The organism is Sphingomonas sp. Sph1(2015) (assembly GCF_001970915.1).
GTDB classification, from domain to species: domain Bacteria; phylum Pseudomonadota; class Alphaproteobacteria; order Sphingomonadales; family Sphingomonadaceae; genus Sphingomonas; species Sphingomonas parapaucimobilis.
In genome coordinates this window covers 1-93,914 of sequence record NZ_MQUI01000012.1, presented here as the reverse complement: position 1 = coordinate 93,914, position 93,914 = coordinate 1, and the positions used below count along the sequence as shown (strand labels likewise).

Below are 93,914 nucleotides of genomic sequence, written 5' to 3'. Positions count from 1 at the left end.
TATCGCGGCGCACTGGGACGACCTCCCCCCGCCGCCCCCGCCGGGCTGGTGTCGACGATCAACCGCCTTTCCGCCGGTTTTGCGGGCAAGAAGGGGATTGCGGTGCGCGCAGTCGATGACGGCTGGACGGTCGAAGTCGGCGGGCGCCAGCGCCTGCCCCAGCAATCCGTCTCCAAACTATGGGTCGCGATCACCCTGCTCGACCTTCGCGACCGGGGCCGGGCGCGGCTGGACGAGCCGATCGTCGTGCGGCGCGAGGACCTGACCCTCTTCCACCAGCCCATCGCGATGCTGGTCAAGGGTGACGGCTATCACACCACCGTCGGCGAGTTGCTGAACCGTGCGCTGACGATGAGCGACAATACCGCGAACGACCGGCTGCTGACCTATGTCGGCGGGCCGCAGGCGGTGCGTGCGATGATCGCCGCCAAGCGACTGGGCGATATCCGCTTCGGTCCCGGCGAGCGGCTGCTCCAGGCGAAGACCGCCGGTCTGACGTGGCAACCCGCCTTCGCCATGGCGGGCGCGTTCCAGACGGCGCGCAACCGGCTCGACCCAGCGGCGCGGACGGCCGCGCTCAATGCCTATGTCAATGATCCGCCGGACGGCGCCGCGCCCATCGCCATCGCCGATGCGCTGGCCCGGCTGGCCCGCGGCGAACTTTTGTCGGAAACCTCGACCCGCATCCTGATCGACACGATGGAAGCCTCGCGCACCGGCCATGCCCGCCTGCGCGCCGCCGTGCCGTCGGGGTGGACGATCGCGCACAAGACCGGCACCGGCCAGGATCTGGGCCGCCGCAATGCGGGCTTCAACGATGTCGGCCTGCTGACCGCCCCCGACGGCCGCCGCTTCGCCATCGCGGTAATGATCGGCGACACGACCGAGGATATCCGCAAGCGCCAGCTGCTGATCCAGAATGTCGCGGCGGCGGTGGCCGATGCGGCGGGACCGCCGAGGGGGCCGGTGGCGGTAGCGAATTGATCCATTTTCCTCCCCTGTAAGGGGAGGTGGCAGGCCGAAGGCCTGACGGAGGGGTGTCACGGCCTGAAAAGTTAGACCGCAATCACCAACGGCTACACCCCTCCACCATGCTTCGCATGGTCCCCCTCCCCTTGCAGGGGAGGAAAGAAGACTTACCGATTTGAATGCAGATCGTCCTTTGGAAGCAAAAACCTTGGCTGACGTGAAAGTGCGCGTGGATAGCGCGCAATCGATCGTTGCCTTTGACCGAATGCGAGATCAGGCATGGATCATCCCATTCGTCTTGAAACGTGAAACTTTCGCCGCCGAATGTCACGACCGTTGCCATCCCGGCTGCCTTGCTGCTCACCTTTCCATAAAATGCACGAATACACGCCCGCACCGTGTCGAGGTCGGTCGTGGCAAACTCCAGCGAGTCATGATCGCCAGCTTTGAGAAGAGCGACAGTCATGGCCGACAGGTAGCTCTGACGAGGCCAGTCTCCCGCCCATTTCCCCCCGCGAAGCCAGCCCCCGACACTCCGCCGTGGCCCATCCGCCACAAACCCGAAAAACCGCTACCATCAGGGGCTATTTCCCCTCCGCCGCATCCGCTAAACCGCGCGGATCATGCCCCATCTCTATCTCGTCGACGGCTCCGGCTATATCTTTCGCGCCTATCATCGCCTGCCGCCGCTGACCAACAAGCATGGCGAGCCGGTCGGGGCGGTCTATGGCTATACCACCATGCTGTGGAAGCTGGTGGATGAGGTCAACGCCGCCGACGGGCCGACCCATATGGCGGTGGTCCTCGACAAGTCGTCCAAGACCTTCCGCAACGAGATGTACGACCAGTATAAGGCGCACCGGCCCCCGCCCCCGCCCGATCTGGTGCCGCAATTCCCGATGATCCGCGACGCCACCCGCGCCTTCTCGCTGCCCTGTATCGAGGAGATGGGGCTGGAAGCCGACGACCTGATCGCCTGCTATGCCCGCGCCGCGCTGGCGCAAGGGTGGCAGGTCACGATCGTGTCGGGCGACAAGGACTTGATGCAGCTGGTCGAGGATGGCAGCCTCGACATGCTCGACACGATGAACAACCGCCGTCTGGGCGAGGCCTATGTCCAGGAAAAGTTCGGCGTCGGGCCGAAGCAGCTGGGCGATGTGCTCGCGCTGATGGGCGACAGCGTCGACAACGTGCCGGGCGTGCCGGGCGTCGGCCCCAAGACCGCCTCCAAGCTGATCGTCGAGCATGGCGACCTCGAATCGGTCCTCGCCGCCGCGCCCGAGATGAAGAAGGGCAAGCTGCGCGACAACCTCATCGAACATGCCGAGAATGCCCGGCTGTCGAAGCGGCTGGTCACGCTGGAGTGCAACGCGCCGCTGCCGCAGTCGCTCGAGTCGCTGGCGCTGCACCCGACCATCCCGGATGCGCCGCTGCGGGCATTCCTGGAGCATCATGGTTTCCGCTCGCTGATCGCCAAGATGGGCCAGATCACCGACGACGCCGCGCCCGCCCCCGCTGCCGGAGAGGCCGCGCCGTCCGCACCGATGGACGATGACGAGCCGTGCAATCTCGACGGCTATATCACCGTGCAGGATCTGGCGACGCTCGACCAGTGGGTCGCGGACGCCCGTCACCAGGGCTTCGTCGCGATCGATACCGAGACCAGCTCGACCGACGCGACCCAGGCCGAGCTGGTCGGGGTCAGCCTGTGCATCGCGCCCAACAAGGCGTGCTACATCCCGCTCGGGCATGGCGGCACCGACCTGCTTTCGGAAGTGCCGGTGCAGATTCCGGTCGCGGCTGCGCTCGAGCGAATCAAGGCGTTGTGCGAGGACCCGTCGGTCCTGAAGATCGGCCAGAATCTGAAATTCGACATGATCGTGCTGGGCGAGCGCGGCATCGCCATCGCGCCGCATGACGACACGATCGTGATGAGCTTCGACCTCGACGCTGGCCTGCACGGGCACGGCATGGACGAACTGGCCGCGACGCACCTCTCCCACACCTGCCTCGCCTTCAAGGAGGTGGTCGGCACCGGCAAGAAACAGCTCGGCTTCCACGAGGTCGACCTGAAGACCGCTACCCGCTACGCCGCCGAGGATGCCGACGTCACGCTGCGGCTGTGGAAGCGGTTCAAGGCGCGGCTGCCCATGGAGCAGGCGACCCGCGTGTACGAGATGGTCGACCGGCCGCTGGTGCCGGTGATCGCAGGCATGGAGCGGCGCGGGATCAAGGTCGATCGCGACCGCCTGTCGCAGCTGTCGACCGAATTCGCCGGGCAGATCGCCGCGCTGGAGGGCGAGATCCATGCCATGGCGGGCACCCCCTTCACCATCGGCAGCCCCAAGCAGCTGGGCGAAATCCTGTTCGACCGGCTCGGCCTGAAGGGCGGGCGCAAGGGCAAGTCGGGCGTCTATTCCACCGACGTCACCGAACTCGAACGCCTGGCCCGCGACGGCGGCGAGGCGGCGGAGATCGTGCGCAAGATCCTGGAATGGCGCCAGCTCTCCAAGCTGAAGAGCACCTATACCGATGCGCTCCAGGCGCAGATCAACCCCAAGACCGGCCGCGTCCACACCAGCTACAGTCTGACCGGCGCGCAGACCGGACGCCTGTCCTCGACCGAGCCGAACCTGCAAAACATCCCGATCCGCACCGAGGTCGGGCGGCAGTTGCGCGAGGCGTTCATCGCCGAGGACGGCCATGTCCTGATCGCCGCCGACTATTCGCAGATCGAGCTGCGGCTGGCCGCGCATATGGCGGACGTGCCCGCGCTGCGCGATGCCTTCGCGAATGGCGACGACATCCACAGCCTGACCGCGATGGAGCTGTTCGGCGAGGTCAATCGCGATACGCGCGGCCGCGCCAAGACGATCAACTTCGCCATCCTCTACGGCATTTCGCGCTGGGGGCTGGCCGGTCGCCTCGACGTGTCGGCGGACGAGGCGCAAGCGATGATCGACCGCTATTTCGAGCGTTTCCCCGGCATCAACCGCTATATCGCCGAAACGCTGTCGAGCGTGCGCGAGAAGGGCTTCACCGAGACGCTGTTCGGTCGCAAGACGCATTTCCCGCGCATCGCCTCGCGCAACCAGGGCGAGCGCCAGGGGGCCGAGCGCGCCGCGATCAACGCGCCGATCCAGGGGACCAGCGCCGACATCATCAAGCGCGCCATGGTCCGCATGGAACCCGCGCTCGCCGCCGCTGGCCTGGGCCATGTGCGGATGCTGCTCCAAGTCCATGACGAACTGGTGTTCGAGGCCCTCGAAGCCGATGCCGAAGCCGCAGGCAAGGTCATTCGCGAGGTCATGGCGGGCGCGGCCGAACCGGCGGTGTCGCTATCGGTCCCGCTGGGCGTCGAGATCGGCTTCGGCAAGAGCTGGGGCGCGGCGCATTGATCCACGCTTCCCTCGCCCCCATTCCTCCCCAGGCCGTGCTTGGGGAGGGGGACCATGGCGACAGCCATGGTGGAGGGGCATGGCCGTCCGACACGGCAGTGATCCTCGCCAGCGGTGACACCCCTCCGTCAGGCCTTCGGCCTGCCACCGCCCCTTACAGGGGAGGACATTACGATTATCGGCCACCCTTGGGACTCCGCGCCCGCTGATGGCCGAAACCCAGGACATCGAAACGCTCGCCAAGGGCGGGCGGACCAATATCGCGGGCTTCGTCCTGCGACTGGCGGCGCGCATCCCCTTCCTGTTCATCGCGGGGCGCATCTATGGCCCCGATCTGGTCGGGCGCTTCGCCATTGCCGTGGTCGTCGTCGAGCTGGCGGCGCTGGTCGCGACGCTGGGCATGAAGCGCGGGCTGGCGCAGGCGCTGGCCTCGACCGACCGGCCGCATGTCCATGTCGTCTGGGACGCGATGGCGCTCGCCTGCCTCGCCTCGGTGGCGGCGAGTGCGGTGCTGTGGCATTTCCCCGAACTTCTCTATCCCAACAGCGCGATCACCGGGCTGGACCGGTGGCTGCCCTGCATCATCGTGGCCATCGCCTGGTCGGACGTCAGTCTGGCCGCGCTCGCCTATCGCCACAACGTCAAGGCGACCGTCACCGCGCGCGCGGTGATCGAGCCGTGGACGATCTCCATCGCGGCCTGGGTCTTTTCCTTCTTCACCATCCGCGACGGCCTGGTCCTGTCCTATGTCGCATCGATGACGGCGGCGCTGATCGCCAGCCTGGTGCCCTTCCTGCGCAGCTATGGCCTGCCGCAGGGCTGGACCCCGCATCTCGGCCGCGTCTTTGCGCTGGCCCGCGCCAATGCGCCGCTCGCCGGGGCGGACGCGCTGGAATGGGGCACGCGCAATGTCGACCGCTTCATCCTGGGGGTGATGTTCGAGCCACGCATCGTCGGCATCTATTACATGGCACAGCAGGTCGCCTCGCTGCCGCAGAAGCTGAAGACCAGCTTCGACCCGATCCTTGGCCCGGTCATCACCCAGAGCCTGGCGAACGGCGACATGGGCGCGATCGCGCGACAGGTGCGGCAGGTCGCCTTCTGGATCATGGCGGCGCAGGGGTGCCTGGCGCTGATGGGCTCGATCCCGGGCGAAGGCGTGATGGGCGTGGTCGGGCCGCAATTCGTCTCGGGGACCGCCGCCCTCGCCTTCCTGCTGTTCGCCGAGGTGCTGGCCTCGACCGGCGCGGTCTGCGAATCGGCGCTGGTCTATACCGCGCGGCACCGCAACCTGATGATCTCGATCGCGATGCTAGGGGTGCAGATCGGCTTGAGCTTCGCGCTGATCCTGGGAATGCGCGCGCTCGGCTGGCCGCCGACCTGGGCGGCGGCCGGTCCGGCCGTGGCGCTGGCGATGAGCGTGACGATGACTTCGGTCATCAAGGCGCGGGTGCTGTCAGCCATATTGAGGGCGCCGGTATCGCCGTTCCGCTGGCCTCTGGTCTGGGCGGCGACGGCGGCGGTCGTGGTCGGGGGCGCGTTCACCCTGTTGCCCAAGCGGCTGGAATGGGCCGAGCTGCTGTTCGGTGAGCCCGCCATCGCGGCGACCTATCTGCTGGTGCTGTGGCGCTGGGCCTTCGGTCCGGCGGACCGGGCGCTGTTCGGGAAAGCCCCGACGGTGGAAGAGGCGACCCTGCCCAACGCAGGCGGGATCACGCGGTAAAGATCCTCCCCGGCACGGGGAGGTGTCAGGCCGTCAGGCCTGACGGAGGGGGGGGTCCACACAGGCCATCCCTTGTGGCGCTCCCCCCTCCACCATGCTTCGCATGGTCCCCCTCCCCGCGCCGGGGAGGATCAAATCAATGCCGGAAGTGGCGCATGCCGGTGAAGACCATTGCCAGCCCGGCTTCGTCCGCCGCCGCGATCACCTCGTCGTCGCGGATCGAGCCGCCCGGCTGGATCACTGCCGTCGCGCCCGCCTCGACCGCCGCGAGCAGGCCGTCAGCGAAGGGGAAGAAGGCGTCCGATGCGACCGCCGAACCGATGGTGCGGGGTTCGGCCCAGCCCGCCTTCTCGGCGGCATCCTTGGCCTTCCACGCGGCGATGCGCGCCGATTCCAGACGGTTCATCTGCCCAGCGCCGACACCGGCGGTCGCGCCGCCCTTGGCATAGACGATCGCGTTGGACTTCACATGCTTGGCGACCGTCCAGGCGAAGCGGCAATCGGCCAGTTCCTGCGTCGTCGGCGCACGCTTGGTCACGACCTTCAGCATGTCGTCGGTCAGGCGGCCATTGTCGCGGCTCTGGACCAGCAGGCCGCCCGCGATCGACTTCATCATCAGGCCGGGCCGCGCCGGGTTGGGCAGTTCGCCCGACAGCAACAGGCGGAGATTCTTCTTCTTGGCGAAGATCGCGCGGGCCTCGGCCGACGCGTCCGGCGCCACCACGACTTCGGTGAAGATGCCCGAGATCGCCTCGGCCGTCTCGGCGTCGAGCGGACGGTTGCAGGCGATGATGCCGCCGAACGCCGACACCGTGTCGCAGGCAAAGGCCGCCTGATAGGCCTCGAGCAGCGTCTCGCCGCTCGCCACGCCGCACGGGTTGGCGTGCTTGACGATCACCACGGTCGGCGGGCCGTCGATGAACTCGCTGACCAGCTCCAGCGCGGCATCGGCGTCGTTGAGGTTGTTGTAGCTGAGCGCCTTGCCCTGCAGTTGCTCGGCCTGGGCGATGCCCTGACCACCCTTTTGCGGCAGATAGAGTGCGGCGACCTGATGCGGGTTCTCGCCATAGCGCAACGTCTCGGGGTGCTTGGTGAAGGCGAGCGGCAGGGTCGCCGGGAACGCCTCGCCCTGGTCAACGAAGCCGAACCACTGGGCGATCGCCGAGTCATAGGCGGCGGTGGCGGCGAAGGCCTTGGCCGCCAGGCGCTGGCGGGTCTTCAGCGTCGAGGCGCCGTCATTGGCCTCGAGATCGGCGAGGAAATCGGCATAGTCGGCCGGGTCGGTCAGGATCGACACATAGCCATGGTTCTTGGCCGCCGAGCGGACCATGGACGGGCCGCCGATATCGATATTCTCGATGATCTCGGGCCGCTCGGCCCCCTTCGCGACGGTCTGCTGGAAGGGATAGAGGTTGACGACCACCAGATCGATCGCGCCGATGCCATGCTCGGTCATCGCGGCGGCATGGGCGGGGTCGTCGCGCACCGCGAGCAGGCCGCCATGGACCATCGGGTGCAGCGTCTTGACCCGGCCGTCCATCATCTCGGGGAAGTTGGTGACCTCCGAAATGTCGCGCACCGGCAGGCCCGCATCGCGGATCGCCTTGGCCGTGCCGCCGGTCGAGACAAGATCGACGCCCCGCTCGGCCAGTGCGCGGGCCAGGTCGATGACGCCGGTCTTGTCGGACACCGACAGCAGCGCGCGGCGGACCGGCACCAGATCGACGGAAGGAGCGGAGGGGAGCGAAACGGCCATCGGGCAGCGTATCCTACAAGCTGGGGAAGTTTGCGGACCCGATAGACTCCGATTCGCCGAAGCGCAAAATGTTCCTCCCCGGCACGGGGTGGTGGCAGGCCGAAGGCCTGACGGAGGGGGGCCTGCCTCATAGGACATCCCTTGTGGCGATCCCCCCTCCACCACCCTTCGGGTGGTCCCCCTCCCCGTACCGGGGAGTATTTTATGGGTTCGCGCGGAGGCGCGGAGAACGCGGAGGGGTTTGGCTCTGGGGCAAACCGATTGGATCATTGAAGCACGATGACATCAGCTTGATCCACCCCTCCCCTTCAGGGGAGGGGCAGGGGGTGGGGTGTTTCCGCAAGCGCCCTGCCCGTGGCGATGCCCCACCCCAACCCCTCCCCTGAAGGGGAGAGGCTAGGCTTGGTTCTATCGCATGTCATCATGCTCTAACCGGGCGGGGAAGAGGCCCTGTCAGCGCGGCGGGTCCGCCCATCCCCGCGCCTCCACGCGAACAATCCCTTTTAAAGCGCCCGCTTGAACGCCCAGCTGACATGCGCGCCGCCCGCAGGCGTCTCGCCGGTGACGACCAGTTGCTGCGTGGCGACCGGACGGCCGGTGCCGTCGATCCACAGCGACTCTTCGATCGCCAGCGTGCCGCCCCGGCAGCGGAACTGCCACAATGCGCCATCGTCGAGGCGCAGGATCGCCTGCCCGCTCTCGGCGGTCACCATCGCCTCCACCCCGTCGCCGAGATGGAAGCGCAGGGCGAATACCGTGCTGCCCGCCTGCCGCTTGCGCCCTTCGGGCAGCAGCGCATCCTCGCCGCGCAGCTCGCGGCCGTCGCCGGTCAGCAATAGCTGGCGGCGATGGGTGAAGCCGTAACGGCGGACATAGCCGTCATGGCTCGCCTCGATCCGGCTGGCGGCGTCCGATTCCTGGCGGCTCAGCTCGACCTGGGCGACGCCGCGCCCCAGCGTGCCGTCGGCATGGATGGCGGTGGAGTTGCTGTCGCCCAGCGTCAGCGTCGAATGCGCCGCCGTGGTGCGCAGGCCATGGGCGAGGCTGGCGGGCACCTGCGCCACGGTCGCGCGGGCGCCGCCGCAATTGACGACGATGCGTTGCGCGCCGTCCGAAAACTCAAAAGCCAGCGTCGAGGCGCAGCCACCCTCGATCGCCCGCGCGATCGGTGGCGGCGCGGCATCCATGACCAGCACCGCCTGCGCCGCCGCCAATCGCTGATACCCCCAGTCACCCGCCTGGCGCAGCGGCCGGGTGCGCACGCCCGATGCCTCGATGACGGCGGCGATCCGCTCGGGCGTTTCGGGGCCGGAGCCCTGCCAGCTCGACAGCGCGCGGTCGCCATGCATGACGCCCAGCAGCGCGGAGATCATCCGCTGCAATCGCGTCTGGAACTGTTCGGGAAAGGCCAGCCCGCGCGCGTCATAGACTTCGCGCATCATGGTCAGCAGCATGACCGCATCGAGCTGCACCGCCGGACTGCGCGCGATGACGCCGCCATCGGTGAACAGCCCGGTGTCGAGCGCGCGGGCCAGCCCCGCCTCGCCGAACGCCTGGCGCGGATCACCGCCCGCCAGCAGCAGACCGGCCGCGATCACCCCGCACCAGGCCGCGATCCGCGCCACGCCCGCGGGCGCCTTGTCCGCGCCGCGATCCAGATGCCGCGCCCCCCTCGCCATCGTGTTGAGCACGCGCGAGCGATAGACGAGATCGGTCGATGACAGGATCAGCGGCGCATGCGCGGTCCAGAACAAGATGCGCCGCCCCCACAGATCGGGCCGCCAGGCGGTGGCATCGACCGTCTCGGCAAAGGCATCGAGCCAGCGGCCCATCAAATATTCGGCGATCGGCGCGCCCTGCGCCCGCGTCGCGACGGTCGACAGGTCGCGCAGCCAGGCAAAGCTGTGCAGATGATCGGCAAAGCCGGTCGACCAGTCGGGCCGGGCGAAGTCGATCGATTCGACCCCGCGCTCCTCGCCGCGCCAGTCGAGCACGCCGCCGAGCAGCGCATGGCCACGCTCGATATCGCCCAGCACGGGATCCTCGGGCACCGCCATCAGCTTCAGCGGATGCCGCCCCTTCAGCCGCAGCGAATGGAGCGGCGTACGCCAGGTCAGCCGGTGGAGATGCTCGCTGAGCCGATCCGCGAGCGACAGGCCGCCGCTCTGGACGCGGACCAGGCGTTTGCCTTCCTCGATGCTGTCGGCGGCGATACGGGCCTCTTCGGCCCCCATGCGATCGCGCATTGGAGTCAACGACCCGCTCAACCGCGCAAAGCGGCGATGTTCGCGGCGTAATGCTCCGGGCCACCCCGGAAGGCGGCAGTGCCCGCGACCAGCGCATCGGCCCCGGCCTCGATACAGCGCCTGGCCCAGGCCGGGTCGACGCCGCCATCCACCTCCAGGTCGATGGCGCGGCCCGAATGCTCGATCATCTTGCGGATCGCTGAAATCTTCTTGAGCTGGCTTTCGATGAAGCTCTGGCCGCCGAAACCCGGGTTCACGCTCATCACCAGCACCAGGTCGACCATGTCGATCAGGTAATCCAGCATCTTGGCGGGCGTGGCGGGGTTCAGGACGACGCCCGCGCGCTTGCCCAGCCCCTTGATGTGCTGGATCGTGCGGTGGATGTGCGGCCCCGCCTCCGGGTGGACGGTGATGGTGTCCGCGCCCGCCTCGGCAAAGGCGTCGAGATAGGCGTCGATCGGCGAGATCATCAGATGCACGTCGAACGGCTTGGTCGTGTGCGGACGCAGCGCCTTCACCACCGCCGGGCCGATGGTGATGTTGGGCACGAAATGCCCATCCATCACATCGATGTGAATCCAGTCGGCGCCCGCGGCGTCGATGGCCCGGACTTCTTCGCCCAGCTTGGCGAAATCGGCGGACAGAATGGAGGGAGCGATACGGACGGGATGCATGGCCCCCCTTACCCGGATATCGCGCCCAAGTCAGCCTTTGCGTTGCAGCATCGCGATGAAGAACCCGTCGAGCCGCCCTTCTTTCGCGAGCATCGTCGGCAGGGTGCGGATCGTGCCCTTGTCCGTGATCCCCGGCCATTCGCCAGCGATCGGGACCAGCGCGTAATCGGGGCGCTCGGCCAGGAAGGCCGCGATCTGATTCTCGCCCTCCTCCGGCTCCAGCGAGCAGGTGGCATAGACCAAGGTCCCGCCGGGCTTCAGCCAGTCGGCGGCGCGGCCCAGGATGACGCGCTGCAACGCGGCCATCTCGGCGACGATCGCGGGGCGGACGCGGTAGAGGACGTCCGGGTGGCGGCGGAAGATGCCGCTGGCGCTGCACGGCGCGTCGACCAGGATCGCGTCGACCTGATCCTTGGGTGCCCATTCGCGCAGGTCGGCGGTGACCACCTCGGCCGACTGGTTGGTGCGCTCCAGATTTTCAGCGAGCCGGGCGAGGCGCGACTCGGACTGGTCGATGGCGGTGACGGTCCATCCGGCGGCGGCAAGCTGCAGCGTCTTGCCCCCCGGCGCGGCGCACAGGTCGAGCACATGGCCCCTGCCCTGCCCCAGCAGGCGCGCGGGGATCGAGGCGGCAAGGTCCTGCACCCACCAGGCGCCTTCGTCGAAGCCCTGCAACTCCATCACCGCGTTACCCGACGGCAAACGCACATGACCGGGCAGCAGGCTGACCCCGCCCAGCTTTTCCATCCATTCGGCGGTCGCGGAGGGATCGGCCAGCGTCAGGTCGAGCGGCGGCGGGGCGGAGATGGCGTGGGCGGCGGCCTCGACCATCTCCTCGCCCCAATTCTCTTCCCAGCGTGCCTCGGTGGCGTCGGGCAGCGCCGGGATTTCGGGGAGCAGCACGCCGCTCTTGGTGATCGTGCTGAACACACCGTGGACCAGCTTGCGCGGGCCGCCATCGACCAGCGGCAGCACGGTCGAGATCGCCGCATGCGGCGGCGTGCCCAACGCCAGCACCTGGACCAGCGCGATGCGCAAGGCAAAGCGCGCCTTGGCATCGTCGGGCAGCCGCTGCTTGGTGGCCGAGTCGATCAGCGCATCGAGATCGGGCAGGCGGCGCAGCGTCTCCGCCGCGATGGCGTGCGCCAGGCCGCGATCCGGTCCGCCCGGTAGCGCGCGGGTGGCCGAGGCGAGGGCCGCCTCCAGCGGCTCACCCCGGCGCAGCACCGCGTCGAGCAGGCGGATGGCGGCGCGGCGGGCGGCGGTGCCCAGCGGCTCGGTCGGGCGCTGCTGCCGCCCGCGACGGTCCTCGCCCTTGGGCGCACCCCGGCGATCGGGACGGCCACGGGTCGGCGATTGAGGAGGACGTGTCACTTGGCAAAACTCCTGTCAGCCCCGACATGGGCTGCAATATATTCGTCCCCTTAGTCGAAAGGACCGCCCATGGGCCAGCGCCCCGACCATGTGAAGCCGCCCGCGTACCTGTCGCAGAACCCGCCCGTGCCGGAACCGGAGGCCAAGCCGGAGCTGCAAGATGATCCGTTGGGGAAGAACCCGGTGCGGTACGGGGATTGGGAATTGAAGGGGATCGCGGTCGATTTTTGAGGGGAGAGGCCCTCTACTTCTTCCTCCCCTCCCGCAGGCGGGAGGCGCCGGGGGAGGGAAAAGCCGCAAGCGATGGTCTCGGTGAGACTCCCTGCCCTCCCCCATCCCCTCCCGCCTGCGGGCGGGGAGCGGCAAGAGGATGGGTCAGGGAAATCCAACCGCCGTTCAGCCTGAGCGAAGTCGAAGGCCATGCCCCGACCTCACCCCAATCACCGACGGACCAGAGTCCCCGCCCCCTGCCTGGTGAAGATCTCCAGCAGCATCCCGTGCGGCACCCGCCCGTCCAGGATCACCGCCGCGTCCACGCCGGCCTCGACCGCGTTGACGCAGGTTTCCAGCTTGGGGATCATCCCGCCCGAAATCGTCCCGTCCGTCCGCAGCTCTGCGATCTTGGCCGGGTTCAGGTCGGTCATCAGTTCGCCCTGCTTGTCCAGCACGCCCGCGACATCGGTCAGCAGGAAGAAACGCGACGCGCCCAGCCGCGCGGCGATCGCGCCCGCCATGGTGTCGGCGTTGATGTTATAGGTGTGCCCGTCCAGCCCGATCGCGACCGGCGCGATGACCGGGATGATGCCGTCGGCGCACAGGCTCTCGATCAGGCGCGGGTCGACCGCGACCGGCTCGCCGACGAAACCCAGGTCGACATGGCGCTCGATGCCCTGGAGCGGATCGGCCTCGCGCCCCTGGATCTTCTCGGCGATGACGAGGCCCGCATCCTTGCCCGAGATGCCGACGGCGCGGCCCCCGGCGGCGGCGATCCAGCTGACGATTTCCTTGTTGATCGAACCCGCCAGCACCATTTCGGCGATCTGCGCCGTTTCGCGGTCGGTGACGCGCAGGCCGTTGACGAACTGCGACTCGACGCCCAGCCGCTTGAGCATCGCGCCGATCTGCGGCCCGCCGCCATGGACCACGACCGGATTGATGCCGACCGCCTTCAGCAGCACCATGTCCTCGGCGAAGTCGCGCTGCCGCTCGGGATCGCCCATGGCGTGGCCGCCATATTTCACCACGAAGGTCTTGCCCGCATAACGCTGAAGATACGGGAGCGCCTCGGTCAGCGTCTCGGCCTTGGCGAGCAGGGCGGCGTCGGGATCGTGGTTGGTCATGAGCGGCCCTTTATCGCGCGCGCGCGGCGGGGAAAACCGGCAATATGGGTCAGGCGCGGTCCAGCCGCCGCCCCAGCCCGACGAACACATAGATCAGCGGCGGCACCAGCACGGCGGACAGCGTGACCTTGGCGATCATCTGGCCCACGAGCAGCTGGCCGATCGGGAAGGCGCCGTAAAAGGCGATGGTGACGAACAGCAGCGTGTCGACCACCTGGCTGAGCATGCTGGCGATCGCCGCGCGCAGCCAGAGGAGCTTGCTGCCCTCCTTGCCTTTCAGCGCGGCGAAGATGGTGACGTTCAGCGTCTGCGACACGCCGTAAGCGACGATGCCGCCCAGCCAGATCCGCCAGGTCGAACCCAGCACCAGCTGGATCGCGTCGCGATTGGCCGGGATCATCTCCGGCGAGGCGGGCAGCGTGTAGACGATGAAGGACAGCACGAGCGACACCAGCAGCGGCACGAAGCCCACCCGTACCAGCCGCCCGGCGGTGGCGGGGCCATGCAGCTCGGCCACCGCGCTGGAGGTCACCACCAGCAGCAGGAAGGCGAAGATGCCCGCCTCCACCGCCAGCGGGCCGAGCGCCACCTGCTTGTTGCCCAGCACGCCCGCAATGCAGACCATGCCGCCATAGAAGATCGACAGGGCGAACAGGGACGGCGTGATCAGGCGGGGGCGAGCGGAAATGTCGGGCTGGTCCATCGGCGACTGCTAGCGCGAAATCGGTCCGGGGCAAAGGACTTGCGATCCTCCCCGGCACGGGGAGGTGGCGCGCGCAGCGGAGGTGGAGGGGGGATTCCTACACAGGGCGTCGCGCGCGGCACGCCCCCTCCACCAGCTCCGCTGGTCCCCCTCCCCGTGCCGGGGAGGATTGGAAGCTCAATCGCTTGCACCGCGCCCCGCGACACGCTCTATTCTCCGCCAAAGCAACAAAAGGGGGATCATATGCGGTTGGCAAAATGGCTCGGCGGGGTGGCGGCGACGCTGGCGATGCTGCCGGGGATCGCGGCAGCGCAGGATCGCCCGGACCAGAAGGCGTTCTTCGACCTGTACAAGCAGCTGGTCGAAACCAACACCAGCCTGTCGGTCGGCAGCTGCACCCAGGCCTCCGCCCAGATCGCCGAACGGCTGAAGGCGGCGGGATACGGGCAAGCCGACATCACCCTGTTCTCGGTCCCCGAACATCCCAAGGACGGCGGCATCGTCACGGTCCTGCCAGGCACCGACAAGCGGTTGAAACCGATGCTGCTGCTCGGCCATCTCGACGTGGTCGAGGCCAAGCGTGAGGACTGGACCCGCGATCCGTTCAAGCTGATCGAGGAGGACGGCTTCCTCTATGGCCGCGGCACCGTCGACGACAAGGCGATGAGCGCGGTCTGGGCCGACACGCTGATCCGCCTGAAGAAGACGCCGCCCAAGCGCACGATCAAGATGGCGCTGACCTGTGGCGAGGAGACGACCTTCGCCTTTAACGGCGCGGAATGGCTGGCCAAGAACAAGCCCGACCTGATCGCGGCCGAATTCGTCCTGAACGAGGGCGGCGGCGGGCGGCTCGATTCGGACGGCAAGCGCGAGTTGCTGGCGGTGCAGGTCGGCGAGAAGGCGGCGCAGAACTATACCTTCCTCGCCACTAATCCGGGCGGGCACAGCTCGCAGCCGACGCCGGAAAATGCGATCTACGAACTCGCCGACGCGGTGAAGGCGGTGCAAGGTTACGAATTCCCCATCCACCTGACCGACACCACCCGCGCCTTCCTGACCGCAACCGCGCAAAAGGTCGGCGGCCAGCTGGGCGATGCGATCACCCGGCTGCTCGCCAACCCGGAGGACAAGGCCGCCGACGCGATCGTCAGCCAGGACAAGGCGCTGCACTCCACGCTGCGCACCACCTGCGTCGCGACGTTGCTCCAGGCGGGTCACGCCGAAAACGCCCTGCCCCAGCGCGCCACCGCCAATATCAATTGCCGCATCTTTCCCGGCGAAACGGTCGAGGGCACGCTGGCGAAGCTGAAGGAGCTGGCAGGCCCCAAGATCACCGTCACCGCCAACCAGCCGGTTCGCCCGACCGCCATTCCGCCCAAGCTCGACCCGAAGATCATCGGCCCGATGAAGACGCTCGCCGCCAAGCACTTTCCCGGCGTGCCCCTGGTCCCGATGATGTCGACCGGCGCCACCGACGGTATCTTCTTCCAGGCGATCGGCATCCCCGTCTACGGCGCGCCGGGCATGTTCATCGAAAAGGACATGTCGGGCATCCATGGCCTGAACGAGCGGATCCGGGTCAGCTCGCTCTATGACGGGCGGGATTATCTCTACGATCTCGTCCGGGCCTATGCCTATTGAGAGGAATGGCGCGGGGCCTGGACAAGGGGCGCCCCGCGCCGGATCGACAGGCGGGGATAGACGGCGAAATCGCCGATGAAGATCGGTGCGGGCGGATGGGTCGCGCCCAGACAGGGCAACCGCCCCCTTCTCCGCATGAATGTGGCGACGATCGCATGACGAAGACCCGATGGGGAGCGGCGGATATCGGCCACCAAGCTGCCAATCCGCTGAACGCCGCCGCCACGCGCGGTTCAGATTAAATGAAGCAATATCCTCGCCATACGGGAGATTATGGTTCTGAGGCTATTGCCATGAAGATGCTCAAGACCGGATTGCTGGCGGCCCTCGCCGGTGGGGCCATGCTGACCGCCACGGCCGCCAGTGCGCAGGACTGGCGTTATGACGAATATCGTGCGCATCAGGCCGCGCGCGGAGCGGACGTCCATGCCTGGCAGGCGGGGCGCGACCAGCGGGCGGCGGACGAGGCGGCCTATTATGGCGATTACCGCGCGGCCGATGCCTATGCCCATGCCGCCGCCGTGCGACGGCACGAAGCGCGACGCGACGCGCGTTTTGCCCGGCATGAACGCCATGCCGCCCGGTGGGATTATTGGCGCGGCTATTGAGCCGCTATGCCGCAAACGAAAAGGGCCGGTGCGAGGGTTCGCACCGGCCCTTTTCATGAGGGTCCGACAGACGGCCGATCAGCCGTCGTAATCGGCGCCCAGATTCTGGTTGCGCGGCGGAGCGGCGGCGGTCAGGCGCAGCGCCTCGGCCGAGGCCTGCAGGCTGCCGACATCGTCCGCCTCGTCCTCGTCGTCGATCTGGACGCGCTGCAGGCTGTTGACCACGGCTTCTTCCAGATGGGTCGGACGAACCGTTTCCTCTGCGATCTCGCGCAGGGCGACGACCGGATTTTTATCGCGATCGCGATCGACGGTCAGATCCGCCCCGCCCGAAATCTGACGAGCCCGCTGCGCCGCGAACAGCACCAGATCGAAACGGTTGGGAATCTTGTCGACGCAATCTTCGACGGTGACGCGCGCCATGCGTGTGTCCTTCGCAAATAATGCTGGGATGAAAGCGTGCCGCCTAGCAGCAAAGGCCGCCCAAGTCAAAAGCCTTGGGCTTGCAACGCCCCCGCCCCCTGGGTCGTTACGTTTTCGACAGGATCACATGCCCCAAGGAGCCGCGCCATTTCCGCCCCCCATCCGCCCGAACAGCCCGGTTTCCAGGTCGACGGGCAAAGGCTGACCCTGCTCGACACGGGGCCACGGCGACTGGAGGCGGTGCTGGCCCTGATCGACGGGGCGCAGGTGTCGCTGCGCATCCTCTATTATATCTATTCGGATGACGAGACCGGGCGGCGGGTCCGCGATGCGATGATCGCGGCGGCCCGGCGCGGCGTCGCCGTGTCGGTGATCGTCGACGGCTTCGGGGCGGGCGCGGACGCGGCGTTCTTCCGCCCGCTGGTCGACGCGGGCGCGCGGCTGTCCCGGTTCGAGCCGCGCTTCGGCCGCCGCTACCTGCTGCGCAACCATCAGAAGCTGGCGCTGGCGGATGCCGAAGGGCCTTCCCCCTCGATCATCATCGGCGGCTTCAATATCGAGGACGATTATTTCGGCACCCCCGCCGACCAGAGCTGGCGCGATCTGGGCCTGCTGGTCGAGGGTTCGGCGGCGGCGCGCATGGCGGGGTATTTCGATGCGCTGTTCGCCTGGACGCAAAATCCCAGGGGGCGCCTGCGCGACCTGAACAAGGCGCTGGCGCATTGGAGCGAGTCGAAGGGAAATTTGCGCTGGTTGATCGGCGGGCCGACCCGGCGGCTGTCGCCCTGGGCGCGGACGGTGCGCGAGGATATGCGGCGGGGGCGACGGATCGACGTGATCGCCGCCTATTTCACCCCCAGCCCCACCATGCTCCGCCGCCTGGACCGGGCGGGACGGCGCGAGGCCGAGGTGCGGATCGTGACCGCGGGCAAGTCCGACAACGAGGCCACGATCGCGGCGGCGCGCTTCACCTATGCGGGCCTGCTGCGCAAGGGCGTGCGGATCTTCGAATACCAACTGACCAAGCTGCATACGAAACTATACGTCATCGACGATGCGGTGCATGTCGGCTCGGCCAATTTCGACATGCGCAGCCTGTTCGTGAATCTGGAGCTGATGCTGCGGATCGAGGACCGGGCCTTTGCCGATCATGTCCGTGCCTATGTCGATGGCGAGGTCACGCGATCGGACGCGATCACGCCCGCCTGGTACAAGCGGAATACCCGCTGGTTCCAGCGGCTGCGCCAGTTCGCGGCGTATCTGCTGATCGCGGTGATCGACCCGTCGGTATCGCGCGGGCTGAATTTCGGGATCGAGCCGCCCGACGGGGATTGATCCTCCCCGCTCGCGGGGAGGTGGCAGGGCGAAGCCCTATCGAAGGGGGGGCTTCCAAACAGGTCGCCCTTATCGGCCCGCCCCCTCCTCCATGCTGCGCATGGTCCCCCTCCCCGTACCGGGGAGGATCGGCTTCAGTCCTTCCAGGCCCAGTAGAGCTGGGCCGGGGGCACGTTCCACCATTCCATGTCGTGGTCGATGTTCGACCAGTGCGGAACCAGGAAGTCCTTCACCTTGGGGCTGAACTGATAGACCAGGAACGCGCCGCCGGGGCGCAGCACGTCATGCGTGCCTTGCGCGATCGCCGGACCGACGCCGGCCGGCAGGGTCGAGAAGGGCAGGCCCGACAGGACATAGTCGGCATGGTCGAAACCATGGTCGCGCACGATCTTCTGCACGTCCGCCGCCGAGCCGTTCACCGCCGCGAAACGGGAGTCGACGATGGTGTGGCTGAGATAGTCACAGAAATCGGCATTGGTATCGATCGCGATCAGCTTGGCGTCGGGCGCCATGCGCTCGAGGATCGGGCGGCAGAAGGTGCCGACACCGGGGCCATATTCCACGAACAGCTTGGTGTTGGCCCAGTCGACGGGGGCCAGCATCTTGCGGATCAGCTTGCCCGACGACGGAATGATCGAGCCTACCATCACCGGGTGCTTCAGGAACTGCTGAAAGAACATCTGGCCGGGCGACGGATAACCCGTGGCGTCGGTGCGGGACTTGCGCGCGGCGGTGGTCGAGCTGGGCATCGAGTTCCTGTCGTTCGTGATCCCCGCGTAAGGGACGCGCGAGGGAAACCCCCTCGTCGCACAGGTGCCGAACGACTTTCAAGCTATTGGGTTGCGGCGGGATGCTGCATTCCGTCGCAAAGCGGACTCGATCGACGGGGGATTTGACATGGACCGGACAGGGCAGATCGCGGTGATTTTCGTGTCGCAACGGACGGTTGGCGATGCGGAGGGCTATGCCGGGGCGGCGGAGGCGATGGACGCCCTCGCCGCGCGGCAGCCGGGATATTGCGGAGTCGACAGCGTGCGTGGGGCGGATGGACTGGGCATCACCGTCAGCTGGTGGGCGGACGAAGCCAGCGCCTTGGCATGGCGGGCGCATCCCGAACATGCCGCGATCCGGGAGCGCGGGCGGGCGCAATGGTATTCGCGCTATGAGGTGGCGGTGGCCGAGGTGGGCCGGAGTTATAATTGGGCGAACGATCCCGCCCGTTGATCTGGTCGCTCCCCTCCCGCAGGCGGGAGGGGATGGGGGAGGGCAAGGAGTCTCACCGAGACCATCGCCCGTGGCAGGCCCCCACCCCAAACCCCTCCCCCCTGCCGGGAGGAGGGGCTTCAGAAGGAGGAAGGCTTACCTTTCAGGGCGTCTTGTCCCCTCGCGGCGTCAGCATCCCCGGCGCGATGAAGCCGATCGGCTGGATCGCCGCCGCCTCCTGCTTCAGCTTGGCGGCGATCTGTTCGTAGTCGCGCTCCATCTCCGGCGTCACGCTGGCGCGCGCCTCGGTCAGCGCCTCGTCGAAGGCAGCCATGTCGACCTGGGTCGCACCGGGCGCCTTGCGCAACGCGATCAGACCCGCCCGGCGCACCACATCGCCCAGGTCGGCGCCGGTAAAGCGATCGGTCCGCGCCGCCACATCGTCCAGGTCGACATCGCTGGCGAGCGGCATCCTGGCGGTCTGGATGCCCAGGATGCGCCGCCGCCCGGCCTTGTCCGGCACGCCGACATAGATCAGCTCATCGAACCGCCCCGGCCGCAGCAGCGCCGGATCGATCAGGTTGGGCCGGTTGGTCGCGCCGATCACGACGACCGACTGCAACTCCTCCAGCCCGTCCATCTCGGCGAGGATGGTGTTGACCACCCGCTCGGTCACCTGCGGCTCGCCCAGGCCACCGCCGCGCGCGGGGACCAGCGAATCCAGTTCGTCGATGAAGATCACCGTCGGCGCGACCTGCCGCGCGCGGGCGAACAGCTTCGTGATCTGCTGCTCGCTCTCGCCATACCATTTGGACAGCAGATCGCTCGACTTGGTGGCGATGAAATTCGCCTCCGCCTCGCGCGCCACCGCCTTCGCCAGCAGCGTCTTGCCGGTGCCGGGGGGACCGTAGAGCAGGAAGCCCTTGGCGGGCCGAATACCGAGTCGCCGGAACGCATCCGGGTCCTTCAGCGGCAGCTCGACGCCTTCCTTCAGCTTCATCTGCGCGATGTCGAGCCCGCCGACATCCTCCCAGCGGACGGTCGGCGCCTGCACCATCACCTCGCGCATCGCCGAGGGCTGGACGCGCTTCAGCGCCTCCAGGAAATCCTCGCGCGTCACCGACAGCATATCCAGCACCTCGGCCGGGATGGTCCGCTCCTCGAGGTTCAGGCGCGGCATGATCCGCCGCACCGCCTCGATCGCCGCCTCGCGGGTCAGCGCCGCCAGATCCGCACCGACGAAGCCGAAGGTGGTGCGCGCCAGCTCGTTCAGGTCGACCTTGTCGCCCAGCGGCATGCCGCGCGTATGGATGCCCAATATCTCACGCCGCCCACGCTCGTCGGGCACACCGACCACGATCTCGCGGTCGAAGCGGCCCGGCCGCCGCAGCGCCTCGTCGATCGCCTCGGGGCGATTCGTGGCGGCGATGATGACCAGGTTCGCGCGCGCCTCCAGCCCGTCCATCAGGGTGAGAAGCTGGGCGACGAGTCGCTTCTCCGCCTCGCCCTGCACGCGGTCGCGCTTGGGCGCGATCGAGTCGATTTCGTCGATGAAGACGATCGAGGGCGCGGACTTGGTCGCCTCCTCGAAAATCTCGCGCAGCCGCTGCTCCGACTCGCCATAGGCCGAGCCCATGATCTCGGGGCCGTTGATCAGGAAGAATTGCGCGTCCGACTCGTTGGCGACGGCGCGGGCCAGCCGCGTCTTGCCGGTGCCGGGCGGGCCATGGAGCAGCACGCCCTTGGGCGGCTCGACACCAAGCCGCTCGAACAGCTCGGGGTAGCGGAGCGGCAGTTCGACCATCTCGCGCAACTGGTCGATGGTCGACGCCATGCCGCCGATATCGTCATAGGTGACGTCGGCCCGCCGCGCCTCGCGCGGTTCCTCATATTCGGGGCGCAGCTCGACCTCGGTATTCTCGTCGATATGGACCACGCCCTTGGGGCTGGCCGCGACGACCGCAAGGCGGATTTCCTGGAGCGCATAGGCGGGCGCGTTCATGAACTGCGCGACGCCCGGCGGCATGTTGGTGACGCGCTGCTGCCCCGCGGTCGCCACCACATCGCCCTGGCAGAGCGGCCGGTTGAAGAAGGTCCGCTTGAGCGCCTGGGCCGAACCCTGGAGCCGCAGATTCTGTTGCGCAGGCGCAAAGACGACACGGGTCGCGGGCTTCGACTCAACCTTGCGCACCTCGACGAAATCACCCGAGCCGACGCCCGCATTCGCCCGCTGCAACCCGTCGATGCGGACGAGGTCGAGCCCTTCATCCTCGGGATAGGGGGCAACCGCCCGCGCCGGGGTCGCCTGCTTGCCGACGATCTCGACCACGTCGCCCTCGGTGATGCCCAGTGCCGCCATCAGGCTGCGCGGGACATGGGCGAGGCCACGGCCCGAATCCTCGGGGCGGCTATTGGCCACCTGTATCTTGCGGGTCGGCGCGTCGCTGTCGGCCATGATCGTCCCTTGGCTAAGTGTCTGAGACACGAAAGCGCGGGACGTGGGGGCGGGTTCCGGTCCGCAAAAGGGCATGCGGCCCAGCCGGGGCAAAAAAAAGGGCCGATCGAAACGACCAGCCCGTGAAAGTTTTTAGGAGAGGATGCCTGAAAGGCCCGTTCCTTTTGCAGTGCGACACGTTATGTTGCAAGTGCGAAAAGCTTGGCTATGATTGCAGTTTGTGCAATCTTCTGCCCAATAGGTCAACGAGTACAGGTACGCCATGCGCAGGCTCCCCCCGCTGGGTGCGATCGAAGCATTTGTCCAGGTCGTGCGCCTGGGCTCCATCAAGGCGGCGGCCGAGGAACTGGCGCTGTCCGCGCCCGCGCTCAGCCGCCGGGTGCAGACGCTGGAACGCTTTGTCGGCAAGCCGCTGTTCGCCCGGCGGCATCAGGCGATGGTGCCCAATGAGGACGGGCAGCGCCTGATGGAGCAGATCGCGCCGCTGCTCGACCAATTGTCGGACGCGGTGGAGGCGATGACCAGCGGGCAGGAAGTGCTGCGCCTGCGCCTGGGCGTCCTTCCGCTCTATGCGTCGCAGCGGCTGTTCCCGCATATGGGCCTGCTGCGCGCGGCGCATCCCGAACTGCATCTCGACATCGACACCGCCGGACACGGCATCGCGCGGCTGGGCGAAGGGCTGGACGCGGTGATCGCGCTGGGCCGCGACATCGATCCCTCGCTCTATGCCAAGCGACTCGACCGCAACAAGGTCTATGTCATCGGCGCCAAGCGACTGCTCGAAGGTCCCAACCCGCTGCTCCGTCCCGAGCAGATGAACGGCATGACCGCCTTGCTGCACCGCGAAATGCCCGACGCCTTCACCGCGTGGTGCCAGGCCGCCGGGCTGACCGAGATCAAGCCCAAGGCGATCGACTTCTTCGACTCGGGCGGCCTGATGCTGGAAGCGGTGGCGCAGGGGCTGGGCATCGCCTTCATGCATGCCAGCCATTTCGAGCATGCGCATGACCCGCGTCTGGTGCGGCTGTTCGATATCGAGGTCGACAGCCCGTACAGCCACTGGTTCGTCTGCCGCCCCCGCGCGCTTCAGCAGAAGTCGGTGAAGCTGTTCCACGACTGGCTGATCCGGACATTGTATCCCGAAGCGGCGTAACGTCTACTCCCCCTCCCGCAGGCGGGAGGGGGTCGGGGGGAGGGCCGGAAGTCTCACCGAGACCAACGCTTGGGGCTTTCCCTCCCCCATCCCCTCCCGCCTGCGGGAGGGGCGTGCCCAGAGCAAATGGAGGGAGCTAAAATCAACGACAAAAAGCCGCGCGTCCTGTCGGACGGCGGCTTCACGCCTTCAAGCATCACGGGGCGACCCTGGGGTCGCCGCCCGCAAATTACTTGATCTTGGCTTCCTTGAACTCGACATGCTTGCGCACGACCGGGTCGTACTTGTTGAAGCTCAGCTTCTCGGTCTTGGTGCGCGGGTTCTTCTTGGTGACGTAAAAGAAGCCGGTATCAGCCGAGCTGACGAGCTTGATCTTGACGGTGGTCGGCTTGGCCATGACCTGGTTCCTGTATGCGTGAAAAAGCGAAAGCGGCAGCCGGAGCCGCCGCTATATAAGGGCCGCCCATGGCCCATGCCCCCGCATGAGTCAAGCATTTCACCCCATTTAAGCCCCTCTTTACGGGCAACAGCCTATGGAAACGGTGCCACTTCCCGCTATCGGGGCGGGCATGAGAGGGATGACCATCAGGATGGAGCCGCGCGAATCACCCCATGCGGGCATCAGTCCCGCCGAGATTCGCGACCAGCTCTGTGCCCGAATCGCCGCGCTGGACGTGTCCGCCCCCTATGCGCGGGCGCGCGAGCTGATCGACGGGGTGGAGGCTATCCGCCGCATCGCCCATCGCCACGGGTTGGTCCCCGCCGTCACCGTCACCCATTTCATCGACCGCGCGCTGATGCGGCAGGATGTCCCCGCGCCCGTCCATGGCTGGTTCGCGATCCTGAACGATGCCGTCGCCAGCGAGCGGCAGGATTGGCAGGCCGCCAACGCCTTTGCCCAGACCTGTTCGGTCCGTCTGGCCGGCTGATGGATGCGTTGATGATCGTGCTGGTCGCCACGCTGCTGTCCCAGGCGGGCGGGCGGCTGAGCGGTTTTGCCGAAAGGCTGGCGGAACGGACGGACAGTGCCCTGCCGGTCCTGGCGGGTGTCATGCTGGCGCAGGGATTGCTGGCGGCGGTGGCGATTCGCATCGGCATGGTGCTGGGGCCGCAGGTGACACCGGAAACGCGCAGCCTGTTGCTGGCGGTCGCGCTGGTGCTGGTGGGCATCGGCATGACGGGGCGACTGCCGCGCGCGGGTTCGCCCTTCGGCTCGGTTCGCCTGGGGGTGTTCGGCACCGCCCTGCTGGGGGCGGGGACGATTCTGCTGATGGAATCGGGCCTTGTGCTGGTCGCGGTCGCCGCCGCACGCTCGCCCCTGCCCTGGGCGGCCTGGCCGGGCGCGATGCTGGGGATGCTCGGGGCGCTGATACCGGCGATCCTGCTGGGCGCGCGCGAGTGGCGACGGCTGGCCTGGCGACCGATCCGGATGACGGGCGGCACGATCATGATCCTGGTCGGCGTCGTCATCGCGCTTTCGGCCAAGGGATTGATCTAGGCGGTCGATCAGACAGCACAGGCTTTGTCCATGGACAGCGGGGGAGCCATTGGGCCATCGGATCGTTATCGCAACGATCCTCAAGTCAGCGGGAGCATGTCCATGTCCGATACCAACCCGGCACTCGATACGCCGACCGACCTCAACCGCAATGCCACCGCCAGCGTCGCCGACGCCCTGAACGGCGCGCTGGCCGATTGCTATGCGCTCTATCTGAAGACCAAGAACTTCCACTGGCACGTCTCCGGCCCGCATTTCCGCGACTATCACCTGATGCTCGACGATCAGGCCGCGCAGATCCTGGGCGTGACCGACGCCATTGCCGAGCGCGTCCGCAAGACCGGCAACGTCACGCTGCGCTCGATCGGCGACATCGCGCGCCGCCAGACCATCGTCGACAATGACCGCGAATTCGTGTCCGCCGCCGACATGCTGGTCGAACTGCGCGACGACAATCTGAAGCTCGTCGAGCGCTTCCGCGCGGTCAAGGATGCCGCCGAAGAGGCCAAGGACAATGCCACCAGCGGCATCGTCGACGAATGGACCGACCAGGCCGAGGAACGTGCCTGGTTCCTGTTCGAGGCTGGCCGCAAGGGCTGAACCGCCCCCAGGCTTTTCAGCAAAGAAGAGCCCCGGTGAAAGCCGGGGCTTTTTTGTCGAGCGCCGGATCGGCGGGGCGCGGCAAGATTTACCGTCGGTCAAGGAGCGCAACCGTAAGGCCGCGCCATGCGAAGCTCAGCCTACACCGTTCAGTTCCGGCCAGACATCAACCTGCTCGATACCGTCCTGCACGCGGTGCTGACGCTGCCGCAGGCCGAGGCATATATGAACGAGCGTCAGGCCGGCTATGCCGCGCACCGATTTGGTCCAGGGCATCTGATGCGGATGGACATGGGGAATTATCCCGCCCAATCGCGCGAGATCGTCGACTATATGGACCGGCGCGTCCGCGATTTTCCCGTTCCCGGCAGAATCGCCGTGGTCACGACCAGTTCGATCGCACGCCTGCAGGTCCAGAGAATGGTCTTTCCGCTGGATGGCAACCGTCGCATCTTCGACGATCGGGACACGGCGCTTGCCTGGCTTCTCGATCACGCTGCGGCCTGACCACAGGATGCTGCGGCCTGGCGACCGATCGCCCCGCCGTCGGGAAATGACGACAGTTCCCCCCTTTCGCTTCCCCCGCGATCCGTAACCGGAACACCAACCCTCCCCGCCAGTTAACCCCTTATCAGGTCAGGAGGATTACCCCATGCTCAAGCTCGCCATCACCTTCCTCGTCGTCGGACTGATCCTGGGGGCACTCGGTTTCGGCGGCATCGGCGGCGCGTTCGTCGGAATCGCCAAGATCCTGTTCTTCATCGCGATCGCGCTGTTCGTGATCTTCCTTGTGCTCGGGCTGGTCGCGGGCAAGTCGGTGAAGAACGCGATCGACTGATCCCCCTATGCGCGAATTCGCGGGGTTGCTCGATGCGCTGATCTATACACGCTCGCGCAACGCCAAGCTGAAGCTGGTCGCGGATTACCTTGCCGCCACGCCCGATCCCGACCGGGGTTGGGCGATGGCGGCACTGACGGGTGATCTCGACCTGCCCGGCGTCAAGCCCGCGCTGATCCGCGCTTTGATCGAACAGCGGGTCGATCCCGTGCTGTTCCGCATGAGCCGCGACTATGTCGGCGACACGGCCGAGACGGTCGCCCTGCTCTGGCCGGCGCCCGACCGGCCGGTCGATCCCGAACCTCTGTCGGTCAGCGACGTGGTCGAGCGGTTGCGGCACCTGTCGCGCTCCGACGCGCCTGCCGTGCTGGCCGACATGCTTGACCGGTCGACCGCCGAGGAACGGTTCGCGCTGCTCAAGATGGCGACGGGGGGCCTGCGCATCGGCCTGTCCGCACGGCTGGCCAAGACCGCTTTTGCGCAACATTTTGGGCTGGACGTCGAAGCGGTGGAAGAGGTCTGGCACGGCCTTTCCCCGCCCTATGCCGAACTGTTCGCCTGGGGTGAGGGTACGGGCGAACAGCCGACGCCCGCCGATGTGCCGGTCTTCCGCCCCTTCATGCTCGCGCATCCGCTGGAGGATTTGCGGGTCGACCTCAACGATTATGCCGCCGAATGGAAATGGGACGGCATCCGGGTGCAGATCGTCCATGTCGCAGGCCAGACCCGGCTCTACAGCCGGACTGGCGATGACGTGACCCACGCCTTTCCCGATGTCGCGCAGGCCTTTGACGCGGTGGGCACGGTCGATGGCGAGTTGCTGGTCAAGGGCGAGCATCAGGGCGGCGCGCTGGAGGATGGCGGGGGCGCGGCCAGCTTCAACGCGCTGCAACAAAGGCTGGGGCGCAAGACGGTATCGGCGAAGATGCTGGTCGATTACCCCGCCTTTGTCCGCCTCTACGACATATTGGTCGACGGGACCGAGGATCTCCGCCCCCTCCCCTGGACCGAACGGCGCCAGCGGCTGGAGGCCTTCGCCGCCAGGCTCGACCCCGAGCGGTTCGACGTCAGCGCGGTGATCGAGGCCGAGGATTTCACCGCGCTGGAGGCCCTGCGCGCCACCGCCCGCGATGCAGCGATCGAGGGGGTGATGCTCAAGCGCCGCGATTCGCCCTATAGCGGCGGGCGGCGCGTCGGCCTGTGGTACAAATGGAAGCGCGATCCGCTGACCGCCGATTGCGTGATGATGTACGCGCAGCGCGGCAATGGTCGCCGGTCGAGCTACTATAGCGACTATACCTTCGGCTGCTGGACCGAGGAGGGTGAGCTGCTGCCCGTCGGCAAGGCCTATTCAGGGATCACCGACGAGGAACTGCGCCAGCTCGACCGTTTCGTGCGCGCGCATACCGTCCAGCGCTTCGGCCCGGTTCGCGAGGTGGAAAAGACGCTGGTGCTGGAGATCGCATTCGATTCGATCCACGAATCGAAGCGGCATAAATCAGGGGTGGCGATGCGCTTCCCCCGGATCGCGCGCATCCGCACCGACAAGCCTGCCGAGGAGGCGGACCGGGTGGACACGCTGAAGCGCCTGGTGACATAGGCATCCTCCCCGGCACGGGGAGGGGGACCGCCGCGAAGCGGTGGTGGAGGGGGATCGCCGCCCAGGAATGCCCTATGAGCATCCCCCCCTCCGTCAGGCCTTCGGCCTGCCACCTCCCCTTGCAGGGGAGGAATGAACGCTTAGTCCCCTACGCGCTCGATATCGGCACCCACGGCGGACAGCTTTTCCTCCAGACGCTCGTAACCACGGTCGAGGTGGTACACACGGGCGACCGACGTTTCGCCCTCGGCGGCCAGGCCCGCCAGGATCAGGCTCATCGAGGCGCGCAGGTCGGTCGCCATCACCGGCGCGCCGGTCAGCTTCTCGACGCCCTTCACCATCGCGGTGCGGCCATGGACCTGGATATCCGCGCCCATGCGCGCCAGCTCGGGCACGTGCATGTAGCGGTTCTCGAAGATCGTCTCGGTCAGGGTGCTGGTGCCCTGCGCCTTGCACAGCATCGCCATGAACTGCGCCTGCATGTCGGTGGCGAAGCCCGGATAGGGCGCGGTCGACAGGGTCAGCGGCTGGAGCGGGCCATCGGCCTTCACCCGGATCGAATCACGGCCTTCCTCGACGGTCACGCCCGCCTCGACCAGCGCGGACAATGTGGCGCGCATATCGTCGGCACAGGCCCCGACCAGTTCCAGGTCGCCGCCGGTGATCGCGGCGGCGCAGGCATAGCTACCCGCCTCGATCCGGTCGGGCATCACCGAATAGGTCGCGCCGTGCAGCCGGTCGACACCCTCGATGGTCAGCGTCTCGGTGCCGACGCCGTCGATCCGCGCACCCATCGCGATCAGCAACCGGCAAAGGTCGACGATCTCCGGCTCGCGCGCGGCATTGCCCAGCACCGAGGTGCCCTTGGCGGTGACAGCCGCCATCAGCGCGTTCTCGGTCGCACCGACCGACACCACCGGGAAGGTGTAGCGCCCGCCCGACAGGCGGCCGCCCGGCGCGCTGGCCTTGACGTAACCGGCGGTCAGCTCGATTTCCGCGCCCAGCGCTTCCAGCGCCTTCAGGTGCAGGTCGATCGGGCGGTTGCCGATCGCGCAGCCGCCAGGCAGCGACACCCGCGCCTCGCCCATGCGCGCCAGGATGGGGCCGAGCACCAGGATCGACGCGCGCATCTTGCGCACGATGTCATAGGGGGCCTCGGTCGAGAAGAGCTGGCCCGCCCGGATCGTCATGACCCGGCCGAAATCCTCCGGGCGCGTGCCCTCGACCCGCGTCGACGCGCCGATCTGGTTCAGCAGATGGCCGAACCCGTCGACATCGGCCAGACGCGGCAGGTTGCGCAGCGTGACCGGTTCGTCGGTCAGGATCGCGCAAGGCATCAGGGTGAGCGCGGCGTTCTTCGCGCCCGAGATCTTCAGGCGGCCCGACAGCCGGTTGCCGCCGCGAATAAGGATACGGTCCATAGACCGGCCCTCCTAGCGGACGCACGCGCCACCGCCAAGGGTCCCGCCCTTCGCCGCCTGTCGAAAGGGATCGAAAAACCAAGAAAATGTCCGGTTGATCGATATTAATGCATGGTCGCACCCTTGGTGGCTAAGGCGTTCGTCCGCTCGGGGGATGAGGTGTCAGTGTCAAATTGCGGGCTTGCTGATCGCCTGGACAAATGGGTTTCCTTGACCCCGGCCGAGCGTGAGGCCTTGGCACGGCTGGAGGATCGGCCAAAGGCGATCCGGCGCGGTGCGGTATTGATGGAGGAACAGGCGCGCAGCGACGAGCTGTTCGTTGTGCAGCAGGGCATGTTGATGTGCTATGTCCTGCTCGACGATGGCAGCCGCCAGGTGGTGCGTTTCCTGTTTCCCGGCGACCTCTTCGCGCTGTCGGCGCTGGTCTATGGCCGCTCGCCCGATACGGTGGTGGCGGTGTCCAACGCGGTCGTCTGTCCCTTCGACCGGAGCCAGATCGCAGGACTGGCGACCGGGCATCCGCGCCTGTTCAGCCTGATCCTGGTGCTCAACCAGATCGAACGGGTCGTCACCACCGACCGGCTGGCGGGGCTGGGCCGCACCTCGGCGCGGGTGCGCGTCGCGACGCTGCTGCTGTCGCTGCGCGGCCAGATGCGCCAGGCGGGCATGGATGTCGGCACCTCCTTTGCGCTCGGCCTGACCCAGGAGGAGATGGGCGACGCGATCGGGCTGACCGCGGTCCACGTCAACCGGATGCTGCGCCAGCTGGAGGACGATGGGCTGATCAAGCGCGAGGGCGGTCGTGTCCACCTGCTCGACGAAGCGCGGCTCGTGCGCGAGGCGGACTATATCGACCGGTTCGAGGGGCTGGACCTCAGCTGGCTGCCGCCGGGGCGGTAATTCCATTCCTCCCCCTGCAAGGAGAGGAGTGTTCAGGGTCCGACCCATCTCTGCAATCGAGGGCGGACCTTCAGGAACCGGCGATAACCACGCTCCAGCAGCGCCAGCACCCAAGGCGAGCGCGCCGCCAGACCCAGCGGCCGCAGCAGCGGGATCGCCCGCCACATCGCGGCAAAGGCCGCCGCGCCCGACAGCATCCGCCCATCCTCCCGCGCATGAAAGCGCGCGAGCAGCGTGTCGCGGTCGATCGGGCACTGGTCCGGCCCCTCGCCGCCGATCGCGATAAAATCGATCCGCCCGCGCCGGTCCAGCCGCCGCATCACTGCGATCTCGCGGCGACACAGCGGACAGGCGGCATCATACCAGACGGTAACGGTCGTCATGCCCCTCTCTCCGGCAAGGGCGGCCCGATCACGACCGGGCCGCCTCCACCATCAGAAAAGATCCGCGGTCATCACCTTGTTCCAGACCTTCACGAAGTCGCGGACCATGCGGGGATGGCCGTCCTCGGCAGCATAGAATTCCGCGATGTTGCGCAGCTGCGAGTTGGCCCCGAAGACCAGGTCGTTGCGCGTCGCGGTGTAGCGCGTCTCACCGCTGTCCCGGTCGTCCAGCGTGAAGCGCAAGCCTGCTTCGTCCTGCTTGGTCCAGACATAGTCCATGCTGGTCAGTACCTGGAAGAAATCGTTGCTCAGCACGCCCACCCGGTCGGTGAACACGCCCGCCTCGCTCTCGTCCCAATTCGCGCCCAGCGCGCGTAGGCCGCCGGTCAGCACCACCCATTCGGGGGCGCTGAGCTTCAATAGGGCCGCCTTGTCGAGGAACAGTTCCTCCGGCGCGACACGGCCCGCCGTCACCTCGGCGAAGTTCTCATCGACATAGTTGCGGAAACCGTCGACCACCGGCTTCAACCATTCGAAGCTGTCGGCGTCGGTCAGTTCGTCGGTGGTGTCGCGACGCCCGGCGGTGAAGGGCACCTCCAGCGCGACACCCGCATCCGCCGCCGCCTTCTCCACGGCCGCGCAACCGCCCAGCACGATCAGGTCGGCTAGCGACACGCGCTTGCCGCTGCTCGCGCCGTCGTTGAACGCGCCCATGATCTCACGAAGCTTGGCAATGACGGGCACGGTGCGGCGATTGACCGCCCAGTCCTTTTGCGGGGCGAGCGCCAGCCGCGCGCCGTTTGCACCGCCGCGCTTGTCGCTGTCCCGGTACGTGACCGCCGCGGAAAAGGCGGTGAAGGCCAGGTCCGACACCGACAGGCCGCTGTCCAGGATCCGCTGCTTCAATTGCGCGATGTCGGCAGCGTCGATCAGCTCGTAATCGCGTTCGGGAATCGGGTCCTGCCAGAGCAGGTCGGGCTCGATCGTGACCTCGGGTCCGACATAGCGTTCGCGCGGCCCCATGTCGCGGTGCGTCAGCTTGTACCACGCCTTGGAGAATTGCTCGGTGAAATAGTCGAAGTCCTTGAGGAACCGCTCGCAGATCGGGCGATAGACGGGATCGACCTTCAGCGCGATGTCGCTGGTCATCATCATCAGCGCATGGCTCTTGCCCTCGATATGCGCGTCGGGGGTGCGCGGCGCGTCACCGCTGACCGGCGTCCATTGCAGCGCGCCCGCAGGACTCCGGGTCTGTTCCCATTCCAGCCCCAGCAGGTTTTCGAGATAGCTGTTGTCCCACTGGGTCGGGTTCTGGGTCCAGCTGCCCTCGATGCCGTTGGTCATCGTGAACTCGGCATTGCCGGTGCCTTCGGGATTGTGCCAGCCCAGCCCCATCTCCTCGATCGCGGCGATCTCGGGCGGTGCGCCGATCCGGTCGGCCTTCACCATGCCGTGGCTCTTGCCGAAAGCGTGGCCACCCGCGATCAGCGCCACCGTCTCCTCGTCGTTCATCGCCATCCGGGTGAAGGTGATGCGGATGTCGCGTGCCGAGGCCATCGGATCACCGCTGGCATAGGGGCCTTCGGGGTTCACATAGATGAGCGATTGGTGCGAGGCGGCGAGCGGCTGCTCCAGATCGTAATCGGCGTCACCATTCTGGCCGCGCCAGCGCTTGTCGCGGTTGACCATCTCGTCGAAGCTGTCGACCTTGGTCATGTCGAAGACTTCGGGACCCCAATAGGTCGCGTCGTCGGCCTCCCACGCATCCTCGCGCCCGCCGCCGAAACCATAGGTCGGCAGCCCCATGATCTCGAGCGAGCAATTGCCGGTCAGGACGATCAGGTCCGCCCAGGACAGCGCGGCGCCATATTTCTGCTTGATCGGCCAGAGCAGGCGGCGCGACTTGTCGACATTGCCATTGTCCCACCAGCTGTTGATCGGTGCGAAACGCTGCATCGCCTCGCCCGCGCCGCCGCGCCCGTCGGCGATGCGATAGCTGCCCGCCGAGTGCCACGACATGCGGATCATCTGCGGCCCGTAATTGCCATAGTCGGACGGCCACCACGCGACCGAGCTGGTCAGGAAGCGCTTGATCTCGGCCTTCAGCGCATCGAGGTCGATCTTGGCGAATTCGGCGCGATAGTCGAAATCCTCCCCCAGCGGATTGGCGCGGGGGCCATGGCGGTGCAGCTGCTCGACCCGCAGGCGGTTGGGATACCATTCGGCCAGCGTCGGCGGCGTGGTGAAGGCGCCGCCGATCCGGTCGCCGCCAAAGGGGCACTTGCCTTCGAGTACCGTCTTATAGTCTTCCATGCCGCAAGCTCTCCGGGTTCGTCTGGTAAAAAGGCTGGGCGCACAAAGACCTGGCGAGCCACAGGCCCACCGGCACGCCCATCGGGCGGGATCATGTCGCGTCTGTCATGGACATAGGCGGCGTGAGGTCTTCCCCTGAGCGGAAGGAACCGCCGCTCGTCATGCCCCACAACGTCGGGCATCCCCGGTCGATCCTTGACCAGACCACCCCGCACCCAAAAAATTTAGCATGGATCAGCGTCGATACTTGGCGCGATCGGGGGGCGGTTCACCGATGAGACGGATCGATCCCCGGCCCCGGGGCGTATCGTCGGATTGCGCGTGATGCGGTGAATCATGAGGGAACGGGATATGGCCGGATCGGCGGCGATCATCGGCGCAGGGATAGCGGGCCTGGCCTGCGCCTCACGCCTGGCCGAGGCGGGATGGCAGGTCACGCTGTTCGACAAGGGACGCGGACCCGGCGGCCGCATGGCGAGCAAGGTGGTGACGGCGCAGGGTCTGCGCTTCGCCTTCGATTATGGCGCGCAATATCTGACCGCGCGGGACCCGGCCTTTATCGCGCAGGTCATGGATTGGGAACGGCTGGGTGTGGTCGCGCGGTGGCCCGCCATGGATGACGATGCCTGGGTCGGGGTGCCGGGGACGAATGCGCCCGTCGCGCATATGGCGGCGGCGCTCGACGTTCGCTGGTCGATGCATATCCGCGCGTTGCGCCGCGATGCGGACGGATGGCGGCTGCTCCATGACGAGATGACCGAGGGGCCGTTCGATGTGGCGATACTGGCGCTCCCCGCCGAGCAGACGGCCGGCCTTGCCGCACCGATCGATCCGGCGCTGGCCGAACTGGCGCGCGCGCATCCCTCCGACCCGTGCTGGACCGTGCTGCTGGGGTTCGACACCGGCTTCTCGGCACCGGATATCCTGTCCGCCGCCGACCCCATCGACTGGGCCGCACGCAATAGCGCCAAGCCGGGACGCGAGGGCGGCGAGGCCTGGACCATCCATGCCACGGCCGACTGGTCGCGGCGCCATGTCGAAAGCGACCGCACGTCCGTTACCGCCTCGCTGCTGCGCGCGCTGGAGGAACGGGTCGGCACATTGCCCGTGCCGGTCCATGCGACCGCGCACCGCTGGCGTTACGCGCGCTCGGGCAAGGCGGGTGCCGGGGCCTATCATCAGGCCGAGACGCGGCTGGCGGCCTGTGGCGACTGGCTGATCGCCCCACGGGTGGAGAGCGCGTGGCTGTCCGGGCGGCAGGCGGCGGATCTGGTGATGGCCTGATCCTCTCCGTGCCGGAGAGGAGTGAAGAAGACTTACGCCTTCTCCAGCGTACACTGAAGCGGATGCTGGTTGGCGCGGGCGAAGTCGATCACCTGCGCCACCTTGGTTTCGGCGACCTCATAGGAAAACACGCCGCACACCCCCACGCCCCGCTGGTGGACGTGCAGCATCACGCGGGTCGCATCGTCCATGCTCATCCGGAAGAAACGCTGAAGGCACAGCACGACGAATTCCATCGGCGTGTAATCGTCGTTCAGCATCAGCACGCGGTACGGCGTCGGCTGCTTGGTGCGCGTGCGGGTCCGCGTCGCGACGCCCAGGCCGGTGCCCTCGTCATCGCCATGATCGGGGCCTTGCCCGGGACCATTGCCGGCCATTCCCAGAGGATGGGTGAGGGTGTCGCTGTTCTGGGCCATGGGCATAAAATATGGCATGGCGGGGGGTGCGCACAAGCCCTTGGGGACAGGGTCGATCGTATAAATCGGTACGTCCGGGCGGGAATGTCCCACATCCTTCTTTCTCTGCAGGACAGGGCGAGGCCACCCTTCCCTCGCCCCTCTCTGAGGGGAGAGGGTTAGCAAAACAATCCGAATGGCAATTGCCCCTGGAGTCGAAAACGATCAACTCTGCTCACCCCTCCCCTTCAGGGGAGGGGCCGGGGGTGGGGCGCTTGCGCAAGCGAAACGCCCATGGCGATGCCCCACCCCAACTCCTCCCCTTCAGGGGAGGGGCTAAAACCGTGCAATGCTGATCGCTTTCAACTCTAATGGAAATCCCGTGATCGCGGCAGCAGGCGGACATCGCGGGGATGGACGCCACGCGGTGCCGGAGCCCCACGCGGATCGTGCGAGCGGGTGGCGGCGACGGGCACGTCCTCCAGCCGGGTCAGCATCGCGCTGCGATCCTCGACGCCAGCGGTCATCAGATGGACCACACCCTCCTCGCTGCGCTGGACGACGCCATGGATCAGTATCAGTCGCGAGGCCATCACCGCGCGCCGGTTCGCCTCGAAATCGCGCGCCCATAGCAGCGCGTTGACGATGCCCGTCTCGTCCTCGATCGTGACGAAGATCGCATTGCCCTTGCCCGGCCGCTGGCGGACCAGCACCACCCCCGCCACCTTGGCCCGCCGCCCATCGGCCAGATGGTGGAGGTCGGCGGCGCAGAGCACCCCCTCCCCCGCCAGTTCGCGGCGCAGGAACGCCATGGGATGGCCCTTCAGCGACAGTCGCATCGCCCGGTAATCGGCGCTGACCTGTTCGGCCAGCGGCATGGGCGGCAGCGCGACAGCGGGTTCGGCGGCCATTTCGGGGGCCGCCATCGCGGCGAACAGCGGCAGTTGCGCCGACTTCATCCGCCGCGCCTCCCACTGCCCCTCGCGCCGTCCGCTGCCCAGCGAGCGATAGGCATCGGCCTGCGCCAGCAGGTCGAGCGCACGGCGCGGCAGCTGCGCCCGGATCGCGACCGACTCGATGGTCTCATAGGGGGCGTGATCCGCAATGTCCGTGCCCCAGGCCTCACGAAAACTATCGACCTGCCGAAAGCCCAGGCGCAGCGCGAACCGGCCATCCTCTCGCCGCTCCAGCCGATTGTCCCAGCCGCTGGCATTCACATCGACCGGCCGCACCTCGACCTTGCCGTTCTCGCGCGCGTCGCGGACCAGCTGGGCGGGCGCATAGAATCCCATGGGCTGCGCATTCAGCAGCGCGCAGGTGAAGATCGCGGGCTGGTGGCATTTCAGCCAGGCCGAAACATAGACCAGCCGCGCGAAGGACAGCGCATGGCTTTCGGGAAAGCCGTAAGAGCCGAACCCCTCGATCTGCTTGAAACAGCGTTCGGCGAATTCGGGATCATAGCCGCGCGCCACCATGCCGCCGACCATCTTCTGCTGGAAATTATCCATCCCCCCGACCTTGCGGAACGTCGCCATGGCGCGGCGAAGCTGGTTGGCCTCGTCGGGAGTGAACCTGGCGGCGGTGATGGCCAGCTTCATCGCCTGTTCCTGGAACAGCGGTACGCCGTACGTCTTGCCGAGCAGGGTGCGCAGTTCGTCCGCCGGGCCGTGATCGGGATGCGGCGAGGGATAGGTCACTGCCTCCTTTTGCGCCCGCCGCCGCAGATAGGGATGGACCATGTCGCCCTCGATCGGTCCCGGCCGGACGATCGCGACCTGCACGACCAGGTCGTAGAATTCGCGTGGCTTCAGCCGGGGCAGCATGTTGATCTGCGCGCGGCTTTCCACCTGGAACACGCCGATGCTGTCGCCCCGTTGCAGCATCTTGTAGACGGCCGGGTCCTCGTCCTGCGCCAGCGTGTCGAGGTCGGGACGCGGCAGCCCGTTCACCGCCATCAGGTCGAACGCCTTGCGGATGCAGGTCAGCATCCCCAGCGCCAATATGTCGACCTTCATGATCTTCAGTTCGTCGATATCGTCCTTGTCCCATTCGATGAAGGTCCGCCCCTCCATCGCGCCGTTATGGATCGGCACCGTCTCGTCCAGCCTTCCCTGGGTCAGCACGAAGCCGCCGACATGCTGCGACAGATGCCGCGGTGCGCCGAGCAGCCGGTCGACCAGCGTGCGCAGCCGGGCGATCTCGGGATTGTCGGGCGAGAAGCCGGTTTCGTGGAACCGCTTCTCCTCGAACTGCCTGGAAAAGCTGCCCCAGACGGTGCTGGTCAGCCTTTGCGTCACATCCTCGCTCAGCCCCAGTGCGCGGCCGACTTCGCGCACCGTACTGCGCGGGCGGTAATGGATGACGGTGGCGGCGATGGCGGCGCGGTGGCGACCATAGCGGTCATAGATATACTGGATCACCTCCTCGCGCCGCTCATGCTCGAAATCGATGTCGATATCGGGCGGCTCGCGCCGTTCCTCCGATACGAAGCGCGAGAACAACAGGTCATATCGGACCGGATCGACCGAGGTGACGCCCAGGACCCAGCAGACTGCCGAATTGGCCGCCGATCCGCGCCCCTGGCAGAGAATGGGCGGCTTCCGTGTCCGCGCGAAACGGACGATATCGTGTACGGTCAGGAAATAATGCGCATAGCCGCACCGGCGGATGAGCGCGAGTTCCTCGTCCAGCAGCGCGCGCAGCTTGGCGGCCACGCCATTCGGATAGCGCTCCGCGGCTTCGCGCCGGACCAGTTCCTCCAGCCAGTCCTGTGCATCCCACCCTCGCGGGATCGGCTCGTCGGGATATTGATAGGAGATGTGATCCAGCCGGAAGGCGATCCGGTCGAGGATCGCCCTGCTCTGCGCCACCGCGTCCGGCCGGTCGGCGAACAGGCGCGCCATCTCGGCACCGGGTTTCAGATGCCGCTCGGCATTGGCCGCCAGCCGCCGCCCCCCGGTACGGACGGTCAGCCCTTCGCGGATGCAGGTCAGTACATCCTGTACCGGACGGTCGGCGGGTGAGGCGGACAGCGCATCGGTGGTGGCGAGCAGGGGGATGCCCCGCGCCCCGGCCAGCGCGGCATGGGTCATCAGCCGCCGCCGGTCCGCCCCCGATCGTGGCATGGTCACGCCCAGCCAGACCCGCCCCGGCGCCACTGCCACCAGCCGGTCGAGCGTCGCCGCCAGCCCCGGATCGGCGCGCCTCGGGGGCAGCATCGCGTCCGTCATCGGCTCGCAGGGCCGTGCGCTCGACTGGGGGAGCGCGATCAGCAGCAGATCCTCGGCATGACGGGTCAGGTCGCCCAGCCCCAGGATGCAGCCGCCCTTGCGTGCGCGCTTGTTGCCCGTCGTGAGCAACCGGGTCAGCCGCCCCCAGCCCGTCCGGTCGACCGGATAGGCGACGATGTCCGGCGTCCCATCGGCAAAGACCAGGCGCGCGCCGACGACCAGTTCGAACGGCGGCATCCGGTCGCCCAGCTTCTCGCGGATTTCCCGCAGCGCCCGGTGTGCCCGCACCACCCCCGCCACCGTGTTGCGGTCGGCAATGCCGATTCCGTCCAGCCCCAGCAGGATCGCCTGCCGGACCATCGCTTCCGCCGAACTTGCACCGTCGAGGAAGGAATAATGCGTTGCCGCGACCAGTTCGGCGAAGTCCGTCACTTACCCTTATCCTCCCCTGCAAGGGGAGGGGGACCATGCGCAGCATGGTGGAGGGGGCGTGCGGCAAGGGACGTCCCCAGCGGCGCGCCCCCTCCGTCAGCGCTCCGCGCTGCCACCTCCCCGTGCCGGGGAGGATCGTGGCGATATCCCCTCACGCGAACAGCCCGTGGACATACCAGCGCGGCCGCTCGGTCTCGCTGTACAGACCATGGCGGAAGATCCAGAAGCGCCGCCCGCGCACATCCTCGACCCGGTAATAGTCGCGCGTCGGCGGGGCCATGTCGGCGCGGCGCCACCATTCGCCCGCGATCCGCTCCGGCCCCTCGGCGCGCGCCACGTCATGCATTTTCCGCCGCCAGCGAAACCGCGCCGGGGGGCCATCCGGCGTTTCGGCGGCGAGCGACTCGATCGGCTGGGGCGGATCGAACAGGTGAATCGGACGCAGGGGCGGCTCCCCCGGCTCGGGCCGGGTCCATTCGGCCTTGGGCGCGGGATCGGTCGCGGGCAGGAGCAGTTCGGCCTGTTCGGGCATATGGCTGTCGCGTGGATGGATCCGTCGCACCCGCTCGCGCCCCAGGCGTGTGCCCAGCCGGTCGATCAGCGCCGCCACCGCCTCCGACTTGGCCTCGCCGCCCTCCAGCCGAAGCTGCACCGCGTCCAGCTTTTCGGCGAGCCCCACATCCAGCCGGATCAGGTCGTATCCAAAACCGGGGTCGAGCGGATCGGCCAGCGCCTCGATCCGCTCGCGGAACAGCCGGAGCAGCACGGCGGGATCGCGGGTCGGCTGCCCCGTCTCGACCCGCAGATGCTGCACCTCGCCATCCGAACGGAACAGCCGCGCGTCCCAGCGTCGCCCGCCCTCGTGCCGCTCCTCCAGCGCGCGTGCCGCTTCCCCCGTCAGTTCCTCCAGCACGCCCAGCATATGCTCGGTCCGCGCCACCGGCTCGGCAAAGCGCCGCTCCACGCCGATCGGCGCAGCCACGACGCGCGGGGTCAACGGGCTGTCCTCCTCCCCGGTCAGCCGCCGGAGCGCGGTCGCCGCCTCCCGCCCGAAGCGCGCCGCGATCGTCGCCATCGGCCGCGCCAGCACCTCGCCGACCGATTTCAATCCCGCCGCGATCAACGCCGCGCTGGCATCCTCGTCCAGTTCCAGCGCGGCGACGGGCAGGCGGCGGATCGCTCCCATCTCGTCGGGCGCCGGTGCCCCCGCATGGCGCGCCAACGCCCGCGCCGCCTCTGGCGTGTCGGCATAGGCCAGCCGCACGGTCAGGCCCCGCCGCGCCATCCGCGTCTCGATATCCTCGGCCAGCCCGCGCTCGCCGCCGAACAGATGATCCGCGCCGCCCGAATCGAGCACCAGCCCCTGCGGCGGGTCGAGCGCCACCGCCGGGCTATAGCGCCGCACGCCCTCGGCCAATCTCTCCAGCCAGTCGGCATCGGCGGCAGGATCGTGCGGGTAAATCTCGACCTCGGGCACCCGCGCGCGCGCATCGGCCAGCGTCAACCCGACCGACAGCCCGGCCGCGGCCGCCGGGGCGTTGAGGGCGGCGAGGCGAATCGCGCCGCCGACCGATTCGGCAAAGGCGATCGGCGCCTCATCCCGCGCCACGAACAGGTGCGGGCGGCGCGCCCGCAACCGCTCGATCGGCAACCAGGGGAAGACGAGCGCCAGATAGCGGCGCGGGATCGAAGCTTTGCGTGTCACGGTTCCACTCCACGCGCCACCGGGCGCCCGCAGGCCCTCCCCTTCGGCGCAGCAATTCCAGATCATAGGCCGGTACTCCCGGCGCGTCGGCCGCCAGCGCCCGCGAGGGGGCCGACGCGACCGACCAGCGGGTCGCCGCTGCGCTGGGCACGACCTGCCCCCCGACGCGCAGCACCAGCATCAGCACGCCCGAGGCTTCCGCCGCCAGCATCAGCCGCCGCGACGCGGTCAGGTCCAGCCCGCGCATCACCCCCCAGCCCTCTGCGATCACCGTGCCCAGCCCCGGACAGCGCGCGCTATCGGCGGCCGCGCGCAACAGCGCGGCATCATCGGCGACCACCACCACGACCAGATCGGCGGGATCGAGCCCCATCGCCACCAGCCCCGGCCCATGGAGTCGCCCGCCCTGCCGCTCGGCCGCCTCGGTGCGCAGCCACAGGATCGGCCGCGCCCCCACCGTCAGCGCACAGCCCAGCGCCAGCCCCGCGCCGCTTGCCGCCTCTTCCAACGAAAGCGCATGGATTTCATGGAGTTGTGCAACGGCCAGCCGCAGCTCGAAGCCCCGCCCCGACTCCACCCCGCCATCCGTACCTTCCGCCACCAAAGCGGCGGCGCGGCGCAGACGGTCGATCAGGGCGAAGGGCTCCTCCATATATGTTCTTGTAATGTTCTATGATCGGAGTCGCCAGCCGTAAAAAAATTGAAAAAAGTGCTTGCCGGATTCGAAACCCACATCTAATAGCCCGCCTCACCCCAGCCGGTCAGCCGGTTCGGAACGCCAGAGCGGGCGTAGCTCAGGGGTAGAGCACAACCTTGCCAAGGTTGGGGTCGAGGGTTCGAATCCCTTCGCCCGCTCCAGCGATCTCTCAGGCGAGATCGCTCGGGTCGTCAGACGATCCAATCTTTCCGCACGAACGATATTCGCTATTTCACACGAATTAGCCATGTGTCGAAAGGCCCCGGCATTCTACCGAGGCCTTTGCCCGATCTTCAGAGGGGGCGGCTTTCCAACAAGGTGCCTTCCCAGAACATCAGCTTGTCCAGCAAGCGGCGTTCGATGAAGGAATCGGGAACCCGAACCGGATCGGCCATGACATCCCCGCCCGCCCCATGGCGAAAATCGGCGATCAGTCGGTCGCGCACCTGCTGAAAATCGGTTTTCTCTCGTTCTTCCTGTCGCGCCTGATCGCAGGCTCGCCAGAAGGCGGGATAATCATGACGGCCATCGGCACCGTAAGGCCGCCCGAGATATTGCGCTCCGACACGTCCATTGCGCACCCAATCGCGATGGCGCGCCGCCCGGCTGGCCAATCGATCCCAGATATGGATTTCGTCGCGGGGCCGGGCAAAGGTCGCAATCTTGCTGGCTGCCGAGCTATATTGGCGCCGCTGCCCCCTCGAAATCGGCAGCCTGTCCGCCCAATGGGGGATATCCACGCACGGGTCGAACGCATCCGCTGCATGGATCGTCATGATAGCTGCCGCCACACCCGCACGGTCCCAGGCGACGAACTGGGTCAATAGAAACGTCGACAGGAACTGGCGGGCGTCATTCGCTTCCACCTGGCCTGAAAAGACCGCCAGCCAATGCGTGTCGGGATGACGGCCTTGATCGACTCGCTGCTCCCTGGGGCAACACCAGCGGCGGACATCCTGCTCCGCTCTGGCCAGCAACATCCTGCGAATATCTTGTGGAAATGGCATGTCGTTCCTCCCGTTCCAGGCGTTAGGAGGAGGGCCAAAGCATCGAACATCCGGGAAGATTCAGGATTGTCTATATTGTCGGAAACAAGAGGATGCATCCGCCCCGCCCAGTCCGACGACGCGGCCGCCATCGCGGCGATCATCCTGCCGGTGATCCGGGCGGGTGAGACCTATGCGCTCGACCCGGCGATGTCGGAGGACGCGGCGCTCGCTTACTGGTTCGGCGACGACAAAACGGTCTTCGTATTCGAGGAGGACGGCGCCATCCTGGGCACCTATTATCTGCGCGCCAATCAGGCGGGCGGCGGCCGCCATGTCGCCAATGCGGGGTACATGACCGGCCCCGCCGCACGCGGGCGAGGGGTGGCGCGGGCGATGGCCGTGCATTCCTTCGACGAAGCCCGTGCGCGGGGCTTTGCCGCGATGCAGTTCAACTTCGTGGTCGCCAGCAACGCGGCCGCCGTGCATCTGTGGACGGCGCTGGGCTTTGCGACGGTCGGACGGGTGCCGGGGGCGTTCCGGCACCCGCGCCTGGGGCCGGTCGATGCCTTGGTGATGCACCGACCGCTATAGTCACTCCGCCCGCGCGACCTGAAAGCCCGCAAAGGACTGGCTGACCGGCATCAGTTCCAGCCGGTTGATGTTCAGGTGCGGTGGCAGCTCGGCGACCCAGAGCAGGGTCGCGGCGATGTCGTCCGCCGTCATCGGGTCCGAGCCCGCATAGAGCGCGTCCGACGCCGCCTGGTCGCCGCCGGTGCGGATGGTGGTGAACTCGGTCTCGACCATGCCCGGCTCGATCGAGGTGACGCGCACCCCCTTGCCGTGCAGGTCGGCGCGCAGGTTCAGCGAGAATTGCTTCACGAACGCCTTGGTCCCGCCATAGACGTTGCCGCCGGTATAGGGATAGTTCGCCGCGACCGAGGACAGGTTGATGATCCCCCCGCGCCGCGCGATCAGGCCGGGCAGCAGCCGGTGGGTGATGGTGATGAGGCCGTCGATATTGGTCGCGATCATCGTGCGCCACTGGGCCAGATCGCTGTCCTGGGCGGGCTTGGTGCCGAGCGCGAGGCCGGCATTGTTGATGAGCAGGTCGATCGCGGCGAAATCCTCCGGCAAACCGCCCAGCGCGGCGTCGAGCGCCTCCTCATCGGTGATGTCGAAGGCCAGCGGGTGGAACGCATCGCCCAGTTCGTCGGCCAGCGCCTGGAGCCGGTCGGCGCGACGGCCCGTACCGATCACCCGCCACCCCGCCGCGACAAAGGCCCGCGCGGTGCCCGCCCCGATCCCGGCGGTCGCGCCCGTCACCAGAACTGTCTTCGTCATCCGTCCAACTCCCTCTCAAGCGGTTCGCCTGCTGGTATCCGGCGGGGCCGGACATGGCAAAGCGCGCGCGGTGCACAAGGCGGCAAGACCGGCCTCTGTTCCCACCACTTACCCAAGTGATAGAAATACCGGGCTTTTCCCGGATGGCCGGGATGCCCGGATGGCGGCATGATCGGCACCGGGAGAGGACAGGCATGGACTATCGATCAGGCCAGCCGCGACGAATCGCCGGGGACCATTGGCGTGGCCCCTTCCCTCGCGCACAGGGCGGGTTGTGCGATTTCCGGCCCGTGCTGACCGGGGCACCGACCAAGGCGGATGGCTCCGCGACGGTCCGCGCCGTCTATCCCAGCCCGGAGGACGAGGCGGTGGACAGCTGGGTCCGGGTCCGTTGGTAGCGCCACGGTTGCGGGGGCCGGATCGCCCTCCCACATAGGCGGGGCGGCCGGTCTGGGGTCGCTTCAGCCAGGACTTTCCATGCCCCGCCGCCTTCGTATCGATTTCGTCTCCGACATTTCCTGCCCCTGGTGCATCATCGGGCTGCGCGGGCTCGAGATCGCGCTGGAGCGATTGGGCGATACGGTCGAGGCGGATATCCATTTCCAGCCCTTCGAGCTGAACCCCGCCATGGCGCCCGAGGGCGAGAATATCGTCGAGCATATCGGCCGCAAATATGGCGCGACGCCCGAACAGTCCGCCGCCAACCGCGCCACTATCCGCGAGCGGGCGGCCTCAGTCGGCTTCACCATGGCGATGGGCGACGATGCGCGCATCTATAACAGCTTCGACGCGCACCGGCTGCTCCATTGGGCGGAGATCGGAGGGCAGCAGGCGGCGCTGAAGCACGCGTTGTTCGACAGCTATTTCACGCGGGGCGAGGATATCTCCAGCCATGACGTGCTGATCGCCGCCGTTACCCGCGCCGGGCTGGATGCCGACGAAGCCGCCGCAATCCTGTCGTCCGACCACTACACCGCCGAAGTGCGCGAGGCGGAGCGGCTGTGGCAGGGGCGCGGCATCCAGTCGGTGCCCGCCATCGTGATCGACAATCGCTATCTCATCTCGGGCGGACAGCCGCCCGAATCCTTCGAGCAGGCGCTGCGCCAGATCGCCGCCGAACCTGCTGCTGCCTGATTTCACGGAAAGGACAGTCCCCATGGCCGACACCCGCCCCGACACCCGTTATGCCAAGACCGAGGAAGCGCTCGCGAAGCTGACCCCCGAGCAATATTATGTGACGCAGGAAAGCGGCACCGAGCGCCCCGGCACCGGCGAATATCTCCACACTCGCGAGCCGGGCCTGTATGTCGACATCGTCTCGGGCGAGCCGCTGTTCGCATCGGCCGACAAGTTCGATTCGCATTGCGGCTGGCCCAGCTTCACCCGGCCGATCGAACCCGCCCATGTCAACGAGCTGCGCGACACCACGCACGGCATGGTCCGCACCGAAGTCCGCTCGGCGCATGGCGACAGCCATCTGGGCCATGTCTTCCCCGACGGCCCGCGCGATCGTGGGGGTTTGCGCTACTGCATCAACTCGGCCTCGCTGCGCTTCGTGCCCCTGGGGGATATGGAAGCGCAAGGCTATGGCGATTACGTGGATCAGGTCCGCGCGGCCGAGCAGGGCTGAGTAATTCCTCCCCGGTACGGGGAGGTGGCAGGCTGAAAGCCTGACGGAGGGGGGCTTCCACAAGCGACTCGCTTAGTGGCACGCCCCCTCCACCACCGCTTCGCGGCGGTCCCCCTCCCCGTGCCGGGGAGGATTGACGTTTACGGCACCTTTTGCCCGTCCGATCGTTTGGCTTCCGCAACGATAAGGTTCGGGAAAGAGGGGCGATGCTGACGACGATGATCTGGACGCCGCTGCTGATGGCGGCCCCCCTGGCGCCCCAGCAGACCACCGATCCCGTGCCGACCGCCGCGCGTGTCACCCCCGATGCCGCCGCCGGGGATACGCAGCGTACGCCCACCCGCCGCCGCCCGGTTCGCCCTTCCGACAGCGCACCCTCGGCGATCACCGCCGACACCCGGCGCACGCCGCCGCCGGGGATCATCGGCGACTGGCACGATATCCGCACCCGGCTGAACGAACGCGGCATCACCGTCACCGCGCGCTATGCCTCCGAAAGCGCCGCCAACGTCACGGGCGGTCGCAAGACTCTGTTCCGCGAGACGGGGCAGTTCGACGCGGGCGCGCTGTTCGATCTGGAAAAGGTAATGGGGCTGAAAGGCGGCGCGTTTCAGGCCACGCTGACCTATCGTCGCGGTCGCAACCTCAGCGACGATGCGAATCTGGGCACGCTGCAACAGGTGCAGGAGGTCTATGGGCGCGGCCAGACGCTGCGCCTGACCCAGTTCTGGTACGAACAACGGATCGGCGATCGCTTCGAGCTGAAGCTGGGCCGCACCAATCCGGGCGAGGATTTCGCGATTTTCTCGTGCCACTTCATGAACCTCAGCTTCTGCGGTGCGCAGCCCGGCAATCTGGTCGGCGACTATTGGCAGAACTGGCCGGTCAGCCAGTGGGGGGCGCGGCTGCGCTACGAACCGCGCGACGATCTGTACGTCCAAGGCGCGGTCTATGAGATCAATCCGCGTAACCTCGACAATGATTTCTTCATCGGCCACTTCAAGGGCGCAACCGGCGTGCTGGTCCCCGCCGAGGTGGGCTGGATTCGTAACGCGACCGCCGGGCGGATCGGATCGTACAAGCTCGGCGGCTGGATCGCGACGGCGGATGCGCCTGACGTCTTCCTCGATATCAATCGCCGTCCGATCGCGATCACCGGACTGGCCCCGCTGGAACGCAGCAGCCGCTACGGCGTCTATATCAACATCCAGCAGCAGCTGACCGGCGAAACCAAGGACGGCAAGGCGGAGAACGGCCTCAGCGTCTTCCTGAACGCGACCCAGGCCGACCGCGCGACCAGCGTGACCGACAATCAGGTCGCGGCGGGCCTGTTCTACAAGGGGCTGGTCCCCGCCGTGCCCGGCGACGTGCTGGGCTTCGGCGTGGCGCGGACCCATGTGAACAACCGGGTTGCCGATGGCCAGCGACTCGATCCGACCCGGCCCGCCGTGCAGGGCTCCGAATATGCCGCCGAAGTCTATTACAGCATCCACCCCGCCGAATGGCTGGAGATGCGGCCCAACGTCCAGTTCGTCCACCATCCCGGCGGCTATGCGCAGGCCGATGACGTCACCATATTGGGGCTGAAGGCCGCCTTCACCCTGTAAGCCTGAGAATTCACGACCCGTTCAATAGGCGGTGCGCAAGGACAGGCGTGCCCAAAGGAGTGATTTGATGATCCGTTCGATGATGGCGTCCGCCCTGCTGGCGCCGACCGCCATGGCGATGGTCGCCGCCCCCGTGCCCGCCTTCGCGCAAGGCACCGGCGATCTGGCGGCGGTGCAGCGTCACCTGCAATCGGTGCAGACCATGACCGCCGACTTCACCCAGACCGACCGGGCGGGCAAGGTGCTGACCGGCACGCTGACCATGAAGAAACCGGGCAAGATCCGGTTTCAGTATGAAAAGGGCGTGCCCCTGCTGATCGTCGCCGATGGCGGCGCGCTGACCTTCATCGATTATTCGGTCAAGCAGGTGCAGCGCTGGCCGATCAAGAACTCGCCGCTGGGCGTGCTGCTCGATCCTTCCCGTGACATCGGCCGCTATGCCAAGGTTGTGCCTAGCGCCGACCCGCGCCTGCTCTCGGTCGAGGCGAACGATCCCAAGCATCCCGAGTACGGCAAGATCACTCTGGTCTTCGCGCGTGACGCCGCCGCGCCGGGCGGGTTGATGATGCAGGGCTGGGTCGCGCTCGACAGCCAGAACAACCGGACGACGATTCGCCTGTCCAACCAGCGATTCGGGGTGCCGGTCGACGACAAGGCGTTCCGATTCAACGACCCACGGAGGACCCCGACCCGTAACTGAACGCTGGCGGGCCGTTTCATTCATCCGGGCGACAGGTTCGCTGCCCTATCAAGGTGTTGCGGTTGAGGGGCGTTCGAGATTCCCCCCTGTTGCTCGAACAAGCACCCTCATCCCGCCTGCGTGACGAACGCTAGGTCGGCCCTCGCTCCATGCCCCCGGAGCGGGGGCCTTTCCTTTTGTTCATCCCTCCCCTTGCAGGGGAGGAATGGGGGTCAGGTAATCTTGTCTCACCCCCCTGCCCCCGCTACATCGCGTTTCGTGAAAATCGCCTCCTGGAACATCAATTCGGTGCGTTTCCGCGCCGCGATCGTCGAGCAATTCCTGACGGAGGCCGCACCCGATGTGCTGTGTCTGCAGGAGACGAAGGTGGTCGATGACGACTTCCCCTTCGACCTGTTCCGGTCGCTGGGTTACGACCACATCATCATCCACGGCCAGCGGATGCACCACGGCGTCGCCATCGTGGCGAAGGTGCCGATCACCGAGGACGACCGCCTCGACTGGCAGGCCAATGCCGAGGCGCGGCATGTCGGCATCCGGTTGCCGAACGGGGTGCGGCTGGAGAATGTCTACATCCCGGCGGGCGGCGACGTGCCCGACCGTGAGGTGAACCCAAAATTCGGCCAGAAGCTCGATTTTCTCGGCCGTATGATCGAATGGTCGGGCCAGCTCGATTGTCCGACGATCCTGACCGGCGACTTCAACATCGCGCCACTCGAATCGGACGTGTGGAGCCACAAGCAGCTGCTCGACGTGGTCAGCCATACCCCGATCGAGGTCGAGACGCTGGCCAGGCTCCAGGCGTCGAACGACTGGGTCGACCTCGGCCGCCACTTCATCCCCGCGCCGCAGCGTCTCTATACCTGGTGGAGCTACCGCGCGAAGGACTGGGCGGCGTCGGATCGCGGGCGGCGGCTCGATCATATGTGGGCGACGCGCGACGTGGCCGAAAAGGCGGTGTCGCATCAGGTGTTCGAGCCGTGCCGCAGTTGGCTGAAACCCTCCGACCATATCCCGATCATGACGGAATTCGATTTTTGAGCCTTCCCGACTCCAAGGCGGCGGCGCGTGCGATCGATGCGCTACGCCGGGGCTGGCCGATCGCGATTGCGGGCCAGGCGCTGCTCGCGGTCGAGACGGCCGATCCGTTACGCCTCGCCGCCTTCGATCCCGAGGCCCGTGCGCCCGTCCTGATCTCCGCCGGTCGCGCCGCGACGTTGAAGCTGACCAACCAGCTGGAGGCGGCCGATCCCGACGCTGCCGTGCTGGTCGAGCGCGCACCCTGGGTCGACTTTGCCGCCGCCACCGCGCTGGCCGACCCGCAATTCGACCTGGCGACCCCGCTCAAGGGTCCGTTCCGCGCCCTCCCCCTGCCCGATCCAGCGATCGCGGCGGCGGCGATCCGGTTCGCCCGGATCGCCGGGATGCTGCCCGCCTTCTTCGTCGGCGGAACTGGCGTGGAGGCGGCGATTTCGCTCGCCGACATCGCCGCACACGAAGATGCCGAGGCGCTGGCCATCGCCACCCGCGCCCGCCTGCCCGTGGCGGGGGCGGAGAATGCGGAGATCGTCGCCTTCCGCTCGCCCCATGCGGCGGGCGAGCATGTCGCGCTGCTGATCGGCCAGCCCAATGGCCAGCCGCCGCTGGTGCGCCTGCATAGCGAATGCCTTACCGGCGATGTGCTCGGCAGCCTGAAATGCGATTGCGGGCCGCAGCTTCATGCCGCGATCCATGCCATTGCCGAGTCGGGTTGGGGGATCCTGCTCTATCTGCGGCAGGAGGGGCGTGGGATCGGGCTGGTCAACAAGCTGCGCGCATACCAGCTCCAGGATCAGGGCTTCGACACGGTCGACGCCAATACGCGGCTGGGCTTTGCGATCGACGCCCGCGACTTCGGCGTGGCGGCGCGGATGCTGACCCTGATGGGACAGGACACAGTGCGGTTGCTGACCAACAACCCGGCCAAGGTCGCGGGGCTGAACGCGGCGGGGGTGCAGGTGATCGAGCGGGTCGCACACAGCCTGCCACCCAATCCGCATAACGAACGCTATCTCGCCACCAAGCGGGATCGGACGGGGCACCAGCTTTAAGGAGTGTATCGCGCTCTTTCAGAAGAATGGTTCGCGCGGAGACGCGAAGACGCGGAGATGAATGGGTCGGGGCCAAGTTGAGACACTCTCACCTTGGTTGCGATAAGAGGGCCGCTGTCGCCGCAAGCCAGACACCTCCGCGTTCTCCGCGCCTCCGCGCGAACATCATCCTTGTCTTCTAAACTTTATCCCCGCCGCGCGATCCCTTGCGCGATGATCGTCGCCTCCGCCTCGGCCAGAACCGCCCCGGCATTGCCCGGTGCCATCACCGCGCGTTCGGCCGCCCGGATACGCGCCATCGCGCGCGCCAGCATCGCAGGGGTCCAGCGGCGCAGCGCGCGCGCCGTCTTCGCCTCGTCGCGGAAGAAGACGCGGTGGCGCTTCATCACCGCCTCGACCGGTTCGCCCGCATCCATATCGGCACGCATCTCGGCCAGCACGACCAGCCGCCGGGCCAGCGCGCGCAGCCACGGAATCGGCGACGCCCCGCCCTCATCGAGCAGCGCCAGTTCGCCGCCCAGATCGCTCACGCGTCCCTCGACCACCGCCTCGACCGCATCACCCATCTCGACCTCGCCCAGATCGGCGCCGACCGCATCCATCGCGGCGTGATCGACCTCGCGCGGGCGGTCGGGTGCAGCGTCGAGATAGAGCGCCAGCTTCTCCAGTTCGCGCATCATCACCGATCGGTCGGCCGCCGCCGCCTCGACCAGCCGGGCGGGCACCCCCGCCGCCAGCCGCAGCCCCATCTCGCCGCCGATCGTCGTCGCCAGCCGCTCGGCATCGGCAGCGGTCGGCGCATAACAGCCGAACGCCATCGCGCGCGGCGAATCGAGCGCCAGCTTCACGATCTTGGCGGTGGTCTTGACCGTGGGGGCGATGGCGACAACCGGATTGCCCGCCGACTCGGCCTCCAGCAGCGCGGTGAACGCCGCCAGCCCTTCCTCGCCGACACTGGCGATACGGATGTGGCGCGGGCCGCCGAACAGCGACATGGACGCCGCCTCGTCGGTCAGGCGGGCGGGATCGCTTTTCAGCGTGGCCGAGTCCAGGTCGATCCGCTCGGCATCCTGCCCCATGGCCTTGGCAAGGATTCGCGCCAGTTCGCTTGCCCCCGCCTCGTCGGGACCGTGGAGCAGATAGAGGCGGATGTCGGCGGAGGGGCGTCCCAGCGCCTGGCGAATCTGGTTGGCGTTAGCCTTCACGGGCGCGCGGGCACCATCGCCTCACCGGGCCGCGACCGGGCATAGGTGGCCAGCCGCGCGACGATCTCGTCCGCCACGATCACCGACAACCGCTCCAGCGCAGTGTTTTCCGCCGCGATGGTCGCATATTCCGAGCGGACCACGTCGATCCCGGCATCCGATCCGGCGGTGGCATCGACCAGCACCGCGTTGCTCGTCTGGTCGACCAGCTGATAGCGCGCGCGCAGGATACGCCGTTCGCGCACCACCGAGTCGTCGCGCCGCACGCCAAGCCCGCGAATCTGGTCGTCCAGCTTCACGTCCAGACGGTAACGGGCATTGCCCGTCTTGCCGCCGAGCCGGTCGTTCAGCGCATTGGCCATCAGCCAGCCCGCCTTCCCCTGGATCGGCGCGACCTCGATCTGCGTCAGGGCATTGGCCACCGGACCGGAGCCGCCGCCCGCATAAAGCGGATGCAGCCCACAGCCCGACAGACCCAGCGTCAGCGCCAGACCGGCGGCGATCAGGGGAAGGACGCGGCTCATGCGACGATGTTCACCAGACGGTCGGGCACCACGATCACCTTCTTCGGGGTAGCGCCGTCAAGCGCGCGGACGATCTTGTCCGACGCCAGCGCGGTCGCCTCCAGCTGGTCATTCGGCAACCCCTTGGCGACGGTCAGCGTGTCGCGCAACTTGCCGTTGACCTGCACCGCGACGGTGACTTCGTCCTCGACCAGCAGGCTTTCGTCGACCACCGGCCAGGCGGCGTCGGCGATCAGGCCCTCCTGCCCCATCCCGGCCCAGGCTTCCTCGGCCATGTGCGGGACCATCGGCGCGACCAGCAGCATGGTGGTGCGGATCGCGTCGTTGCGCGCGGCGGAAGGCTTGGCCTTTTCGATGGCGTTGACCAGCTCATAGAGCTTGGCGACGGCCTTGTTGAAGGCCAGCGCCTCGATATCCGCCGCTACGCCCGCGATGGTCTGGTGCAGTTTCCGAGAAAGCGCCTTGTCCTCACCCTCGGCAGCTTCAGAGCCGTCGAACAGACGCCACAGGCGCTGAACGAAGCGCCACGAGCCCTCGATACCCGATTCCGACCAGGGCAGGTCGCGCTCGGGCGGGCTGTCGGACAGCATGAACCAGCGCACCGCGTCCGCACCATATTGATCCACGATGGGTTCGGGATCGACGGTGTTCTTCTTGGACTTGGACATCTTCTCGACGCGGCCGACCGTGATCGGCTGGCCGGTCGCGATCTCGATGCCGTCGCGGATTTCTCCGGGGGCGAGCCAGCGGCCGTCCGAGGACTTGTAGCTCTCGTGCGTGACCATCCCTTGCGTGAACAGACCCGCGAACGGCTCCGCCACGTCGATCAGGCCGATATGCTTGAGCGCACGCGTCCAGAAGCGGGCATAGAGCAGGTGCAGGATCGCATGCTCGACGCCGCCGATATATTGCCCAACGGGCAGCCACTGTTTCACGACCTCGGGATCGAACGGGCGATCCTTGGGCTGGCTGGCGAAGCGGATGAAATACCAGGAGGAATCGACGAAGGTGTCGAGCGTGTCGGTCTCGCGCCGGGCGGGCTTGCCGCAGGTCGGGCAGTCGACATGCTTCCACGTCGCATGGCGGTCGAGCGGATTGCCCGGCACGTCGAAGGTCACGTCCTCGGGCAAGGTCACCGGCAGCTGGTCCTTGGGCACCGGCACCGCACCGCAATCCTCGCAGTGGATGATCGGGATCGGCGTGCCCCAGTAACGCTGGCGGCTGACGCCCCAGTCGCGCAGGCGGTACACGGTCTGGCCCTGGCCCCAGCCCTCACCCTCGGCGCGGGCGATGACGGCGGCCTTGGCGGCCTCGACCTCCATGCCGTCAAGCGGACCCGAGTTCACCAGTTTCCCGCTGCCGGTATAGGCGGTGTCACCCTCGAACACCGGCGCGGTCAGGTCGCCATCGGCGACGACGCGGGTGACGCTCAGGCCGTATTTGCGCGCGAAATCCAGGTCCCGCTGGTCATGCGCGGGCACGCCCATGACGGCGCCCGTGCCGTAGTCCATCAGCACGAAGTTCGCGATATAGACGGGCAGCGTGATGCTGTCGTCCATCGGGTGCTGCATCCGATAGCCGGTGTCGAAGCCCAGCTTTTCCTGCGTTTCCAGTTCGGCCGCCGTCGTGCCGCCCGCCTTGCAACGCTCGATAAAGGCCGCCGCGTCGGCGTTCGTCTCGGCCAGTTCGCGCGCGATCGGATGATCCGCCGCGATCGCGACGAAGCTCGCCCCGAAGATGGTGTCGGGACGGGTCGAATAGACCTCGATCGGCGTCGCGAAGGGCGCGACGGGCGCGAAGCGGAACTGCAGGCCCTTGCTGCGGCCGATCCAGTTCTCCTGCATCAGCTTCACCTTGTCGGGCCAATGCTCCAGGGTGGTCAGACCCTCCAGCAGCTCATCGGCGAAGTCGGTGATCTTCAGGAACCACTGGTTCAGCTTGCGCTTCTCGACCAGCGCACCCGAGCGCCAGCCGCGCCCGTCGATCACCTGTTCGTTGGCCAGCACGGTCATGTCGACCGGGTCCCAGTTGACCGCCGATTCCTTGCGATAGACCAGCCCACCCGCATACAGGTCGAGGAACAGCGCCTGCTCATGCCCGTAATACTCAGGCTCGCAGGTCGCGATCTCGCGGGTCCAGTCGAGCGCGAAGCCCAGCCGCTTCAGCTGCGCCTTCATCGTCGCGATATTGTCGCGGGTCCAGCCGCCAGGATGGACGCCCTTCTCCATCGCGGCATTCTCGGCGGGCATGCCGAACGCGTCCCAACCCATCGGGTGGAGCACCTCATGCCCGATCATCCGCCGATAGCGCGCCAGCACGTCGCCCATCGTATAGTTGCGGACATGCCCCATATGGATGCGCCCCGACGGATAGGGAAACATCTCAAGGACATAGGACCGGGGCTTGGGGCTGTGATCGTCGGCGGCGAAGGTGCGCCGCTCTTCCCAGATCCGCTGCCAGGTCGAATCCGATTTCAGGGCATTGTAACGCGAGGCCATTCGGGTGGTCTTTTACTTCGTGATCGAGGCGCGGCGCAGGTCGCGCGCCTTGGTGAGGATGATGTCTTCCAGCTTCTGGATGGTCGCGGCCTGCACCGGCGCTTCCACCCACTGGCCGCCGCGATTGACTTCGCGCAGCGCGGTGACGCGCAGCGCATCGGCGCGCAGATCCTGGTCCAGGATGGTGACGGTGACCTTCATCCGCTCGGTCGGGACCTGCGGGTTGACGTACCAGTCGGTGACGATGACGCCGCCGTTGGAGTCGGTCTCGGCCAGCGGCATGAAGCTCAGCGTGTCGAGGCTGGCGCGCCACAGATAGGAATTGACGCCGATCGTCGTGATCTTCGACGCGGCCAGGTCACCCTGCGGGCGCTCCTTCTTACCGGCACAGGCGCCGAGCGACAAAGCGGCGATTACCGCGAACGCGGTGGCGGAACGGCGAAGCATCGGCATTATCCTGACTGCGATGAAGGACGGGAATAAGGGTTGCCTATAGCCTCTACAGGGGTGCCGACACCCCGGCAAGCGCCGGGACATCATCGACGATACGACCGATTCTGTGGAGGTTGCGCAACACTCGGACAAGATTCGCGATGGCGTGCGTAACAATGGGATCGCTCACGCCAGATTCCGTGTTAGGAGCAATCCTGTAAAAGGGTCTCAAAAAAGGGGTGGGCCGTGTCGTTCGGGCGTGTGGTGATCGGAATCGCAATCGGGGCGCTGGCCGCCACGACTGCGATGGTCGCGCCCGCCATCGGCGCGGTCGATCAGAATAAGCACCCGATCAAGGCACGGGGACTCAGCCTGCTCGGCCGTGGCGGTTTTACCCCGTCCGCCGCAGACCCCCGGCTCGCCGCCATCTTCGCCAAGAGCGGGCTCGATGCGGGCGACCTCCGCTTCACCCCGGCGGAAAGCCAGCGCGGCGTCAACCGCCCCGTGACCGTCGCGGTGCGGGCGCAGAGCAGCCGCACCAACGAGGAACGCGTCGCCGCCAACACCGCGCCGACCGTCGGTCTGGCCCCGATCTCCTATAACCTCGGCGTCTCGGTCGGCTGGAAACGGGTTGCGCTGTCGGGTGATATCGCGCGCGTCGACCTGGCCGGCCTGCCAGGCAGCCGCGAAAGTGCCGATGTGGCGGTCAGCTATACTGCGAATCGCTTCACCGGCCGCGTCAAGGCCTCAACCGACCGCCCGATCGACGGCGCGCCGAAGATGATCGACATGCCGTCCAGCTACTCGCTCGACATGGGCGGCTCCTATTCGCTGACGCGCAACCTCGATGTGACGGCGGGTGTCCGCTATCGCTCGGATCGCGAGCGTCTGGCCCGGATCGACGACGATCGCCGCAACAGCCAGGCGGTCTATCTGGGAACGGCCTTCCGCTTCTAAGTCGGTCCTGCAACAGCGGCGGGGGGTGACGATTTGGTCTTTCTGACGGTCTTGGCCTTCGCAGTTCAACGCCCCGAAGCCCTCGCGCAGCCGCCCAAGTTACTGAACCCGACCACGCTGTTTCAGCCCAATGACTATCCTACCCGGGCTGCGCAGAAGGAAGAAAGCGGGATCGTCAGCACGCTTCTGTCCGTTGACGATCATGGCCGCGTGACGAACTGCGTCGTTACCGAAAGCAGCGGATCGGTGGCGCTCGATACCGGAACCTGTACCCTGTTGCGTCGCAAAGCCCGCTTCAAGCCTGCGCTCGATGCGACCGGCTCCCCCGTCAGCGGCACCCATCGCGAGATGGCGGCCTGGTCGATAGGCCCCTCCGCGATATCGCCGGTCATCCAGCTCATGCTGTCACTATCCCCGTTACAGTCTCCTCCGACTGCACCGGTCGCAGCCCGCCTCTATTTCAATGCCAAGGGCCGCGTGACCGAATGCCAGATCGTCCAATCGGGTGGCGGCGCCGTGGACGAAGCGGTTTGCAAGATTGCCGCCGCCAAACTTTCCATCACCCCGCCGCACAGCGAGTCTCCCGACATTGCACCCGTCGGCATACGGAATTTCAGCGTTGCTTTCCGGCTGGCGGACCCGGCCAGCGGACAGGGGCGGCCTTAGGCGGTCCAGGCATCGATCGCGGCCCAGCCATGAAACACCCCGCGCAACCGGCGAAAGCGCTTTGCATTCATGCCCCCCAGTGCGATTCGCGCCAGTCCGAGTCCATTGCCGATTCTCATTGCCCGTGCCGGACCCAGGGCCGGAGCACCCGGATGCGAGCGGGTCGGGAATAGCGGCGAGACGAACAGCAGGTCGGCCCCTGCCCTCCATCCCGCCACCGCTTCGGCCCGGTCATGCGCAGGCCAGCTTCGCAGCCCCCTGCCTCGCCCCGCCTTGTGGACGCCGTCTCCGGGCAATCCCCCTCCGGCCACCAGCAACACCAGCCCCCGCGCCCTGGCGATTCGCCAGACCCGACGATGAATCGCGCGCCGCTCGGCCGCCGGCGTCGCATGATGGCGGAACACCACCCCCGATCCGGGCGGCAGCCGGCGCAGCGCGGTCCAAAGCCCCTCCCCCAGCCGCTCGTCGGTCATCAGCCATGTCACGGGGTATCGGTCGGCCATCGGGGGTATTATAGCGCCGGGCATGACCGACGACAGCGTTTCCCGCCTTGCCACCGTCTCCGCCCAGCTTCAGCACGCCGCGAAGCTCGGGCAGCACGCGACCCCGACCCTGATCGCGGTGTCGAAGACCCATGATGCCGACACGATCCGCCCGCTGCTGGAGGCCGGGCACCGCGTCTTCGGCGAAAACCGGGTGCAGGAGGCCGCCGCCAAATGGCCCGATCTGCGTGCGGCCTATCCGGGTGTCGAACTGCACCTGATCGGCCAGCTTCAGTCGAACAAGGCCGCCGACGCCGTCGCGCTGTTCGATGTGATCCACACGGTCGACCGCCCCTCGCTGATCGCCGCACTGACCGAAGCAATGGACAAGAGCGGAAAGCGGCCCGACTGTTTCCTTCAGGTCAATATCGGCGACGAGGAGCAAAAGGGTGGCTGCGCCATTGCCGAGACCCCTGCAATGCTGGAGACGGCCCGCAGCGCCGGGCTGCCCATCATCGGCCTGATGGCGATCCCGCCGCATGGCCTGGACGCCGCCCCCTATTTCGCACTGCTCGCCAAGATGGCGCGCGAACTGGGGCTGGCGAAGCTCAGCATGGGCATGTCCGAGGATTATGAGGTCGCCGCGATGCTCGGCGCCAGCCATGTCCGGGTCGGCAGCGCGCTGTTCGGGGCACGCGCATGAGCCGCTTCGCCGCCCTTCTGTTCGATTTCGACGGTGTCCTGATCGACAGCGAATATGAAGGCAATCGCCATCTCGGCGAATGGCTGACCGCCAATGGTCATCCCCATACGCCCGAAGAAGCGATGCACCATTATATGGGGCTGGCGGGCAAGGACTTCATCGCGGCGATCGAGGGCCGCATCGGCCAAACCCTGCCCGAAAGCTTCTACGAGGCCCGCCGTGCCGAGGATATCCGCGCCATGGCCGAGGGCGTGGCGGCGATCGGCGGCGCGGTGGCGTTCGTGAAGTCGCTCCCCGCCGATTTTCCCAAGGCGATCGTCTCGTCCAGCCCGACTGTCTGGATCGACCAACATCTGCGCCATATCGGTCTGCGCGAGCTGTTCGGCGAGCATATCTATAGCGGACGCGAGCATGTCACTCGCGGCAAGCCCGCCCCCGACCTCTATCTCCACGCGGCCGAGCGGCTGGGCGTGCGGATCGCGGATTGCGCGATCCTGGAGGACTCTCCTGTCGGTGCGACCGGGGCGGTGGCGAGCGGCGGCCATGTCATCGGCATGTGCATGGGCACGCACTGCGCGGTCGGCCATGACCAAAGACTGCGCGACATCGGCGTCGCCGCGATCGCACAGGATTATGAGGACGTCCGGCGCGAACTGGGGTTCTGACCCCCACCTCCGTTCGGCCTGAGCGAAGCCGAAGGCTACGGGAATAAACCTCGTGGCATAGCGCCGGGTATGCGCTTCGACGTCGCTCAGCCTGAACGGAAAGGGGGGAAGCTCCCCCCCCTCAAAAATCAAAGGAAAATTGCGCCGGTCCCAGAAGGATGCTGGCGTATCCCTTTCAAATACCCTCACCTGTCAGGCGCTGGCATACCATGTCCAGCTGATCGAGCGTCGAATAGCTCAGGGTCAGCGTCCCCCCCTTCTCGCCATGTGCGATACGCACCGACAAGCCGAGCAGATCGGCGAGCTGGCCCTCCAAGGCGGCGATATCGGCATCCGCCGCGTCCTGCCCGGTCGGCACCTTGGCGGCGCCCTTCTCGCCCTCGTCCGAGCCCTTGCGACCGCCACCCTTGGCCTCCCGGGTCAGCTTTTCGGTCTCGCGAACGCTCAGGCCGCGCGCGATGACCTGATCGGCCAGCGCCTCGACCTCGTTCGCGCCCAGCAGCGCCCGGGCATGGCCCATCGACAGCGCGCCGTTGACCACCTGTCCCTGCACCGTATCGGGCAGTTCGAGCAGGCGCAGCAGGTTGGCTACATGGCTGCGCGACTTGTGGACGATCTTGGCCAGTGCTTCCTGGGTATGGCCGAACTCACCCGCCAGCCGCTGATAGGCCTGCGCCTCTTCGATCGCGTTCAGGTCCTGTCGCTGGATATTCTCGATCAGCGCGACTTCGAGCGTCTGGGCATCGTCGAAATCGCGGATGACGACCGGCACCTCGTGCAGCCGTGCGCGTTGCGCCGCCCGCCAGCGGCGCTCGCCCGCGACGATCTGATAGTCGCGGCCATGCGGACGCACGACGATCGGCTGGATCAGTCCCCGTGCCGAGATCGAGGCGGCGAGTTCGTCGAGCGCGGCTTCGTCGAAATGGCGGCGCGGCTGATCGGGATGCGGTTGCAGCGATCCGACGGGCAGCATACGCACGCCCCCCGGCGTCGGCTGATCGCCCGGCCGGATCGTCGCCTCCCGCGCGATATCCCCGAGCAAGGCGCCCAGACCGCGGCCCAGACCGGGACGTGGACGCTTGGCCGTCTCGCCGCTCATGCCGCTGCCGCTCCCGGCTGGCTGCCGAGCGGCAGGCGCGCGATCAGTTCGCGAGCCAGCGCGATATAGGCCTGGCTGCCGACGCAACGATGGTCATAGATCAACGCGGGCAGACCATGGCTGGGCGCCTCCGACAGCCGGACGTTGCGCGGAATCACGGTATCGAACACTACACCCCCCAAAACGGCGCGTACATCGGCCGACACCTGGTCGGTCAGCCGGTTGCGCCGGTCATACATCGTCAAGGCCACGCCCAGGATCGCCAGCCCCGGATTGAACCGCGCGCGGATTCGCTCGACCGTGGTCAGCAGCTGCGACAGTCCTTCCAATGCAAAGAATTCACACTGCAATGGCACGAACAGCGAGTCGGACGCCACCATGGCGTTGATCGTCAGCAGCCCCAGCGAGGGCGGGCAATCGACCAGGACGATGTCCCAATTGCCCTGCGTCCGGCGCAGCGCATGGTCCAGCCGGTGGGTCCGATTCTCATAATCGACCAGCTCCAGCTCGGCCCCCGACAGGTCGACCGTGGCGGGCACGACGTCCAGCCGGGGCACCTGGCTATGCACCACCGCGTCGTCGATCCGCGCCTCGCCCAGCAGTACGTGATAGCTGGAAAACATGCGCTGGCTGTTGGGAATGCCCAGGCCCGTCGAGGCATTACCCTGCGGATCGAGATCGATCAGCAGGACGTTCAGCCCCGTGGCCGCCAAGGCGGTGGCGAGATTGATGGCGCTGGTGGTCTTGCCCACCCCACCCTTCTGGTTCGCGATGGCAACGCAGATCATCGGGCCTCTACTCGGTCGAGGATCACGATCGACGATTCCGCCGATGTGATGCTATGTTCCACGTGAAACACGAAGCGCCATTGCCGCTTGAGGGTCTTGATTTCGCGCTCGTCCAGGCGGCCGCGCGGGAGCAGCCACCGCGTTTCCTGTTTGCCGCAGTGGGCGGCTGCGCGCAAAAGATTTTCGACTGTCGCTACGGCGCGAGCAGAAATAATATCGGCCTGGAGCGGCACCGCCTCGATCTTTGCAGCATGGACCGTCACCCGGTCCCCCATGCCGAGCCCGTCGACGCACTCCTGCAGAAATTCCGCCCGCTTTTTGCGTGGTTCCACCAGTGCAACCCGGCCAGGCCAGGCGATGGCGACGATCATGCCGGGAAAACCACCACCCGTGCCGATATCGATCCACTGCCCATCGGCCCGGTCGGCCATGGGAATCAGCTGCGCCGAGTCGACCGCGTGGCGGCTCCAGATCGTGCCGATGGTGGAAGGTGAAACCAGATTCTGCTGGTCGTTCTCCACCACCACACGGTCGAGGAACCAGTCGATCCGCGCCACTGCCTCCTCGCCGAAATGCCCGACCGCCCAGTCGCGTGCCTGATCCTCGTTCATGCGGCGACCTTTCGAGCGTAGAGAAGCACTGCCGACAGGGCAGCGGGAGTAATGCCGCGAATGCGCGACGCCGCCGCCAGCGTGGCAGGGCGTGCGAGGCTGAGCCGGTCGATCATTTCCTGCGACAAGCCGGGGATGGCGGCATAGTCGAGCGCGGGCGATAGCAGGATCTGTTCGTCGGCCCGGAGACGCGCGACCTCCTCGGCCTGCCGTTCGACATAGGGAGCGTAACGCGCATCCTCCAGCGTCTCGGCCACCACCGCCGGATCGCAACCCTCGGCAGCGTCGGGAGCGACATGCGCCAATGTCACGCCGTCGAAGCGCAGCCACTCATAGGCCGTCCGTCGTGCGCCATCCTGCGCAATAGCGGCACCGCCGCGTGCCAGATCGGACGCAGTGCGGACCACCGACAGCCGCTCGCGCAATAACGCCTGCTGCGCCTGCCGCCGCTGCCGATGCGCCAATCGCGCATCCGACAGGCACCCGGCGGCTTCGGCGATGCCACCCAGCCGCGTCTCGGCATTGTCCGCGCGCAGCGACAGGCGATACTCGGCCCGGGCGGTCAGCATACGATAAGGCTCGGTCACGCCTTGCAACACCAGATCGTCGATCATCACGCCGAGATAGCTCGACGCCCGGTCGAGGATCACGGGCGACAGGTCACAGGCATGCGCCGCCGCATTGAGCCCGGCGATCAGCCCCTGCCCCGCCGCTTCCTCATAGCCGGTCGTGCCATTGATCTGACCGGCGCAGAACACCCCCGCCAGCGCCCCCAGCCCCAACCGTGCATCAAGCGCGCGCGGATCGATATGATCATATTCGACGGCATAGCCGGGCAGTGTGATGACCGCCCGCTCCAGCCCCGGCATGGAGGCGATCATCGCCGCCTGCACATCGGTCGGCAGCGAGGTCGACAGGCCGTTGGGATAGACCAAAGGATCGTCCAGCCCTTCCGGCTCCAGGAAGATCTGATGGCTGTCGCGGTCGGCGAAGCGCTTGATCTTGTCCTCGATCGACGGGCAATAGCGCGGCCCGTTCGCCTCGATCGCGCCGGTGAACAACGGCGAGCGGTGGAACGCCGCCGCGATGATCGCATGGGTTTCTTCGGTGGTACGGGTGATCGCGCAGGCGATCTGCGGCAACGGCCGCGCCGCCGTCATCGGCGACATGGTCCACGGATCGGTATCGCTGGGCTGCTCGTCCAGCTTCGCCCAGTCGATGGTGCGGCCATCAAGACGCGGCGGTGTGCCGGTCTTCATCCGCGCCATGGGCAGGCCCAGGGCACGCAGCTGTTCCGCCATCCGGGTGGCCGCCCGCTCGCCGATACGTCCGCCGAGATGGCGCTCTTCGCCGCGGAACAGCCGCCCGCCGAGGAAGGTCCCGGTCGCCAATACCACCGCCCGCGCCGACAGGATCAAGCCATCGGCCAGTTGCACGCCGGTGACCCGATCGGCTTCGAGGACGAGTGCTTCGGCCTCGCCCTCGACGATGGTCAGATTCGGTTGCGCGGCGAGCATCGCCTGGATCGCTGCGGCATAGCGACGACGGTCCGCCTGAACGCGCGGACCTTGCACCGCCGTGCCCTTGCTCCGATTGAGCATACGATAATGGATCGCGCCCTGGTCCGCCGCACAGGCCATCAGCCCGTCAAAGGCGTCAACCTCGCGCACGATATGGCCCTTCCCCAATCCACCGATAGCGGGATTGCAGGACATGGCGCCCAGGCCATGACGATCGAAGGACAAGAGGGCCGTCCGCGCACCCCGGCGCGCAGCCGCCGCAGCGGCTTCGGTTCCCGCGTGACCACCACCGATCACTACGACATCAAACATACCCCCGCCCTACCGGAAGGACCGGGCAGCGTCAAAGCGATTGCAGGGTCAACGTTCCACGTGGAACACTCACTTGCCCAGGCAGAAGCGTCCGAACAGCGCATCGAGCATCGTTTCGGTGGCACTGACGCCCAGCACTTCCGCCAGCGCCTGTCGTGCCACCCGCAATTCCTCGGCGATCAAAAGGACGTCATCGGTCTGCGTCGCGATCAGGGTATTGGCGGCCCGGCGGCACTGCTCCTGCTGATGCCTTTTGAACCCGACCGCATCTTCACGCGGCAATAGCGCAGCGCTGGTCTCTGCAATCGCGTCCCAGACACTGGCCACACTGGCCCCATCATCCCGTCGCACCGCCAGCCGCCTGCCCTGGGGCAGCCTCTCCCTCCCCGGCAGATCGGCACGCGAATGGAGCCAGATCGCATCGTCACGCGGCGGAGGCGCATCGGCCATCCACAACAAGATGTCCGCCTGGCGGATTGCTTCCTGCGCACGGGTGACGCCGATCGCTTCGATCACATCGTCGGTATCCTCGGCCAGACCGGCGGTGTCGGTCAGCACATAGGCGACACCACCCCGAAGCACGCTCGCCTCGATCCTGTCGCGGGTCGTCCCCGCGATCGGCGAGACGATCGCCGCCTCACGCTCCACCAGCAGGTTGAGCAGGGTCGACTTGCCGCTATTGGCCGGCCCGGCCAACACGACGCGGATGCCATCATGAAGCCGGTCGACCGGCGGCCGCGCGACCACCTCCAGCATCGCGATGGCCAGGTCATGCATCTCGCCCTTGATCCGCGCCACCGCTGCCTGGTCGAGCGGCACATCATCCTCTTCGGCGAAATCGAGCATCGCCTCGACCATTGCCGACAGCATCGCCAGCCGGTCCATCCAGCCACGCACCGCCTGGCTGACCCGGCCCTCGACCGCGCCGATCGCGGCCCGGCGCTGCCGCTCGGTCTGGGCCTCGAGCAGATCGGCCAGCCCTTCCGCCTCCGCCAGATCGATCCGGCCATGGAGAAGCGCGCGCCGAGTGAACTCGCCCGGCTCGGCGCGGCGGACGCCCGGCTGTTCGGCCAAGGCCCGCTCAACCGCCGCCACGACCGCACGACCGCCATGGCAATGCAGCTCGACCAGATCCTCACCCGTCGCGGTCGCCGGGCCGGGGAAGCAGAGGAGCAGCGCCGAATCCAACACCGCCTCCATTCCATCCCGCAACGTCCGCAGGCTGGCCCGGCGCGCCGGGGGCAGCCGCCCGCCCAGCCGCTCGGCCGCTGCGAAGGCTGCCGGGCCGCTCACCCGGATCACGGCGATGGCGGCGGGCGGCTGTCCGCTGGAGACGGCGAAGATCGTGTCGGACATGCTGGGGATCAGCCCTTCTGCCCTTCGAACATCCGACGCCACATGGTCATGCTCGCCTCGCCCATCGGCGCCCAGTTGCGCATCATCGCCTCGATCATCTCGGGCTTTACGCCGGACTGCATCGTGTCGAGCATCATCTGGACATAGCGTTCATGGATCGGCGTCAGGTCGGGCAGGCCCATGGCGCGGCGCGCCTCCTCGGGCGTGCAGTCGATTTCCACATTCACTTTCACAAGCCATTCTCCATCACGCGACCAACTGAGGCATAAGGCGTTATCGTCGCGACGACCACAGGAGACCCGCATGACTGCCACCAAGACCATCGCCGCTACGCAGGGCGAAGGCCAGTTCAACGTCTATTATGCCGAGCCGGAGGGGAAGCCGACCGCCGCGATCATCGTCATCCAGGAAATCTTCGGCGTGAATGCGGGCATCCGCCGCAAATGCGATACGCTGGCCGAGGCGGGCTATCTGGCCGTCGCGCCCGACCTTTTCCACAAGATCGCGCCGGGCATCGAGCTGGACCCCGACATCCCCAATGAGATGCAACAGGCGCTCGACCTGATGGGCCAGTTCGATCAGGACGGCGGCATTCGTGATATCGAGGCGACCATCAAGGCGATCCGCGACGAGCATGGTTCGGACTTCAAGGTCGGCGTGGTCGGCTATTGCCTGGGCGGACGGCTCGCCTTCATGACCGCCGCGCGGACGGATGTGGATGCCAGCGTGGGCTATTATGGCGTCGGTATCGACGGCCTGCTGGGCGAGAAGAATGCGATCGCCAAGCCGGTCCTGCTCCACATTCCGGAGGAAGATCACTTCGTCGACAAGGATGCGCAGAAGCGGATGCACGAGGGGCTGGACGACCACCCCAAGGTCACGTTGTACGATTATGCGGGTGAGGATCACGGCTTCGCGACCGAATTCGGTCAACGTCGGTCGGACGAGTCGGCCAAGCTGGCGGACGAACGCACCATGGCGTTCTTCGCCGAGCATCTCCGCTGATACGAAAAAGGGGGGAGCCTGCCGCTCCCCCCCTTCCCTGTTATGCTGCCTTGGCTAGGGCCTCGGCGATCAGTTTGCGGCTGTTATCCACACCGTAAAGCGCGATGAAGCTGCCCATGCGCGGCCCCTGCGCCGATCCCAGCAGCGTCTCGTACAGCGCCTTGAACCAGTCGCGCAGCGACGGGAAGGCGTCGGTCTTGCCGATCTCATAGACGATGTTCTGGATATCCTCGGCCGTCGCCCCCTCGGGCAGCGCGGCGAGTTGCGTGTCCAGCTGGCGCAGCGCCTCGGCTTCATGCGGCTCGGGCGCGCGGCGCTGGAGCGTGGGCGCGACGAAATCGCGGGCATAGGCCAGCGCATGGTCAATCAGCCGGTCCAGTTCCGGGTATTTTTCGGCCGAGGCTTCCGGCACATAATTGGCGAGATAGCCCCAGACCTGATCCTTGGTCGCCTCCCCCATCACGCCGACCAGGTTGAGCAGCAACCCGAACGTCACCGGCAGCTCGCCCTGAGGCAGCTTGCCGTCATGGATGTGATGCACCGGATTGCCCAGCTGCTCCTTGAGCGACTGGGTCGGGTAGTTGGTGCGGAACTGCCAATATTCGTCCACCGCGCGCGGGATCACACCCATGTGCAGCTGCTTGGCCTTTTTGGGTTCGCGATAGGCGAAGAAGGCCAGGCTCTCCTCCGGCCCATAGGTCAGCCACTGGTCGAGGCTGAGGCCATTGCCCTTCGACTTGGAGATCTTCTCGCCATGTTCGTCGAGGAACATCTCATAGTTGAAGCCCTCGGGCGGACGCCCGCCGAGCACGCGCGCGATCTTGGACGACTGGGTAACCGAGTCGATCAGGTCCTTGCCCGCCATCTCATAATCCACACCCAGCGCGACCCAGCGCATCGCCCAGTCGACCTTCCACTGCAGCTTGGAGAGGCCGCCCAAGGCCGACTGGACGATCCGCTCGCCCTCATCCTCGAAGGCGATCAGGCCCGCCTCGGCATCGACCACCTCGACCGGCACCTGCAATACGATGCCCGACTTGGGGCTGATCGGCAGGACGGGCGAATAGGTCGCGCGGCGCTCGGCACGCAGCGTGGGCAGCATCACATCCTGAATGCCCTGGAAATGCTTCAGCACCAGCCGCAGCGCGTCGTCGAACCGACCCGAGGTGTAATATTCGGTCGAGGAGGCGAACTCGTAATCGAAGCCATAGCGGTCGAGAAACTGGCGCAGCATCGCGTTGTTGTGCGCGGCGAAGCTGTCGAACTTCTCGAACGGATCGGGCACCTGGGTCAGCGGCTTGCCGAGATGGGTCCGCAACATGTCCTGGTTGGGCACATTGTCCGGCACCTTGCGCAGACCGTCCATGTCATCCGAAAAGGCGATCAGCCGGGTCTTCTGGTCGGACAGCGCATGAAAGGCGTTGCGGACCATGGTCGTGCGCAGCACTTCGTTGAACGTGCCGATATGCGGGAGCCCTGAGGGACCATAGCCCGTCTCGAACAGGATCGGCTCTCCGCCCGGCTTGCCGTCGGGATAGCGTTTGAGGAGCTTGCGAGCCTCCTCATAGGGCCAGGCCTTGGACTCGAGAGCGGTGGAGCGGAGTTCGTCTGTCATGGCTTTGCCTCTGGCAAGCCGGGGCGTGATGCACAATGTATTTTGCGATTTCCACGATATGCTCGCACTTCATGCACAGGGTTATCCACAGGTCGAGCTTGTTCCACGTGGAACAGATGGGGTGGTCTTGCCTCGCGTTCCCTCCCCCATCCCCTCCCGCCTGCGGGAGGGGCGTGCTTTTTGGAAAAGGAAAGCGCGCCTCACGCGGTAAGCCCCTCCCGCAAGTGGGAGGGGTTTGGGAGGGCTTAGCCACAAGCGATCCATGAAATGAGCCTCCCCCCGTTGCCAACCTGTTCCCACTCCCCCAAATCACGATGGTGACTGCACTCCCCCACCCCGCCCTTCATGCCAGCCATAGCGGTGTGTGGATTTCCACCGGGGGACAGACCCGCGCCGTCTCACGTGGCGAGGCGATCGGGCTGGCGTCCGAAACGCCGGTCATCCTGCTCAACGCCCCGCTGATCGGCCAGCGACTGGGCTATGCCGAGCTGTCCGGGCTCGACATCCTCGAACTCTTCGCCTTCTTGCGTCCCGCCCAGTTCGCGGTTCCGACGCCGCATGGCCTCGCCCGCGCCTGTGGATTGGAGCCGCCGGACAGCGATGCGGACGTGGCCGCCTTCCTGCTCCGCGCCACCGAGACACTGCTCGCCACGCCGGACGGCGCATGGCCCGAGCGTGAGGGTGCGTGGACGACTGCGCAGAGCCTGGCCCGGCTCCGCTGGCCCTGGGCGCCGCTGATCGGCCCACGCCTCACCCGGCCCGAGCGCAACGAACGCTGGCTGTTCAGTGCGCTGCCGGAATGGGAGGAAGACGCCCCCCGCCCCGCCCCCCGCACCATTGAACTGCCGCCGCAGGATTCGGAGGAGCGGCTGCGACGCCTGACCGGCGACGGTGCCGAGGAACGCCCAGGCCAGCGCGCCTATGCCGCCGCCGTCTCCGCCGCCTTCGCGCCGCGTGCGGTGCGCGACACGCCCAATATGGTGCTGGCCGAGGCGGGCACAGGAATCGGCAAGACGCTGGGCTATCTCGCCCCCGCCAGCCTCTGGGCTGAGCGGGCGGGCGGCGCGGTATGGATATCCACCTATACCAAGGCGCTGCAACGCCAGCTGAGCGGTGAGACCGCGCGCATCTTCCCCGATGCCGTGCTGCGCAAGGAACGCGTCGTCACCCGCAAGGGTCGCGAGAATTATCTATGCCTGCTCAATCTGGAGGACGCGCTGCAAGGCGGGTTCGCCGGACGCGCGGCGGTGCTGGCGCAACTGGTCGCGCGCTGGGCGGCCTATACCGCCGATGGGGATATGGTTGGCGGCGACCTGCCCGGCTGGCTGACCACCTTGTTCCGTCGCAACGGGTCGGCGGCCTTGACCGACCGGCGCGGCGAGTGTGTCTATGCGGGCTGCCCGCATTATCGGAAATGCTTCATCGAGCGGGCCGCGCGCGCGTCGGTACAGGCGGATATCGTTATCGCCAACCATGCGCTGGTCATGGTCAACGCCGCACGTAGTCGCGAGACGCAGACGCGGCCGACCCGTTATGTGTTCGACGAGGGGCATCACCTGTTCGACGCGGCGGACTCGATGTTCGCCACCGCGCTGACCGGATCGGAGACGATCGAGCTGCGCCGCTGGATACTCGGCCCCGAGGCCGGATCGCGGGGTCGGCGTCGGGGCCTTGCCGCCCGGCTGTCCGATGTCGCCAGCTATGACGAGGGCGGCAACCGCGCGATCGGCGATGCGGTACAGGCGGCGCACGCGCTGGCAAGCGAGGGCTGGCTGGGGCGATTGGCGGAGGGCCAGCCCTTCGGCCCGATCGAGGCGTTGCTGGCGGCGGTGCGCGGTCTGGCCTTTGCGCGCGCCGAGCAGCCGGGCGATGCGGGCTATGGGCTGGAAACCGAACTGGCCGATCCCTCGCCCGCGCTGATCGAGGCCGCGGGGCCAGCCGCCCACGCGCTCGATGCGCTGCTGCGCCCGCTCGTGACCCTGGGCCAGCGGCTGGAGGCGGTGTTGCAGGAGGCACCCGACTGGCTCGACGGACAGGCACGTGCGCGGGTAGAAGGGGCGATCGCCTCGATCGCGTGGCGTGCGGAGACGGTGGCGGCCTGGCTGTCGCTGCTCGCGCGGATCGGCGGCCCGGTCGATCCCGATTTCGTCGACTGGCTGGCGGTCGATCGGGTCGAGGGGCGCGAATATGATATCGGTCTTCATCGCCACTGGCTCGACCCCACGCGCCCCTTTGCCGAGATCGTGCTGAAGCCCGCCCATGGTGCGCTCGTCACATCGGCGACCTTGCGGGCCGGGGGAAACTGGGACGTGGCGGAGGCGCGGACGGGAGCGCCGCATCTGGCGCGTGGCCCCGCCCATTTCGTCGCCGAGAGTCCGTTCGACTATCCGACCCGCGCCGAAGTGCTGATCGTCACCGATGTGAAGCGCGGGGACATTCCCCAGCTTGCCAATGCCTATGCCCGGCTGATCGCGGCAGCCAAGGGCGGGACGCTCGGGCTGTTCACGGCGATCCGGCGGTTACGCGGCGTGCATGGCCGGATCGCCGACCGGCTGGCGCGCGACGGGCTGGCGCTGCACGCGCAGCATGTCGATCCGATCGACACCGGCACGCTTGTGGATATCTTTCGCGACGATCCATCGGCCTCGCTGCTCGGCACCGATGCGTTGCGCGACGGGGTGGACGTTCCCGGCTCGTCGCTGCGGCTGGTCGTTATGGAGGGCGTGCCCTGGCCCAAGCCGACCGTGCTCCACGCCGCGCGCAGATTGGCGGGGGGCGGCAGCGCCTATGACGACCGGATCGTTCGCGCGCGGCTGGCGCAGGCATTCGGACGGCTGATCCGGCGCGCCGACGATCGCGGGGCGTTCGTGCTGCTGTCCGCTGCCATGCCGTCGCGATTGCTCGACGCCTTTCCTCCCGGCGTCGCCATTTCCCGGGTGACGCTCGACGAAGCGGTCGCGCGGGTTGCGGGGCGGCTTTCCTCCGACGCACCGATAGGGCATGGGGATAGCCAAATCCTGCCAGCCGCCGCCCCGGAGACACCGATCCGATGAAGACGCTGACGCTCCTTCGCCATGCCAAGTCGAGCTGGGACGATCCCGTCGCCCGCGATTTCGATCGTCCGCTCAATGCCAAGGGACGGCGCGCGGCGGCGATGATCGGGCGGCATCTGAAGGCCGAAGGATTCGCGTTCGACCATGTCCTGGCCTCCCCCGCCGTGCGGGTGGTCGAAACGCTGGACGAGATATGGAGCGGTTACGGCCAGACGCTGGAGCCGGTCTGGAACAAGGCGATGTACTTGGCCTCCGCCCCCAGCCTGCTCGATCTGGTCCATGCGATGCCCGACGCGGCGGAGCATGTGTTGATGGTCGGGCATAATCCGGGGCTGGAGGATCTGGTCCTCGACCTGACGCTCGACGGGGAATTGCGCGAAAGGGTGAAGGATAAATATCCGACCGCCACGGTGGCGCAGATGACGCTGCCGATCGATCGCTGGGCCGAAGCGCGCGCGCATGGCGCGACGCTGGTGGCGTTCATCCGGCCGCGCGATCTGGACCCGACTCTGGGACCGGATGCGGCGTAGGGTCTTTTCCTGAAACGGATGATCCGATCCTGCCCCTCCCCTGAAGGGGAGGGGTGGATCAAGCTGATGTCATCACGCTCCAGGAATCCTCGCCGACCCTTTCGCCCTGCCCCTCTACCATCGCTCCCACACCCCCCTCCCCAAACCCAGCTTGGGGAGGAGTTGGGTCAGCCTTTGCCTTCCAGCTTGGCCTTCAGTCCGGCCAGGGCGCCGAGCGGGCGCGCTTCGTCTTCGCTGATCACGCCCGCTTCCTTCAACACGGTCGCCGCGTTCGGGCTGCGCGGGAACGGATCGAGCGACAGCGCCATGGTTTCGGCCGCCGCTTCGCCCAGGTCGATCGTGCCGCCCTCGATCTCGATCGTGTCGAGCGAGTCCTCGGACAGCTCGATTTCCTCGTCGCCGCCATGGGTAGAGGGTTCGACGAAACGCAACGCGACCGGCTCGTCGACCTTGGCGGGCACCGGGTCGCCTGTCACCGAGCAGGGCTGCACTACCGATCCGCGCACCGTGCCGGTGACGAGGATGCCCGCCGCATCGCGCCGCACGACCAGTTCCGCCGACAAGGCATCGACCGCGAGCAGCCTGAACCGCCCGGCCAGCGCCCGGCGTTCATCGGGGGTCGTGTCGATCGAGACGGGCTTTTCACGCTCACCGATCGTATCAATCTTTTCGGGGCGGCTCCATTCGGGGGTCACGGCAGGTCTCCAAGGGTAAGGCGAGCGAGCGAAGTGGCCGCCAATTGCTCATGTAGGGCGCGAAGCGCCTCACGAACATGGGCAACCGCGCCGCTATCGGCAGGCGCTGCGCCGCGGTACAGGTTGCGGACCAGCGCGGCGTCCATCACCGCCTTATCCCCTGCCAGCCCTTCGCGATAGGCGGTCAGGCGACCGCCGAGCATCGCCATCATCTTGCCGATATGCTTGCCGACCACGATATCCCCGATACCGAGTTCGCGAAGCTGCCCGTCCATGTCGGTGACGAAGCGTTCGGTCAGCCGCGCGGCGGGCTCCACGCCCTCGGGCTCGGCCTCCAGCCGGATCAGCACCACCGACAGGACCGCCGCGATCATGTCGAACCGGCCGTCGACCGTATCGGGCACCGCCCCGTCCAGATACCAGTGTTCCGCCCGCGCGCGCAGCACGACGGCATTGTACAACGGCAGTGCCGCATCCGCATCGCGCCCGAAATAGCGGGCGATCCCCTGCCTGAGCCAGCCCAAGGCCATGTGCCCCTCCCCTTCCTGCCGCACGATCAGTTGCGCGCGAATTGCTTGTATGCGCCTTTCCCTTGGCATATCGAGGGGGTGACGGTCGAGCGGATCGACCGCCTGTATAGCTGCCTGTGCGGCCGATCGTCCGGCCCGGAGATAATGATGAGCGTTTCTTCCACCCGCGCCCTCGGGCTGGGCCTGATCCTGGCCCTGGCGGCGTCGGCCTGTACGCCGCTGCGGTCGCACCAGGGTTATGTGGTCGACACCGATCTCGTCAACTCGATCCAGCCGGGCGTCGACAATCGCCAGTCGGTGCTCCAGACGCTGGGCACGCCGACCATCTCCAGCCAGTTCGGCGGTGGCGACTGGTATTATGTCGCCCGCGACAGCCGCAACCTGGGCTATACCCTCCCCAAGCCCGTGTCGCAGATCACGTTGCAGATCAGCTTCGACCAGGCGGGCAACGTCACGACGATCCGCCGCGCCGGTGTCGATCAGGTCGCCGATATCAATCCCTATGGCAAGACCACCCCGACCCTGGGTCGCCAGCGCGGCTTCTTCCAGGATTTGTTCGGCAATATCGGCGCGGTCGGCGCGCCGGGCGCCGGTGGCGGCCAGGGCGGCGGCATGGGTGGCGGACGCACCCGGCCGTAAGGGCTGGGATAGCTTTTCCTACAATACCGAACGCCGTTCGCACTAAGCGAAGTCGAAGTGCATGCCCCATTGCGGGCCAAGGATTCCCTTGGCCTTCGACTTCGCTCAGGCTGAACGGAGGTTGGGGATAAGGCAGGGGCAATCGATGCCCCCCGTTTGGCCGCGTCGCGTGTTAAGCAACGACGCGGCCGTGCCGTGCTTGGACCGGCACGATCCCGAAAGGGGGTGGGATCGGGCCTGCTAACGCCCGAAAACGAAAATGGGTTCGCAAGCGGGCATGTTTGCCGCCAGCGAACCCACAAAGCCGTAGCGTCGGAGGCCGAAGCCCCCGAAACGCCTTACTGGTTCATCGAGTCGAAGAAATCCTCGTTGGTCTTCGAGTTCTTCATCTTGTCGAGCAGGAATTCCATCGAGTCGATCGTGCCCATCTGCATCAGGATGCGGCGCAGCACCCACATCTTGGACAGCTTGTCCTTTTCGACCAGCAACTCTTCCTTGCGGGTGCCCGACTTGCCGACGTCCATCGCCGGGAAGATGCGCTTGTCCGCCACCTTGCGGTCGAGGACGATTTCCGAGTTGCCGGTGCCCTTGAACTCTTCGAAGATCACTTCGTCCATGCGGCTGCCCGTGTCGATCAGCGCGGTGGCGATGATCGAGAGCGAGCCGCCCTCCTCGATATTACGCGCCGCACCGAAGAAGCGCTTGGGCCGCTGGAGCGCATTGGCGTCGACACCGCCGGTCAGCACCTTGCCCGACGACGGCACCACGGTGTTGTAGGCGCGGCCCAGACGGGTGATCGAGTCGAGCAGGATCACGACATCCTTCTTGTGTTCGACCAGGCGCTTGGCCTTTTCGATCACCATCTCGGCGACCTGGACGTGGCGCTGCGCCGGTTCGTCGAAGGTCGAGGACACGACCTCGCCGCGCACCGAGCGCTGCATGTCGGTCACTTCTTCCGGACGCTCGTCGATGAGGAGGACGATCAGGAAGACTTCGGGATGGTTGTCGGTGATCGCCTTGGCGATGTTCTGCAGCATCACCGTCTTACCCACGCGCGGGGGCGCGACGATCAGCGTGCGCTGGCCCTTGCCTTGGGGCGAAACGATGTCGATGACGCGCGCCGACTTGTCCTTCTGGGTCGGATCAGCGGGATCGAGGATCAGCTTCTGCTCGGGGTAGAGCGGCGTGAGATTGTCGAAATTGACGCGGTGGCGGACCGCTTCCGGATCGTCGAAATTGACGCTGGTCAACTTGGTCAGCGCGAAATAGCGCTCGCCGTCCTTGGGCGCGCGGATCTCGCCTTCCACCGTGTCGCCGGTGCGCAGGCCATGCTTGCGGACCTGGTTGGGCGAGACATAAATGTCATCGGGACCGGCAAGATAATTGGCCTCCGGCGAACGCAGAAAGCCGAAACCGTCGGGCAGCACTTCGATCGTGCCCAGCCCCATGATCTGGTCGCCCTTTTCCGCCTGTTCCTTCAGGATGGCGAATAGCAGGTCCTGCTTGCGCAGCGTCGACGCGCTCTCGACCCCCAATTCCTCGGCCAGCTGCACGAGGTCGGCGGGGGTTTTCTTCTTGAGGTCTTTCAGATGCATGATCGGTCCGGATGGTCGGAGGGCGTCGGTCGGCGAGGATCGCGGCGAAACGAGGCTGTCGATAAGGAAGCGTACCCGACGCGAGGACCGCGCCGTACGGGGGAGGAGTTAGGATTGGGGGTGCCCCAAGTCAATGGGGAATACCTACCGCAGCTGAGTCTCACGCCCCTCCCGCAGGCGGGAGGGGATGGGGGAGGGAAAGCCGCAGGGGTCGGTCTCGGTGAGACTCCCTGCCCTCCCCCAGCCCCTCCCGTTTACGGGAGGGGAGTCAGAAAGGGGCGCCCTCCCGCCTGCGGGAGGGGAGAAAAAGGGAGCAGCGGGTGTCAGAACGGCTTGATCACCACCAGCACGACGATGATCGTCGCCGCCAGCGCGGGCACCTCGTTGATCATGCGCAGTTGCTTGCCGCTGAGCGTCATCTGCCCCTTCGCCAGCTTCTTCGCATAGCCGACCATCCAGCTATGATAGCCGCTGAGCAGCAGCACGAAGAACAGCTTGGCGTGCAGCCAGCCCAGACCCGCTACGCCCGCAAACAGCCCCAGCGACACGGCCAGCAGCAGCCCCAGCACCCACACCGCGATCATCGCAGGCGTCAGGATGATGCTGCGCAGCTTGCCCTCGCGCTCGACCCAGCGGGCCGCGTCGGTGGCATCGCCCGCGACCAGCGCCTCCTGATGATAGACCAGATAGCGCGGCATCATGAACAGCCCCGCCATCCAGAAGATCACGAAGATGATATGCGCCGCCTTCACCCATTCATAGGCGGCCCCCAACAATCCGATCATCGGTCTTTCCTCACACGGGCGATCAGCCGCTCGACATGCGCGATCGGCGTGTCGGGCAGGATGCCGTGCCCCAGGTTGAAGATATGCGGCCGCTTTGTGAAGGCCGCCAGGATGCGATCCACCGCCCCGTCCAGTGCCTCGCCGCCCGCGATCAGCGCCAGCGGATCGAGATTGCCCTGCACCGGCAGCCCTTCGGGCAGATAGGTGTCGGCCCAGACCGGATCGACCGTCTCATCCAGCCCGACCGCATCCACACCCGTCTCACGCGCATAGGCGGGCAGCTTGCCCCCGGCGCCCTTGGGGAAGCCGATCACCGGCACCCCCGGACAGAGTGCCCGGAAACCATCCACGATCGCGGCATTGGGCGCGATCACCCAGCGCTCGAACTGCGCCGGGGACAGCGACCCCGCCCAGCTGTCGAACAGCTGCACCGCCTCGACCCCGTTGGCGACCTGCCCCGCGAGATAGTCGATGGTCATGGTCACGATCGCATCGATGATCGCCCCGAACCCGGCCGGGTCGGCATAGGCGAACCGCCGCGTCTCGCCCTGGTCCTTGGACCCCTGCCCCGCCACCATATAGGTCGCGACCGTCCAGGGAGAGCCCGCAAAGCCCAGGAAGCTGGTCTGTGGGGGCAATTGCGCCTTCACCCGCGCCACGGTTGCATAGACCGGATCGAGCCGCTCAGGCACGGCCGTAAGGGCATTCAGCGCATGATCGACCAGCGCAGGCGCCAGACGTGGCCCCTCCCCCGCCCCGAAGCTGAGGTCCTGTCCCAATGCCCAGGGGACCATCAGGATGTCGGAGAACAGGATCGCGCCGTCAAAGCCAAACCGGCGGATCGGCTGCACCGTCACCTCGGCCGCGGCCTCCGGATCGGTGGCCAATGCCAGGAAGCCCCCCTTCTCCGCCCGCAGCGCGCGATACTCCGGCAGATAGCGTCCGGCCTGTCGCATGAGCCACATGGGCGGCGTCGCCTGCCGCTCTCCGTTCAGCACGGCGAGCAGGGGCTTTTGAATCGCAACGTCGGTCAGGAGACCCCCCTTCTTCTATTAAAGAAGATTCTAAGAATGGATTGTTGAAGTGGTTGGCACGTTGGTTGTCGGGATTATGCGGCTCTCCCCGATATGCCAACACGTTGACTCATGGGGAATCGCCGATTCAACGGGATTCGGATTCATGACCCCCGTAACTCACAGGCTGTGGAAAAGAATCGGACCTGTGAGATTCATTGTGGACGAATCGGTCGTTATCCACCGCCGGTCCGCCGCTTGGCCGGTCGGCGAAGTTACGCTACCGATTCGCGACATGTTATCCACAGAGTCATTAGACCGGCCATGACGACGCGCCTCCATCTGCACCTGCTGTCCGATTCCACCGGCGAAACGCTGGAGAACATCGCGAAGGCGGCGCTTGCCCAATATGACGATGTGGAAACCGTCCGGCACTTCTGGCCGATGGTCCGCACCGAGAGTCATCTGGAGCGCATCCTGCAGGAGATCGCGCAGAATCCGGGGCTAGTGATCTACACGCTGGTCAACCCGACGACGCGGCGCGTGCTGGAAAGCCGCTGCCACGCGCTGGGCCTGCCGACGGTCGCGCCACTCGATCCGGTCAATGCTGCGCTGTCGGGGCTGCTGGGCGTGCAGGCCAAGATGAGGCCCGGCCGCCAGCACGTCCTGGACGCCGCCTATTTCGCGCGGGTCGATGCGATCCAGTTCACCATCGCGCATGACGACGGCATCGCCTGGGAGGAATGGGAAGAGGCCGATATCGTGCTGGCGGGGGTCAGCCGCTCGTCCAAGACGCCGACGTCCATCTATCTCGCCAATCGCGGATACAAGACCGCCAACATCCCGATCGTGGTCGAAAGCCCCCCGCCCCCCTTTCTGTTCAAGCTGAAAAAGCCGCTGGTCGTCGGCCTGACCACCAGCGCCGACCGGCTGATCGCGATCCGGCGCAACCGGCTGCTCTCGCTGAACCAGGCGCCCGACACCGATTATGTCGAGCAGGAGGCGGTGAACCGCGAACTCACCTTTGCGCGGCGGATGTTCGCCGACAATGACTGGCCGGTGATCGACGTTACCCGCCGCTCGATCGAGGAAACGGCGGCGGCGATCATCTCATTGGTAAATCAACGAAAGGCCGAGGCATGATTATCCTGGCTTCGCAAAGCGCCTCGCGCCGGGCGATGCTCGACGCGGCGGGCGTCACCTATGAAGCGCTGCCCGCGCGGGTCGACGAAGCAGGCGTCAAGGCGGCGATGGCGGGGGCTTCCCCGCGCGACCTGTCCGACGCGCTGGCCGAGATGAAGGCGGTGAAGGTGTCTGCGAATGCCGGGCCGGCGCCGGTGCTGGGGTCCGATTCCGTCGTCGCGCTGGCCGACGGCACCTTGCTCGACAAGCCGGAGAGCCGCGAGGAGGCGGCCGAGCATCTGGCGCGGATGAGCGGCGGGAGTCACGAACTCTGGAGCGCCGCCGTCATCGCCGAACATGGCCGCCCGGTCTGGCGGCATGTCGAGCGCGCCAAGCTGCATGTCCGTCCGCTTTCGGGTGCGTTCATCGACCGCTATCTCGATCAGGAATGGCCGGAGATCGCCGGTTGCGTCGGTTGTTTCCGGATCGAGGGGCCGGGGGTGCAGCTCTTCTCGCGGATCGAGGGAAGCCACTTCACCATTCTCGGCATGCCGCTGCTGCCCGTGCTGGGCTATTTGCGCGAACGCGGCTGGATGCCCGCCTGATGGCCCTTCCTTATGCCGAAGTGATCGGCGATCCGATTGCCCATAGCAAATCGCCGAAGATCCACGGCTTCTGGCTGAAGGCGCTGGGGATCGAGGCGGACTATCGCGCCACCCATGTCACGCCCGACGCGCTGCCCGCCTATTTCGCCGCGCGGAAGGTCGATCCGGACTGGCGCGGCTGCAACATCACCGTGCCGCACAAGATCGCCGCGCTGGATCATGTCGAGGATCGAGAGGATGTGCGGACCGCGATCGGGGCGACCAACACCGCGTTTCGCGACGCGGACGGCGCTTTGGTCGGCACCAACACCGACGCTGCGGGTTTTGCCGCGCCTCTCAAAGCCTTCGATCTGGCGGGCAGGCCGGTGACGGTGATCGGGGCAGGGGGCGCCGGGCGTGCGGTGCTTTATGCGCTGGCGGGGATCGGCGTCGGGCCGGTCACGCTGTTCAACCGCAATGTGGATAAAGGGGCGGCGCTGTTGTCGTCCTTCGGATTGGAGGGGCAGGCGCTGCCGATCGGTGACGCCGTTCCTCCCAGCGCCCTGGTCGTCAACGCGACCAGCCTGGGCATGACCGGCCAGCCGGTGCTCGACCTCGATCTGTCGGCGCTGCCGGGGGACGCGGTCGTCTATGACATCGTCTATGCGCCGCTTGAAACCGTGCTGCTGGCGGCGGCGCGGGCGAGGGGGCTGGCGACGATCGACGGGCTGGAGATGTTGATCGGCCAGGCGGCGGTGGCGTTCGAGCGCTTCTTCGGCGCGGCCCCGCCGCGCGAGCGGGACGCGGAATTGCGCGCGATCCTGCTGCGATGATCGTGCGGTCGTGATCGTCCTGGGGCTGACCGGCTCGATCGGCATGGGCAAGTCGACCGTCGCGCAGATGTTTCGCGACGAAGGCGTGCCGGTGTTCGATGCCGATGCCTGTGTCCACCGGCTGCAAGGTCGCGGCGGGCGGCTGGTGGCCGCCATTGAGTCGGCCTTTCCCGGCACCACCGGACCCGATGGCGTGAATCGGGCCGCGCTGGGCCGGGTGGTGTTGGGCGATGATTCGGCGATGCGCCGACTCGAGGCGATCATGCATCCCGCCGTGCAGGCCGAACGCACGGCCTTTCTGACCGCCCATGCCGAGGCTCCTTTGGTGGTGGTGGACGTGCCGCTGCTGTTTGAAACTGGTGGTGACAAGGTTGTGGATAAGGTGTTGGTTGTTTCGGCAGAAACGGCCACGCAAGAGGCTAGGGTGTTGGCAAGACCCGGCATGACGAAAGAGAAATTTGCCGCGATTCTCATGCGCCAGCTGCCCGATGTGGATAAACGCGCGCGGGCCGATCACGTCATCGCGACCGACATTCCACTGGCCGAAACCCGCGAAAAAGTCCGCGCGCTGATCACTTGCATGCGGGACTCCGAAGGCCGATAGTCAGGTTATGAGAGAGATCGTTTTCGACACCGAAACGACAGGGTTCAAATTTTCGGAAGGCGACCGGCTGGTCGAAATCGGCTGTGTCGAACTGGTCAACCGGGTCGAAACCGGCCGCACCTATCACGCCTATTTCAATCCCGAACGCGCGATGCCAGCCGAGGCGCAGGCGGTCCATGGCCTGTCCGATGCCTTCCTGAAGGACAAGCCCGTCTTTGCCGCGGGGGTTGCCGAGTTTCTGGACTTCATCGGCGACGCGCCGCTGATCGCGCATAACGCGACCTTCGACTTCGGCTTCATCAATGGCGAGCTGGGCGCGCTGGGCTTTCCGCCGGTCTGTGAAAAGACGCGGATGGTCGACACGCTGGCGATCGCGCGCAGCAAGCATCCCGGCGCCAAGCACACGCTCGACGCGCTCTGCTCCCGCTACGGCATCGACCGCTCGCACCGTGTGCTGCACGGCGCGTTGCTCGACGCGCAGCTGCTGGCGCAGGTCTATGTCGAGCTGATGGGCGGGCGGCAGATCGGCCTGGGCCTGCTCGCCGACACCGCCGAGGACACCGGGCCGGTGATCGTCGCCCGCACGCCCGCCAAAGTCCGCCCGCCGCGCACCTTCCGGCCGAGCGAGGTGGAACTTGCCGCCCATGCGGCGTTTCTAAAGGATATAAAAGATCCGGTTTGGGGGGCCGAGGCGTCCGGTTGACGCCACGGGACAGGCCAAAAGGACCGTCCCATCAGAGTGCATCAAGGAGAAGACGATGGATATCCGGATTTCTGGTCATCAGGTCGAAACGGGCGACGCGCTGCGGACCCATGTGACGGACCGGCTTCAGGGTATCGCCGAGAAATATTTCGCCCGCGCCATCTCGTCCGAGGTGACGTTCGGCAAGGGGCCGCATGACGTCGGCTTCAAATGCGATATCGTGATGCACGTCACGCGTGGCCTGGTGCTGAAGGGCCGTCACGATGCCCAGGACGCGCATCTGGCCTTTGACGGCGCGGCGACCAAGATCGAAAAGCAGCTGCGCCGCTATTCGCGCCGCCTGAAGGACCGCAACCAGGGCCAGGCGATCGAACTGGCCGAGGCCGGGGCCTATGATGCGGGCTATACCCTGTTCGCCGAACAGGTCGATGAGGACGAGGCGGGCGACGCGCCCCTGATCATCGCCGAAACCCGCGTCGATATTCCCGATGCGAGTGTGTCGGATGCGGTCATGATGCTCGATCTGCGCAATACTGCGGCCCTGTTGTTCAAGAATTCGGGCACCGGGTCGTACAACATGGTCTATCGCCGGGGTGACGGAACCATCGGCTGGGTCGAACCGCAGCGCGGCGGCACGGCCGGATAAGCTCTATCGTTCTTCCGCGTGGCCCGTTAATAGGCGGGCCGCGCGGGGGCGCACCGGACGGGACCATGAACGACTTCAGCGATCTGTTGCGCCACGATACGGTGCTGGCGGGCGTCAGCGCCGCCAACAAGAAGACCCTGTTCCAGGCGCTGGCGGCGGCTGCCGCCGGGCCGGCGGGGCGGGATGCCAAGCTGCTGGCCGATGTGCTGCTCGAACGCGAGAAGCTGGGTTCGACCGGTTTCGGTGGGGGCGTCGCCATTCCGCATGGCAAGGTGGCGGGGCTGACCCAGATCGTCGGTGTCTTTGCGCGTCTGGCGCAGCCGGTCGATTTCCAGGCGGTCGACGACATGCCGGTCGATCTGGTCTTCGCGATGTTCTCGCCCGCCGATGCGGGATCGGCGCATCTGAAGGCGCTGGCCCGGATTTCGCGGCGGCTGCGCGACAAGGGCTTCGTCGCCAAGCTGCGCGGGGCGGGGTCGCCCGACGCGATCTGGGCGCTGCTGACCCAGGACGAGGCGCGTGACGCCGCGGCCTGAGGGTGAGGCCGCGCACTTCCGGGCGCTGGAGACGCTCTATGCCGCAGCGCCGATCAACCGCCTGTTCGACTCCATGCTGGAGATTGCCGAACCGGGCGTCGCGCGCATCCGCTTCCGGGTGGACGAGCGGCATTATCACGCCGCGGGCGCGGCGCACGGCACGAGCTATTTCAAGATGCTCGACGATGCGGCCTTTTATGCCTGCAACAGCCTGGTCACCGACCGTTTCCTGCTGACGACGCAGTTCAACCTGCTGCTGACCCGCCCGATGAAGGCGGGGGAGGTGGTGGCCGAGGGGCGCTGGGTCAGCGGGCGGCGGCGGGTGTTCGTCGCCGATGCGCGGCTGATCGACGCCAGCGGCGAGGAGGTGGCGCGGGGCACCGGCACCTTCATGCGCTCGCAGATCGCGCTGGCGGGCCTGCCCGGCTATCGGAACGGCTGAGCGATGGACGGTCGCCTGCCAAGCGGAATGCTGGTCACGGCGCTGCTCCGCCGGATGAACGACAGCGGCGGCATGGGCATGGTGCTGGCCAAGGGCGATCCGCAGGGCGGGGGCATATTGGTGATCGTGATCGATGCCGATCCCATCACCTCTCATCGACGCGAACGGGTATTGGAGCGTGGGCTGGGTCCCGACGGCAAAACGGTGCTGATCGAATCGACGCCTGCAAACGATATTTTAAGCTATTGGCAGCGTCGGCGGGCGCGCGATCCCGATCTGTGGATCTTGGAACTGGATGGCGCTGCGGCGGAACGGTTCACCGCTGAAACGATCCTGCAACATTGACGAACCCGGCCGGATCGGCCACGAGCGCGCCATCGTAGTTTCGCGTTGTGCTTATCGGGTGCGATCCGGTGGGTTACGCAGTCGGGGGGAAGCCCGGACGAGCGCCCTTGGGCAATGCTCGGGTCCGTGATCCAACCGCATGTCTGTTCGAGTGAATGACCGTTTTCAAGCGAGTCGCGGCATCCGCTGCCATGGCTCTATCCCTGGCGGGTCTTCTCGCCACCAGCACCCCCAGCCTCGCGACCAACGTTGCCGGTGTTGCTGCCACTCCAGTCAGTGCGATGGCTGTTTCCGGGATCAACGTCGCCGATGTTGCGATGGTTCCCCAGAGCGCCCGGGCCACCATGTCCGCGCTCCCCGATTTTTCCCAGGTTGCCGCCCCGGTTTCCGAAGGCGATGAGGACGGCGACTATGACTCGCTGGCCGACGCCGTGGCCGATCAGGACGAGATCGCGTCGAGCGAAGAGCTCCGCTGTCTGGCCGGCGCCATCTATTTCGAAGGTCGCGGCGAACCGCTGGCGGGCCAGCTCGCCGTGGCGCAGGTCATCCTGAACCGCACCAAGTCGGGCCGTTTCCCTACCGACGTCTGCAACGTCATCAAGCAGCGTGGCCAATTCAGCTTCGTGCGTGGCGGTGAAATCCCTTCGGTCAGCCCGTCGCGCAGCGCCTATCGCACCGCCGTCGCCGTCGCCAAGGTCGCGCTGGCCCAGGCATGGGACAGCACCGCGGGCAAGGCGCTGTACTTCAACACCCCCGGCAACCGTCCGGGCGTGCGGGTGCAGAAGGTCGCCGCGATCGGCAACCACATCTTCTATCGTTGATATTTCCAGGCCCCGGTTCGGGGCTTTTGCACTTGTTCATCAAATGTTCTAAGCGGGTGGCATGTTGGACATGCCGCCCGCTTCGTGCGTCGACGATCCGCTATCCCCGCTCTGCGCCGCCGATGTCGCGCGCGGCGTGACCCGGATGCTGCTCCGCCACGACCTGATCACCATTCCCGAAGTCCCGCTGGAGGGCGGGCGCCGCGCCGACCTGATGGCGCTCGACGCGCGGGGGAATGTCGTCGTCGTCGAGATCAAAGTGTCGCGCGCCGACATGCTGGGCGACGGGAAGTGGCCCGATTATCTCGCGCATTGCGATCGCTTCTACTGGGCGGTGCCCGCCGGGTTCGACTGGTCGCCGCTGGAAAGCGCGGCGTTCCTGCCCGAGCGGACGGGGATCATCGTCGCCGATCGTTACGACGCGGCAATCGTGCGCGAGGCGCATAGCGTGCCGCTGCCCGCGCATGTGCGGAAGAAGGCGACACTGAATTTCGCGCGGCGGGCCGGGCGGCGGATGATCGGGCTGACCGATCCGGATGCGGGGATGTGAGGGTGGTAGACCCGGCAGGACTCGAACGCGCAATCTAACCGGGTTGTGGAGAGGTTTTCCCATGGCCTTCGACTTCGCTCAGGCGGAACGGCTCTTAAAGTTGAAAGCGATCAGCATTGCACGGTTTTAGCCCCTCCCCTTCAGGGGAGAGGTGAGCAGAGTTGATCGTTTTCGACTCTAGTACCAAGTCCCCGCCCAACCTCCGTTCAGCCTGAGCGAAGTCGAAGGCCACGTCCTACCCTTACCGCGTCAATACCAACGTCACCACCGACTGCGGCGGCGCGATATCCCCCGTGATATCCACGGACTTATGCACAGCGTCCGTCACGATCATCCGCCGCTGCCACCGCCCCGGCAAGGCAACGCTCAGCGGTCTGGGCGACAGTCCCGGATTGACATGGACCAGCACCAGCCGCCGTCCGTCGGGTGACAGCGCGCCGACCGTATCCATGTCATCCACCGGCACCAGCCGGTCGCCCGGCCGGATATAGCGGCTGAACTGCGCCATCGCCCAGTATTTGCCCGTGACATGGATCGCATGGGGCTGGTCCGCCGCGCCCATCAGGTCGGCCTTGACGATGCCCCAGTTCGACCCCTTCTCGCCCTTGCGAGTGCTGAGATCCTCGACCGCCTGCCAGAAGACCCAGGCGGCGGGCTCCAGCCGCTTGAGATCGCCGACGACATGCTCGGCAAAGGCCAAGGGCGTTGCCATGCCGGTCAGGTCCTCCGGGTCGCCCGACAGCGGCGTGTCGTTCTCGCTCATCCACAAGCGGGTGCCCGAGGCGCGGGCGATGTCGCGCACGGCGGTCTGGTGAACGGTGCCATAGCTGTGGACGTTGAGCTGCCCGATCGCCGCACGAGTGACGGGGGGATAGGCGGCCCAGTCCGCCACGAACAGGTGCGAGGCGGTCTCATCAGGCGCGGCGATGACGGTGGACAGGCGCGTGGCCTTCAGCGCGGCGGCGGTGGCGTCGATCATCTGCGCCTGTCGGGCAGGGGACCAATGCGCGCCTTCCTGGGTGTTGGCGGCGAACCAGTAGTTTGTGTTGGGCTCATTGACCGGCGACAGGGTGCGGAAGGTCAGGTGATGGCGCCGCTGCAATTCGTCGGTGACTCGGACCAGATAGGTGGCGAAGGCGGATTCCTGTCCGGGGCGCAGATTGTCGTCGGTGCCTTTTTCCGCGCCCGACACCCGGCCGCTGACCGTCATGAACCAGGGCGGCGAGTTGGAGAAGGCCTCGAAGATCGGCTGCTTCACACGGGCGGTGATCGCGTCCAGCCACCAGCGCTGGTTGGCGTCCTGGCCCCAGTCCCACATGGCGGGATCGTCGGCGCGCCACCAGTCCTTGCCCGTCACCCCCGCCGGTTGCCGCCAGAAGCCCGGCACCGCGCGCCCGACCTTCATATAGGGCGGGGTGTCGGCCGCATTGCCGCCGCCGATATTGTAGCGCGCGATGGTCCAGCCCAGTCCCTGCGGCCCGTAGAACAGATCGGCCAGCCGCGTCCGCTCCGCCTCGGGCCAGCCGCCCGTGACATGCGCGAACCAGGCAAGCGCGGTGCCCCAGCCCTCGAAGACGGTCGACGGGCGGTCGATCGCGGGCCGCAGGGTCACGGGTACGGGTCGGTCGGCGGCGGGCGGTGCGACCTGCGCCTGCGCCGTGCCCGAACCGAGGATCAGCGCCAGCGCGAGGGCCGCCATTTGACTTTTGCGAAGGATCGTTCCGTTCTTCACCCTGGTGTCTCCCCGCGCATATCCCATCAAACGTCAGACTATAGCCGGGGGCGCGGCGGGTCCGTCAACCTCTGGCGGGTTCGCGCATAAGCTGGCCGCACAGACGCCCTTTTCCCTTGTCGTGCTGACAAAGCCGTCATAAAAATCAGACAAATATAGCGCGATCCGGTCAGGGAATCGTGTATCAACAAAGGGGAGTGCGATGAATTGGCGTTTGGCGGCCGGTACGGCCGTGGTGGCTCTGGCGAGCCCGGCTTTTGCGCAAAACGGCCCGCAGGTCGCCGCCGTCCAGGTCGATCCCAGCCGACCCGATTGGGAAAACCCCGCCGTCAACGCACGCGGCACCCGCCCCGCCAGCGCCACCGCCTTTCCCTATGAAAGCCGCACGCTGGCACTGGCCGGGGACCGCGCCCGGTCCAGCCGCTTCATGAGCCTCGACGGCGATTGGTCCTTCGCCTTCTCCCCCTCGGTCGACGGCGCGGCCAAGGGGTTCGAGCGGCCCGACTATGATGTGTCGAAATGGAAGACCATCAAGGTCCCCGCCATGTGGCAGGCCGAGGGATATGGCCAGCCCAAGTATAACAACATCACCTATCCCTTCCCCGCCAACCGGCCGCTGGTGCCGCATGACGATAACGAGACGGGCTCCTATCGCCGCGACTTCACCCTGCCCGACGGGTGGCGCGGGCAGGATGTGATCCTTCAGGTCGGCGCGGCGGGATCGGCGTACCGGCTGTGGGTCAATGGGCAGGAGGCCGGCTATTCGGAGGACTCCAAGCTTCCCACCGAATATGACGTCACCCGGTTTCTGAAGCCCGGCCGCAATGTCGTGGCGATCCGCGTCCATCGCTGGTCGGACGGCAGCTATCTGGAGGATCAGGATTTCTGGCGCGTCTCGGGGATCGAGCGTTCGGTGTACCTGCGGGCGGTGCCGAAGGCGCGGATCGACGACCTGTTCGTCCATGCGGGCCTCGACAGGAATTACCGCGACGGCACGCTGTCGACCGAACTGACGCTGCCCGCGCTGCCCCAGGCGATGACCGCGCGGATGACGCTGCTCGATGGCGAGCGGGCGGTGGTGACGCAGCAGGTTGCACTGGCCCAGGGCGCGACCTCGGCCAGGCTGGAGGCGGTGGTGCCGGGTGTGCGGAGCTGGTCGGCGGAGACGCCGCATCTCTACACGCTGCTGGTCGAACTGGTCGATCCGAACGGCCAGGTGGTGCAGGCCACGCCGCAGCGTATCGGTTTCCGCACCGTCGAGATCAAGGACGGGCAGGTCATGGTCAATGGCCGCCGCATCATGATCCGCGGCGTCAATCGGCATGAGCATGACCCGGAGACTTTCCACGTCATCTCCGAAGAGTCGATGCGCCGCGACCTGGAGCTGATGAAGCGCAACAACTTCAACGCGATCCGCACCTCGCACTATCCCAACGACCCGCGTTTCCTGTCGCTGGTGGACGAGTACGGCTTCTACCTGATGGACGAGGCCAATATCGAGAGTCACGCCTATATGGAGGCCGGCAACCGCCATGGCGACGAGCGGGCGAAGTATCAGATCGGTTTCGACCCCGCCTGGGAAAGCGCCCACGTCTCCCGCGTGATGAACATGGTCGAGCGGGACAAGAACCATCCCTCGATCATCTTCTGGTCGCTGGGCAACGAGGCCGGGATCGGGCCGAATTTCGAGAAGGCGGCGGCGGCGATCCGGCGGCGCGATCCCGCGCGGCTGATCTCCTATCTCGGCTGGGGCACGCTCGACTGGAGCCACCAGCCGAACAATTACGTCGATATCTACGCGCCCATGTATGACGACATCGAAAAGATGGTCGACTGGGCCGAGGACCCGACGCGCACCCAGCCGATGATCCAGTGCGAATATGCCCATATGCAGGGCAATTCGGGCGGCAATTTCAAGGATTACTGGGACACCATCTATGCCCACCGCAAGCTGCAGGGCGGCTTCATCTGGGACTGGGTCGACCAGTCCATGTACCGCTATGCCAAGGACGGGCGGCGCTATTGGGGCGATGGCGGCGAGTACGGCCCCAATCCGGGCGGCGATATCGAGTTCGGCGACGGGTTGAACCAGCCCGACCGGACGCCCAATCCGCAACTCTACGAAGTGCAGAAGGTGCAGTCGCCGATCCGCTTCGACGGTTACGATGCGAAGACCGGGCAACTGACTGTACATAATCGTCATGACTTTATCGATCTGTCGGGTTTTACCTTCGACTGGGTTGTGGAGAAGAACGGCGTCGCGGTGGCGAGCGGGCAGCTGCCTGCGCTGACGACGGCGGCCGGACAGGTGCGGACGGTGGCGCTCGCCCCCAAATTCGCGCGCGAGGCCGGGGCGGAATATCTGCTGACCGTTCGCGCCCATGCCAAGGACGGCACGATCCGTGCGGTTCCGGCCAATTACGTGGTCGGTTGGGAGCAGTTCGCGCTCAGCGATGGACCCGCCATGCCGGTGGCGGCCAAGGGGCAGGTTGCGGTCGCCGATAGCGCCGACAGCGTCACCCTGTCGGCGAACGGCGCGGAGCTGGTCATCGACCGCAACACCGGGCTGGTCACGCGCTATGCGGCGGCGGGGCGTGTGCTGGCCAAGGGCGGCCAGCCCAATTTCGTTCGGGCCGAGACCGACAACGACACCGCCAATGGCACCGTCGCCCAGCAATCGGCCTGGTTCACGATGAACGGACGCTATCAGGTGCGGAGTGTATCGATCGGTCCCGACCAGAGCGTGACCGTCGACCACGAGATGGGGGCGGGCGCGGCGCGCTTCGTCACCCGCTACACGATGGCGGGCAATGGTGCGGTCGATGTCGACGGCCAGTTCGTACCGCTGAAGGCCGACTTGCCGCCGCCGGTCCGCATCGGCCTGTGGTACACGATGCCCACTACGGTGAAGACGGTCGAATGGTATGGGCGTGGCCCGCACGAAAGCTATGTCGATCGCAAGAGTTCGGCCGCGATCGGGCTGTGGCGCGGGGCGATCGCCGAGCAGAATCACGATTACATGCGGCCGCAGGACACCGGCAACAAGGTCGATGTCCGCTGGATGGAACTGTCGGGCGAGGGGGCTGGCCTGCGCGTCCGTGCGCCCAGACCGCTGATGATGCAGGCGCTCGCCTTCCCCTATGGCGACCTCTATCGCCGTGCGCCGGGCACCTGGAAATCGACGGATATCGTGCCCCATGGCGAGACGACGTTGATCGTCGATGCCGCTGAGTGGGGTGTCGGCGGCGATACGACCTGGAGCCATGTCGGCCAGCCGCACATGAAGTACCGCACCACGCTGGAGCCGACCCGTATCGCCTTCCGGCTGGAGCCCTTTACCGGCGACGGCACGAGTCCCGAAAAAGCGAAGCCGGCCCGTGCGACGGAGCCGCAATAGGGCTGTTCTTTACTCGGACAATAAGCCATCATGCCGCATCGGGCAGAGGAGAATCCATGAAAAGGGCAACGAAATTTCTGATCGCGGCGGCGGCGACGCTGTTTGCGGGGACCGCGATGGCGCAAACGGCACCCACCACGAGCGAGCAGGTCGAGGTGCATGCCGACCGTCCGGGTCCCGTCTATAACCGTCGCCTGTTCGGCCAGTTCGCCGAGCATCTGGGCACCGGCATCTATGGCGGCATCTGGGTCGGCAAGGGCAGCAAGATCCCCAACATCAACGGCTATCGCCGCGACGTGCTCGACGCGCTGAAGGCGATCCGGGTGCCGGTGATCCGCTGGCCGGGCGGCTGCTATGCCGATGAATATCACTGGCGCGAAGGCATCGGCCCGCAGGCCAAGCGCCTGACCAAGGTCAACACCAATTGGGGCGGTGTGACCGAGGACAACAGCTTCGGCACGCATGAATTCATGAACTACAGCGAGATGGTCGGCGCCGAGGCCTATGTCTCGGGCAATGTCGGTTCGGCCTCGCCGTCCGAAATGGCCGAGTGGGTCGAATATATGACCTTCCCGTCCAAATCGACCTATGCCGAGGAGCGTCGCAAGAACGGTCGCGACAAACCGTGGAAGCTGGCCATGTTCGGCATCGGCAACGAGCTGTGGGGCTGCGGCGGCAATATGCGTCCCGAATATGCCGCCGACGTGACGCGTCGCTATTCGACCTTCCTGAAGGTCCCGGCGGGCGAAAAGCTGATGAAGATCGCCAGCGGTGCGAACAGCGACGATTACAACTGGACCGAAGTGATGATGCGCGATGCGGGTGGCGCATTCGACGGCATCGGTGTGCATTATTACACCATCCCCGGCGACTGGTCGCACAAGGGCGCGGCCACCGGCTTCGACGAGGAAAGCTGGGCGCGCACCCTGTCCAAGACGCTGAAGATGGAGGAGCTGCTCACCCGTCACTCGGCGATCATGGACAAATATGATCCGAACAAGCGGGTCGCGCTGCTCGTCGACGAATGGGGCACCTGGTATGATGTCGAACCCGGCACCAATCCGGGCTTCCTGTACCAGCAGAACTCGCTTCGCGACGCGGTGGTGACCAGCCTGAACCTCGACATCTTCGCCCGTCACGCCGACCGCGTGCGCGGCGCCAATATCGCCCAGATGATCAACGTCCTCCAGGCGATGATCCTGACCGACGGCGCGCGCATGGTGAAGACGCCGACCTATTGGGTGTTCGACATGTACAAGGACTATCAGGACGCGACCGTCCTGCCGGTCGATGTCCAGTCGCGCTGGTATAACAAGAACCAGTGGGTGATGAAGGCGGTCAGCGCCTCGGCCGTGCGTGACAAGGCGGGCGTGGTGCATGTCGGCCTGACCAATGTCGATCCCAACCAGCCGGCGACCGTCTCGGTCAAGCTGGACGGCGTGACCGCGGCTCAGGTGTCGGGCCGTGTCCTGACCGGCGCGACGATGGATGCGCACAACAGCTTCGACGCGCCGAACCAGGTCGCGCCGCAGCCGTTCAACGGTGCGACGCTGTCGGGTGGCGTGCTGACCGTGCAGGTGCCCGCCAAGTCGGTCGTCATGCTGGATCTGCGCTGATGAAGGCCCGCGCCGGGGCGCTGCTCGCCGCCGTCCTTCTGACCGGGGCGGCGGGGTCCGCCGCACCCCGGCGCGAGGTTTTGTGGAATAGTCCGGGGGCGGGCAATCCGCTGCTTCCGGGCTATTTTGCCGACCCCTCCATCGTGCGCGACGGGGGGCGTTGGTACATCTTCGCCACGGTCGATCCATGGGGGGATGACCGTCTGGGCCTATGGACCTCGGACAATGGCCGCGACTGGACCTTCTCGCAGCCCAACTGGCCGACCAAGCAGGCCGCGACCAGCCCGACCTCGGGCGATGCCAAGGTCTGGGCGCCCTCGGTGGTCAAGGCGCCCAACGGCCGCTGGTATATGTATGTCTCGGTCGGCAGCGAGGTGTGGGTCGGCTCCGCCCCGTCACCGGCGGGACCATGGGCCGATGCCAATGGCGGCAAGCCGCTGATCGCGCGCGACTTTGCACCCCAATATCACATGATCGACGCCGAGGCGTTCGTCGACGATGACGGCCAGGCCTATCTCTATTGGGGATCGGGGCTGAACTGGGTCAACGGGCATTGCTTCGCCGTGAAGCTGAAGCCCGACATGGTCCATTTCGACGGCGCGCCGCGTGACGTGACCCCGGCCAACTATTTCGAAGGCCCCTTCATGGTGAAGGAGAAGGGGCGTTACCTGCTGACCTATAGCGACGGCAACACGACCAAGGACACCTACAAGGTCCGCTATGCGGTCGGCGCGTCGCCGATGGGACCCTTTACCGAGGCGGCGAACAGCCCGCTGCTGGAAACCGATGCCGCGCGGCAGGTCATCAGCCCCGGCCATCACGCGATCTTCGCCGACAAGGGCAAGGCGTACATCCTCTATCACCGCCAGGCGTTGCCCTTCGTGATGGGCAGCGAGCGGGTGCTGCGGCAGGTGGCGATCGACCCGCTGACCGTGCGGGCGGACGGCACGTTCGAAAAGGTCCGGCCCAGCCATGATCCGGCGATCCCGGCCTTTGCCGCGCATCGCGACCATGGGCTGCGCTGGACGGGCGAGGGCGTCGACGCACTGGCGGCGGACGACAATTACGCGACCGTCTGGCGGCCGGAGGCGGGCAGGCCGCCGGTGCTGACCGCCGATCTGGGCGCGGTGCGTGACGTACGGGAAAGCCGGGTCCGTCCCGCCTTCGCGATCCAGCCGCAGGATTTGCGGGTCGAGGCATCGCCCGACGGCAGGCGCTGGCGCGAGGTGGCGGCCGAGACGGGGGTGAGTGGTTCGCCCATCACCCTGCGCCATCCGGGCAAGGCACGGTTCCTGCGCATGACGGTGACGGCGAAGGAACCTGCGATCCTGGAATGGTCGATCTTTTAAGCCCCTCCTCCGGAACGGGGGAGGGGTTTGGGGAGGGGGCTGGCCGCAAGCAACGGTCTCGGTGAGACTCCAGGCCCTCCCCCATCCCCTCCCGTTTACGGGAGGGGCGTGCCCGGCGTAAGCGGCGCGTGTCCACACCCCCCGTTCAGCCTGAGCGAAGTCGACGGCCATGGGCAGACCTTTCCCCAAACCCCACGACAACCGTAACACAGGGCGTGCTAGAGTAGACCCACATGACGCCCATGGCGGTCGTGAGGGAAGGCAAGGAACGGCATGGCGCCATACGCATCAAGCACGGTCGCGGACACCCTAACCCCCTTCCTGTCGCAATGGACCGCCCCGGACGGGTGGGTTCACCGCCGCTATGACCGCCCGCATGAACCGGGCACGACGCGGCGGGGGCGGTTGCTGTTCCAGACGGGCCGCGCCGACATGATCGAGAAATATGGCGACGCTATCGACGCGTTCCGGGCACAAGGATGGGACGTCACCGCCTTCGACTGGCGCGGGCAGGGCGGGTCGGGGCGGCTGACGCGCGACGGGACCGGGCATATCGACCGGCTCGACCGGCTGGCCGAGGATCTGGCGGCCTTTTATGGCGAGTGGGTCAGGCCGGGCGAGGGGCCGCATGTCGTGCTAGGCCATTCGATGGGCGGGTTCGCCACCCTGTCGGCGCTGGCCGGGGGCGGGATCGCGCCCGATGCGGTGGTGCTGGTCGCGCCGATGCTGGCGCTGCGCTCGCCGGTCGGCCAATGGGCGGGGGCGCGCTTCGCCCGCTGGCAGGTCGGGCGTGGCGATCCGCTTCGCCCCGCCTGGCGTCGGCTGGAGACGCCCGCCGCCGCGACCGCGCGGCAGAAGAGGCTGACCCATGACCTGACCCGCTTCGCCGATCAGCAGGCGTTCCGACAGGCCCGGCCCGAACTCTGTCTGGGATCGCCCAGCTGGCATTGGGTGGCGGAGGCCTTTCGCGCGACGGCGACGCTTCGCGAGAATCCGGCGCTGGGGCGGATCGAGACGCCGGTGCTGATGCTGGTCGCGCTCGCCGATCGGCTGGTCGATGCGCGGGCGGCGGCGCGGGTGGCGCAGCGATTGCCGCAGGGCGAACTGGTGGCCTTTGGTCGTGGCTGTGCGCATGAGATATTGCGGGAGGCCGATCCGGTTCGCGCCAACGCCTTTGCCGCGATCACCGCGTTTCTCGACCGGCGCGTACCCGCTACTTCACTCCGCAGCGAACCGGACCACCGCCGGTGACCCGGCATTTGGGCGTGCCCGCCACCGTCACCCTGCCCAGCCCGCCATTGGCGACCGTCGCCATATAGCGCGCCCGTGCGGCAATCTCGCCGGGGCCGTCGAGCGTGACGGTCAGGTCGCCTGCCTCCAGCGCCTCGGCCGCGATGCTGGCAGGCCCGTTGGCCGCCAGCCGCGCCTTGCCGACCCGGCCGCCCTCGATCGTCAATCTGGCGGGGCCGAACAGCGTCGCGGCCAGTTGATCGCCATCGGCCCGCCCGACCCGGACCTCGCCCGTGCCTGTCACGGACATATTCAGCGCACTGCCCTTCATCGCCTGCACCGTCACCTGCGCGCCGCCGATGACGGTGACGCCCGACAGAGGCGGCGCGGCGAGGGTCAGCGTGACCGGCGCATCGCCCCTGCCCGTGCCCCCTCCCGCACGTCGCACGACCAGCGTGCTGCCCATCACCTGCGCCTCGACCTGACGCAATGCCGCGCCGTCACCGGACAGGGCTCCGCGAGGCGAGGGGCCGGTGGTCATGATGACGCGGAACGGCCCCTCGACCCGCAACTTGTCGAAGCTGCTCAGATCGACGCGCCGCTCGGCGGCCAAGGCCGGTGTGGCGACGACCAGCGCCGAAGCCAGAAGCGCGAAAGCGGTGCGGATCGACATCGCCGTCATCCTCGCACCGCTCCGCCGGCGTCGCAAGCAGGTCCCCTTACAGGGTACGCCCACAGCGTGCGCTGCCCGATCCCGCCTTGCGGACGGTGCAGACCGAGTTCGGCCCCAGATCGGCATCGCCCGAACCGCTCAGCGACACCTTGGCGGGGCCGTCGACCTGCACCGCGACGCGGCCCGATCCGGCAATTTCGACCTCGGCCTGTCTGGCGTGAAGCCCCTTGGCGCGTATGTCCCCCGACCCGGCAATGCCGATCTTCAGCGCACCGACCCGGCCACCCGCCTGGACCGAGCCGGAGCCCGCCACGCCCAGTTCGGCCTGCTCGACCCGCATCGCGCCGATCGTCAGGTCGCCCGAACCCGCAATCCCGCCCTTGAAGCGCGCGCCGTCGATCCGGTCGATGCGCATCTGTCCCGATCCCGCGATACCCGCTTCGGCCAGGCGCGGCAGCGTCACCAGGATGCGGACATTGCGGCGATTGCCCCAATGCAGCCCCTTCTTCATGCCGATCAGCAGCGTGTCGCCATCGCGCGCGATGCGCAGCTGGTCGAGATCGGATGCCGCCCCTTCCGCGCGTACCGAAAAATCGCCCCCGACCCGGATATCGACCGGATCGCTGCCATTGCTCGATACCGCCGTGAACCCGCGCGTCGCATAGCTGCGCGCGTCGCCCGAGCCCTGGGGGGAGACTTCCTGTCCCTTGGCCTCGCTTCCGAACGAACAGGCGGCGGTGGGCATGGCGAGCACGAGCAACCCGGCAAGCGTGGTGAGAAGGGGGGATTTGGGCATGAGCGACCTCCTGTGTATTGATAGAATAATACACATGGCCGGGCGATCTGCGCAAATGAAAAGGGGCGGCCCCGCCTGGGACCGCCCCTTGTTCGTGTCGAAGAAGACCGACCGCCTATCAGGCGGCGGGCTTTTCCTTGTTATAGATGGCGGCGGCGGCACGCAGGATTTCCAGGATCTTCTCCTGGGCGCGCGGCTCGTCCACCTCTTCCATCGCGGCGAGTTCGCGGGCGAGGCGGCTGGTGGCCGCTTCGAAGATCTGCCGCTCGGAATAGCTCTGCTCGGGCTGGTCGTCGGCGCGGAACAGGTCGCGGACCACTTCGGCGATCGACACCAGGTCGCCCGAGTTGATCTTGGCTTCATATTCCTGGGCACGGCGCGACCACATGGTGCGCTTGACCTTGGGCTTGCCCTTCAGCGTTTCCATCGCCTCGCGCATCGTCTTGTCCGAGGACAGCTTGCGCATGCCGACCGACTCGGCCTTGTTGGTGGGAACGCGGAGCGTCATGCGCTCCTTTTCGAACCGCAGCACATAGAGTTCGAGCTGCATCCCTGCGATTTCCTGCTTTTGCAGCTCGATAACGCGGCCCACGCCATGTTTGGGATACACGACATAGTCACCGACGTCGAAGTGGAGCGCCTTGGCAGCCATTGGGGGCCTTTCCGGATCAGGGCCTTCGCACGAGCGCCGGACGAGCGGAAATGGGTCCACTGATCAAGTCGGCCTCGGGAAGGAAGGGTCGAACACATCAAAGGCGGGCGGTCGCGAAAAAAGCTATGCCCGTCGCGGAACCATATAGCATGGTCGCAACAAAATTACCAGCATATGTGCAGGTTGCCGGAACCATCGGGCGCCAAGGCCCAACGGATCCAATCTTTCCTCCCCTGGAAGGGGAGGTGGCAGGGCGAAGCCCTGACGGAGGGGTATTCCGCTATCGAGAGGGGAGACACCCCTCCACCATGCTGCGCATGGTCCCCCTCCCCTTGCAGGGGAGGAATAGCTTTTGCTCAGTCGCCCTTGCCGGGCTCCGGGCTGAAGAACTGGTCGTACTTGTTCTCGACGCCCTTCATCGCATCGGCGTCGGGTGGCGTCTGGTCCAGCTTGCGGGTGACGTTGGGCCATTGGGCGGAGAAGGTGTTGTTCAGCTCCAGCCACTGTTCCAGCCCGCTCTCGGTGTCGGGCAGGATCGCCTCGGCCGGGCATTCGGGCTCGCACACGCCGCAATCGATGCATTCCGACGGGTTGATGACGAGCATGTTCTCGCCCTCATAGAAGCAGTCGACGGGACACACCTCGACACAGTCCATATACTTGCAGCGAATGCAGGCATCGGTGACGACGTAGGTCATGACAACTCCCAAGGTACGAACGCGTGCTGCTATGCCGCGTGTGGCGATCCGTCAACGCCCGAAACCGTGTTAAGGCCCGAAACCGGCGAAGTGACCAGGTCGCAGTAACAGGCGCGACCTTCGGCGGGCGGTCCGCGCCGGACGGGCAGCGACTCCACGCGCAACACGCGCACATTGCCAGCCTGCGCAAAGGTCAGGATGCTGCCGATCCGGACCGGCGCATGGGCGCGATCGATCGCGCGGCCGTCCATGCGGAAATGCCCGTCGCACGCCATCGCCTGCGCCCGCTCCCGCGACTTGGCGATCCGCGCCCACCAGAGGAAACGGTCGAGCCGCATCGACTCAGGCGAAGGGGCGCGGGTGCTCATAGGGCGGGACGGTCCTTTCTGTGAGAAAGTGAAGACATGCGGTATCTCATTTCTCCCCAAGCCATGCTTGGGGAGGGGGACCATCCGCAGGATGGTGGAGGGGCAGGGGCCTGGCGATGACCTTCGTGGCCTGGCGCGAGCCGCAGGGCATCGCCCCTCCACCACGCCCTGTGGGCGCGGTCCCCCTCCCCATCGGAGATGGGGAGGAATGTCATTGGGAAGGTCTGCCCCAGTCGGCGAGCGCGGCGAAGGCGTTGCCGGGGCTGGCCGCGACACGCGGGACGG

At 66.8% G+C, this 93,914-nt stretch carries 90 protein-coding genes and 1 tRNA gene; 48 read left to right on the top strand and 43 right to left on the bottom strand.

All coding sequences use genetic code 11. The features are described from left to right. On the top strand, positions 1-984 hold a 984-nt coding region (locus tag BSZ14_RS07435; protein WP_076710424.1), incomplete at its 5' end, for a serine hydrolase. Positions 985-1,066: 82 nt separating this feature from the next. Here BSZ14_RS07435 and BSZ14_RS19270 read toward each other — a convergent pair. After that, on the bottom strand, positions 1,067-1,435 hold the full coding sequence (locus tag BSZ14_RS19270) for a hypothetical protein (protein ID WP_139330357.1): 369 nt from the start codon (positions 1,433-1,435) through the stop codon (positions 1,067-1,069). 157 nt (positions 1,436-1,592) lie between these two features. On the opposite strand from BSZ14_RS19270, the gene polA reads away from it, so the two are divergent. Beyond that, positions 1,593-4,367, top strand: a complete 2,775-nt coding sequence (gene polA / locus BSZ14_RS07430) for a DNA polymerase I (RefSeq protein ID WP_076710423.1) — start codon at positions 1,593-1,595, stop codon at positions 4,365-4,367. A gap of 208 nt (positions 4,368-4,575) precedes the next feature. Then, positions 4,576-6,090 carry a lipopolysaccharide biosynthesis protein gene (locus BSZ14_RS07425; RefSeq protein WP_076710422.1) on the top strand — a complete coding sequence of 505 codons (1,515 nt, stop codon included), beginning with the start codon at positions 4,576-4,578 and terminating at the stop codon, positions 6,088-6,090. A gap of 136 nt (positions 6,091-6,226) precedes the next feature. Here the strand turns inward: BSZ14_RS07425 and purH are convergent, their stop codons facing one another. The 4 genes from purH to BSZ14_RS07405 form a co-directional block, all read right to left on the bottom strand. Further along, the gene (gene purH / locus BSZ14_RS07420; RefSeq protein WP_076710421.1) at positions 6,227-7,846 is read right to left on the bottom strand and encodes a bifunctional phosphoribosylaminoimidazolecarboxamide formyltransferase/IMP cyclohydrolase; all 1,620 of its coding nucleotides are present in this window, start codon (positions 7,844-7,846) and stop codon (positions 6,227-6,229) included. Positions 7,847-8,349: 503 nt separating this feature from the next. Continuing rightward, the gene (locus BSZ14_RS07415; RefSeq protein WP_042486762.1) at positions 8,350-10,092 is read right to left on the bottom strand and encodes a heparinase II/III family protein; all 1,743 of its coding nucleotides are present in this window, start codon (positions 10,090-10,092) and stop codon (positions 8,350-8,352) included. Positions 10,093-10,109: 17 nt separating this feature from the next. Then, positions 10,110-10,766, bottom strand: a complete 657-nt coding sequence (rpe, locus tag BSZ14_RS07410; protein ID WP_042486764.1) for a ribulose-phosphate 3-epimerase — start codon at positions 10,764-10,766, stop codon at positions 10,110-10,112. A gap of 30 nt (positions 10,767-10,796) precedes the next feature. Then, positions 10,797-12,140 (bottom strand): RsmB/NOP family class I SAM-dependent RNA methyltransferase, encoded by a 1,344-nt coding sequence (locus BSZ14_RS07405; protein ID WP_445190535.1) that lies wholly within the window; start codon positions 12,138-12,140, stop codon positions 10,797-10,799. Positions 12,141-12,209: 69 nt separating this feature from the next. Here BSZ14_RS07405 and BSZ14_RS07400 point away from each other — a divergent pair, with 69 nt between their 5' ends. Continuing rightward, on the top strand, positions 12,210-12,371 hold the full coding sequence (locus BSZ14_RS07400; RefSeq protein WP_076710420.1) for a DUF1674 domain-containing protein: 162 nt from the start codon (positions 12,210-12,212) through the stop codon (positions 12,369-12,371). Between the two features lie 209 nt (positions 12,372-12,580). Here BSZ14_RS07400 and argB read toward each other — a convergent pair whose 3' ends face one another. Both argB and BSZ14_RS07390 read right to left on the bottom strand, forming a co-directional pair. Further along, positions 12,581-13,480: an acetylglutamate kinase gene (gene argB, locus BSZ14_RS07395; RefSeq protein WP_042486766.1), complete on the bottom strand. Its 900-nt coding sequence runs from the start codon at positions 13,478-13,480 to the stop codon at positions 12,581-12,583. 49 nt (positions 13,481-13,529) lie between these two features. Continuing rightward, entirely contained in the window at positions 13,530-14,183 is a 654-nt protein-coding gene (locus BSZ14_RS07390; RefSeq protein WP_083748156.1) for a queuosine precursor transporter, read from the bottom strand. 243 nt (positions 14,184-14,426) lie between these two features. Between BSZ14_RS07390 and BSZ14_RS07385 the strand changes: the two genes are divergently transcribed. Beyond that, the gene (locus tag BSZ14_RS07385) at positions 14,427-15,824 is read left to right on the top strand and encodes a M20/M25/M40 family metallo-hydrolase (protein ID WP_076710419.1); all 1,398 of its coding nucleotides are present in this window, start codon (positions 14,427-14,429) and stop codon (positions 15,822-15,824) included. Between the two features lie 293 nt (positions 15,825-16,117). After that, positions 16,118-16,432 (top strand): hypothetical protein, encoded by a 315-nt coding sequence (locus tag BSZ14_RS07380; protein WP_076710418.1) that lies wholly within the window; start codon positions 16,118-16,120, stop codon positions 16,430-16,432. A 78-nt stretch (positions 16,433-16,510) separates the two neighbouring features. On the opposite strand, the gene rpoZ is transcribed toward BSZ14_RS07380, so the two are convergent. Next, a complete protein-coding gene (gene rpoZ, locus BSZ14_RS07375) occupies positions 16,511-16,855 on the bottom strand; it encodes a DNA-directed RNA polymerase subunit omega (RefSeq protein ID WP_042486773.1) in 345 nt (114 codons plus the stop codon). A 147-nt stretch (positions 16,856-17,002) separates the two neighbouring features. Between rpoZ and BSZ14_RS07370 the strand changes: the two genes are divergently transcribed. Then, a complete protein-coding gene (locus BSZ14_RS07370) occupies positions 17,003-18,190 on the top strand; it encodes a phospholipase D-like domain-containing protein (RefSeq protein ID WP_042486794.1) in 1,188 nt (395 codons plus the stop codon). A gap of 134 nt (positions 18,191-18,324) precedes the next feature. On the opposite strand, the gene BSZ14_RS07365 is transcribed toward BSZ14_RS07370, so the two are convergent. After that, complete coding sequence (locus BSZ14_RS07365) at positions 18,325-18,939, bottom strand: class I SAM-dependent methyltransferase (protein WP_042486776.1); 615 nt, start codon at positions 18,937-18,939, stop codon at positions 18,325-18,327. Between the two features lie 148 nt (positions 18,940-19,087). On the opposite strand from BSZ14_RS07365, the gene BSZ14_RS07360 reads away from it, so the two are divergent. After that, positions 19,088-19,414: an antibiotic biosynthesis monooxygenase family protein gene (locus tag BSZ14_RS07360; RefSeq protein ID WP_042486779.1), complete on the top strand. Its 327-nt coding sequence runs from the start codon at positions 19,088-19,090 to the stop codon at positions 19,412-19,414. A gap of 142 nt (positions 19,415-19,556) precedes the next feature. Here the strand turns inward: BSZ14_RS07360 and BSZ14_RS07355 are convergent, their stop codons facing one another. Next, on the bottom strand, positions 19,557-21,848 hold the full coding sequence (locus BSZ14_RS07355) for a CDC48 family AAA ATPase (RefSeq protein ID WP_076710417.1): 2,292 nt from the start codon (positions 21,846-21,848) through the stop codon (positions 19,557-19,559). Between the two features lie 262 nt (positions 21,849-22,110). Between BSZ14_RS07355 and BSZ14_RS07350 the strand changes: the two genes are divergently transcribed. After that, positions 22,111-23,001, top strand: a complete 891-nt coding sequence (locus tag BSZ14_RS07350) for a LysR substrate-binding domain-containing protein (protein WP_042486785.1) — start codon at positions 22,111-22,113, stop codon at positions 22,999-23,001. Positions 23,002-23,230: 229 nt separating this feature from the next. Here BSZ14_RS07350 and rpmG read toward each other — a convergent pair whose 3' ends face one another. Further along, positions 23,231-23,398 carry a 50S ribosomal protein L33 gene (rpmG, locus tag BSZ14_RS07345; protein WP_007407030.1) on the bottom strand — a complete coding sequence of 56 codons (168 nt, stop codon included), beginning with the start codon at positions 23,396-23,398 and terminating at the stop codon, positions 23,231-23,233. A gap of 181 nt (positions 23,399-23,579) precedes the next feature. On the opposite strand from rpmG, the gene BSZ14_RS07340 reads away from it, so the two are divergent. From BSZ14_RS07340 to BSZ14_RS07315, 6 genes are all read left to right on the top strand, one after another. Continuing rightward, on the top strand, positions 23,580-23,930 hold the full coding sequence (locus BSZ14_RS07340; RefSeq protein ID WP_241823678.1) for a hypothetical protein: 351 nt from the start codon (positions 23,580-23,582) through the stop codon (positions 23,928-23,930). Then, a complete protein-coding gene (locus BSZ14_RS07335) occupies positions 23,930-24,499 on the top strand; it encodes a hypothetical protein (protein ID WP_076710416.1) in 570 nt (189 codons plus the stop codon). Before BSZ14_RS07340 ends, BSZ14_RS07335 begins: the two co-directional genes overlap by 1 nt. Positions 24,500-24,601: 102 nt before the next feature. Next, positions 24,602-25,099 carry a Dps family protein gene (locus tag BSZ14_RS07330; protein WP_415413566.1) on the top strand — a complete coding sequence of 166 codons (498 nt, stop codon included), beginning with the start codon at positions 24,602-24,604 and terminating at the stop codon, positions 25,097-25,099. A 126-nt stretch (positions 25,100-25,225) separates the two neighbouring features. Continuing rightward, the gene (locus tag BSZ14_RS07325; RefSeq protein ID WP_042486805.1) at positions 25,226-25,606 is read left to right on the top strand and encodes an STAS/SEC14 domain-containing protein; all 381 of its coding nucleotides are present in this window, start codon (positions 25,226-25,228) and stop codon (positions 25,604-25,606) included. 145 nt (positions 25,607-25,751) lie between these two features. Next, positions 25,752-25,937: a DUF1328 domain-containing protein gene (locus BSZ14_RS07320; RefSeq protein WP_007407044.1), complete on the top strand. Its 186-nt coding sequence runs from the start codon at positions 25,752-25,754 to the stop codon at positions 25,935-25,937. 7 nt (positions 25,938-25,944) lie between these two features. Then, the gene (locus BSZ14_RS07315) at positions 25,945-27,537 is read left to right on the top strand and encodes a cisplatin damage response ATP-dependent DNA ligase (RefSeq protein WP_076710414.1); all 1,593 of its coding nucleotides are present in this window, start codon (positions 25,945-25,947) and stop codon (positions 27,535-27,537) included. A 140-nt stretch (positions 27,538-27,677) separates the two neighbouring features. On the opposite strand, the gene murA is transcribed toward BSZ14_RS07315, so the two are convergent. Continuing rightward, the gene (gene murA / locus BSZ14_RS07310; protein ID WP_076710413.1) at positions 27,678-28,958 is read right to left on the bottom strand and encodes a UDP-N-acetylglucosamine 1-carboxyvinyltransferase; all 1,281 of its coding nucleotides are present in this window, start codon (positions 28,956-28,958) and stop codon (positions 27,678-27,680) included. A gap of 210 nt (positions 28,959-29,168) precedes the next feature. Between murA and BSZ14_RS07305 the strand changes: the two genes are divergently transcribed. Further along, positions 29,169-29,858 carry a Crp/Fnr family transcriptional regulator gene (locus BSZ14_RS07305; protein ID WP_241823677.1) on the top strand — a complete coding sequence of 230 codons (690 nt, stop codon included), beginning with the start codon at positions 29,169-29,171 and terminating at the stop codon, positions 29,856-29,858. 32 nt (positions 29,859-29,890) lie between these two features. Here the strand turns inward: BSZ14_RS07305 and BSZ14_RS07300 are convergent, their stop codons facing one another. Together BSZ14_RS07300 and katG are read right to left on the bottom strand one after the other, a co-directional pair. Beyond that, positions 29,891-30,241, bottom strand: coding sequence for a thiol-disulfide oxidoreductase DCC family protein (locus BSZ14_RS07300; protein ID WP_076710412.1), 351 nt, complete (start codon positions 30,239-30,241; stop codon positions 29,891-29,893). Between the two features lie 51 nt (positions 30,242-30,292). Next, positions 30,293-32,554, bottom strand: a complete 2,262-nt coding sequence (gene katG / locus BSZ14_RS07295) for a catalase/peroxidase HPI (RefSeq protein WP_076710411.1) — start codon at positions 32,552-32,554, stop codon at positions 30,293-30,295. 336 nt (positions 32,555-32,890) lie between these two features. Between katG and BSZ14_RS07290 the strand changes: the two genes are divergently transcribed. Continuing rightward, entirely contained in the window at positions 32,891-33,838 is a 948-nt protein-coding gene (locus tag BSZ14_RS07290; RefSeq protein ID WP_241823676.1) for an NAD(P)/FAD-dependent oxidoreductase, read from the top strand. 32 nt (positions 33,839-33,870) lie between these two features. Here BSZ14_RS07290 and clpS read toward each other — a convergent pair whose 3' ends face one another. The 4 genes from clpS to BSZ14_RS07270 form a co-directional block, all read right to left on the bottom strand. Beyond that, complete coding sequence (gene clpS, locus BSZ14_RS07285) at positions 33,871-34,215, bottom strand: ATP-dependent Clp protease adapter ClpS (RefSeq protein WP_076710429.1); 345 nt, start codon at positions 34,213-34,215, stop codon at positions 33,871-33,873. A gap of 386 nt (positions 34,216-34,601) precedes the next feature. Continuing rightward, positions 34,602-37,895: an error-prone DNA polymerase gene (locus tag BSZ14_RS07280; RefSeq protein WP_076710409.1), complete on the bottom strand. Its 3,294-nt coding sequence runs from the start codon at positions 37,893-37,895 to the stop codon at positions 34,602-34,604. Between the two features lie 151 nt (positions 37,896-38,046). Further along, entirely contained in the window at positions 38,047-39,600 is a 1,554-nt protein-coding gene (locus BSZ14_RS07275) for a Y-family DNA polymerase (RefSeq protein ID WP_241823675.1), read from the bottom strand. Then, positions 39,491-40,252, bottom strand: coding sequence for an ImuA family protein (locus tag BSZ14_RS07270; RefSeq protein ID WP_076710408.1), 762 nt, complete (start codon positions 40,250-40,252; stop codon positions 39,491-39,493). Before BSZ14_RS07270 ends, BSZ14_RS07275 begins: the two co-directional genes overlap by 110 nt. A 131-nt stretch (positions 40,253-40,383) precedes the next feature. On the opposite strand from BSZ14_RS07270, the gene BSZ14_RS07265 reads away from it, so the two are divergent. Next, positions 40,384-40,458 (top strand) — tRNA-Gly (locus BSZ14_RS07265). A 132-nt stretch (positions 40,459-40,590) separates the two neighbouring features. Here the strand turns inward: BSZ14_RS07265 and BSZ14_RS07260 are convergent. Beyond that, positions 40,591-41,277: a hypothetical protein gene (locus BSZ14_RS07260; RefSeq protein ID WP_139330355.1), complete on the bottom strand. Its 687-nt coding sequence runs from the start codon at positions 41,275-41,277 to the stop codon at positions 40,591-40,593. Positions 41,278-41,379: 102 nt separating this feature from the next. Here BSZ14_RS07260 and BSZ14_RS07255 point away from each other — a divergent pair, with 102 nt between their 5' ends. Continuing rightward, on the top strand, positions 41,380-41,877 hold the full coding sequence (locus tag BSZ14_RS07255; RefSeq protein ID WP_198930468.1) for a GNAT family N-acetyltransferase: 498 nt from the start codon (positions 41,380-41,382) through the stop codon (positions 41,875-41,877). Here the strand turns inward: BSZ14_RS07255 and BSZ14_RS07250 are convergent, their stop codons facing one another. After that, complete coding sequence (locus BSZ14_RS07250; RefSeq protein WP_076710406.1) at positions 41,878-42,627, bottom strand: SDR family NAD(P)-dependent oxidoreductase; 750 nt, start codon at positions 42,625-42,627, stop codon at positions 41,878-41,880. A 477-nt stretch (positions 42,628-43,104) separates the two neighbouring features. On the opposite strand from BSZ14_RS07250, the gene BSZ14_RS07245 reads away from it, so the two are divergent. From BSZ14_RS07245 to ribA, 6 genes are all read left to right on the top strand, one after another. Next, on the top strand, positions 43,105-43,761 hold the full coding sequence (locus BSZ14_RS07245; protein ID WP_076710405.1) for a DsbA family oxidoreductase: 657 nt from the start codon (positions 43,105-43,107) through the stop codon (positions 43,759-43,761). A gap of 22 nt (positions 43,762-43,783) precedes the next feature. Beyond that, complete coding sequence (msrB, locus tag BSZ14_RS07240; RefSeq protein ID WP_076710404.1) at positions 43,784-44,257, top strand: peptide-methionine (R)-S-oxide reductase MsrB; 474 nt, start codon at positions 43,784-43,786, stop codon at positions 44,255-44,257. A 206-nt stretch (positions 44,258-44,463) separates the two neighbouring features. Then, a complete protein-coding gene (locus BSZ14_RS07235; protein WP_076710403.1) occupies positions 44,464-45,864 on the top strand; it encodes a carbohydrate porin in 1,401 nt (466 codons plus the stop codon). A gap of 67 nt (positions 45,865-45,931) precedes the next feature. Continuing rightward, complete coding sequence (locus BSZ14_RS07230; RefSeq protein ID WP_409660298.1) at positions 45,932-46,564, top strand: LolA family protein; 633 nt, start codon at positions 45,932-45,934, stop codon at positions 46,562-46,564. 258 nt (positions 46,565-46,822) lie between these two features. Then, positions 46,823-47,605 carry an exodeoxyribonuclease III gene (locus tag BSZ14_RS07225; protein ID WP_076710402.1) on the top strand — a complete coding sequence of 261 codons (783 nt, stop codon included), beginning with the start codon at positions 46,823-46,825 and terminating at the stop codon, positions 47,603-47,605. Beyond that, complete coding sequence (gene ribA, locus BSZ14_RS07220; protein ID WP_076710401.1) at positions 47,602-48,654, top strand: GTP cyclohydrolase II; 1,053 nt, start codon at positions 47,602-47,604, stop codon at positions 48,652-48,654. Before BSZ14_RS07225 ends, ribA begins: the two co-directional genes overlap by 4 nt. 185 nt (positions 48,655-48,839) lie before the next feature. Here ribA and holA read toward each other — a convergent pair whose 3' ends face one another. Genes holA through BSZ14_RS07200 form a run of 4 tightly spaced genes read right to left on the bottom strand, consistent with a single transcriptional unit; the run spans position 48,840 to position 53,328 of the window. After that, the gene (gene holA, locus BSZ14_RS07215) at positions 48,840-49,859 is read right to left on the bottom strand and encodes a DNA polymerase III subunit delta (protein ID WP_076710400.1); all 1,020 of its coding nucleotides are present in this window, start codon (positions 49,857-49,859) and stop codon (positions 48,840-48,842) included. Further along, complete coding sequence (lptE, locus tag BSZ14_RS07210) at positions 49,856-50,383, bottom strand: LPS assembly lipoprotein LptE (protein ID WP_042486871.1); 528 nt, start codon at positions 50,381-50,383, stop codon at positions 49,856-49,858. Before lptE ends, holA begins: the two co-directional genes overlap by 4 nt. Further along, positions 50,380-52,881 (bottom strand): leucine--tRNA ligase, encoded by a 2,502-nt coding sequence (gene leuS / locus BSZ14_RS07205; RefSeq protein WP_076710399.1) that lies wholly within the window; start codon positions 52,879-52,881, stop codon positions 50,380-50,382. Before leuS ends, lptE begins: the two co-directional genes overlap by 4 nt. A 12-nt stretch (positions 52,882-52,893) precedes the next feature. Then, on the bottom strand, positions 52,894-53,328 hold the full coding sequence (locus BSZ14_RS07200) for a DUF3576 domain-containing protein (RefSeq protein WP_056439008.1): 435 nt from the start codon (positions 53,326-53,328) through the stop codon (positions 52,894-52,896). Positions 53,329-53,559: 231 nt separating this feature from the next. Here BSZ14_RS07200 and BSZ14_RS07195 point away from each other — a divergent pair, with 231 nt between their 5' ends. Beyond that, entirely contained in the window at positions 53,560-54,270 is a 711-nt protein-coding gene (locus BSZ14_RS07195) for a hypothetical protein (RefSeq protein ID WP_174435526.1), read from the top strand. 33 nt (positions 54,271-54,303) lie between these two features. After that, a complete protein-coding gene (locus BSZ14_RS07190) occupies positions 54,304-54,936 on the top strand; it encodes a TonB family protein (RefSeq protein WP_076710398.1) in 633 nt (210 codons plus the stop codon). On the opposite strand, the gene BSZ14_RS07185 is transcribed toward BSZ14_RS07190, so the two are convergent. Then, the gene (locus BSZ14_RS07185) at positions 54,933-55,439 is read right to left on the bottom strand and encodes a thiamine phosphate synthase (RefSeq protein WP_338012076.1); all 507 of its coding nucleotides are present in this window, start codon (positions 55,437-55,439) and stop codon (positions 54,933-54,935) included. The two genes, BSZ14_RS07190 and BSZ14_RS07185, sit on opposite strands and share 4 nt — an antisense overlap. 22 nt (positions 55,440-55,461) lie before the next feature. Here BSZ14_RS07185 and BSZ14_RS07180 point away from each other — a divergent pair, with 22 nt between their 5' ends. Further along, complete coding sequence (locus BSZ14_RS07180) at positions 55,462-56,121, top strand: YggS family pyridoxal phosphate-dependent enzyme (RefSeq protein WP_076710396.1); 660 nt, start codon at positions 55,462-55,464, stop codon at positions 56,119-56,121. Continuing rightward, entirely contained in the window at positions 56,118-56,786 is a 669-nt protein-coding gene (locus BSZ14_RS07175; protein WP_076710395.1) for an HAD family hydrolase, read from the top strand. Before BSZ14_RS07180 ends, BSZ14_RS07175 begins: the two co-directional genes overlap by 4 nt. Before the next feature lie 175 nt (positions 56,787-56,961). On the opposite strand, the gene BSZ14_RS07170 is transcribed toward BSZ14_RS07175, so the two are convergent. The 6 genes from BSZ14_RS07170 to BSZ14_RS07145 all read right to left on the bottom strand — a co-directional run bounded on the left by BSZ14_RS07170 (position 56,962) and on the right by BSZ14_RS07145 (position 62,705). After that, positions 56,962-57,885, bottom strand: coding sequence for a ParB/RepB/Spo0J family partition protein (locus tag BSZ14_RS07170; RefSeq protein WP_076710394.1), 924 nt, complete (start codon positions 57,883-57,885; stop codon positions 56,962-56,964). Continuing rightward, positions 57,882-58,673, bottom strand: coding sequence for a ParA family protein (locus tag BSZ14_RS07165; protein WP_076710393.1), 792 nt, complete (start codon positions 58,671-58,673; stop codon positions 57,882-57,884). The genes BSZ14_RS07170 and BSZ14_RS07165 overlap by 4 nt, the downstream gene beginning before the upstream one ends. After that, entirely contained in the window at positions 58,670-59,284 is a 615-nt protein-coding gene (gene rsmG / locus BSZ14_RS07160; protein WP_076710392.1) for a 16S rRNA (guanine(527)-N(7))-methyltransferase RsmG, read from the bottom strand. Before rsmG ends, BSZ14_RS07165 begins: the two co-directional genes overlap by 4 nt. After that, positions 59,281-61,116: a tRNA uridine-5-carboxymethylaminomethyl(34) synthesis enzyme MnmG gene (gene mnmG / locus BSZ14_RS07155; protein ID WP_076710391.1), complete on the bottom strand. Its 1,836-nt coding sequence runs from the start codon at positions 61,114-61,116 to the stop codon at positions 59,281-59,283. Before mnmG ends, rsmG begins: the two co-directional genes overlap by 4 nt. Positions 61,117-61,185: 69 nt before the next feature. Beyond that, positions 61,186-62,472: a tRNA uridine-5-carboxymethylaminomethyl(34) synthesis GTPase MnmE gene (gene mnmE / locus BSZ14_RS07150; protein ID WP_076710390.1), complete on the bottom strand. Its 1,287-nt coding sequence runs from the start codon at positions 62,470-62,472 to the stop codon at positions 61,186-61,188. Positions 62,473-62,480: 8 nt separating this feature from the next. Continuing rightward, entirely contained in the window at positions 62,481-62,705 is a 225-nt protein-coding gene (locus BSZ14_RS07145) for a DUF6489 family protein (RefSeq protein ID WP_042486898.1), read from the bottom strand. A 70-nt stretch (positions 62,706-62,775) separates the two neighbouring features. On the opposite strand from BSZ14_RS07145, the gene BSZ14_RS07140 reads away from it, so the two are divergent. Then, positions 62,776-63,477, top strand: coding sequence for a dienelactone hydrolase family protein (locus BSZ14_RS07140; protein ID WP_076710389.1), 702 nt, complete (start codon positions 62,776-62,778; stop codon positions 63,475-63,477). A 40-nt stretch (positions 63,478-63,517) separates the two neighbouring features. On the opposite strand, the gene BSZ14_RS07135 is transcribed toward BSZ14_RS07140, so the two are convergent. Continuing rightward, positions 63,518-65,092 (bottom strand): lysine--tRNA ligase, encoded by a 1,575-nt coding sequence (locus BSZ14_RS07135; RefSeq protein ID WP_076710388.1) that lies wholly within the window; start codon positions 65,090-65,092, stop codon positions 63,518-63,520. Between the two features lie 314 nt (positions 65,093-65,406). On the opposite strand from BSZ14_RS07135, the gene BSZ14_RS07130 reads away from it, so the two are divergent. Both BSZ14_RS07130 and BSZ14_RS07125 read left to right on the top strand, forming a co-directional pair. Further along, positions 65,407-68,145: an ATP-dependent DNA helicase gene (locus BSZ14_RS07130; RefSeq protein ID WP_076710387.1), complete on the top strand. Its 2,739-nt coding sequence runs from the start codon at positions 65,407-65,409 to the stop codon at positions 68,143-68,145. Then, positions 68,142-68,675, top strand: a complete 534-nt coding sequence (locus BSZ14_RS07125; RefSeq protein WP_076710386.1) for a SixA phosphatase family protein — start codon at positions 68,142-68,144, stop codon at positions 68,673-68,675. Before BSZ14_RS07130 ends, BSZ14_RS07125 begins: the two co-directional genes overlap by 4 nt. A gap of 167 nt (positions 68,676-68,842) precedes the next feature. On the opposite strand, the gene BSZ14_RS07120 is transcribed toward BSZ14_RS07125, so the two are convergent. Together BSZ14_RS07120 and BSZ14_RS07115 are read right to left on the bottom strand one after the other, a co-directional pair. After that, positions 68,843-69,370 (bottom strand): YceD family protein, encoded by a 528-nt coding sequence (locus tag BSZ14_RS07120; protein ID WP_042486914.1) that lies wholly within the window; start codon positions 69,368-69,370, stop codon positions 68,843-68,845. Next, on the bottom strand, positions 69,367-69,900 hold the full coding sequence (locus tag BSZ14_RS07115; protein WP_042486919.1) for a ubiquinol-cytochrome C chaperone family protein: 534 nt from the start codon (positions 69,898-69,900) through the stop codon (positions 69,367-69,369). The genes BSZ14_RS07120 and BSZ14_RS07115 overlap by 4 nt, the downstream gene beginning before the upstream one ends. A 147-nt stretch (positions 69,901-70,047) precedes the next feature. Between BSZ14_RS07115 and BSZ14_RS07110 the strand changes: the two genes are divergently transcribed. Beyond that, positions 70,048-70,539, top strand: a complete 492-nt coding sequence (locus BSZ14_RS07110; protein WP_042487090.1) for an outer membrane protein assembly factor BamE — start codon at positions 70,048-70,050, stop codon at positions 70,537-70,539. 338 nt (positions 70,540-70,877) lie between these two features. Here the strand turns inward: BSZ14_RS07110 and rho are convergent, their stop codons facing one another. From rho to hemE, 3 genes are all read right to left on the bottom strand, one after another. Then, positions 70,878-72,134 (bottom strand): transcription termination factor Rho, encoded by a 1,257-nt coding sequence (gene rho, locus BSZ14_RS07105; RefSeq protein ID WP_042486922.1) that lies wholly within the window; start codon positions 72,132-72,134, stop codon positions 70,878-70,880. A 323-nt stretch (positions 72,135-72,457) separates the two neighbouring features. Next, on the bottom strand, positions 72,458-72,919 hold the full coding sequence (locus BSZ14_RS07100; protein ID WP_076710385.1) for a CopD family protein: 462 nt from the start codon (positions 72,917-72,919) through the stop codon (positions 72,458-72,460). Then, positions 72,916-73,938, bottom strand: a complete 1,023-nt coding sequence (gene hemE, locus BSZ14_RS07095) for a uroporphyrinogen decarboxylase (RefSeq protein ID WP_076710384.1) — start codon at positions 73,936-73,938, stop codon at positions 72,916-72,918. Before hemE ends, BSZ14_RS07100 begins: the two co-directional genes overlap by 4 nt. A 318-nt stretch (positions 73,939-74,256) precedes the next feature. On the opposite strand from hemE, the gene BSZ14_RS07090 reads away from it, so the two are divergent. From BSZ14_RS07090 to BSZ14_RS07040, 11 genes are all read left to right on the top strand, one after another. Continuing rightward, positions 74,257-75,075 carry a pyruvate, water dikinase regulatory protein gene (locus BSZ14_RS07090; protein ID WP_042486930.1) on the top strand — a complete coding sequence of 273 codons (819 nt, stop codon included), beginning with the start codon at positions 74,257-74,259 and terminating at the stop codon, positions 75,073-75,075. Next, on the top strand, positions 75,072-75,659 hold the full coding sequence (locus tag BSZ14_RS07085) for a Maf family protein (protein ID WP_076710383.1): 588 nt from the start codon (positions 75,072-75,074) through the stop codon (positions 75,657-75,659). Before BSZ14_RS07090 ends, BSZ14_RS07085 begins: the two co-directional genes overlap by 4 nt. After that, a complete protein-coding gene (locus BSZ14_RS07080) occupies positions 75,659-76,471 on the top strand; it encodes a shikimate dehydrogenase family protein (RefSeq protein ID WP_076710382.1) in 813 nt (270 codons plus the stop codon). Before BSZ14_RS07085 ends, BSZ14_RS07080 begins: the two co-directional genes overlap by 1 nt. A gap of 10 nt (positions 76,472-76,481) precedes the next feature. Beyond that, the gene (gene coaE / locus BSZ14_RS07075; RefSeq protein ID WP_076710381.1) at positions 76,482-77,075 is read left to right on the top strand and encodes a dephospho-CoA kinase; all 594 of its coding nucleotides are present in this window, start codon (positions 76,482-76,484) and stop codon (positions 77,073-77,075) included. A 7-nt stretch (positions 77,076-77,082) separates the two neighbouring features. After that, positions 77,083-77,778: a DNA polymerase III subunit epsilon gene (gene dnaQ, locus BSZ14_RS07070; protein ID WP_076710380.1), complete on the top strand. Its 696-nt coding sequence runs from the start codon at positions 77,083-77,085 to the stop codon at positions 77,776-77,778. Positions 77,779-77,833: 55 nt separating this feature from the next. After that, a complete protein-coding gene (gene hpf / locus BSZ14_RS07065; RefSeq protein WP_042486939.1) occupies positions 77,834-78,424 on the top strand; it encodes a ribosome hibernation-promoting factor, HPF/YfiA family in 591 nt (196 codons plus the stop codon). Between the two features lie 65 nt (positions 78,425-78,489). Continuing rightward, entirely contained in the window at positions 78,490-78,960 is a 471-nt protein-coding gene (locus BSZ14_RS07060) for a PTS sugar transporter subunit IIA (RefSeq protein ID WP_042486941.1), read from the top strand. Then, the gene (locus BSZ14_RS07055; protein WP_076710379.1) at positions 78,944-79,402 is read left to right on the top strand and encodes a PaaI family thioesterase; all 459 of its coding nucleotides are present in this window, start codon (positions 78,944-78,946) and stop codon (positions 79,400-79,402) included. The genes BSZ14_RS07060 and BSZ14_RS07055 overlap by 17 nt, the downstream gene beginning before the upstream one ends. Before the next feature lie 3 nt (positions 79,403-79,405). After that, positions 79,406-79,747: a DUF1491 family protein gene (locus BSZ14_RS07050; protein WP_076710378.1), complete on the top strand. Its 342-nt coding sequence runs from the start codon at positions 79,406-79,408 to the stop codon at positions 79,745-79,747. Between the two features lie 155 nt (positions 79,748-79,902). Continuing rightward, positions 79,903-80,568 (top strand): cell wall hydrolase, encoded by a 666-nt coding sequence (locus tag BSZ14_RS07045; protein WP_076710377.1) that lies wholly within the window; start codon positions 79,903-79,905, stop codon positions 80,566-80,568. A 61-nt stretch (positions 80,569-80,629) separates the two neighbouring features. Continuing rightward, entirely contained in the window at positions 80,630-81,118 is a 489-nt protein-coding gene (locus BSZ14_RS07040) for an MmcB family DNA repair protein (protein ID WP_076710376.1), read from the top strand. Positions 81,119-81,359: 241 nt separating this feature from the next. On the opposite strand, the gene BSZ14_RS07035 is transcribed toward BSZ14_RS07040, so the two are convergent. Next, complete coding sequence (locus BSZ14_RS07035; protein WP_076710375.1) at positions 81,360-82,817, bottom strand: glycoside hydrolase; 1,458 nt, start codon at positions 82,815-82,817, stop codon at positions 81,360-81,362. A 235-nt stretch (positions 82,818-83,052) separates the two neighbouring features. On the opposite strand from BSZ14_RS07035, the gene BSZ14_RS07030 reads away from it, so the two are divergent. From BSZ14_RS07030 to BSZ14_RS07015, 4 genes are all read left to right on the top strand, one after another. Then, positions 83,053-86,247, top strand: a complete 3,195-nt coding sequence (locus BSZ14_RS07030; RefSeq protein WP_076710374.1) for a glycoside hydrolase family 2 TIM barrel-domain containing protein — start codon at positions 83,053-83,055, stop codon at positions 86,245-86,247. A gap of 56 nt (positions 86,248-86,303) precedes the next feature. Next, positions 86,304-87,863: an alpha-N-arabinofuranosidase gene (locus BSZ14_RS07025; RefSeq protein WP_076710373.1), complete on the top strand. Its 1,560-nt coding sequence runs from the start codon at positions 86,304-86,306 to the stop codon at positions 87,861-87,863. Continuing rightward, positions 87,863-89,212: a family 43 glycosylhydrolase gene (locus tag BSZ14_RS07020; protein ID WP_076710372.1), complete on the top strand. Its 1,350-nt coding sequence runs from the start codon at positions 87,863-87,865 to the stop codon at positions 89,210-89,212. The genes BSZ14_RS07025 and BSZ14_RS07020 overlap by 1 nt, the downstream gene beginning before the upstream one ends. A gap of 273 nt (positions 89,213-89,485) precedes the next feature. Beyond that, on the top strand, positions 89,486-90,463 hold the full coding sequence (locus BSZ14_RS07015; protein WP_076710371.1) for an alpha/beta fold hydrolase: 978 nt from the start codon (positions 89,486-89,488) through the stop codon (positions 90,461-90,463). Here the strand turns inward: BSZ14_RS07015 and BSZ14_RS07010 are convergent. From BSZ14_RS07010 to BSZ14_RS06990, 5 genes are all read right to left on the bottom strand, one after another. Beyond that, entirely contained in the window at positions 90,426-91,115 is a 690-nt protein-coding gene (locus BSZ14_RS07010; protein ID WP_076710425.1) for a GIN domain-containing protein, read from the bottom strand. The genes BSZ14_RS07015 and BSZ14_RS07010 overlap by 38 nt on opposite strands. A 46-nt stretch (positions 91,116-91,161) precedes the next feature. After that, positions 91,162-91,911, bottom strand: coding sequence for a head GIN domain-containing protein (locus BSZ14_RS07005; RefSeq protein WP_076710370.1), 750 nt, complete (start codon positions 91,909-91,911; stop codon positions 91,162-91,164). 118 nt (positions 91,912-92,029) lie between these two features. Beyond that, entirely contained in the window at positions 92,030-92,563 is a 534-nt protein-coding gene (locus BSZ14_RS07000; protein ID WP_042486954.1) for a CarD family transcriptional regulator, read from the bottom strand. Between the two features lie 356 nt (positions 92,564-92,919). Then, positions 92,920-93,261: a ferredoxin FdxA gene (fdxA, locus tag BSZ14_RS06995; RefSeq protein ID WP_042486955.1), complete on the bottom strand. Its 342-nt coding sequence runs from the start codon at positions 93,259-93,261 to the stop codon at positions 92,920-92,922. A gap of 29 nt (positions 93,262-93,290) precedes the next feature. After that, on the bottom strand, positions 93,291-93,629 hold the full coding sequence (locus BSZ14_RS06990) for a S4 domain-containing protein (RefSeq protein WP_042486957.1): 339 nt from the start codon (positions 93,627-93,629) through the stop codon (positions 93,291-93,293). Positions 93,630-93,914: the final 285 nt, after the last annotated feature.

Bases quoted from the DNA above. Each gene is read 5' to 3' on its own strand.
- BSZ14_RS19270 (WP_139330357.1), bottom strand. From the start codon at position 1,435: ATGACTGTCGCTCTTCTCAAAGCTGGCGATCATGACTCGCTGGAGTTT.
- polA (WP_076710423.1), top strand. From the start codon at position 1,593: ATGCCCCATCTCTATCTCGTCGACGGCTCCGGCTATATCTTTCGCGCC.
- BSZ14_RS07425 (WP_076710422.1), top strand. From the start codon at position 4,576: ATGGCCGAAACCCAGGACATCGAAACGCTCGCCAAGGGCGGGCGGACC.
- purH (WP_076710421.1), bottom strand. From the start codon at position 7,846: ATGGCCGTTTCGCTCCCCTCCGCTCCTTCCGTCGATCTGGTGCCGGTC.
- BSZ14_RS07415 (WP_042486762.1), bottom strand. From the start codon at position 10,092: ATGCGCGATCGCATGGGGGCCGAAGAGGCCCGTATCGCCGCCGACAGC.
- rpe (WP_042486764.1), bottom strand. From the start codon at position 10,766: ATGCATCCCGTCCGTATCGCTCCCTCCATTCTGTCCGCCGATTTCGCC.
- BSZ14_RS07400 (WP_076710420.1), top strand. From the start codon at position 12,210: ATGGGCCAGCGCCCCGACCATGTGAAGCCGCCCGCGTACCTGTCGCAG.
- argB (WP_042486766.1), bottom strand. From the start codon at position 13,480: ATGACCAACCACGATCCCGACGCCGCCCTGCTCGCCAAGGCCGAGACG.
- BSZ14_RS07390 (WP_083748156.1), bottom strand. From the start codon at position 14,183: ATGGACCAGCCCGACATTTCCGCTCGCCCCCGCCTGATCACGCCGTCC.
- BSZ14_RS07385 (WP_076710419.1), top strand. From the start codon at position 14,427: ATGCGGTTGGCAAAATGGCTCGGCGGGGTGGCGGCGACGCTGGCGATG.
- BSZ14_RS07380 (WP_076710418.1), top strand. From the start codon at position 16,118: ATGAAGATGCTCAAGACCGGATTGCTGGCGGCCCTCGCCGGTGGGGCC.
- rpoZ (WP_042486773.1), bottom strand. From the start codon at position 16,855: ATGGCGCGCGTCACCGTCGAAGATTGCGTCGACAAGATTCCCAACCGT.
- BSZ14_RS07365 (WP_042486776.1), bottom strand. From the start codon at position 18,939: ATGCCCAGCTCGACCACCGCCGCGCGCAAGTCCCGCACCGACGCCACG.
- BSZ14_RS07360 (WP_042486779.1), top strand. From the start codon at position 19,088: ATGGACCGGACAGGGCAGATCGCGGTGATTTTCGTGTCGCAACGGACG.
- BSZ14_RS07355 (WP_076710417.1), bottom strand. From the start codon at position 21,848: ATGGCCGACAGCGACGCGCCGACCCGCAAGATACAGGTGGCCAATAGC.
- BSZ14_RS07350 (WP_042486785.1), top strand. From the start codon at position 22,111: ATGCGCAGGCTCCCCCCGCTGGGTGCGATCGAAGCATTTGTCCAGGTC.
- rpmG (WP_007407030.1), bottom strand. From the start codon at position 23,398: ATGGCCAAGCCGACCACCGTCAAGATCAAGCTCGTCAGCTCGGCTGAT.
- BSZ14_RS07340 (WP_241823678.1), top strand. From the start codon at position 23,580: ATGACCATCAGGATGGAGCCGCGCGAATCACCCCATGCGGGCATCAGT.
- BSZ14_RS07335 (WP_076710416.1), top strand. From the start codon at position 23,930: ATGGATGCGTTGATGATCGTGCTGGTCGCCACGCTGCTGTCCCAGGCG.
- BSZ14_RS07330 (WP_415413566.1), top strand. From the start codon at position 24,602: ATGTCCGATACCAACCCGGCACTCGATACGCCGACCGACCTCAACCGC.
- BSZ14_RS07325 (WP_042486805.1), top strand. From the start codon at position 25,226: ATGCGAAGCTCAGCCTACACCGTTCAGTTCCGGCCAGACATCAACCTG.
- BSZ14_RS07320 (WP_007407044.1), top strand. From the start codon at position 25,752: ATGCTCAAGCTCGCCATCACCTTCCTCGTCGTCGGACTGATCCTGGGG.
- BSZ14_RS07315 (WP_076710414.1), top strand. From the start codon at position 25,945: ATGCGCGAATTCGCGGGGTTGCTCGATGCGCTGATCTATACACGCTCG.
- murA (WP_076710413.1), bottom strand. From the start codon at position 28,958: ATGGACCGTATCCTTATTCGCGGCGGCAACCGGCTGTCGGGCCGCCTG.
- BSZ14_RS07300 (WP_076710412.1), bottom strand. From the start codon at position 30,241: ATGACGACCGTTACCGTCTGGTATGATGCCGCCTGTCCGCTGTGTCGC.
- katG (WP_076710411.1), bottom strand. From the start codon at position 32,554: ATGGAAGACTATAAGACGGTACTCGAAGGCAAGTGCCCCTTTGGCGGC.
- BSZ14_RS07290 (WP_241823676.1), top strand. From the start codon at position 32,891: ATGAGGGAACGGGATATGGCCGGATCGGCGGCGATCATCGGCGCAGGG.
- clpS (WP_076710429.1), bottom strand. From the start codon at position 34,215: ATGGCCGGCAATGGTCCCGGGCAAGGCCCCGATCATGGCGATGACGAG.
- BSZ14_RS07270 (WP_076710408.1), bottom strand. From the start codon at position 40,252: ATGGAGGAGCCCTTCGCCCTGATCGACCGTCTGCGCCGCGCCGCCGCT.
- BSZ14_RS07260 (WP_139330355.1), bottom strand. From the start codon at position 41,277: ATGTTGCTGGCCAGAGCGGAGCAGGATGTCCGCCGCTGGTGTTGCCCC.
- BSZ14_RS07250 (WP_076710406.1), bottom strand. From the start codon at position 42,627: ATGACGAAGACAGTTCTGGTGACGGGCGCGACCGCCGGGATCGGGGCG.
- BSZ14_RS07245 (WP_076710405.1), top strand. From the start codon at position 43,105: ATGCCCCGCCGCCTTCGTATCGATTTCGTCTCCGACATTTCCTGCCCC.
- msrB (WP_076710404.1), top strand. From the start codon at position 43,784: ATGGCCGACACCCGCCCCGACACCCGTTATGCCAAGACCGAGGAAGCG.
- BSZ14_RS07235 (WP_076710403.1), top strand. From the start codon at position 44,464: ATGCTGACGACGATGATCTGGACGCCGCTGCTGATGGCGGCCCCCCTG.
- BSZ14_RS07230 (WP_409660298.1), top strand. From the start codon at position 45,932: ATGATCCGTTCGATGATGGCGTCCGCCCTGCTGGCGCCGACCGCCATG.
- lptE (WP_042486871.1), bottom strand. From the start codon at position 50,383: ATGAGCCGCGTCCTTCCCCTGATCGCCGCCGGTCTGGCGCTGACGCTG.
- leuS (WP_076710399.1), bottom strand. From the start codon at position 52,881: ATGGCCTCGCGTTACAATGCCCTGAAATCGGATTCGACCTGGCAGCGG.
- BSZ14_RS07200 (WP_056439008.1), bottom strand. From the start codon at position 53,328: ATGCTTCGCCGTTCCGCCACCGCGTTCGCGGTAATCGCCGCTTTGTCG.
- BSZ14_RS07185 (WP_338012076.1), bottom strand. From the start codon at position 55,439: ATGGCCGACCGATACCCCGTGACATGGCTGATGACCGACGAGCGGCTG.
- BSZ14_RS07180 (WP_076710396.1), top strand. From the start codon at position 55,462: ATGACCGACGACAGCGTTTCCCGCCTTGCCACCGTCTCCGCCCAGCTT.
- BSZ14_RS07175 (WP_076710395.1), top strand. From the start codon at position 56,118: ATGAGCCGCTTCGCCGCCCTTCTGTTCGATTTCGACGGTGTCCTGATC.
- BSZ14_RS07170 (WP_076710394.1), bottom strand. From the start codon at position 57,885: ATGAGCGGCGAGACGGCCAAGCGTCCACGTCCCGGTCTGGGCCGCGGT.
- BSZ14_RS07165 (WP_076710393.1), bottom strand. From the start codon at position 58,673: ATGATCTGCGTTGCCATCGCGAACCAGAAGGGTGGGGTGGGCAAGACC.
- rsmG (WP_076710392.1), bottom strand. From the start codon at position 59,284: ATGAACGAGGATCAGGCACGCGACTGGGCGGTCGGGCATTTCGGCGAG.
- mnmG (WP_076710391.1), bottom strand. From the start codon at position 61,116: ATGTTTGATGTCGTAGTGATCGGTGGTGGTCACGCGGGAACCGAAGCC.
- mnmE (WP_076710390.1), bottom strand. From the start codon at position 62,472: ATGTCCGACACGATCTTCGCCGTCTCCAGCGGACAGCCGCCCGCCGCC.
- BSZ14_RS07140 (WP_076710389.1), top strand. From the start codon at position 62,776: ATGACTGCCACCAAGACCATCGCCGCTACGCAGGGCGAAGGCCAGTTC.
- BSZ14_RS07135 (WP_076710388.1), bottom strand. From the start codon at position 65,092: ATGACAGACGAACTCCGCTCCACCGCTCTCGAGTCCAAGGCCTGGCCC.
- BSZ14_RS07130 (WP_076710387.1), top strand. From the start codon at position 65,407: ATGGTGACTGCACTCCCCCACCCCGCCCTTCATGCCAGCCATAGCGGT.
- BSZ14_RS07125 (WP_076710386.1), top strand. From the start codon at position 68,142: ATGAAGACGCTGACGCTCCTTCGCCATGCCAAGTCGAGCTGGGACGAT.
- BSZ14_RS07115 (WP_042486919.1), bottom strand. From the start codon at position 69,900: ATGGCCTTGGGCTGGCTCAGGCAGGGGATCGCCCGCTATTTCGGGCGC.
- BSZ14_RS07110 (WP_042487090.1), top strand. From the start codon at position 70,048: ATGAGCGTTTCTTCCACCCGCGCCCTCGGGCTGGGCCTGATCCTGGCC.
- rho (WP_042486922.1), bottom strand. From the start codon at position 72,134: ATGCATCTGAAAGACCTCAAGAAGAAAACCCCCGCCGACCTCGTGCAG.
- BSZ14_RS07100 (WP_076710385.1), bottom strand. From the start codon at position 72,919: ATGATCGGATTGTTGGGGGCCGCCTATGAATGGGTGAAGGCGGCGCAT.
- BSZ14_RS07090 (WP_042486930.1), top strand. From the start codon at position 74,257: ATGACGACGCGCCTCCATCTGCACCTGCTGTCCGATTCCACCGGCGAA.
- BSZ14_RS07085 (WP_076710383.1), top strand. From the start codon at position 75,072: ATGATTATCCTGGCTTCGCAAAGCGCCTCGCGCCGGGCGATGCTCGAC.
- BSZ14_RS07080 (WP_076710382.1), top strand. From the start codon at position 75,659: ATGGCCCTTCCTTATGCCGAAGTGATCGGCGATCCGATTGCCCATAGC.
- dnaQ (WP_076710380.1), top strand. From the start codon at position 77,083: ATGAGAGAGATCGTTTTCGACACCGAAACGACAGGGTTCAAATTTTCG.
- hpf (WP_042486939.1), top strand. From the start codon at position 77,834: ATGGATATCCGGATTTCTGGTCATCAGGTCGAAACGGGCGACGCGCTG.
- BSZ14_RS07060 (WP_042486941.1), top strand. From the start codon at position 78,490: ATGAACGACTTCAGCGATCTGTTGCGCCACGATACGGTGCTGGCGGGC.
- BSZ14_RS07050 (WP_076710378.1), top strand. From the start codon at position 79,406: ATGGACGGTCGCCTGCCAAGCGGAATGCTGGTCACGGCGCTGCTCCGC.
- BSZ14_RS07045 (WP_076710377.1), top strand. From the start codon at position 79,903: ATGACCGTTTTCAAGCGAGTCGCGGCATCCGCTGCCATGGCTCTATCC.
- BSZ14_RS07040 (WP_076710376.1), top strand. From the start codon at position 80,630: ATGTTGGACATGCCGCCCGCTTCGTGCGTCGACGATCCGCTATCCCCG.
- BSZ14_RS07035 (WP_076710375.1), bottom strand. From the start codon at position 82,817: ATGGCGGCCCTCGCGCTGGCGCTGATCCTCGGTTCGGGCACGGCGCAG.
- BSZ14_RS07030 (WP_076710374.1), top strand. From the start codon at position 83,053: ATGAATTGGCGTTTGGCGGCCGGTACGGCCGTGGTGGCTCTGGCGAGC.
- BSZ14_RS07025 (WP_076710373.1), top strand. From the start codon at position 86,304: ATGAAAAGGGCAACGAAATTTCTGATCGCGGCGGCGGCGACGCTGTTT.
- BSZ14_RS07020 (WP_076710372.1), top strand. From the start codon at position 87,863: ATGAAGGCCCGCGCCGGGGCGCTGCTCGCCGCCGTCCTTCTGACCGGG.
- BSZ14_RS07015 (WP_076710371.1), top strand. From the start codon at position 89,486: ATGGCGCCATACGCATCAAGCACGGTCGCGGACACCCTAACCCCCTTC.
- BSZ14_RS07010 (WP_076710425.1), bottom strand. From the start codon at position 91,115: ATGTCGATCCGCACCGCTTTCGCGCTTCTGGCTTCGGCGCTGGTCGTC.
- BSZ14_RS07005 (WP_076710370.1), bottom strand. From the start codon at position 91,911: ATGCCCAAATCCCCCCTTCTCACCACGCTTGCCGGGTTGCTCGTGCTC.
- BSZ14_RS07000 (WP_042486954.1), bottom strand. From the start codon at position 92,563: ATGGCTGCCAAGGCGCTCCACTTCGACGTCGGTGACTATGTCGTGTAT.
- fdxA (WP_042486955.1), bottom strand. From the start codon at position 93,261: ATGACCTACGTCGTCACCGATGCCTGCATTCGCTGCAAGTATATGGAC.
- BSZ14_RS06990 (WP_042486957.1), bottom strand. From the start codon at position 93,629: ATGAGCACCCGCGCCCCTTCGCCTGAGTCGATGCGGCTCGACCGTTTC.